70 protein-coding genes are annotated in these 93061 nt (G+C 73.7%); 30 read left to right on the top strand and 40 right to left on the bottom strand.

Features of this window, described 5'->3' with window-relative positions; translation table 11 throughout:
• Nucleotides 1–39: 39 nt before the first annotated feature.
• The gene (locus ACFWZH_RS27170) at nucleotides 40–2073 is read right to left on the bottom strand and encodes an acetoacetate--CoA ligase (protein ID WP_384436495.1); all 2034 of its coding nucleotides are present in this window, start codon (nucleotides 2071–2073) and stop codon (nucleotides 40–42) included.
• 331 nt (nucleotides 2074–2404) lie between these two features.
• On the opposite strand from ACFWZH_RS27170, the gene ACFWZH_RS27165 reads away from it, so the two are divergent.
• Nucleotides 2405–4801: a glycoside hydrolase family 31 protein gene (locus tag ACFWZH_RS27165; protein WP_384436492.1), complete on the top strand. Its 2397-nt coding sequence runs from the start codon at nucleotides 2405–2407 to the stop codon at nucleotides 4799–4801.
• Nucleotides 4802–4981: 180 nt separating this feature from the next.
• Entirely contained in the window at nucleotides 4982–5785 is an 804-nt protein-coding gene (locus tag ACFWZH_RS27160; protein WP_384436490.1) for a M15 family metallopeptidase, read from the top strand.
• Nucleotides 5786–5825: 40 nt separating this feature from the next.
• Here the strand turns inward: ACFWZH_RS27160 and ACFWZH_RS27155 are convergent, their stop codons facing one another.
• Nucleotides 5826–6650, bottom strand: coding sequence for an NUDIX domain-containing protein (locus ACFWZH_RS27155; RefSeq protein WP_384436504.1), 825 nt, complete (start codon nucleotides 6648–6650; stop codon nucleotides 5826–5828).
• A 345-nt stretch (nucleotides 6651–6995) separates the two neighbouring features.
• On the opposite strand from ACFWZH_RS27155, the gene ACFWZH_RS27150 reads away from it, so the two are divergent.
• The 3 genes from ACFWZH_RS27150 to glpK all read left to right on the top strand — a co-directional run bounded on the left by ACFWZH_RS27150 (nucleotide 6996) and on the right by glpK (nucleotide 11232).
• Entirely contained in the window at nucleotides 6996–8723 is a 1728-nt protein-coding gene (locus ACFWZH_RS27150; RefSeq protein WP_384436487.1) for an EAL domain-containing protein, read from the top strand.
• A gap of 150 nt (nucleotides 8724–8873) precedes the next feature.
• Nucleotides 8874–9641, top strand: coding sequence for an MIP/aquaporin family protein (locus ACFWZH_RS27145; RefSeq protein WP_384436484.1), 768 nt, complete (start codon nucleotides 8874–8876; stop codon nucleotides 9639–9641).
• Nucleotides 9642–9693: 52 nt separating this feature from the next.
• The gene (gene glpK, locus ACFWZH_RS27140; protein WP_384436481.1) at nucleotides 9694–11232 is read left to right on the top strand and encodes a glycerol kinase GlpK; all 1539 of its coding nucleotides are present in this window, start codon (nucleotides 9694–9696) and stop codon (nucleotides 11230–11232) included.
• 58 nt (nucleotides 11233–11290) lie between these two features.
• Here glpK and ACFWZH_RS27135 read toward each other — a convergent pair whose 3' ends face one another.
• The 3 genes from ACFWZH_RS27135 to ACFWZH_RS27125 form a co-directional block, all read right to left on the bottom strand.
• Nucleotides 11291–11902, bottom strand: a complete 612-nt coding sequence (locus tag ACFWZH_RS27135; RefSeq protein ID WP_384436478.1) for an ATP/GTP-binding protein — start codon at nucleotides 11900–11902, stop codon at nucleotides 11291–11293.
• 146 nt (nucleotides 11903–12048) lie between these two features.
• A complete protein-coding gene (locus ACFWZH_RS27130) occupies nucleotides 12049–12666 on the bottom strand; it encodes a TetR/AcrR family transcriptional regulator (protein ID WP_384436475.1) in 618 nt (205 codons plus the stop codon).
• A gap of 62 nt (nucleotides 12667–12728) precedes the next feature.
• Nucleotides 12729–13598 (bottom strand): alpha/beta fold hydrolase, encoded by an 870-nt coding sequence (locus ACFWZH_RS27125; protein WP_384436472.1) that lies wholly within the window; start codon nucleotides 13596–13598, stop codon nucleotides 12729–12731.
• A 140-nt stretch (nucleotides 13599–13738) separates the two neighbouring features.
• Between ACFWZH_RS27125 and ACFWZH_RS27120 the strand changes: the two genes are divergently transcribed.
• Both ACFWZH_RS27120 and ACFWZH_RS27115 read left to right on the top strand, forming a co-directional pair.
• Nucleotides 13739–14563: a PP2C family protein-serine/threonine phosphatase gene (locus tag ACFWZH_RS27120; RefSeq protein WP_384436469.1), complete on the top strand. Its 825-nt coding sequence runs from the start codon at nucleotides 13739–13741 to the stop codon at nucleotides 14561–14563.
• Nucleotides 14564–14635: 72 nt separating this feature from the next.
• The gene (locus ACFWZH_RS27115) at nucleotides 14636–15640 is read left to right on the top strand and encodes an MASE1 domain-containing protein (protein WP_384436501.1); all 1005 of its coding nucleotides are present in this window, start codon (nucleotides 14636–14638) and stop codon (nucleotides 15638–15640) included.
• Between the two features lie 83 nt (nucleotides 15641–15723).
• On the opposite strand, the gene ACFWZH_RS27110 is transcribed toward ACFWZH_RS27115, so the two are convergent.
• The 3 genes from ACFWZH_RS27110 to ACFWZH_RS27100 are packed head-to-tail and all read right to left on the bottom strand — an operon-like array spanning nucleotide 15724 to nucleotide 19410.
• Nucleotides 15724–16137, bottom strand: coding sequence for a DUF742 domain-containing protein (locus ACFWZH_RS27110; protein WP_384436467.1), 414 nt, complete (start codon nucleotides 16135–16137; stop codon nucleotides 15724–15726).
• Nucleotides 16138–16156: 19 nt separating this feature from the next.
• Complete coding sequence (locus ACFWZH_RS27105) at nucleotides 16157–16597, bottom strand: roadblock/LC7 domain-containing protein (RefSeq protein WP_384436464.1); 441 nt, start codon at nucleotides 16595–16597, stop codon at nucleotides 16157–16159.
• The gene (locus ACFWZH_RS27100; protein ID WP_384436461.1) at nucleotides 16594–19410 is read right to left on the bottom strand and encodes a nitrate- and nitrite sensing domain-containing protein; all 2817 of its coding nucleotides are present in this window, start codon (nucleotides 19408–19410) and stop codon (nucleotides 16594–16596) included. Before ACFWZH_RS27100 ends, ACFWZH_RS27105 begins: the two co-directional genes overlap by 4 nt.
• A gap of 373 nt (nucleotides 19411–19783) precedes the next feature.
• Between ACFWZH_RS27100 and ACFWZH_RS27095 the strand changes: the two genes are divergently transcribed.
• The 3 genes from ACFWZH_RS27095 (at nucleotide 19784) to ACFWZH_RS27085 (ending at nucleotide 22563) form a co-directional block, all read left to right on the top strand.
• Entirely contained in the window at nucleotides 19784–20167 is a 384-nt protein-coding gene (locus ACFWZH_RS27095) for a hypothetical protein (protein WP_384436458.1), read from the top strand.
• 198 nt (nucleotides 20168–20365) lie between these two features.
• Nucleotides 20366–21172: an IclR family transcriptional regulator gene (locus tag ACFWZH_RS27090; protein WP_384436455.1), complete on the top strand. Its 807-nt coding sequence runs from the start codon at nucleotides 20366–20368 to the stop codon at nucleotides 21170–21172.
• A gap of 305 nt (nucleotides 21173–21477) precedes the next feature.
• On the top strand, nucleotides 21478–22563 hold the full coding sequence (locus tag ACFWZH_RS27085) for an S-(hydroxymethyl)mycothiol dehydrogenase (RefSeq protein WP_384436453.1): 1086 nt from the start codon (nucleotides 21478–21480) through the stop codon (nucleotides 22561–22563).
• Between the two features lie 31 nt (nucleotides 22564–22594).
• On the opposite strand, the gene ACFWZH_RS27080 is transcribed toward ACFWZH_RS27085, so the two are convergent.
• The 7 genes from ACFWZH_RS27080 to ACFWZH_RS27050 all read right to left on the bottom strand — a co-directional run bounded on the left by ACFWZH_RS27080 (nucleotide 22595) and on the right by ACFWZH_RS27050 (nucleotide 33348).
• On the bottom strand, nucleotides 22595–27280 hold the full coding sequence (locus ACFWZH_RS27080; protein WP_384436450.1) for a hypothetical protein: 4686 nt from the start codon (nucleotides 27278–27280) through the stop codon (nucleotides 22595–22597).
• A 56-nt stretch (nucleotides 27281–27336) separates the two neighbouring features.
• The gene (locus ACFWZH_RS27075; RefSeq protein WP_384436447.1) at nucleotides 27337–28260 is read right to left on the bottom strand and encodes a hypothetical protein; all 924 of its coding nucleotides are present in this window, start codon (nucleotides 28258–28260) and stop codon (nucleotides 27337–27339) included.
• Between the two features lie 154 nt (nucleotides 28261–28414).
• A complete protein-coding gene (locus ACFWZH_RS27070) occupies nucleotides 28415–29953 on the bottom strand; it encodes a hypothetical protein (protein WP_384436444.1) in 1539 nt (512 codons plus the stop codon).
• Nucleotides 29954–30109: 156 nt separating this feature from the next.
• Entirely contained in the window at nucleotides 30110–30754 is a 645-nt protein-coding gene (gene pcp, locus ACFWZH_RS27065; protein ID WP_384436441.1) for a pyroglutamyl-peptidase I, read from the bottom strand.
• Nucleotides 30755–30804: 50 nt separating this feature from the next.
• Nucleotides 30805–31773, bottom strand: a complete 969-nt coding sequence (locus ACFWZH_RS27060; RefSeq protein WP_384436438.1) for a DUF979 domain-containing protein — start codon at nucleotides 31771–31773, stop codon at nucleotides 30805–30807.
• On the bottom strand, nucleotides 31770–32480 hold the full coding sequence (locus tag ACFWZH_RS27055) for a DUF969 domain-containing protein (protein WP_384436435.1): 711 nt from the start codon (nucleotides 32478–32480) through the stop codon (nucleotides 31770–31772). The genes ACFWZH_RS27060 and ACFWZH_RS27055 overlap by 4 nt, the downstream gene beginning before the upstream one ends.
• A 124-nt stretch (nucleotides 32481–32604) precedes the next feature.
• The gene (locus tag ACFWZH_RS27050; RefSeq protein WP_384436432.1) at nucleotides 32605–33348 is read right to left on the bottom strand and encodes a GntR family transcriptional regulator; all 744 of its coding nucleotides are present in this window, start codon (nucleotides 33346–33348) and stop codon (nucleotides 32605–32607) included.
• Nucleotides 33349–33619: 271 nt separating this feature from the next.
• Between ACFWZH_RS27050 and ACFWZH_RS27045 the strand changes: the two genes are divergently transcribed.
• From ACFWZH_RS27045 to ACFWZH_RS27030, 4 genes are all read left to right on the top strand, one after another.
• On the top strand, nucleotides 33620–34393 hold the full coding sequence (locus ACFWZH_RS27045; RefSeq protein WP_384436430.1) for a LamB/YcsF family protein: 774 nt from the start codon (nucleotides 33620–33622) through the stop codon (nucleotides 34391–34393).
• Nucleotides 34390–35022 carry a 5-oxoprolinase subunit PxpB gene (gene pxpB, locus ACFWZH_RS27040; protein WP_384436428.1) on the top strand — a complete coding sequence of 211 codons (633 nt, stop codon included), beginning with the start codon at nucleotides 34390–34392 and terminating at the stop codon, nucleotides 35020–35022. The genes ACFWZH_RS27045 and pxpB overlap by 4 nt, the downstream gene beginning before the upstream one ends.
• Nucleotides 35019–35912 carry a biotin-dependent carboxyltransferase family protein gene (locus tag ACFWZH_RS27035; protein WP_384436425.1) on the top strand — a complete coding sequence of 298 codons (894 nt, stop codon included), beginning with the start codon at nucleotides 35019–35021 and terminating at the stop codon, nucleotides 35910–35912. The genes pxpB and ACFWZH_RS27035 overlap by 4 nt, the downstream gene beginning before the upstream one ends.
• A gap of 166 nt (nucleotides 35913–36078) precedes the next feature.
• Nucleotides 36079–36360, top strand: a complete 282-nt coding sequence (locus ACFWZH_RS27030) for a hypothetical protein (protein WP_384436422.1) — start codon at nucleotides 36079–36081, stop codon at nucleotides 36358–36360.
• A 53-nt stretch (nucleotides 36361–36413) separates the two neighbouring features.
• Here the strand turns inward: ACFWZH_RS27030 and ACFWZH_RS27025 are convergent, their stop codons facing one another.
• From ACFWZH_RS27025 to ACFWZH_RS27005, 5 genes are all read right to left on the bottom strand, one after another.
• Complete coding sequence (locus ACFWZH_RS27025) at nucleotides 36414–40019, bottom strand: hydantoinase B/oxoprolinase family protein (protein ID WP_384436419.1); 3606 nt, start codon at nucleotides 40017–40019, stop codon at nucleotides 36414–36416.
• Nucleotides 40016–40948, bottom strand: a complete 933-nt coding sequence (locus ACFWZH_RS27020) for an SGNH/GDSL hydrolase family protein (RefSeq protein WP_384436416.1) — start codon at nucleotides 40946–40948, stop codon at nucleotides 40016–40018. The genes ACFWZH_RS27025 and ACFWZH_RS27020 overlap by 4 nt, the downstream gene beginning before the upstream one ends.
• A 2-nt stretch (nucleotides 40949–40950) precedes the next feature.
• Entirely contained in the window at nucleotides 40951–42189 is a 1239-nt protein-coding gene (locus ACFWZH_RS27015; RefSeq protein WP_384436413.1) for a glycosyltransferase, read from the bottom strand.
• Entirely contained in the window at nucleotides 42186–43313 is a 1128-nt protein-coding gene (locus ACFWZH_RS27010; RefSeq protein ID WP_384436410.1) for a glycosyltransferase family 4 protein, read from the bottom strand. The genes ACFWZH_RS27015 and ACFWZH_RS27010 overlap by 4 nt, the downstream gene beginning before the upstream one ends.
• Nucleotides 43314–43805: 492 nt before the next feature.
• The gene (locus ACFWZH_RS27005; RefSeq protein WP_384436407.1) at nucleotides 43806–45221 is read right to left on the bottom strand and encodes a HEAT repeat domain-containing protein; all 1416 of its coding nucleotides are present in this window, start codon (nucleotides 45219–45221) and stop codon (nucleotides 43806–43808) included.
• A 322-nt stretch (nucleotides 45222–45543) separates the two neighbouring features.
• On the opposite strand from ACFWZH_RS27005, the gene ACFWZH_RS27000 reads away from it, so the two are divergent.
• Entirely contained in the window at nucleotides 45544–47010 is a 1467-nt protein-coding gene (locus ACFWZH_RS27000) for a PP2C family protein-serine/threonine phosphatase (RefSeq protein WP_384436404.1), read from the top strand.
• Between the two features lie 201 nt (nucleotides 47011–47211).
• Here ACFWZH_RS27000 and ACFWZH_RS26995 read toward each other — a convergent pair whose 3' ends face one another.
• Nucleotides 47212–48747: a hypothetical protein gene (locus ACFWZH_RS26995; RefSeq protein WP_384436402.1), complete on the bottom strand. Its 1536-nt coding sequence runs from the start codon at nucleotides 48745–48747 to the stop codon at nucleotides 47212–47214.
• A 285-nt stretch (nucleotides 48748–49032) separates the two neighbouring features.
• On the opposite strand from ACFWZH_RS26995, the gene ACFWZH_RS26990 reads away from it, so the two are divergent.
• Both ACFWZH_RS26990 and ACFWZH_RS26985 read left to right on the top strand, forming a co-directional pair.
• Entirely contained in the window at nucleotides 49033–50166 is a 1134-nt protein-coding gene (locus ACFWZH_RS26990; RefSeq protein ID WP_384436399.1) for an aminoglycoside phosphotransferase family protein, read from the top strand.
• Between the two features lie 292 nt (nucleotides 50167–50458).
• The gene (locus ACFWZH_RS26985) at nucleotides 50459–52462 is read left to right on the top strand and encodes an N-acetylmuramoyl-L-alanine amidase (RefSeq protein ID WP_384436396.1); all 2004 of its coding nucleotides are present in this window, start codon (nucleotides 50459–50461) and stop codon (nucleotides 52460–52462) included.
• Nucleotides 52463–52552: 90 nt separating this feature from the next.
• Here the strand turns inward: ACFWZH_RS26985 and ACFWZH_RS26980 are convergent, their stop codons facing one another.
• From ACFWZH_RS26980 to ACFWZH_RS26950, 7 genes are all read right to left on the bottom strand, one after another.
• Nucleotides 52553–53050 carry a hypothetical protein gene (locus ACFWZH_RS26980; protein ID WP_384436393.1) on the bottom strand — a complete coding sequence of 166 codons (498 nt, stop codon included), beginning with the start codon at nucleotides 53048–53050 and terminating at the stop codon, nucleotides 52553–52555.
• Nucleotides 53051–53139: 89 nt separating this feature from the next.
• A complete protein-coding gene (locus tag ACFWZH_RS26975) occupies nucleotides 53140–53535 on the bottom strand; it encodes an ACT domain-containing protein (protein ID WP_384436390.1) in 396 nt (131 codons plus the stop codon).
• A 127-nt stretch (nucleotides 53536–53662) separates the two neighbouring features.
• Nucleotides 53663–53902 carry a DUF397 domain-containing protein gene (locus tag ACFWZH_RS26970; protein ID WP_384436388.1) on the bottom strand — a complete coding sequence of 80 codons (240 nt, stop codon included), beginning with the start codon at nucleotides 53900–53902 and terminating at the stop codon, nucleotides 53663–53665.
• A gap of 118 nt (nucleotides 53903–54020) precedes the next feature.
• Nucleotides 54021–55202, bottom strand: a complete 1182-nt coding sequence (locus ACFWZH_RS26965) for a thiolase domain-containing protein (RefSeq protein WP_384436385.1) — start codon at nucleotides 55200–55202, stop codon at nucleotides 54021–54023.
• Nucleotides 55199–56263 carry a thiolase domain-containing protein gene (locus ACFWZH_RS26960; protein ID WP_384436383.1) on the bottom strand — a complete coding sequence of 355 codons (1065 nt, stop codon included), beginning with the start codon at nucleotides 56261–56263 and terminating at the stop codon, nucleotides 55199–55201. The genes ACFWZH_RS26965 and ACFWZH_RS26960 overlap by 4 nt, the downstream gene beginning before the upstream one ends.
• A complete protein-coding gene (locus tag ACFWZH_RS26955) occupies nucleotides 56263–57210 on the bottom strand; it encodes a Zn-ribbon domain-containing OB-fold protein (protein ID WP_384436380.1) in 948 nt (315 codons plus the stop codon). Before ACFWZH_RS26955 ends, ACFWZH_RS26960 begins: the two co-directional genes overlap by 1 nt.
• A gap of 41 nt (nucleotides 57211–57251) precedes the next feature.
• A complete protein-coding gene (locus tag ACFWZH_RS26950; RefSeq protein WP_384436377.1) occupies nucleotides 57252–58052 on the bottom strand; it encodes a crotonase/enoyl-CoA hydratase family protein in 801 nt (266 codons plus the stop codon).
• Nucleotides 58053–58237: 185 nt separating this feature from the next.
• On the opposite strand from ACFWZH_RS26950, the gene ACFWZH_RS26945 reads away from it, so the two are divergent.
• Nucleotides 58238–59875: an acyl-CoA synthetase gene (locus ACFWZH_RS26945; protein ID WP_384436374.1), complete on the top strand. Its 1638-nt coding sequence runs from the start codon at nucleotides 58238–58240 to the stop codon at nucleotides 59873–59875.
• 122 nt (nucleotides 59876–59997) lie between these two features.
• Here the strand turns inward: ACFWZH_RS26945 and ACFWZH_RS26940 are convergent, their stop codons facing one another.
• Nucleotides 59998–60633 carry a chorismate mutase gene (locus ACFWZH_RS26940; protein WP_384436371.1) on the bottom strand — a complete coding sequence of 212 codons (636 nt, stop codon included), beginning with the start codon at nucleotides 60631–60633 and terminating at the stop codon, nucleotides 59998–60000.
• A gap of 301 nt (nucleotides 60634–60934) precedes the next feature.
• Here ACFWZH_RS26940 and paaK point away from each other — a divergent pair, with 301 nt between their 5' ends.
• The gene (gene paaK / locus ACFWZH_RS26935) at nucleotides 60935–62263 is read left to right on the top strand and encodes a phenylacetate--CoA ligase PaaK (RefSeq protein ID WP_384436368.1); all 1329 of its coding nucleotides are present in this window, start codon (nucleotides 60935–60937) and stop codon (nucleotides 62261–62263) included.
• 63 nt (nucleotides 62264–62326) lie between these two features.
• Here paaK and ACFWZH_RS26930 read toward each other — a convergent pair whose 3' ends face one another.
• The 5 genes from ACFWZH_RS26930 to ACFWZH_RS26910 all read right to left on the bottom strand — a co-directional run bounded on the left by ACFWZH_RS26930 (nucleotide 62327) and on the right by ACFWZH_RS26910 (nucleotide 69516).
• On the bottom strand, nucleotides 62327–63127 hold the full coding sequence (locus ACFWZH_RS26930) for a VOC family protein (protein WP_384436365.1): 801 nt from the start codon (nucleotides 63125–63127) through the stop codon (nucleotides 62327–62329).
• Nucleotides 63128–63225: 98 nt separating this feature from the next.
• Complete coding sequence (locus tag ACFWZH_RS26925) at nucleotides 63226–64767, bottom strand: acyl-CoA synthetase (protein WP_384436362.1); 1542 nt, start codon at nucleotides 64765–64767, stop codon at nucleotides 63226–63228.
• A gap of 57 nt (nucleotides 64768–64824) precedes the next feature.
• Nucleotides 64825–66384, bottom strand: a complete 1560-nt coding sequence (locus ACFWZH_RS26920) for an acyl-CoA synthetase (RefSeq protein ID WP_384436359.1) — start codon at nucleotides 66382–66384, stop codon at nucleotides 64825–64827.
• 19 nt (nucleotides 66385–66403) lie between these two features.
• The gene (locus tag ACFWZH_RS26915) at nucleotides 66404–67507 is read right to left on the bottom strand and encodes an NAD(P)H-dependent flavin oxidoreductase (protein ID WP_384436356.1); all 1104 of its coding nucleotides are present in this window, start codon (nucleotides 67505–67507) and stop codon (nucleotides 66404–66406) included.
• Between the two features lie 434 nt (nucleotides 67508–67941).
• A complete protein-coding gene (locus tag ACFWZH_RS26910; RefSeq protein ID WP_384436354.1) occupies nucleotides 67942–69516 on the bottom strand; it encodes a phytoene desaturase family protein in 1575 nt (524 codons plus the stop codon).
• Nucleotides 69517–69695: 179 nt separating this feature from the next.
• Here ACFWZH_RS26910 and ACFWZH_RS26905 point away from each other — a divergent pair, with 179 nt between their 5' ends.
• Complete coding sequence (locus tag ACFWZH_RS26905) at nucleotides 69696–71003, top strand: glycoside hydrolase family 27 protein (RefSeq protein ID WP_384436351.1); 1308 nt, start codon at nucleotides 69696–69698, stop codon at nucleotides 71001–71003.
• 36 nt (nucleotides 71004–71039) lie between these two features.
• Here the strand turns inward: ACFWZH_RS26905 and ACFWZH_RS26900 are convergent, their stop codons facing one another.
• The 6 genes from ACFWZH_RS26900 to ACFWZH_RS26875 all read right to left on the bottom strand — a co-directional run bounded on the left by ACFWZH_RS26900 (nucleotide 71040) and on the right by ACFWZH_RS26875 (nucleotide 78111).
• Nucleotides 71040–73019 carry a tetratricopeptide repeat protein gene (locus ACFWZH_RS26900; protein WP_384436348.1) on the bottom strand — a complete coding sequence of 660 codons (1980 nt, stop codon included), beginning with the start codon at nucleotides 73017–73019 and terminating at the stop codon, nucleotides 71040–71042.
• 33 nt (nucleotides 73020–73052) lie between these two features.
• A complete protein-coding gene (locus ACFWZH_RS26895; protein ID WP_384436345.1) occupies nucleotides 73053–73970 on the bottom strand; it encodes an oxygenase MpaB family protein in 918 nt (305 codons plus the stop codon).
• 52 nt (nucleotides 73971–74022) lie between these two features.
• Nucleotides 74023–75213, bottom strand: a complete 1191-nt coding sequence (locus ACFWZH_RS26890; RefSeq protein ID WP_384436342.1) for an acyl-CoA dehydrogenase family protein — start codon at nucleotides 75211–75213, stop codon at nucleotides 74023–74025.
• Nucleotides 75214–75459: 246 nt separating this feature from the next.
• The gene (locus ACFWZH_RS26885) at nucleotides 75460–75900 is read right to left on the bottom strand and encodes an SH3 domain-containing protein (protein WP_384436339.1); all 441 of its coding nucleotides are present in this window, start codon (nucleotides 75898–75900) and stop codon (nucleotides 75460–75462) included.
• A 121-nt stretch (nucleotides 75901–76021) separates the two neighbouring features.
• On the bottom strand, nucleotides 76022–76786 hold the full coding sequence (locus ACFWZH_RS26880) for a VOC family protein (RefSeq protein ID WP_384436336.1): 765 nt from the start codon (nucleotides 76784–76786) through the stop codon (nucleotides 76022–76024).
• 158 nt (nucleotides 76787–76944) lie between these two features.
• The gene (locus ACFWZH_RS26875; protein WP_384436333.1) at nucleotides 76945–78111 is read right to left on the bottom strand and encodes an FAD-dependent oxidoreductase; all 1167 of its coding nucleotides are present in this window, start codon (nucleotides 78109–78111) and stop codon (nucleotides 76945–76947) included.
• A gap of 316 nt (nucleotides 78112–78427) precedes the next feature.
• Here ACFWZH_RS26875 and ACFWZH_RS26870 point away from each other — a divergent pair, with 316 nt between their 5' ends.
• The 10 genes from ACFWZH_RS26870 to ACFWZH_RS26825 form a co-directional block, all read left to right on the top strand.
• Nucleotides 78428–79399, top strand: coding sequence for a FecCD family ABC transporter permease (locus ACFWZH_RS26870; RefSeq protein ID WP_384436498.1), 972 nt, complete (start codon nucleotides 78428–78430; stop codon nucleotides 79397–79399).
• The gene (locus ACFWZH_RS26865; protein ID WP_384436330.1) at nucleotides 79396–80454 is read left to right on the top strand and encodes a FecCD family ABC transporter permease; all 1059 of its coding nucleotides are present in this window, start codon (nucleotides 79396–79398) and stop codon (nucleotides 80452–80454) included. The genes ACFWZH_RS26870 and ACFWZH_RS26865 overlap by 4 nt, the downstream gene beginning before the upstream one ends.
• A complete protein-coding gene (locus ACFWZH_RS26860; protein ID WP_384436327.1) occupies nucleotides 80451–81263 on the top strand; it encodes an ABC transporter ATP-binding protein in 813 nt (270 codons plus the stop codon). Before ACFWZH_RS26865 ends, ACFWZH_RS26860 begins: the two co-directional genes overlap by 4 nt.
• Nucleotides 81264–81330: 67 nt before the next feature.
• Nucleotides 81331–82335, top strand: coding sequence for an ABC transporter substrate-binding protein (locus ACFWZH_RS26855; RefSeq protein ID WP_384436324.1), 1005 nt, complete (start codon nucleotides 81331–81333; stop codon nucleotides 82333–82335).
• Nucleotides 82336–82427: 92 nt separating this feature from the next.
• Nucleotides 82428–83618 (top strand): acetyl-CoA carboxylase biotin carboxylase subunit family protein, encoded by a 1191-nt coding sequence (locus ACFWZH_RS26850; protein ID WP_384436321.1) that lies wholly within the window; start codon nucleotides 82428–82430, stop codon nucleotides 83616–83618.
• Entirely contained in the window at nucleotides 83615–85417 is a 1803-nt protein-coding gene (locus tag ACFWZH_RS26845) for an IucA/IucC family protein (protein WP_384436318.1), read from the top strand. Before ACFWZH_RS26850 ends, ACFWZH_RS26845 begins: the two co-directional genes overlap by 4 nt.
• Before the next feature lie 2 nt (nucleotides 85418–85419).
• On the top strand, nucleotides 85420–86745 hold the full coding sequence (locus ACFWZH_RS26840) for an MFS transporter (protein ID WP_384436315.1): 1326 nt from the start codon (nucleotides 85420–85422) through the stop codon (nucleotides 86743–86745).
• Nucleotides 86733–88571, top strand: a complete 1839-nt coding sequence (locus ACFWZH_RS26835) for an IucA/IucC family protein (protein ID WP_384436312.1) — start codon at nucleotides 86733–86735, stop codon at nucleotides 88569–88571. Before ACFWZH_RS26840 ends, ACFWZH_RS26835 begins: the two co-directional genes overlap by 13 nt.
• Nucleotides 88568–89788 (top strand): type III PLP-dependent enzyme, encoded by a 1221-nt coding sequence (locus ACFWZH_RS26830; protein ID WP_384436309.1) that lies wholly within the window; start codon nucleotides 88568–88570, stop codon nucleotides 89786–89788. The genes ACFWZH_RS26835 and ACFWZH_RS26830 overlap by 4 nt, the downstream gene beginning before the upstream one ends.
• Nucleotides 89789–90020: 232 nt before the next feature.
• A partial coding sequence (locus tag ACFWZH_RS26825) for a molybdopterin-dependent oxidoreductase (protein ID WP_384436306.1) occupies nucleotides 90021–93061 on the top strand: 3041 nt, incomplete at its 3' end.

The following is a 93061-nucleotide window of genomic DNA, read 5'->3' as shown; positions in this document are numbered from 1 at the left end:
CAGGTGGCCGGTCGGTCCGGCGCCGGCCGGGCCCGCTGCCTACGTCGTGGGGCTTTCGGCCGCGCGGTCGCGGGCCACCCGCTCGTAGAAGCTCAGGAGTGCGATGTCGTCGACGGAGCCGGGGTTGACGGCCTTGTCGAGGGGCGTGCCCTGGAGGAGGCGCTTGACGGGCACCTCGATGCGCTTGCCGGTGAGGGTGTGGGGCACGCCGGGGGCCTCGATGATGTCGTCGGGGACGTGCCGCGGCGAGAGCTGTTCGCGCAGGGTGCGCTTGATGCGGTCGCGCAGGTCGTCGTCGAGGGTGGCCCCGGGGGCGAGGTGGACGAAGAGCGGCATCCAGTAGCCGCCGTCGGGGAGTTCCAGGCCGATGACGAGGGATTCGCGGATCTCGGGGAGGCGTTCGACGACTTCGTAGATGTCGGCGGAGCCCATCCGGACGCCCTGGCGGTTGAGGGTGGAGTCGGAGCGGCCGTGGATGACGACGCTGCCGCGGGAGGTGACGGTGATCCAGTCGCCGTGCCGCCAGACACCGGGGTACATGTCGAAGTAGCTGTCGTGGTAGCGGGCGCCGTCGGGGTCGTTCCAGAAGCGGGTGGGCATGGACGGCATGGGGTTGGTGACGACGAGTTCGCCGACCTCGTCGATGACGGGCTTGCCCTGGGGGTCCCAGGCCTGCAGGTCGGTGCCGAGGCAGGGGGCCTGGAGTTCACCGATGTGGACGGGGAGGGTGGGGACGGCGCCGGCGAAGCAGCTGCAGACGTCGGTGCCGCCGCTGACGGAGGCCATCCACAGGTCGGCGCCGCTCTCCGCGAAGGAGTCGTGCAGCCAGCGGAAGCCGTCCGGCGGGAGCGGGGAGCCGGTGGTGGCCACGCAGGTGATGGCGGAGAGGTCGAGGTCGCGGGCGGGGTGGATGCCGGCCTTGCGGCAGGCCATGACGTAGGCGGCGGAGGTGCCGAAGAGGGTGGCGCGGGTGGTTTCGGCGACCCGCCACTGGGCGGTGATGTCGGGGTGCCCGGGGCTGCCGTCGTAGAGCACGATCGTGGAGCCCACCAGCAGGCCGGCGACGAGGAAGTTCCACATCATCCAGCCGGTGGAGGTGTACCAGAAGAACCGGTCGCCCGGCCCGAGGTCGCAGTGCAGCCCGGTCTGCTTGAGGTGTTCGAGCAGGATGCCGCCCTGGGACTGGACGATGGCCTTGGGCAGTCCGGTGGTGCCGGAGGAGTACAGGACCCACAGCGGGTGGTCGAACGGGACCTGTTCGAAGACCGGTTCGGTGTCCTGCGAGGTCAGGTCCGACCAGTTCACGGCGCCTTCGGGAGCGGGGGTGCCGAGCAGCGGGATGTGGACGACGGCGCGCAGGGTGGGGAGTTCGGCGCGGAGTTCGCCGACGGTGCCGCGGCGGTCGTGCTCCTTGCCGCCGTAGCGGTAGCCGTCGACGGTGAACAGGACGACCGGTTCGATCTGCTGGAAGCGGTCCAGGACGCTGCGGGCGCCGAAATCGGGGGCGCAGGAGGTCCAGACGGCGCCGACGGCGGCGGTGGCCAGGAGGGCGACGACGGCCTGCGGGATGTTGGGGACATAGCCGCTGACCCGGTCTCCGGGGCGGACGCCGAGGCGGCGGAGCGCGGCGGCCAGCGACCCGACCTGGGCGCGCAGCTCCGCCCAGGTGACGGGGGTGGGCTCGTGGGTCTCGTCGACGTACAACAGCGCGGGGTCGTCGGCGCGGGCCGGGTCCTCGCCGGCGCGCAGGGCGTGCTCGGCGTAGTTGAGGGTGGCGCCGGGGAACCAGCGGGCTCCGGGCATCGCGCGGTCGGCGAGGACGGTGTCGTAGGGGGTGGCGAAGCGGACGTCGAACCATTCGGCGGTGGCCTGCCAGAAGGCGGGCAGTTCGTCGACGGACCACCGGTGCAGGGCGGCGTAGCTCGCGGCGGGGTCGCCGGGGGTGGCGGCGGGCGCGCCGTGCCGCTCGGCGGCCCAGGTGTGGAAGCGGGTGACCTGCGCGCCGGCGATACGGTCCGGGCCGGGCTGCCAGAGGGGTTCCGGCCGGTGGTCGGACTGCGGTGCGGTGGTCATGATGCGGCTCCCGGTCGGTACGCGTGGTGTGCGTCGTATGCGTCGGGCGCGCACCGCGGCGGGGGTCCCCCGGCCCGACGTGTGCGCGTGACACGGCTTGCCTGGACGATGCCATGTGATCGACTTGTGCACCAGGGTGGGCTCCCCATCTTCGGGGTGTGGCGGATGTGACGTTGCCATGTGGTGCGGGCCGGGCCGGGAAGGGGGCGGTCGGGATTCGGCCACCAGGTGGCGGTCCTCAGGCCTCAAGGTGGCCGAGCGTGACCTCGTGCAGGTGAACGGCAGTTGAACGGTGCCCGGATGCCCGGACGTCAATGGCAGGCTGACCGGCATGGACGGGCGTGATCTGGTGCGGTCGGTACGGGTGGTCAGGGCGGTCGGGCCGGCGCAGGGGCTGCGGTCCGTGCGCTCGGCGTGGCGGGCGCGGAGGGCGGATGCGAGGGCGCTGCCACGTGGCGGCGGGGAGCGGGCGCGGGTACCGGGGACGGCGTGTGGCGCGGAGCCGCTACCGGGCGGCGGGGTGATCCGCTTCGCGCGGTCGTCGCTGCGGGTGCGGGTGGCGTCGGGCGGTGCCGTCTTCTGCGGCTGGGACGGTGCCGAGCCGGAGCCGTCCTACGCGCTGGCCGGGGCGTGTCCCGAGGTGGACGCCCGGGCGGTGCTGGAGCCCGATACGGAGGGCGGCTGGCGGGTGGTCTCCGAGCGGGTGCTGGTGGCGGTGTCCCGGCACGGCGCGGTGGAGGTGCGCACACCGGGCGGGGCGGTGCTGCGGCGGGAGCTGCCGCCGCGCTGGTGGGACCGTACGGACGCGGAGGGCGTGTCCGGGGCGGGCGGGCGGCCGGAGGCGTGCGGCGCGTCGCGGTGGATACAGCGCTCGGAGGTGGCGGCCGACGCCCGGTTCTTCGGGCTGGGCGGCCGGGCTCACGGGCCGCGGCTGCGGGACGGCGTGTACCGGCTGTGGAACACCGATCCGGGCGGTGCGTTCAAACCGGGCGACGATCCGCTGTCGGTGACGATGCCGGTGCAGCTGGTGGTGGCGGACGCGGGTACGCATCTGGTCTTCCACGACAACTCCTGGGACGGCCGGGTACTGCTCCGGGAGGGCGCGGAGGGCGCGGGCTCCGGGCACGACCGTCCGGGCAGTTGCGAGCTGCGGATGGACGGCGGGCCGCTGCGCTACTGGGTGCTGGCCGGCACCCCGGCCAGGGTGCTGCAGGTCTGGACGGCGCTGACCGGGGCGCCCGCGCTGCCGCCCCAGTGGGCGCTGGGCCACCAGCACGCCCGTTGGGGGTTCGGCGGCCAGGACGAGGTGCGCCGGGTGGTGGCCGGCTATCAGGAGCGGGAACTGCCGCTGTCCGCCGTCCATTTGGACATCGACCATTTCGACCGGCACCGGGTGTTCACCGTCGATCGCGCACGCTATCCGGATCTGCCGGGTCTGGCCCGGGAGTTGCGGGGGCAGGGCGTGCACCTGGTGTCGATCGTGGATCCGGCGGTGAAGGCGCAGCCGGGTGACGCGGTGTACGAGGGCGGCGCGGCGTCCGATGCCTTCGTACGGGACGCGCGGGGGCGGGAGGTGCGCGGGGTGGTGTGGCCCGGCGAGTCGGTGTACCCGGACTTCACCGACGCGCGGGTGCGCAAGTGGTGGGGTGCGCAGTACGCGGAGCGGCTGACCCAGGGCTTCGCCGGCTTCTGGCACGACATGAACGAGCCGGTCTCCTTTGCGGCCTTCGGGGAGCAGACGCTGCCGCGCTCGGCCCGGCATGCGCTGGAGGGGCGCGGCGGCGACCACCGCGAGGCGCACAACGTCTACGGTCTGGCGATGGCGCAGGCCGGCTTCGAGGGGCTGTGCGAACTGCGCCCGGCCGAGCGGCCGTTCCTCTTCTCCCGTTCCGGCTGGGCGGGGATGCAGCGCTATGGGGGCACCTGGTCGGGGGATGTGGCGACGGGCTGGCCGGGGCTGCGGGCCTCGTTGTCGCTGGTGCTGGGGCTGGGGTTGTGCGGGGTGCCGTACAGCGGCCCCGATGTCGGCGGGTTCTCCGAGGTGCCCTCCCGGGAACTGTATCTGCGCTGGTTCCAACTGGGCGCGTATCTGCCGCTGTTTCGTACGCACTCGGCGATCTGGGCGGGCCGCCGGGAGCCGTGGGAGTTCGGGCTGGAGGTGCTGGAGCACGCCCGCACGGCGCTGCGCGAGCGGCAGCGGCTGCTGCCGTACTTCGAGACGCTGGGCCAGTTGGCGCGGCTGACGGGGGCGCCGTACGTCCGCCCGGTGTGGTGGAGCGCGCCGCGGGACCGGGCGCTGCGGGACTGTGAGGACGCCTTTCTGCTGGGGGACGCGCTGCTGGTGGCGCCGGTGCTGGCGGCGGGTGTGACCCGGCGGCCGGTGCGGCTGCCGCGCGGGCGGTGGTACGACACCGCGACCGGGCAGGCCCACGACGGCCCCGGGCAGGTGTGGGTGGACGCGCCGCTGTCGCGGATTCCGGTGCTGGCGCGGGCCGGTGCGGTGCTGCCGGTGACGGGCGAGGACGGCGGGACGGAGCTGGAGGTGTGGGCACCGGCGGCCGGGCGCGGCGGCAGTGGTCTGGTGGTGCCGGATGCCGGGGACGGCTGGCAGCGGCCGACGGTGGAGCGTTTCGCCTCGCGGTGGGAGGGCGACCGGGTGGTCGTGGAGCGGCGGGACGGCGGTGCGGTGGGGTATCCGGTGCGGGTGCGGGGGCTGGTGGGTACGTAGGGCGGTTGCGTTGGCGCTCTCCCCCGGCGCCGTTGCGTCCGGTGGCGCTCTTCCCCGGCGCGGTCGCGTCCGGTGGCGCTCTTCCCCGGCGCGGTCGCGTCCGGTGGGGCTCTTGCCCGGCGCGGTTGCGTCCGGTGGGGCTCTTCCCCCGCACGCGCCGCGCCTGGTAGACGAGGGGCCATGCCGAGACTCGCTGCCGCGCTGCGCGGCCTGGCCGTTGCCGCCGCCGCCCTGATGACCGTCGCCACGCTGCCGTCGGGTGCGGCGGCGGGGCCCGCCCACCGGGCGGCGCCCCCGTCCGCGCTGCCCAAGGGGTTCGTCGCGCTGCGCGAGGTGGACCCCACGATCATCCAGGAGATGCGCTACGTCACCCCGCACAACTTCGTGGGCGTCCCGGTGGACGGCTACCGCCGGCCGACGTGCCTGCTGACCCGGGACGCCGCGCGGGCGCTGCACCGCGCGCAGCTCTCCTTCCTCAAGCGGGGGCTCTCGCTGAAGGTGTACGACTGCTACCGGCCGCAGCGCGCCGTGGACCACTTCGTCCGGTGGGCCAAGGACTTGGGTGACCAGCGGATGAAGGCGGAGTTCTATCCGCGGGTGGACAAGACCAGGCTGTTCGACGACGGCTATATCGCGGCCAAGTCGGGTCACAGCAGGGGAAGCACGCTGGATGTGACGCTGGTGCGGCTGCCGGCCGTGCCCACCCGGCCGTATGTGCCGGGCGAGCCGCTGACGCCCTGTTACGGGCCGAGGGCCGGGCGCTTCCCGGACAACTCGCTCGACATGGGGACCGGCTTCGACTGCTTCGACACGCTCGCGCACACCCTCGACCCGCGCGTCCGCGGGCGCCAGCTGGCCCATCGCCTGCTGCTCAAGAAGGGGCTGGAGCGGGCCGGGTTCGTGAACCTGCCGGAGGAGTGGTGGCACTACACCTTCAAGCCGGAGCCCTTTCCTGACACCTACTTCGACTTCCCCGTGCAGTGACGGCCTGCCCGTCCGGTGACCTCGCCGGCGCCGCCGGGGGTCATCGCGCGCTCTCCTCGGGGCGCAGCAGCGCCGGGTGCAGCAGTCGGGCGTCGCCCGCCCGGTAGAGGCGGGCGCGCGGTCCGCCGCGGGCTCCGCCGCGCGACGCGGTCGCCCCGGTGGCTTCGACGAAGCCGGGGACGGAGAGCACCTTGCGGTGGAAGTTCCCGGCGTGCAGCGGGCTGCCCCAGATGGACTCGTAGACGCCGCGGAGTTCGACGATGGTGAACTCGGTGCCGAGGAAGGCCGTGGCCAGCGGGGTGTACTCGATCTTGGCACGGGCCCGGTCGAGGCCGTCCGCGACGATGCGGGCGTGGTCGAAGGCGAGCGGGAGCGGTGCCTCGGCGACTCCCGGGCCGGGTGTCCGGTCGGCCGGGGTCCGGGGCGCGGAATCACCCCCGTCGATCCCGCGCCCCGGACCCTGATGTGGGGGACGCGGCCGGGCCGCGTCCGGTTCGCCGAGCGCCAGTGCGCCGACCGGGACCCAGGCGGCGGCCGTGGCGTCGCCGCCGCCGCGTGCCTCGGGGAGGTCGGGTGCGAAGGCGAGGTAGGCGACGGTGACCACGGGCATCCGTGGGTCCCGGCCGGGGTCGCCGTACGAGCCGAGCTGTTCGAGGTGGACGCGCCGCAGCTGGGTGGCGTCCAGCCCGGTCTCCTCGGCCAGTTCGCGGGCGGCGGCCTCGTCGAGCGACTCCCGGCCGGCGCGGACGAAGCCGCCCGGCAGGGCCCAGGCGCCCCGGAAGGGCGGGCCGCCGCGCTCCACGAGCAGGACGTGCAGGGCGCCCGCGCGCAGGGTCAGCGCGACGATGTCGACGGTCACGGCGATGGCCGGGAAGTCTCGCGGGTCGTAGGCCGCGAGGAAGGCGCGCTCGCCGTCGTCGGCGCCGCCGCTCCTGCCGCCCTGCGGGTCCGTTTCCACGGCCGCGCCCCCCTCGTGACTTATTCTCACTCTGAGTCTTTCTCGGAACGAGTACAACTTAGCAGCGGGCGTGCGCGGCGTCCATGTCGACCGGGAACTGATGGGCCGTCAGGGCCGCTGGACTCGACGTGCGCGGCGTCCTCGAACGTCCTGTGTGCATCGCGCGGCAGCCGCCCGCACGCTCCGGAAGGATGCGTGAACAGTGCGTTAATCACACGCCGTTGGGAGTGGGGGCGGGGCATGCTGCTCCTCGTGCCTGCCTGGACGGACCAGCTTCGATTCGCCTTCCAGCCCGTCGTGAACCTCTCGACCGGTTCGGTCGCCGCGCTGGAGATACTCGCCCGCCCCGAGCCCGGCGAGCTCGACGTTCTGGCCACCGCACGGCGCTGTCCCGATCTGGACGCCGAACTCGCGGCGCTCGCCGTACGGACGGCGGCACACCAGGAGACGCTGCTGCCGCTGCACGTCAACGTCTTCGCGACGACCGTCGCCGAGCTGCCCCGGCTGACGGCGCTGGGCAAGGCCGTGCACGACATCGGCCGGCGCCCGTGGGAGATCACCCTCGACCTCGTCGGACCGTTCACCCATGTCCCGCGCGCCGCACTGCTGGAGTCGGTGGCGGTGCTGCGCGACGAGGGCTACCGGATCTGTGCGGACGGGGTCGGGGACGGCGATCTGCCGCTGCGGCTGCTCGGCGAACTGGCACCGGACCTGGTCAAGCTCGACGCGTCGCTGTGCGCGCGGCTGGACACCGATCGGGGGCGGCAGGCCGCGGTGGCCGCGATGCGGCAGCTGTGCGAGCGGATCGGCGGGCTGCTGGCCATCGAGGGGGTGGAGAGCGAACGGCAGTACGCGGCGGTGCGGGACGCCGGGGTGCAACTGGCGCAGGGCCACTTGTTCGCGCCGCCCGCACGGCGGCCGGCCACCGAGGTCTACCTGCCGCCGCCGGCCGCGCGGGCGGTGAGCGGGCCGGCGGTGCCCTACCGCCCGCCGTCCGGGCCGCCGGTCGCGCAGTTCCTGCAGCCCGCCGCGCTGCTGCCGATGTCCGCGTCGGCGGGCGCGGTGCGCAGCCATCTCACCGGCTTCCCCGAGGTGTCGGGGGTGCTGCTGGTGGACACCGACGGGGTGCCGGTCCGGGCGATCGACCGGGACCGGTTCCTGCTGTCGCTGTCCGGGCGCTACGGGCATGCGCTGTACGCCGACCGGCCGGCGCTGCGGCTCGCGGACCGGCCGCGGACGGTCGGGGCGGACGCCACCGCCTGGCAGGTGCTCGACGTGATCGCCGAGGGCGACCGCGACCGTACGGGGGACGATGTGGCGGTGGTGGACGAGCGCGGCCGGTGCATGGGAGTGGTGCACCTCGCCGACATCGTGCGGGCGCTGGCCGAGAGCCGGGTGGAGGAGGCGGCCCGGCTCAACCCGCTGACCCGGCTGCCCGGTTCGGACGAGGTCAACGGGGAGGTGGACCGGCGGATCGCCGAGGGCCGGGCCTTCGCGCTGAGCTGGCTGGATGTGGACGGTTTCAAGCAGGTCAACGACGGCGCCGGGTTCGCGGCCGGCGACGAGCTGATCCGTGCGGTGGGGCGGACGCTGGCCGGGGTCGCGGCGGGCGAGACGGCCAGCCGGGTCGGTCACATCGGCGGCGACGACTTCCTGGTGCTGACCGAGCCGGACGGTCTGGAGCCGTTCGCCGCGGCGCTGCTGGACGTGGCCTGGTCGGCGGGCGGGCGGCCGGTCACGCTGTCGCTGGCGACCGCGGTGTGCCCGCCCGGCAGCGTCGGCGGGCACCATGCGGCCGCGGCCGCGCTGGCACCGCTGAAGAAGGCGGCGAAGGCGCTGCCGGGGGCGAGCTGGGTGCTGGGCCGGCCGGGCTCGCAGCGTACCGAGGTCCGGCGCGGGTCGCCGGTCCGGGTGCCCGGTCCGGCCGGGCCCGCATGCCCCGCCGCGCCCGGCCAGAGCGGGGTCCGCGCCCCCGGCTGAGGCCGTACGCGAGCCGCCCGAAGAGCCGTTGACATCTCAACATCCTTTGTTGTGTGCGACCTTGACGGCCCATCACCTCGGGTGAACACTTCCGGACGCACCCTACGGAGGACCGGGGGCCGTCCCCGGGGCGAGAGCCAAGGAGCCGCCATGTATTCCAACGGGGACATCTTCGCCGGTGAAGTGATCGGCACCGCGATGCTGATTCTCTTCGGCGCCGGCGTGTGCGCCGCCGTCACCCTGCACCACTCCAAGGCCAGGGCCGCCGGCTGGGTCGTGATCGCGTTCGGCTGGGGCATGGGCGTACTGGCCGGGGCGTACACCGCGGCGCCGCTGTCCGGCGGGCACCTCAACCCCGCGGTGACGGTCGGTTCGGCGGTCGCGGGCGGCACCGAGTGGTCCAAGGTGCCGCTGTACGTCCTGGCCCAGATGCTCGGCGCGGGGATCGGTGCCGTACTGGCCTGGGCGCTGTACTACGCGCAGTTCGCCGCCAACGCCGAGCAGGACAAGGCCCAGCCGACGCTGGGGGTCTTCGCCACCGCCCCGGAGGTCCGCAAGCCGGTCGCCAACCTCGTCACCGAGGTCATCGCCACCATCGGCCTGGTGCTGCCGCTGCTGTTCTTCGGCCAGAACAAGGGCATCGGCATCGGCCAGGTGCCCGGCGCGCAGGCGGGGGTCTACGGCTCGGGGATCAATGTGCTGCTGGTCGCGCTGCTGGTGGTCGGCATCGGGCTGTCGCTCGGCGGGCCCACCGGCTATGCCATCAACCCGGCCCGCGACCTCGCCCCGCGCCTGGTGCACGCTCTGCTGCCGATCCCCAACAAGGGCTCCTCGGACTGGAGTTACGCCTGGATCCCGGTGGCCGGGCCGCTGATCGGCGCGGTGCTGGCCGGTCTGGTCCACAACTGCGTGTTCTGACCCGGAAGGCCCCGCACCCACTTCGAGGCAGGACGTCAGGAGGCGTGACGGTATGACCGAGCGAACCGGGAAGACCGAGAAGTACGTGGCCGCGATCGACCAGGGCACCACGTCGAGCCGCTGCATCATCTTCGACCACGGCGGGGCCATCGTCGCCGTCGACCAGCGCGAGCACCGGCAGATCTTCCCCAAGCCCGGCTGGGTGGAGCACGACGCGACCGAGATCTGGGCGAAGGTGCAGGCCGTGGTGGCGGGCGCGCTCGCCAAGGCGGGGCTGCGCGCCGACCAGCTCAGCGCGCTGGGCATCACCAACCAGCGGGAGACCACGGTCCTTTGGGACCGGGCCACCGGCAGACCGGTGCACCATGCGATCGTGTGGCAGGACACCCGTACCTCCCAGCTGTGCGCGCGACTCGGCGGCCGGGACGGCCAGGACCGCTTCCGGGACGCCACCGGTCTGCCGCTGGCCAGCTACTTCTCCGGGCCGAAGGCGGCCTGGCTGCTGGACGAGGTGCCGGGGCTGCGGGCGCGCGCCGAACGCGGCGAGATCGCGTTCGGCACCATCGACTCCTGGCTGATCTGGAATCTGACCGGCGGCACCGACGGCGGGGTGCACGTCACGGACGTGACCAACGCGGGCCGCACGATGCTGATGAACCTGGGCACCCTGCAGTGGGACCCGGCGATCCTGTCGGCGATGAACGTGCCGGCCGCGATGCTGCCGGAGATCCGATCGTCGGCGGAGGTGTACGGCACGGCGGTGGGACAGCTGCACGGGGTGCCGGTGGCGTCCGCGCTGGGCGACCAGCAGGCCGCGGTGTTCGGCCAGACCTGCTACGGCGTCGGCGAGGCCAAGAACACCTACGGCACCGGCTCGTTCCTGCTGCTCAACACCGGTAACCGCCCCGTTCCGTCCAAGAACGGGCTGCTGACGACCATGGGCTACCAGCTCGGCGGCGAGGCGCCGGTCTACTGCCTGGAGGGCTCCATCGCCATCACGGGCGCGCTGGTGCAGTGGTTCCGCGACCAGCTCGGGATCATCGCTTCGGCCGAGGAGATCGAGCCGCTGGCGGCGAGCGTCCCGGACAACGGCGGGGCGTATGTGGTGCCGGCGTTCTCCGGCCTGTTCGCGCCGTACTGGCGTTCCGACGCCCGCGGCGTGATCACCGGCCTGACCGGGTTCGTCACCAAGGCGCACCTGGCCCGCGCCGTACTGGAGGCGACCAGCTGGCAGACCCGCGAGGTCGTGGACGCCATGTTCCAGGACTCCGGCGTGCGGATCACCCGGCTCAAGGTCGACGGCGGGATGACCGCCAACAACCTGCTGATGCAGCATCAGGCGGACGTGCTCGGCGTGCCCGTGATCCGCCCGGTGATCTCGGAGACGACCTGTCTGGGCGCGGCGTACGCGGCCGGGCTGGCGACCGGCGTCTGGCAGGACCTCGACGAGTTGCGCAGCCACTGGAAGCGCGACCGGCAGTGGGAGCCGCGGATGGACGACCGGACCCGCGAGGGCGAGTTCGCCAACTGGCGCAAGGCCGTGGAGCGGAGCTTCGGCTGGCTGCCCGAGGACGGTCCGGCGGCGTCGTAGCGCAGGCGTGCGGCCCGCGCCCCGGACGGCGGGGGGCGGGCCGTACTTCGGCGCGCGGTCAGGGGAGCGCGGGCTCCCGCCGCCGGGCGTCCGCGCGCAGCGCGTGCCGGACGACGGAGATCAGCACGTCCCGGACGGACTCCCGGCGGCGGGCGTCGCACAGCATCACCGGCACCTCGGGGTTGAGGTCCAGGGCTTCGCGTACCGCCTCCGGCGGATACTGGTCGGCGCCGTCGAAGCAGTTGACGGCGACCGTGAACGGCAGGCCGCGCCGCTCGAAGTAGTCGATGGCGGAGAAGCTGTCCGCGAGCCGGCGGGTGTCGGCGAGCACCACCGCGCCGAGCGCGCCGAGCGCCAGCTCGTCCCACAGGAACCAGAAGCGGTCCTGGCCGGGAGTGCCGAAGAGGTAGAGGACCAGCTCGTCGTTGAGGGTGATCCGTCCGAAGTCCATCGCGACGGTGGTGGTGGTCTTGGCCTCCACCCCGTCGAGGTCGTCCACCGGGCGGCCGGCCTCGGTCAACCGCTCCTCCGTGCGCAGCGGTTTGATCTCGCTGACGGCGCCGACCAGGGTGGTCTTGCCGACCCCGAAGCCGCCCGCGACCAGGATCTTGAGCGTCAGGGGATCGACGGGGGCGGTCCGTCGGCGATGGTCGGAACGCCCGAAGACCATGGGATTCTTCTCCTGAACTGCCGGGAGTGCGGGCGGAGCTCACCTGCTCCCGCGCGTCGGCGCACAGGGCAGCGGCTGCAAGGGAACGGTACAACGTACGTCGCGCGGCGCCCACTTGAGATGCATCACGCTTGGGCCACAGCCGGTCAGGGCCTGCGGGCCCCGAGCGCCTCGGGCCGGTCGAGCAGTCCCAGCAGGCTCACGAAGCTGGCTTCGATGAAGGCGCAGAGCTCGTCGCGGGCGGCGTCGTCCGACTCCGGCCAGGTGGTGACCGCCTCCTCGGCGAACGCCATCCAGGCGCGGGAGGCCAGTTCCAGACGCGGGGCGTCGGGCATGCCGAGCCGCCGCTGCCCGTCGCGCAGCCGGCGGGCGATCGTCTCGCGGGTCTCGCCGATGATGTCGGCCACCGCGGGGTGGCTGCCCGCGGCGCCCCGTACCAGCGCGAGGTACGTCCGCCGGTGCTCCAGGACGTAGGCCACGAAGCCGGCGATGAACGCCCGCATCCAGGCGACCGGCTCCAGCGAGCCGTCCGGTTCGGTCGCGGCGGTGAAGCGGTCGCATTCGGCGCGGACCACGGCGCGGTAGAAGTCGCGCTTGGAGTCGAAGTAGTGGAAGAGCAGTCCGCGCGAGATACCGGCCCGTCGGGCGACTTCGTCGGTGGACAGCTCGTCCAGGGAGCGGTCGGCGAGCATCTCCAGCCCGATGCCGACCAGCTGCGCGCGGCGCTGGTCGGGGGTGAGTCGGGTGGTTCGCTTGCCGGGCATGCCCGCAGTTTACGGCGGTGGGCCGGGCGCCCTCGCGCTGTCCCCGGCCCGCCGCCGCGGCGTCAGGCGTACTGCCGGAGGTGGTCGAGGATCGCGGGGGTGACGAGGTCGGGGACCTCTTCGGGCAGCCAGTGGCTGGCGCCCTCCAGTGCCTCGAAGCGGTAGGGGCCGTCCACCCACTCCCCCGTCGACTCGGCCGCGCCGCGGCCCAGCGCCATGTCCTCGCTGCCCCACAGGAAGAGGGTGGGGACGGTGATCCGGCCCGCGGGCACCGAGATGACGGACTCGGGGGCGCGGTACCAGTTCAGGGTGGCGGTCAGCGCGCCCGGTGCCGACAGCCGGCGGATGTTGCCCTCGACGAGCGCGTCGGGGACCTTGCCGCCGTACGCGGCGCGCAGCCGGGCGGCGTCGTCGGCGAGCAGGGCGGTCTCCGCCGCACCGTCGTCGCGGCGGAAGAAGCGGACGTAGTCGAGGCGGTGGTGCTGGGTGGGGTCCTCGGCGGCGGCGCGGTTGAGCGCGTCCGGGTGCGGGGTGGCCAGCACGGTCAGGGACTTCAGCCGCTCGGGGTGGGCGCCGGCCAGCGCCCAGGCGACCATGCCGCCCCAGTCGTGGGAGACGAGGTGGAAGCGGCCGGCGCCCTGGGAGCCGGCGAAGGCGAGGGCATCGGCGACGAGTTCGGGGACGGCGTAGTCGGCGATCCGGGCGGGGCGGGCCCGCGGGGAGTAGCCGCGCTGGTCGACGGCGAGGGCGCGGTAGCCGGCCGCGCCGAGGGCGGGGAGCACCGCGCTCCAGGAGTCGGCGAACTCCGGCCAGCCGTGCAGCAGCAGGACGAGCTCCCCGTCGGCGGGGCCCGAGGCCAGGGCGTCGTAGGTGTGCGGGCCGACCTGGATCTCCAGGCGCTCGACGGGGGCCGGAGCGGCGTCCGTGGGCATGGCGGCGGTTCTCCTCCTGTTGACAGTTGCTCAATAGAGCGTACTCCCGATGTTGAGCAGTGCTCAACGAGCCGGAGGTAATGTGAGAGTTCAGCAGCGATTCGTCCCCACGGGATCGGCCATGCGGAGCGGGGTGCTGAATGAACGGTCACCGCACCACCTCCGGCCCGCCGTCCGAGGAGCTGCTGCGCCTCCTCGGCCAGCTCACCGGCCGGGTCATGGAGCGGATCAAACTGCAGCAGGCACGGGTGGCCCTGGCCGTGGAACTGCAGCGGCACATGCTTCCGCCGGAGCTGCCGGGCCTGCCCGGACTGCAGACCGCGGCCCGCTACGTACCGGCGCAGACGGGGCTGGACATCGGCGGCGACTGGTACGACGCGTTCCTGCTGCCGGACGGCGCGCTCGGCTTCGCCATCGGCGACGTCCAGGGCCACGACGTGGAGGCCGCCGCCTTCATGGGGCAGGTGCGCACCGGCCTGCGCGCCGTGGCGGGTGCCACCACCGACCCCGGCGACGTCCTGGACCGGGCCAACAACCTGCTGCTGTCGATGAGCTCCGACCTCCTGGCGACGTGCACCTTCCTGCGCTTCGCCCCGGACAGCGGCGAACTGGCCGGTGCCCGCGCCGGCCATGTCCCCGCGGTGTGGGCCACCGCCGCCGGCGCGGAGGTACTGATGGACCCGGGCGGACTGCCCCTGGGGGTCTTCCCCGACCAGCGCTACCCGGTCACCCACCGCCGGCTGACCGAGGTGGGGGCGTTCGTGCTGATCACCGACGGGGTGGTGGAGGGCCCGTCCTACCCGATCGAGAGGGGGCTGGCGCGGGTGGTGGACCTGGTGGGCGAGGGCTACGCCGAGGACGCCGAGGACCTGGCGGCCGCGGTGATCGCGGTGGCCGATCTGACGGGGCACACCGACGATGCCGCCGTTCTCGTGCTCCGCCACAACGGCGGCCCCTACGCCTAGGCGCGCCCGCGGCGACGAGCGGAGGCTGGTGTGGTGCACGACGAGCGGCGCGGACGGCACGACGGCACCGCCGTGCGGCTCCGCACCGCCGTGTGGCGGCAACGGGTCACCGTCGCGCAGATCCTGGCGACCGCCGGAATCTATTACGGCAGCGCCCAGCTCGGCCTCCTGCAGGAGCTCGTCCGCGGCCAGGTCACCCCGCTGTGGCCGCCCACCGGCATCGCCCTGACGGCGCTGCTGCTGCTCGGCCTGCGGATGTGGCCGGGGATCGCCCTCGGCGCGTTCCTGGTCAACGTCTCGCTGGGGCCGTCGCTGCTGGTGGTCCTCGCGATCGTCGCGGGCAACACGATCGGCCCGGTGCTCTCCTACCGGTTGCTGCGCCGGGTGGGGTTCCACACGGAGCTGGACCGGCTGCGCGACGCCCTGGCGCTGGTGGTGCTGGGCGCGCTGACCGGGATGCTGGTGAGTTCGACGGTCGGCAGCGGCGTCCTGGCGCTCTCCGGGGCGCTGCCGGCGTCGGGCTTCTGGCCCACCTGGGCGGTGTGGTGGACCGGTGACGCGATGGGGGTGCTGGTGATCACGCCGGTGCTGCTGCTCCTGAGCACCGCCCGGTGGCCGCTCGCCAGGCGCGTCCCCCTCTTGCGGTGGGCGGAGGCGGTGCTGCTGGTCGGCTGTACGTTCACCGTCACCGTGCTCGCCGTGAGCAGCTCGATGAATCTGCTCTTCCTGGTCTCGCCGTGCCTGATCTGGGCCGCGTTCCGGTTCGAACGGGCTGGGGCGGCGCCCTGTGCGCTGCTGGTCTCGACGGTCGCGATCGTGGCGGCCGTCCAGGGCTCGGGACCGTTCGCGCCGCACGACCTGTTCACCAACATGGTCACCCTGCAGGCCTTCAACGGGATCACCGCGCTCACCGCGCTGCTGCTCGCCGCGGTGATCACCGAGCGGCGCACCACCCAGCGGCAGATCATGCAGGTCGTCGTCCAACTCTCGGAGGCGGTCAGCCAGCTGGACTCCGAGCCGTCCGCCGAGCAGTGGCCGCCGCCGCGCCGGAGGAAGCCCGGCGACGACGGCGGGTAGGGGGTGGACGGGGGCCCCGGGGGCTGCCTCCCCGAGGGGCGTCCAGGCCCGCGCGGACCGGACAGGCGCCCCGGGGCCCGCGGTCACAGGGCCCGCAGGCCGTCGATCACCTCGCGCAGCACCTTCTCGTCGGGCAGCTCGGCGGGCGGCACCGGGCGGCTGACACGGACCAGGTCCGCGTCCAGCAGGTCGCCGATCAGGACCCGTACGACGCCGACCGGCAGGTCGAGTTCGGCCGCCAGCTCGGCGACCGACAGCGGCGTCTCCCGGCACAGCTCGACGATCTCGACCTGCTCCGGCGACAGCGTCTGGTCGTCGATCGTGCGCTCCGCCCGGCTCTCGGCGATCACCTGCGCGATCAGGTCGAGGCGCCCCTCGGCATCCGTGCGGGTGCGCCCGCGCGTCATGGCGTACGGCCGGACGACGGGCCCCGCCTCGTCGTCGAACCAGCGGACCGCCTCCCGGTCCCGCGCCGCCCGGCCGTCCTGATCGCTCATGGCGTCACCGTCGTCGTGCTCAGGTGGGCAGGCCGGACCTGGGCGCGGTGCCCAGGTGCGCGCCCACCCGCTTGACCAGCAGGGTCATCTCGTAGGCGATCAGTCCGACGTCGGAGTCCGCGTCGGCGAGCACGGCCAGGCAGCTGCCGTCGCCGGCCGCGCTGACGAACAGGAACGCGTCGTCCAGCTCGACCATGGTCTGGCGGACCTGCCCGACGTCGAAGTGCCGGCCGACGCCCTTGGCCAGGCTGTGGAAGCCGGAGGCGACCGCGGCCAGATGCTCGCCGTCCTCGCGGGTCAGGTCCTTCGAGGCTCCGGTGGCCAGCCCGTCGCTGGAGAGCACGAGGGCCTTGCGGATGGAGCCGACCCGATCCACCAGCTCGTCCAGGAGCCAGTTCAGCTCACCGGACCCCTCCGCCGAGAACGATGCGCTGGAAGCTGCTGCCTTCGGTGCGGTCATGGACCGTCCCCTCCCGATGTGGTTCCTGGTGCTGCGGTGCCCGTGTCCTCGCCGCGGTGTGCGGTCCGGTCAGGGGCATCCGGGTCTGTGGTGTCCGCGGCCGGCGGGTTCTGCGCCGCCGCGTCCTGGTCCGGTGGTGCCGCGCCGGGGCGCGGTTCCTCGCCGTGCTCCCGGCGGGCGCGCTGCCAGCCCCGCTGGAGCGAGGCCATCCGGGCCCGCACCGCCGCGGCGTCCCGGTCGTCCTCGGGCGGTGCCCCGGCCGGCTCCGCCGCGGCCGGACCGGACGCCTCGGCCCTGAGCTGCGGTGCGAGGCTGGCCTGCCGGACCCGGCGGGGCAGCCCCCTGGGCGTGATCGCCGTGGGCGGGCTCGGGGGCGGGCCCGGGTCGCCGGCGTCCTCGCCGGAGGGGCGCTCGCCGGACGGCTCGCCGTCGGACGGCTCGTCCGCGCCGTCGCGGCCGTCGACCGTCCTGCCGTGGTCCGAGACCAGCACCGGAGGCCGGGGGCGGCGGGGCAGCGGGGCCAGTGCGCCGCCGGGCGCCTGGTCGCGGGTCTGCTGGTGCTGCTCGCCGTCGGGGACCGGCGGCACCGGAGCGATGCTGCGCGGCCCGGGGCCCGTGGTGCGGCGGCCGGCGTCGCGGTCGCGGTCCCCACCGGTGGTCCGGCCGGCGTCGCGGTCGCGGTCCCGACCCCGGAAGAGGTTCTCCTCGTCCTCGTGGGGCCCCAGCCCGTCCAGGGCGAGCGGGGCCTCCAGTTCGACCGGACCGTCGAGGATGGCGGGCGTGTGCCGCTCCCGCTCCGGAAGCGGCAGCGGCGCGTGCGAGAGCGCGGCCAACTTGCCCGCGGCGTGCTCCAGTTCGTTGCCCGGCGGGCCGGACAGCGCGTCGGGGACCGGCCCGTCGACCTCCCTGACGCCGTCGGGGGTCTCGGTGAGGATCTCGCCCGGGATGAAGACCACGGCGGTGGTGCCGCCGTACGGCGAGGGCTGCAGTGAGACCCGTACCTGCTGGCGCTGGGCGAGCCGGCTGACCACGAACAGGCCGAGGCGGTCGGTGTCGGACAGCTCGAACTCAGGGGTCTCGGCGAGCCGGAGATTGGCTTCCAGCAGCAGGTCCGGGGCCATGCCCAGGCCTCGGTCGTGGATCTCCAGGGTGTAGCCGTTGGCCACCCGCTCGCCCAGCACCTGTACGGCGGTGTGCGGTGGCGAGAAGACGGTGGCGTTCTCCAGGAGTTCGGCTATCAGGTGCGTGAGGTCGGAGACCGCCGGGCCGTCCACCGCGAGCCGCGGCAGCCGGCGGACCTCGATCCGCTCGTAGTCCTCGACCTCGGCGACCGCCGCGCGCACCACGTCCATCAGCTGGATCGGTTTGCGCCACTGCCGCGACGGGGCCGCGCCGGAGAGGATGACCAGGCCCTCCGCGTGCCGCCGCATACGGGTGGTGAGGTGGTCGAGCCGGAAGAGATCGGCGAGTTCGTCGGTGTCCTCGGTGCGCCGCTCCATGGCGTCCAGCAGCGTCAGCTGGCGGTGCAGCAGGACCTGGCTGCGGCGGGCGAGGTTGACGAACACCTCGGAGACCCCGCGGCGCATGTCCGCCTGTTTGACGGCGGCCTCGATGGCGGCCCGCTGGAGGGTGTTGAGCGCCTGGCCGACCTGGCCGGTCTCGTCCGGGCCGAATTCGAGCCGGGGCGCCTCGGTCTCCACGTCGACCTGCTCCCCGGCCGCCAGCCGGCGCATCACGCTCGGCAGCCGTACGCCGGAGACCTCGTGGGCGGTCTTGCGCAGCCGGGTCAGGTCCCGGACGTGGCGACGGCCGATGCGGAAGGAGACGATGACCGAGACCAGCAGCGCGATGAAGCCGAGGACGCCGGCGACGGCGGCCTTGAGCAGGATGTGCGAGGCGACCGGGGCGACCCGCTGCTGGTAGCGGTCGCCGGCGTCCTTGCCCATCCGTTCGAGGTCGTCGAGCACCTTGTCCGCCGCGGTGTGCCAGCGCTCGGCGTTGATCACCTGCGGTCCGGTCCGGGCGCCCGCGGCGATCACCCGGTCCTCGTAGGAGGCCAGTTCGCCGGCGTTGGCGGAGCGCCAGTAGTCCTCGTAGAGGCCGCGGTCCTTGGCCGGCAGGGCGGGGAGGTTGGTGTCGTACAGGACCCGGCGTTCGGCCACCCGGTCGGACAGCGAGCGCAGATCGCGCCTGCTCATGCTGCCGGAGGCGAGCACCGCGGACATCAGGGCGTCCTCGCGGGAGACGGCCTCCCGGGCACGGGTGATGTTGACCAGCGCACGGCCCTGCTTGTCCATCTCCACGTTCTCCAGGGCGTGGAGCGCGGCGAGGAAGTCGTAGCCGGGGTCGACCAGGGAGTTGTAGCTCTCCATGGCCTCGTCGCGGGTGACGGTGTTGTCCTCGACCTGGGCGCGCAGCGAGCCGAGGCCGGACAGGCCCTTGAGGACGCCGTCCATCCGGTCGCCGGCGTCGCCGGTCAGATCCTCGCGCACGTCACGGGCGTCGGCGTCGGCGCGCAGCCGGGTGATGGCCTCGTCGGTGGCCCGGGTCTGCGCGTGGAGTTCGCCCTGCGCGTCGGCGCCGCGCCGGTCGGCCAGGTAGAGCAGGCTCTGCCGGCGCTCGCGTTGGAGGGCCTGGACGACGTCCTCGACCGGATAGCCCAGGCTCTGTACGACGTTGCCGACGTCCAGCAGCTGGTTGGCCTCACGTCCGGTGATATAGGTCATGAACGCCCACATGGACGTCAGGGACACCAGCGGTACGAGCAGCAACGCCACGATCTTCCGGCGGACCGACTTCCCGCGAAAGCGCATGGCCTCCCCCACGTCAACCCCGGCGCACGGGGGCGGTGTTCCGTCAACAAACGGCGCGAGCCTACTACTGTCGAGGGACGGAGCCGAAGGCCTCTTGTGAGGTCACGGAGGTCCCCGCGGCAGGATCGTCCTACGTTGTCCGCTGATTCCCGGACAACCCGCCCGTATTCCTTGGGCTGGACGTCTCGGCCGTATTCAGCCGCAGGTCGGGACACTTGGCCGGTTTTTCTCTACCCCGGGTAACCCGTCGCCGCTTCGGTGCGTGACCATGGACGTGGACGGTGTGCGGCACCCAGGGAATGCACCCGGCGAAACCCGGGCAGCCACCGAGGAGCCGGACACACGGGGAGAGTGCGGGGAGTGTGACGCGTTCATGGACACCGGCAGGCAGCCGTTGTGGCAGGAGGAACCGGCGGCCCGGCCCAGGATGGCGGATCCGGTGCGCACGGCCGCGGTGCGCGCCGTCATCATCGTGGCGATCACGCTGATTCAAGCCATGGTGGCGTTCCTGTGCACCCTGGCGGGTTCCTGGTTCGCCTTCCCCGCGGTGCTCAGTACGGTCGCCAGCACCGTGGTCGCCACCTGGGGCGTACTCGACGTCTGGGTGACCCGCCAGGTCTGGGTGCAGCGCAACGGGGTGCAGTCCCAGCCGAGCAGCACGGCCCGGGAGTTGCGCCGTGAGCGGCGCCGGGCGCGCCGGCAGGAGCGGCGCGCCTCGCGGGAGGGCTCGTCAGGGGTGGACCGCGCGGCCGCGTGAACGACCGGGCGGCGGCCCGGGGCGGCACAGGGGAACCTTCTGGCCCCCTCGCGCCGGTCGGTATCATGTGTTCTGAATAACGCATCGGATAGCGCGATGCGCAACAGAATCCACGTCGGGGGCGGGCCGTCAAGGGCTTCCCGGCAGAGGCCCTCAGACGTACCCGTCGGGGGCGACGGGGTGGTGACGCAAAGACCCATGGCGAACACGAGCGATACGGCGGACGACCGGCCCGAGGAGCGGCGCGGCGCGGCGGGGTCCGTGCAGTCCGTGGACCGCGCGGTGAGCGTGCTGGAGATCCTGGCCAGGCTGGGCGAGGCCGGAGTGACGGAGATTTCCGAGGAGCTGGGCGTCCACAAGTCGACCGCGTTCCGGATCCTCGGGGTGCTGGAGAGCCGGGGCCTGGTGGCGCAGGAGAAGGAGCGCGGCAAGTACTACCTCGGCGCCGGGGTGCTGCGGCTGGCCGGCGCCGCGGCGATCCGGCTGGACATCTCCCAGGAGGGCCAGCCGGTGTGCCGGGCGCTCGCCGACGACACCGGGGAGACCGCCAACATCGCGGTACTGGACGGCGATGCGGCGGTCAACATCATGCAGGCCAGGGGCGCCGCCGCGGTCACCGCCTACAACTGGCTCGGCCGGCGCACCCCGCTGCACGCCACCGCCAGCGGCAAGGTGCTGCTGGCCCATCTGCCGGCGCAGCGGCGGGAGAGCCTGGCGACCCGGAAGCTGGCGCGGTTCACCGAGCACACCCTGACCACGGCCGCCGGTCTGCGCGAGCAGCTGACCGCCGCGCTGGCGGACGGATTCGCCTGCACCAGCGAGGAGTTGGAGATCGGGCTGAACGCGGTGGCGGCGCCGGTGCGGGCGCACGACGGCGCGGTGATCGGGGCCATCGGCGTCTCGGGGCCGGCGTACCGGATGGAGCGTCAGCTGCTCCCCGAGCTCGCGGAGCGCGCCGCGAAGGCCGCGGCCGAGCTCTCCCGCCGTATGGGGTACGCGGGTTGAGGGACCGCGGGACGGCGTCCGGGGCGCTCCAGGGCCCTGGGGCGCCTCCCCGGGGTGCCCCCTTCGAAGCCGGCGCCCCTAGCAGAAAATCGCCCCTTGACGGATCCCTGACGGACTTCCAGCATGTCTCCTATAGCGCAACCTAGCGCGTTATAGGCAACACCGGAGACGGTGGTGGAGCGCCCTCCACCGCTGTCCCCGTTCTCAGCGCAGCGCACCACTCCCACCCCTCACAGGCATCCGTGCCACCTCACCTGTGTCACCCGCCCCTGCCGTCACCGCAGGCGCTGTATTAGGAGTGAGACATGCCGCACGAAGCCCGCGCCGTCGTCGCCCTGAAGAAGGGCGCGCCCGTCGAGGTGCTGCCGATCCTCGTGCCCGATCCCGGCCCGGGCGACGTGCTCGTGTCCGTACAGGCCTGCGGGGTGTGCCACACCGATCTGCACTATCGCGACGGCGCGATCGGCGACGACTTCCCCTATCTGCTCGGCCATGAGGCGGCGGGCGTCGTCGAGGCGGTCGGCCCCGGCGTCACGGAGCCGGCACCGGGCGACTACGTGGTGCTCGCCTGGCGGGCACCCTGCGGGCGGTGCCGCTCCTGCCGGCGCGCCCGCCCCTGGTACTGCTTCGACTCCCGCAACGCCTCCCGGCCGATGACCCTGCCGGACGGCACGGAACTGACGCCGGCTCTGGGCATCGGCGCCTTCGCCGAGAAGACACTGGTCGCGGCCGGGCAGGCGGTGAAGGTCGACCCCTCGGCGCGCCCCGAGGCGGCCGGGCTGATCGGCTGCGGGGTGATGGCCGGGTACGGCGCCGCCGTGCACACCGGGGCCGTCGGCAGCGGTGACACCGTCGCCGTCATCGGCTGCGGCGGCGTCGGCAACGCCGCCGTCGCGGGGGCCTCCCGAGCCGGGGCGCGCCGGGTCATCGCGATCGACATCGACGACGGCAAGCTGGACGCGGCCGAGCGGTTCGGCGCCACCGACACCGTCAACTCCCGCGGTACGGACCCCGTCGAGGCGGTCCGCGCGCTGACCGCCGGACACGGCGCCGATGTGGTGATCGACGCGGTGGGCCGTCCGGAGACCTACCGGCAGGCGTTCTACATGCGCGATCTGGCCGGCACGCTGGTGCAGGTCGGGGTGCCCGACCCCGACATGCGCATCGAGCTGCCGCTGATCGACCTCTTCTCGCGCGGTGGCGCGCTGAAGTCCTCCTGGTACGGCGACTGCCTGCCCAGCCGCGACTTCCCCGTCCTGATCGATCTGTTCCTGAGCGGCAAGCTCGACCTGGAACGCTTCGTCAGCGAGACCATCGCACTCGACGGCCTGGAGGCGGCCTTCGCCAAGATGCAGCGCGGGGAGGTGCTGCGGTCGGTCGTGGTGCTGTGACCGCCCGCGGCCCGCTCCCCGCGCCCAGGGGTCACTCGGCCGCCGCGTCCGCTTCCTGGGGCGCGGGATCCTCCGGGCGGCGGTACATCCGGGTGGCCGTGATCTGGCCGTGCACCGCCTCGCCGGAGGGGTCCGGCTGCGGCAGACCGGGCCGCAGATGTTCCTCGACGCTGATGTACTTCAGGCCCGCGCGCAGGTCCGCGTCATTGCGCAGCCGGATGACCAGCGGGAACTCGGCGAGCGCGGTGGTGTCGAACAGGCCGGTGGTGTAGAGGAGCTGGACGCCCAGGGCGTCGGCGACGGCGCGCTGCAGCTCCAGCAGGTACGTCGCGTTGGCCCGGCCGATGGGGTTGTCCAGGAACAGCGTGCCGGCGTGCCGCTGCTTGTCGCGGCCCCGGTCGTTGCTGCGCAGCGCCGCCATCGTGCAGTACAGGGCGATGGCGGCGGTCAGCAGCTGACCGCCGGAGAAGACGTCGCCCATCTGCCCGACCGGCACCCGCTCCGCGCGCAGCACCGCATCCGGCTTGAGGATCTCCACGGCCACACCGCGCGGCTGCAGCGCCGCGCCGACCCCGCGCAGCAGCAGCGACATCCCGTCCCGGCGCAGGTCGCTGTTCTTCCGCACCGCCGAGCGGGTCGCCTCGTCGATGACCTCGCCCAGCCGCTCGGTGAGCGTGGCCTGGTCGGGGTCCTCGAAGCGGATCCGCAGGAACTCCTGGCCGGACCACTCCCCCAGCCCCTCGGGCAGCCGGGACAGCCGCTGGGCCGAGCGCAGCGTCGTCAGCGACGACTCCACCAGGCCGCGGAGCCGGTCGACGATGGAGTCGCGGTTGCGCTCCAGCTGCTCCAGCTCGTCGGTGAGCACCCGCAGCCGGGGCGCGAAGGCCTCCGCCCACTTGGCGGCGTGGTCCGGCAGGGCCGCGGCGGGAAGCTCGCGGATCTGCTGCCGGGCGGGGGTGCGGACCTGCTCGTAGCGGGTGGAGTTGGCATGCCGTACCAGCACGTCGGCGGCCTCGCGGACCGCGGACTCGGCGGCGGAGAGGTCGGCGGCGCAGCCGCGCAGCGAGCGGCGGGACTCGGCGGCGGTCTGCCGGGCCTCGGCGAGGGAGCCCGCGTACGGCTCGGGCCGCTCGCCGGCCGCCTCCTCCGCCTCCTGGTGGTCGCGCAGCAGATCCCGCAGCAGGGCGGCGGTCTCGTCGAAGCCGCCGGCCGCGTCCTCGGCCGCGCGGTGGCCGCGCAGCAGCTCCTCGTGCCCCTCCCGCGCGGCCGCCAACGCCTCGGTGGCGGTGGCCAGTTCACCGGCCGCGGTGCGCAGCAGCTCCTTGGCGCGGTCGGCGTCCGCGGGCACCAGCTCCTCGGGCAGCTCGGTGTGCGCCGCCTTGTCGGTCGGGGCCAGCCGCTCGGCTTCGCCGCGCAGCCGGCCGAGCTGCTCGCTGGCGGCCGAGGCGCGGGACTCCAGCATCTGCACCAACGATTCGGCGCGGGCCGCCGCGGCCTGCCGGGACGGGCCGTCGGCGGCGTCCGGGCTCTCCAGGAGGGCCTCGGCGCGGGTACGGACCTTGTTGGTGAGGCGGTTGAGCTCGGCCAGCGCGGCCGACTCCTCGCCCTCGGCGCGGGCCTGCTCGGCGCGCAGATCGGCGCCGACGCCGACCTTCTCGTAGAGCTGGGAAGCGGCCCGGTAGGCCTCGCGCAGCGCGGGCAGTGAGGTGCTCGCCCCTTCGGGGGCCTCGCCCAGGTCCTCCGGTACGCCGGCGATCTCGGCGCGCTCGGCGCGCAGCGCACGGGCGGTACGGCGGGCGTCGTCGGCGGCCCGCTGGGCGGCCCGGCGGTCCTCGTCGGCCGCCCGGGCGCGGTCCACGCACTCCTCGGCGCGAGCCTCGAACTCGGCTGCCTCGTCGGCCAGTTCACGCATCCGGGACTGCCAGGAGGCGCGCTCGCGCAGCCGGTGGGCGAGGCCGGCGAGGAGGTCGGCGGCACGGCGGGCGCGCTGCGCGGTCTCCTGCCGCTCGTCGCGCACCCCGGTGGCCTCGGCCGCGATCTCCTCGGCCTCGGCGCGGACCGTACGGGCCTCGGCGAGCCCGGCGGCGGCCTCGTCGGCCGTCGTGCGGGTCTCGTCCGCGGCGGCGGCCAGCTCCGCGAGCCGGCCGGCGGGACAACCCGCACGCCACGAGCCGAGCCGGGCGGCCAGCGCCCGGTCCCCGGCGAGCCGGCCGGCCAGCGCCCGGATCTCCTCGTCGCGCTCCGTCGCGCGGGCCCGCAGCGCCCGGCGCTCCTCGTCGGCGGCGGACTCGTCGTGCATGGCCGGGTTCGGCGGGACGAGGAACACGCCGGTGTCCCGCTCGTCGGGGGCGGGGGTGGGCGCCAGCAGCGCGGCGGCGGTGCCGACGGCGACGGCGGAGCGCGGCAGCAGCGCGGCCTGGGCCAGCACCTCCCGGGCCCGGGCGTGGGTGTCCGGGTCGGTGATGACCACGCCGTCGACGAGTTCGGGCCGGGCCGCCAGCACCCGGGCGTGGTCGGCGGGGTCGACGGACTGTGCGAGATAGCGCCAGCCCGGCAGCGCCGGGACGCCGTGCTCACCCAAGTACTCCACCGCCGCCAGCACATCGGGCCCCGGCGGCAGCAGGCCGCCGTCGCCCAGCGCGCCGAGGATCCGCGCGTCGTCGGCGGCGGCCGTGCGCAGGTCGAACAGCTGCCGCTCGGCGGCGGCGACGCCCTCCTCCAGCAGTTCGCGCAGCGCGTCGGCGTTGCGGTCCAGCTCCTCGGCCGTCAGCGGTCCGGCGGTGGCGAAGCGGCGCGCGGGGCCCGGGTCCGTACCGGATGCGGACGTACGGGGACCGGGCACGCCGACGGCCTTCGCCTCGGACTGCCCGAGCCCGAGGAGTTCGGCGAGCCGCTGCTCGGCGCCGATCGACTCGGCCGCGCGGCGCTCGGCGTCGTAGGCGCGTCCGGCGGCCTGCGCGGCGTCCTCGGCACGGGCCGCCGCCAGCTCCGCCGCGGAGTGCCGGGCCGTCGCCTCGCGGGCGCGGTCGGTGGCCTGCCGCGCCGCCTCACGGGCCTGGTCCCAGGCCTCGACGGCGGTCTTCTCGGCGTCCGAGGCGGCGAGCGCGGCACGGGCCGGGTCGGCGTCGGGGGCGCTGTCGTCCAGCCAGCCGGCCCGGACGGCCTCGGCGGTCTCCTCGGCGACCTCGGCGAGCCGCTGCTTGAGGTGATCGGCCTCGCTGCGGGCACGCTGGGCGTGGGTGGCGGCGGTGGTCGCGTCGCGGTGCGCCGACTCGCCGGCTTCCTGAAGGGCGGCGGAGCGCTCCTCCTCCTCGTTGGCGATCCGCTCGCCCGCCTCGGCCGCGGCGTGCAGGGCCCGTACGAGGTCGGCGGCGGCGGTGGCGCGGGCGGCGAGCGCCGGGGCGGCGTCCCGCTCGGCCTCCCGGATGGCGGCGGCGACCCGGGCGGAGCGGTCGGCTGCGGCGCGGTGGCGCAGCGCGATCTCGGCGGCCTGCCAGGCGCTGTGCAGCGTACGGGCGTCGTTCAGCTCGCGGCGCTGGGCGGCGGCGCCCTTCTCGGCGGCGGCCAGCGCCAACGAGGCGTGCCGGTAGGCGAGTTCGGCGGAGACCAGGGAGCGGCGCTCGCGGGTGCGCTCGGCGTCGGTGACGCGGTGGGCCGCGGCGGCGACCTGTTCGGCCAGCTCGGCGGCGCGGCCGCGCTCCTCGGTGGCGCGGCCGTGCAGCCGCTGGGCCAGTCCCCGGGTGCGCCGCTCGGCGCCCGCATGGACCTCGCGGGCTCGTTCGCGCTGCTCGGCGGCGTCGGCGATGCGCGAGAGCAGATCGAGCGAGCCGGCGGTGAAGTCCCGCTCGGCGGTCAGCTCGGCGCGGCGGCCGAGCTTGTGGGCGAAGCCGTGGACCAGGTCGGCGAGACCGTCGGTGTCGCGGGTGTCCGTGACGGCGCGCAGCAGCAGGTCGGTGAAGTCCGAGTCGTTCTTGACCGCGAACAGGCCGGCCGCCTCGCCCTCGTCGGCGTTCATCTCCCGCTGGTAGCGGAAGAGCTCCGGGTCCAGGCCCAGCTCGCCGAGGTGCTCGTTCCAGCGCTCGTGGATCTCCTCCCAGACGACGTCCAGATTGGGGTAGTTCTTCCCGGCCTCCGTCAGTACGTCGCGGAAGCCCTTCATCGTGCGGCGGCGGCCCTGGGCGCCGGAGGTGCCCTCGCCGCCCTCCTGGCGGGGACGGACGAGGGTGGCCTCGGCGACGGGCAGCGAGTCCAGGCTCATACCGGGCCCGGGGCGGAAGCTGTACCAGGCCTCCGCGAACTTCCGGGGGTCGTTGGAGACCTGCCGGCCGCGCCACTCACTGACCTTGCCGACGACGACGCTCTCGCCCGTCAGGACGTGCTGCCACTCCAGGGCGACATGGCCGCAGTCGTCGGCGAGCAGGAACTTGCGCAGTACGCCGGAGCTGGCGCCGCCGAGGGTGTTGCGGTGACCGGGCAGCATCACCGAGAAGATCAGCTTGAGCAGGACGGACTTGCCGCCGCCGTTCTCCAGGAAGAGCACGCCGGCGGGGGCCGGGCGGCGCGGCGGCCCGACCGGCTCGTCCTCGAAGAAGTCCGCCTGCGCCGGGGCCGGTCGGGGCACCGGCGCGCCGACTCCGCGCAGGTCCAGCACGGTGTCGGCATAGCGCGCACCGGCAGGCCCGATGGAGTAGAGGCGGACCCGGGACAGCTCGTACATGGCGGACTCTCGTGGTGTGGGGCAAAAATGCGGCGGTCGGTGGGCGGGCGGGCTCGTCAGGCGGAGTGGAACGGCAGTCCGGCGTCGGAGACCAGGTCGAGGTCGTCGGTGTCCTCGCCCGGCAGCAGGGAGGCGCTGCCGTCGGCGACGGGGACGATGCCCAGGTCGAGGAGTTCGGCCATGGCGGCGCTGCCGGCCATGTCGCGGACCTGGAGTTGGTAGCGGGCGGTGGTGCGGTAGGCGCCGCCGGCGTCGTCGCCGGTGCGCTGCAGGAAACCGGAGTCGACGAGGAACGTGACGGCCTTGGCGATGATGCCCGTGGTCGAGCCGGCCAGCCGCCGGGCGTCCTTGGTGGCACCGGTCGCGCTGCGCCGGGCGTAGATCCGCCAGGCGGACTCCAGGCCGGGGGCGTCGGTGGCCGGGTCGGTGTTCTCGCCCTCCTGCTCGGCGCGCTCCTCCAGGCGGCGGCACGCCTGCCGGACGAAGGCGTCGACGCCGTTGACGGTGATCCGCCCGATATAGCCGTCGTCGGCGAGGTCTTCGGGCCGCGGGAAGGCGAGCGCGGCGACCGCGAGGTGTGCCAGGCCGTGCAGGAAGCGGTCGGCGGAGTCGGCGGAGGCCCGGCGGGCGTAGTCGCCCATCCGCACCGCGAAGACGGAGTCCTCGGCGGCCGTGACGGCCATGCCGGCGCGCGTGGAGACCTCCAGGACGACCAGGCCGAGGCCGGTGGCGACGGCGTCGGCGAGCCGGGCGAAGGCGGGGTCGTCCCGATAGCGGCGCAGCAGCTCGCCGTATTCGGCGTCGCGGGCCGGCAGCAGCTTGGGCTGGAGGCCGAAGGAGACCAGCCGCGCGGCGTCGGCGGCGTCGGCCGGGGTGAGCGGCTGGGGTCTGTCCTGGTCCTGGCGGTCCCCCCGGTCCGGCTCGCCGGTACCGGCGGCCGAATCCGGCTGTGCCACCTCGTCGGCGTCGTACTGGGTCACGGGACAGGCTCCTTGCGGGGGACGGGCACAGACATCTGCTGCCGGCGGACGGTCTCCGGCCGGTGCGCGGGCGGGCGGCCGCACGGCGCGGTCCGGCGGCGGACGGCGGCGCGCGGCGCGGTGGGTATCGGCGGCGGGCCCTGGCCTGGGGGCATCAGGCCACCTCCGAGCGGTCGGCGGCCATCCCGGCGGCGTCGAGGAGCGCCGTGCCGACGATGAGGTCGGCGCCGCCGAACTCGGGGTCGGTCAGCTCCGTGCCATCGTCGACGGCGAAGAGCAGCTGCGGTTCGCCCTGGCGGTAGGCCGTGCCCACCGGCGGGCTGGCGGCGTGGACCGCCAGCAGGGCGACGAGGTAGGGGAGTTCGGGATCGCTGCGGCGGGCCTCGGCGAGCAGGCCGGAGAGCCTGCGGGGCGCGTCCGCCGGCAGGTCCAGCAGCGCCATCGCGGCGTCGAGCTGGGCCTCGCTGAAGCGGCTGTCGTCGGGCGTGGCCACCAGGTCGGGCTCGGGCATCTCGGCGCCGAGGTGCTCGCGCTCCAGGGGCGGGGTCAGGAGCACCTCGACCAGGTCCCCGACGCGCACCGCCGAGGGCGTGCGCAGGCCCGTGCCGTGCGCGAAGTAGGCGTCGGTGACGCGGATGGCCTGCTCGGCGGGGAGCGGCAGCAGGGTCGCGACGAGCTGGCCGTACAGGTCGAGTCCGGCGCGGGCGGCGGGGGCGGCGAAGGCCTGCCGGTCCTGCTCGGCGCGGAAGAGCGGGCCGGCCTCCAGCAGCCGGGACTGGAGCTGGGTGTGCCGGCGGATGCAGTCCTTGACGATGTCGACGAGCTCGGCGGCGCGGCGCTTGTGCTCCCCGGTCTTGGAATCGACGGCCTCGGCCTCGTCGCGGGCCTTGCGGATGTTGGTCAGGATGGCGTTCTCGTGGCGGTAGCGGTCCGCGACGTGGTCGAGCGCCTCACTGATCATGTCGGGGACGGTCTCGAGCCAGTCGACGGCGCGGACGTTGCGCCGGGTGGCGTCCAGGGTCCGGCGAAGGGTCTCGGCGTACTGGACGGTGCGGTAGCGGGCCTGCTCGGCGGCGAGCTGGGCGTCGGCCAGCCGCCCGCGGTTGATCAGCACCTCCAGCTTGACCTCGGCGGCGATCTGGGCGCTGGTGACGTCGGTGTCGAGCGCGCCGACCAGGACGTTGACCGCCTCGTCGGTGGCCCGGAGGTAGACGGTGCCGCCGGCGCCGGGGACCTCCTCGATGAGCTTGAAGTCGTAGTCGCGCCGGACGTACTCGCCGTCGGTGGTGAACGTGCCGTAGACGGCGCGGAAGCCGCGGTCCACGCTGCCGACGTTGATCAGGTTCTCCAGCACCCAGCGGGCCACCCGCTCGTGCTCGCCCGCGGGCCGGCCGGGGTTCTGGGCGGCCACCCGGGGGAGCACCTTCGCCACTATCTCCTCGTGGTCGGCGCCGGTGTCGAAGTCCATGTTGAGGGTGACGAGGTCGATGACGGCCAGCGCCACCTCCGCCATGGCGTAGCCGCCGTACTCGCCCGCGAGGTTGGCCTTGCGCACGTCGAGGTCGTGCAGCGGCGCGGTGCACGCGAGGGCGCGCAGCCGGCGGGCCAGGCCTTCGTCGGCGGCCGGGCCCGGCGCGGGGCGGTTGACCCCGTTGAGCTGGGGCGCAGCGGGCCCCGGGGCGGGAAAAGTCACGTCGCACAGAGTAGGCGCTCGCACTGACAACGGACGAAACGGCGCGGATCCGCTCGTGGGTGGACCGGCCGGTGGGTCCGTTGACGGACCGCTCGCGGGCCGATGCACCAGTCTACGAGGCGGCCCGTCACGGCCGGGCGTCGGGGCCGGCCCCGGTCAGTGGGTGGCCCCGCCCGCCACGCGGATGTCGGTGCGGGTGTGCGCCGCGGTGGCGGCGATCTCCCGCAGGGCCCGGGCGACCGCGGGGACCGGCAGCGACGGCTGGGCGCGGTCGGTGACCTGCTCGGGGGCGTAGGGGACGTGCACGAACCCGCCGCGCAGGTCGGGGAGTTCGGTGGCGATGAGGTGGGCGAGGCCGTAGAAGACGTGGTTGCAGACGAAGGTGCCGGCCGTGTTGGAGACGGAGGCGGGCAGCCCGGCGGCGCGGACGGCCGCCACACATGCCTTGATCGGCAGGGTGGAGAAGTACGCGGCCGGGCCGCCGGGCACGATCGCCTCGTCGACCGGTTCGGCCCCGGAGGTGTCGGGTATCCGGGCGTCGTCGACGTTGATGGCGACGCGTTCGACGGTGATGTCGGGGCGGCCGCCCGCCTGGCCGACGCAGACCACGACCTCGGGGCGGGCCTCCTCGATGGCGGCGCGCAGCACGGCCACCGACGCCCCGTAGACGCACGGCAGCTCGGCGGCCGACACCTCGATCCCGGTGGGCGGTTCGGCCGCGGCGGCGCGTACCGCCTGCCAGGAGGGGTTGGTGGCCTCACCGTCGAAGGGCTGGAAGCCGGTGAGCAGGACCCGGGTCATACGGACATCCTCGGCAGAGCTGGGAGGGCGGACGGGGTGGGGCGGGCGGCTCAGAAGGCGAACAGCGCCATGATCACGATGTTGCAGCCGAGCAGCACGCCCGCGGTGGGCAGCTGCGCCTTGATGGGCCCGTACTGGTCCTTCAGTTCGAGCAGGGCGGCCGGGACGATGTTGAAGTTGGCGGCCATGGGGGTCACGAGCGTGCCGCAGAATCCGGCGAGCATGCCGATGGCCAGGACGGCGGCGGGGTTGCCGTCGAAGTGCCCGATCAGGACGGGCCAGCCCACGGCCGCGGTCATCACGGGGAAGGCGGCGAAGGCGTTGCCCATGATGATGGTGAAGGCGAACATGCCCACGCAGTAGACGACCACCGCGATGTAGAGCGAGTCCTCGGGCAGGACGGAGGTGGCGAGCTTGCCGACCTGGTCGCCGACGCCGGAGACCTGGAAGATGGCGCCCAGGGTGGCCAGCATCTGGGGCAGCAGCATGGCCCAGCCCATCGCCTCCAGCATCGAGCGGCCGGACTGCACGGGCACCGAGATCCGCTTCTCCCGCAGCATGACCATGCCGACGACGAGGGCGACGACGGCCCCGATCCCGAGGCCCAGGATGGTCTCGCTGCCCTCCTGGAGGACCGGTCGGCCCCCGATGGAGAGGTGTTTGACGCCGACGGCGCAGGCCATGGCGACGGCCGGGATGGTGAGCGCGGGGACGAACAGCCGGTTGCCGAGCCTGGCCGCGCTGGCGACGCGCTGCTCGGGGGTGGTGGTGCGCGGGGTGCCCCGGCCGGTGCAGCCGAAGCCGGCCAGCGCGGCCATGGCGAGTACGGCGACGCCCAGCGGCTCGGCCGGCGCCTGCTTGGTGACGACCCAGCTGCTGTAGACGAAGCCGGCGCCGATCAGGCCCCAGAAGGCGCCGGTCCCGTAGCGCTTGGGGTTGCTGCGGTCGGTGACCATCTGCGCGGCCATCACCAGGAAGCTGAGGCCTACCAGCCAGTAGAACCACTCTGCCTTGATCACTGGGCTGCCTCCACTGCGGCGCTGGGCTGGACGTCGGCGGTGAGCAGTTCGCGCTCCAACTGGCGGTCCAGGCGCAGCAGTCGCCAGCCGTGGACCACGAAGGCGCACACGGCGGTGGGGATCGCCCACAGCGCCAGGTGCAGCGGTTCGAGGTGGGTGCCGTAGGTGGTGTTGACGAATCCGGTGATCAGCAGGATGGAGCCGACGGCGAGGAAGACGTCCTCACCGAAGAACAGGCCGACGTTGTCCGCGCTGGCGGAGAACGACCGGACCTTCTCCCGCGTCCGGTCGGGGAGTCGGCCGTACTTGCGCTCGGCGGCGCCTTCGGCCATCGGCACGGCGAGCGGGCGGACGGTCTGGGCGTGCCCGAAGACGTTGGTCAGCCCGACCGCGGCGCCGATCTGCCGCAGGCCCAGGTAGAGCGCGAGGAAGCGGCCGGTGGTGAGCTTGGCGAACCGGGCGATGAGGTTGCGGGCCTGCTCCTGGAGGCCGTAGCGCTCCAGGAGGCCGATGACCGGGAGGGTGATCGCGAAGATCGTCACCGCCCGGCTGCCGGCGAAGCCCTCGCCGAAGGCGGCGAGCACCTTGCCGGGCGACAGGCCGCCCAGCAGGCCGGTGCCGATGCCGGCCACTCCCACGACCAGCAGGGGGTTGCGTTTCGTGGCGAAACCGATGACGACCACGAGCACGCCGAGGAGCACGATCATGGATCCGCCTTCCGCGTACGGGACCACGCGGGTCCGTGATGAGGGGTGAAGAGATTGCAGCGGACGTTAGGCGATTGTTCAACGATCCGACAAGGGGTCTGCGCGGGCAATCTCGAAACCGTGTTCACTCCTCCGCGATGTGCCGGGCGTAGGCGCCCGACAACTGCACACGCGAGTCCTCCAGGTAGGCGTGCAGCAACCGCTCGGCCTCGGCGGCGTCGCCCGCCTGGAGCGCCTCGACGATCTGCCGGTTACGGGTGAGGTAGGGCGCGTGGAAGCGCCGGGGGTCGGCCATGACGTGGAAGACCAGCCGGAGTTCGGCCAGCACGCCCCGCATCAGCTCGTCCGTGCGCGGACTGCCCGCCAGGGCCACGACGCCCTGATGAAAGCGGATGTTGGCGGTCGAGAGGTCCTGCCACTCCCGCTCGTCGGAGGCGGCCTCGCCGGCGCGTACGGCGGCCTCGATCGCCGCGACGGCGTCGTTGACGCGGGCGTCGTAGGGCCCCTGCCCCAGACCCCGTACCGCCGCGCACTCCACGAGCGTACGCACCCGGTAGATGTCGTCCAGGTCCTCGACCGTCACCACCCGCACGAAGACCCCGCGGTTGAGCTCGTGCACCAGCAGCCGCTCGTGGGTCAGCAGCCGGAACGCCTCCCGCAGCGTGTTGCGCGAGACGCCCAGCGCCCCGCCGATGCTCTCCTCGGAGAGCCGGGCGCCGGGCGGGAAGTAGCCCTCGGTGATCCTGTCGCGCAGGATGTCGGCGACCCGCTCGGCCGTACTGGCGCGCCCCAGCATGGCGCGGTCCCGCTCCAGGCCCGCGACCTCGGCGAGCCGCCCCTGATCGTTCTTCGCCACATGGCCGGCCATGCCGCCGCTCCCCGCTGTCGTGTCCGCACCCGGCGGCCGCAGCGGGCTCCGGGTGGCCTGTCGAGCGGAAGTCAATCCCAGACCAGGGGACAAAACAACGGAGCCGGGACCAGGTGCCGCACACCTCTTGTCGGATCGTTCAACGATCCTCTACGTTGTTCCCCACGCCGGTCGGCTCGACGGCCCTCGGGGGAGAGCCGCTACGGATACGGGCCGGCCGGACCGCTCCCGTCCGCCCGCCGGCCCGACGAAATCCTTGGAACGGACACACATGAGCGACGCGGTGGACTGTGTCATCGACCTCAACGCCGACCTCGGGGAGGGCTTCGGTCGCTGGCAGCTCACCGACGACGAGGCGCTGCTCTCCGTCGTCACCAGCGCCAATGTCGCCTGCGGTTTCCACGCCGGGGATCCCTCGACGATGCGCCGGGTGTGCGATCTGGCCGCCGCGCGCGGCGTGGTGATCGGCGCCCAGGTCTCCTACCGCGACCTGGCCGGCTTCGGCCGCCGCGCGATGGACGTCCCCCCGGACGAACTGGCCGACGAGATCGCCTACCAGATCGGCGCGCTGGAGGTCTTCGCCCGCGCCGCCGGCACCCGCGTCTCCTACGTCAAGCCGCACGGCGCGCTCTACAACCGCTGTGTGCACGACGCGGAGCAGGCCGGCGCGGTCGTCGAGGGCGTCCGCACCGCCGGCGGCCACCTGCCGGTCCTCGGCCTGCCCGGCTCCCGGCTGCACGAGGCCGCCCGGCTCGCCCGACTCCCCGTCGTCGGCGAGGCGTTCGCCGACCGCGCCTACACCGCCGAGGGCACCCTCGTCCCCCGCCGCGAGCCGGGTGCGGTGATCCACGACCCGGACGAGGTCGTCAAGCGCGCCGTCGGCATGGCCCGCGACCGCGCCGTCACCTCCCGCGACGGCCACCGCGTCGCGATCGCCGCCCGCTCGCTGTGCCTGCACGGCGACACCCCGGGCGCCGCCGGCCTCGCCCGGCGCGTACGGTCCGAGCTGACCGCCGCCGGCGTCCGCGTCCGGAGCTTCACATGAGGCCGCTGCCGGTCGGCGAGCACGGGCTGCTGATCGAGCTGGACGGCGCCGAGGAGGTCGAGGCGCTGCACGCCGAGCTGCTGCGCCGGGCCGCCGACGGCGCCCTGCCGCGGATCGCCGAGATCGTGCCGGCCGCCCGCACGGTCTTCCTCGACGGCCTCGCCGACCCCCGCGGCTTCCTCGCCGAGCTGGCCACCTGGGTCGTCCCGCCGCGCGCCGCCGCCGACCGACCCGCCGTCGAGATCCCGGTCCGCTACGACGGCCCCGACCTCGCCGATGTCGCCGCCCTGTGGGACACCACCCCCGACGAGGTCGTCCGCCTGCACTCCGGCACCGAATTCCACGTCGCCTTCTGCGGCTTCGCCCCGGGCTTCGGCTATCTGACCGGTCTGCCCGAGCCGCTGCACGTACCGCGCCGGGACACCCCGCGCACGAAGGTCCCGGTGGGCTCGGTCGCGCTCGCCGGCCCGTACACCGGCGTCTACCCCCGCTCCTCCCCCGGTGGCTGGCAGCTGATCGGCACCACCGACACCGTGCTGTGGGACCCGCGCCGCGAGCCCGCCGCACTGCTCACCCCGGGCACCCGGGTCCGCTTCGTCCCCCTGGAGAGCGTGGAGACCGCCCGATGACCGACCGCGCCTTCTCGGTCGTCCGAGCCGGTGCGCTCACCACCGTCCAGGACCTCGGCCGGCCCGGCCACGCCCACCTCGGGGTGCCGCGCGCCGGCGCCCTGGACGAACCCGCGCACCGCCTCGCCAACCGCCTGGTCGGCAACCCCGAGTCGGCCGCCGCCCTGGAGACCACGCTCACCGGCTGCGCCGTACGGGTCCGCACGGCCACCACCGTCGCCGTCACCGGAGCCCCCTGCCCGGTGACCGTCGACGGCCGCCCCGCCCCCTGGGGCGCGCCGTTCCGCGTCCCGGCCGGCGCCGTCCTGGACGCCGGGCCCGCCACCCACGGCCTGCGGTCCCACCTGGCCTTCGCCGGCGGCATCGAGGCCGAGGAGATCCTGGGCAGCCGCGCCACCGACCTGCTCTCGGGCCTGGGCCCCGATCCGCTCACCGACGGCGCGGTCCTCCCCCTCGGCGCCCCGCACGGCCCGCCCGCGGCCGTCGACGCCGTCCCGCACCCCGGCCCGGCGTCCGAACTCCTCCTGCCGTTCCTGCCCGGCCCCCGCGACGCGTGGTTCACCGAGGCCGGTCTGCGCACCCTCGCCACCGGCCGCTTCCGGGTCTCCCCGGCCAGCAACCGCATCGGGCTGCGCACCGAGGGCCCGCCCCTGGAACGCGCCCTTCCCGGTGAACTCCCCAGCGAGGGCATGCCGTTGGGCGCCCTCCAGGTCCCGCCGAACGGCCTCCCGGTGCTCTTCCTCCACGACCACCCCACCACGGGCGGGTACCCGGTCGTCGGGGTCGTGCCCGCGCGCTTCCTGTCCGCCGCGGCCCAGGCGGTGCCGGGGACCCCGGTGCGGTTCCTGCCGCTCGGTCGACGGCAGGGCCCGGCGTCGCACCCCGGCTGACACCGGAACGCACAACGGGCCGAAGTGCGCTGCGCACGCCCGCCGTTCGCCCCCGGCGCCCCGCCCCCTGCCGCGTCACCGGGATCACAGCTGGGCACGTTCGGTAGCGGATCAACCGCACCGAGTGACCAACTCGGGCCCACCACACGGAAGGACCCCGACCACCATGCGCCTCGCCCCGCGCCTCGCCGCCGCCCTCGGCGGCCTCGCCCTCGCACTCGGCGGCGTCGTGGCCGCCGCCCCGGCCGCCCACGCGACCCCGCAGGCCTGCTACTACCACGTCCTGGAGCAGCATCCCGGGGCGGATCCGGAGCTGGTCGCGGACGCCTGCCTCCTCGCCGCCGACGGCGCCCAGGAACACGTCCGCGCGTGCTTCTTCGCGCTGCAGCGGCAGTACGTCCCCGCGATGCTCGCCATGGACGCCTGCCGGCGCTCCTCCCAGGAGTAGCCCGACCCCGGCCCCGGTTGCGCACCGGCCGGGCCCGCGCCCGGGGGCGGCGGCTACGCCTGCCCGTAACCACCGCCCCCGGGCGTGCGGATCACCAGCACGTCGTCGGTGCCGACCTCCGCCGCGTCGCAGCCCTTCAGCTGCTGGTGCGAGCCGTCCGCCCGTTCGATGAAGTTCACGCCCAGCGCGCCCGGGGCGCCGCCCGCCATGCCGTACGGCGGGATCCTGCGGTGGTTGGTGAGCAGGGCGATGGTCATCGGCTCCAGGAAGCGCAGCCGGCGCTCGGCCCCGCAGCCGCCGTGCCAGCGCCCCGCTCCGCCGCTGCCGGCGCGGATGGCGAAGCCGTCGACGCGGACGGGGTAGCGCCACTCCAGTACCTCGGGGTCGGTCAGCCGGGAGTTGGTCATGTGGGTCTGCACCGCGTCCGCCCCGTCAAAGCCGTCACCGGCGCCCGAGCCGCTGGCGACGGTCTCGTAGTACTGCACCCGGTCGTTGCCGAACGTGAGGTTGTTCATCGTGCCCGAGCCCTCCGCCTGGACGCCGAGCGCCGCGTAGAGCGCGCCGGTCACCGCCTGCGAGGTCTCCACGTTCCCCGCGACGGTGGCCGCCGGGAAGACGGGGGCCAGCATCGAGCCCTCCGGGATGCGGACCTCGACGGGCTTGAGGCAGCCGCTGTTGAGCGGGATGTCCTCGGCGACCAGGGTGCGGAAGACGTAGAGCACGGCCGCCATCACCACCGAGGTGGGCGCGTTGGCGTTGCCGGGCTGCTGGGGCGAGGTGCCGGCGAAGTCGAGCACGGCGCTGCGGGCGGCGCGGTCGACGCGCAGCGCGACGTGGATCTGCGCGCCGCCGTCGGTCTCGTAGCGGCAGCTGCCGTCCGTCAGCCGCGCGATGATCCGGCGTACGGACTCCTCGGCGTTGTCCTGGACGTGGCCCATGTAGGCCCGTACGACGTCCAGGCCGAACTGCTCGGTCATCCGGTGGAGTTCGTGGATGCCCTTCTCGTTGGCGGCGATCTGGGCGCGCAGGTCGGCGAGGTTGGCGTCCGGGGCGCGCGAGGGGTACGGCCCGGAGGTCAGCAGCTCGCGGGTCTCGCGCTCGCGCAGCCTGCCGTCGCGCACCAGCAGCCAGTTGTCGAAGAGGATGCCCTCCTCCTGGATGGTGCTGCTGAAGGCGGGCATCGAGCCCGGGGTGATACCGCCGATCTCGGCGTGATGGCCGCGCGAGGCGACGAGGAACAGCAGCTCGCCGCCGTCCGGGGCGAAGACGGGGGTGACGACCGTGACGTCCGGGAGGTGGGTGCCCCCGTGGTACGGGTCGTTGATCGCATACACGTCGCCCGGCCGCATCTCGCGGCCGCGCCGCTTGAGCACCTCCTTGATGGACTCCCCCATCGAGCCCAGGTGCACCGGAATGTGCGGCGCGTTGGCGATCAGGTTGCCGTCGGCGTCGAACAGCGCACAGGAGAAGTCGAGGCGCTCCTTGATGTTGACGGAGTGCGCGGTGTTCTCCAGGCGGACCCCCATCTGCTCGGCGATGGCCATGAAGAGGCTGTTGAAGACCTCCAGCATCACCGGGTCGGCCTCGGTGCCGACCGCGACCCGGTCGGTGCGCGGCCGGGTCCGGGTCAGCGTCAGGTGTCCGCGGTCGCCCATGGCCGCCTGCCAGTCGGGGTCGACGACCGTGGTCGCGTCCTCCTCGGCGATGATCGCCGGACCGGTGAGGGTGTCACCGGGGCGCAGGTCGGTGCGCCGGTAGAGGCCGGTGTCCCGCCAGCGCCCGCCCGCGTACATCCGGACCGTCGCGGCCGGCGCGAGTTCCCCCTCCCGGCCGCCGGCCCCGGCCTCGTAACCGCGCGCGCCGCCGGCCGCCCCCAGCGCCTCGACCGACACCGCCTCGGCCACCAGCGGCTTGTCCATGGTGAAGGCGTAGCGCTCGCGGTGCGCGCGGACGAACTCCGCGGCCATGGTGTCGGCGTCGGCGAGCGGTACGCCGATGGTGGAGTCGGTTCCGGCATAGCGGATGAGCACCCGGGCACGAGTGGTGATCGACTCGTCCGGTACCCCGTCGTCGAGGAGTTCGCCCCGGGTCTGCCCGGCGAGCGCCGCGCACACCTCCCGGACCCGGTCGAGGGCCGCGGCGTCGGTGAACTCCGCCTCGACGGCCTGCTCCCGCATCGCGGTGGCGTCGGCGACCCCGATGCCGTACGCGGAGAGCACCCCGGCCAGCGGCGGGACGAGGACCGTGGCGATGCCCAGCGCGTCGGCGACCGCGCAGGCGTGCTGGCCGCCGGCGCCGCCGAAGCTGGTCAGGGCGTAGCGGGTGATGTCGTGGCCGCGCTGGACGGAGATCTTCTTGACGGCGTTGGCCATGTTGAGCACCGCGATGTCCAGGAAGCCTGCCGCGACCTCCTCGGGGCCGCGGTCGTCCCCGGTCTCGGCGGCGATCCGCGCGGCCAGCTCCGCGAAGCGGGTGCGGACCGTCTCGGCGTCCAGCGGCGCCTCGCCGTCCGGCCCGAACACCGCGGGGAAGTGGGCGGGCTGGATGCGGCCGAGCATCACATTGGCGTCGGTGACGGCGAGCGGCCCGCCGCGCCGGTAGCAGGCCGGCCCCGGGTCCGCACCGGCCGAGTCGGGGCCGACCCGATAGCGGCGCCCGTCGAAGTGCAGTACGGAGCCGCCGCCGGCCGCGACGGTGTGGATGTTCATCATGGGGGCGCGCATCCGTACGCCCGCGACCTCGTTGCCGAAGACCCGCTCGAACTCGCCGGCGTAGTGCGAGACGTCGGTGGAGGTACCGCCCATGTCGAAGCCGATCACCCGGTCGTGCCCGTCGCCGGCCTCGGCGGCCGCACGGACCATGCCGACCACGCCGCCCGCGGGCCCGGACAGCACCGCGTCCTTGCCGCGGAAGTGCGCCGCCTGCCGCAGCCCGCCGTTGGACTGCATGAACATCAGCCGGATGCCGGGGAGTTGGGCGGCGACCTCGTCGACGTAGCGGCCCAGGATCGGGGAGAGGTAGGCGTCGACGACGGTGGTGTCGCCGCGCGGCACCAGCTTCATCAGCGGGCTGACCTCGTGCGAGCAGCTGACCTGGGCGAAGCCGGCCGCTCTGGCCAGCTCGGCGACGGCCTTCTCGTGGTCGGCGTGGCGGTAGCCGTGCAGCAGGACGACGGCGGCGCTGCGCAGCCCGTCGGCACGGGCCCGCAGCAGCGCCTCGCGGACCGTGTCGGTGTCCAGCGGCCGGACCAGCTCGCCGTGGGCGCCGATCCGCTCCGGCACCTCGATCACCCGGTCGTAGAGCGCCTCGGGCAACGCGATCCGCCGGTCGAAGATCCGCGGCCGGTTCTGGTAGGCGATCCGCAGCGCGTCCCGGAAGCCCTCCGTGGTCAGCAGCACCGTCGGCTCGCCCGTGCGCTCCAGGAGGGCGTTGGTGGCCACCGTGGTGCCCATCTTGACGACGCCGACCCGCTCGGCGGGCACCGGTTCGTCCGGGCCGAGCCCCAGCATCATGCGGATGCCGGCCACCGCGGCGTCCCGATAGCGCTCGGGGTGGTGCGAGAGGAGTTTGCCGGTGACCAGCCGCCCGTCCGGCCGCCTGCCGACGACGTCCGTGAACGTGCCACCGCGGTCGATCCAGAACTCCCAGCGTCCGGTCATCCCGCCATTGTCGCAGCGCCCTTCACCGCACCGGCGTCTTTCGGTGGGGACCCGGCCCCCAGCGCGGCGAGGGCGCTGCGGGTGGCGTGGTCGGCCGCGGCGTCCAGCAGCCGCCCGGATCCGGCCGTCGCGTGCCGACACTCCTGGAGCGCCAGGGCGAGCAGGCCGGGCAGCAGATCCGTGCACCGGTCGGCGACCCAGCGCGTCCCCTTGGTCGCCATCCACAGGGCGGAGGCGGTACGGGTCGGCGGCCGGCCGTCGAGGGTGAGCGAGGGCGGCGGTCCGACGGGCACGCCGGCGTCGGCGAGCGCCGTATGGAACCCCCGCGCCAGCAGCCGGTGGCCGCGCTCGCTGGGGTGCAGCCGATCGACGCTCCACGAGGCGCGCTCGGCGACCCACGGGTGGTCGGCCAGGTGCAGATGCACTCCCCCGTGGCGGGCGGACACCGCGTGGACGACGGTGTTGACGGCACGCATCCGCCGCGCCAGCGGACGGGCCAGCGGACCGGGCAGGCCCAGCATCCGGCCCGGATCGGGCAGACACGCCGTCAGGACCACGGCACCGCCCGCGCTCAGAACGCCGTGCGTCCGGTCCAGCGCGGCCGCCACCCGCTCGATGGTGAAGGCGGCCCGCAGGGTGTCGTTCGCACCGACGACCAGCGAGACGAACCGCGGCTTCAGCTGCTGCGCGACGGGCAGCTGCCGCTCGGCCACGTCCGCCGCCAGCGCCCCGCTGAAGGCCAGGTTCACCAGCGGTACGCTCCCCGGCCGCTCGCCGAGCGCCGCGGCGAGCAGCGCGGCCCAGCCACGCCAGCCGCCGGCCGGCAGCGGATCGCCCAGCCCCTCCGTCAGCGAATCGCCGAGCGCGACGAACCGGCCCGAGTCGGCGGCCGGTGCCACCGTCGCCCCTATGGCCCCCTCCGGTCCCATGGTCACCACCCGCCCAGCGGACCCGCCGGGTACGGCGCCGCCGGTGCGACGACCGGCCGGCCGAGCGCCGCCGGCGCGTCGTGCGCCGCCAGGAACGCGTCGACGGCGGGCTGCCAGCCGTAGCCCTCGGCCCGGCGGCGGGCGGCGGCGCGCCGGGCCGGCTCGGGCCGGGCCAGTACCCGCTGGACCGCGTCGGCGAAGGAGGGCCCGTCGTCGAGCGCCGTGTCACCGCCGCCGTCGACGAGTCCGGCCAGCGCCGACGCCGCGCTGGCGACGACCGGGGTCCCGCAGGCGAGCGCCTCCAGGGCGGCCAGCCCGAAGGTCTCGGCAGGTCCGGGCGCCAGGGTCAGGTCGGCGCTCGCCTGGAGCGCGGCGAGCCCGGACCGGTCGGCGAGATGGCCCAGGAACGCCGCGGGCAGCCGCTCGGCCCGCGCCCGAGCCTCCAGCCGCGGCCGCAGCGGCCCGTCGCCGACCACCACCAGCGCCGCGTCGACCCCGCGCCGGCGCAGCTCCGCCAGCGCGTCCAGGGCCCGCCCCGGCCGCTTCTCCTGCGACAGCCGCGAGCACATCAGCAGCAGGAACTCGGCCCGGCCCGCGCAGCGGCGCCTCAGCTCCGCGCTGCGGCAGTCCGGGTGCCAGGCGGCGAGATCGACACCGAGCGGTGCGCGCACCACATTGCGCGCCCCGGCCCGGGTGAACTCCGCCGCCGCCCAGTCGGTGGTGCACACCACCCGGCTGTAGGCGTGCGCCGTACGGCGGTTGAGCCGGTCCGCGGCGGCCCGCGCGAGCGGCCGCGGCACGCCCCAGGTGCGCAGCACCCCGTCCACGCTCTCGTGCGAGACCATCACCGCGGGGACCCGGGCCCGGCGCGCCCACTCGCCCGTCCAGCGCAGCGTCGTACGGTCGGAGACCTCCAGGCGGTCGGGGGCCAGCGCGGCCAGCAGGCGCTGCAGCCGGTGGCGGTCGGTCAGCAGGCGGTAGCCGCCGCTGCCGGGCAGCACCGGCCCCGGCAGGGTGATCACCCGCCCCTGGCCGGTGAGTTCGTCACGCACCCCGCCCGCCCCGCCGCTGCGGTCCCCTTCCGGCGGTCCGGGCACGATGAGCACCGGCTCGTGCCCGGCGGCCCGGTAGCCCTCGCCGAGCGCGCGCAGTGCGGTGCGCAGCCCGCCGGAGGCCGGGGTGACGAAGTTGGCGATCCGTACGATCCGCAGCCCGGTGCCGGCCGTGCGCCGCCGGTTCACGCCGCCACCGCCGTCCGGTCGGCGAGCACGGCCTCGTAGTGGCCCAGGAGCTGATCGCCCACCGCCTCCCAGGTGCGGTCCGCGACGGCTCGGCGGGCCGCGGAGCCGTACCGTACGCGCAGCTCGGCGCTGCCCCCGAGGAAGCGCACCGCGTCCCGGAACGCGCCGCCGTCGCCCGGTGTCACCAACAGCCCCGTACGGCCGTGGTCGACCAGGTCGACCGGCCCGCCCGCCCGCGGCGCGACCACCGGCACCCCGGAGGCCATCGCCTCCTGCACGGTCTGGCAGAAGGTCTCATAAGGGCCGGTGTGCACGAACACGTCCAAAGAGGCGTAGAGCCGCGCCAGTTCGTCACCGGTGCGGCGGCCCAGGAAGCGGACCTCCGGCAGTGCGGCGCGCAGCCCGGCCGCGCTGGGACCCTCGCCGATGACGACGGTACGAACGCCCGGCAGCCGCGAGGTCTCGGCCAGCAGCCGGACGTCCTTCTCCGGCGCGAGCCGTCCCACATACCCCACCAGCAACTCCCGCCCCGCGGCCAGCGAGCTGCGCAGGACCGCGTCGCGCCGCCCCGGGTGGAACCGCTGGGAGTCGACGCCCCGCGGCCACAGGTGGACCCGCGGCACGCCGTGGTCGGTCAGGTCCAGCAGCGCCGCGCTGGAGGGCGCCAGGGTGCGGTCGGCGGCCGCGTGCACGGCCCGGATACGCCGCCAGGCCGTGGTCGCGCCGCCGCCGAGGTAGGTACGGGCGTAGCGGCCCAGGTCGGTCTGGTAGACGGCGACGGCGGGCACCCGCCGGCGGGCGGCGGCCGCCATCGCGCGGGCACCGAGGACGAAGGGGCTGGCGAGGTGGACCAGATCGGGCCGGTGCCCGTCGAGGGCGGCCGACAGCCGGCGCCCGGGGAGCGCGATCCGCACCTGCGGGTACCCGGGCAGCGGCATCGAGGGCACCCGGACGACGGGACAGGGGCTCTCGTACGTCGCGGCGCCGGGCACGCCGCCACCGAGCGGCGCGATGACCAGCGGATCGTGCCCGCGCCGTACGAGGTGCCGGGCGGTTTCCAGGGCGCAGTGTGCGACGCCGTTGACATCGGGCGGGAAGGATTCGGTGACGAGGACGACACGCATAACGCTGTTGTCGGCGGGCCGTGCGTGGAGGGGACCACGTGGATCTTTCTAGTCGGAGAACGTCCCATGAGCGTTCCGCTGCGCTTGGCTGCCCTCCCACGTTGTCGGCTGTCCCGCCGTGGGGGTTTGTCGCCGTTGCGCCTGCGGCGGGCTGGTTGCCGCTGCGCGGGGCGTTTTCGGCAGCGGGTGCGCCCCTCCGGACTCCGTCCTGCGGTCCGCCCCCTCCCGTGAGTGGGAGGGGAGGAGACCGGTGGGGGTCAACGTCAGCATTCGTGTGCCGGTAGTCGACGGACAGGGCCCGCCCCCACCGGCCCGTCTTCCACCCACCCACGGGAGGGGACAGACCGTAGGACGAAGTCCGTAGGGCTGTCACCGCACCCGACACACAACCGCCCGCCGCAGGCGCAACGGCGAAAAACCACCACGGCGGGAAAGCCGACAACGTGGGAGGCGGGCAAAGCGCAGCGAAGGGGCCGACCACGTGGGGAAAACCTAGGACTCGGGTCCGATTCTGCTGCGGACGGCCGTCTGGACCTCGGCCTCCTCCGCCGGGTCGGCGGCCAGGCGGCGGAGTTGCTCGACGACCCGGTCGTCGCCCGTGGCGGCGTGCCGGGCGGCCAGTTCCCGGGTGGTCTCCTCGCAGTCCCACAGGCACTCGACGGCGAAGCCGGCCGCGAAGCCCGGGTCGGTGGCGGCGAGCGCGGCGGCGGCCCGGCCGCGGAGGTGGGAGGAGGAGGTCTCGCGGTAGACGTGCCGCAGGACGGGGGCGGCGCAGGCGACGCCGAGGCGGCCGGTGCCGTCGACCAGCTCCCACAGGCCGCCGGCGTCCGGGCCCTCCTCCCGGACGGTACGGCGCAGCGCGGCCAGCACCAGCTCGGCGTCGCGCTGCGCGCCGCGGCGGGCGAGCATCGCGGCGGCCGACGCGCCCAGGCGGTCGGCGCGCGGCGCCCAGAGGCGGGCCCGCTCCACGGCGGCGACACTGCGCATCCGTTCGAAGGAGGTCAGCGCGGCCGAGATCAGCTGCTCGCCGGAGAAGGGGCAGGTGACCGCGGACTCGATCAGGTCGAGGACGTCGGGGTCGCCGCGTTCGGCGAGGTGGTGGAGCACGGCGGCGCGCGCCGCGTCCGGTCCGCTGCGCGCGGCGCGCAGCAGCTCGGGGCGGTCCTCGGGTCCGACGACCGCGGACAGGCAGCGGGCGGCGGCGAGGTGGCGGTGCTCCGCGGGCTCCAGGTCCAGGCCCTGCTGGGCCCACGCCAGGACCTCGGTCACGCTCCAGCCGGGGCGCGGCCCGCGGGGCCGCAGCTGCCGCTGCCAGCGGTCGAAGGAGCCCTGCTCCCCGGCGGCCGCCAGGCGGGCGCCGTACCGGGGGTCCTCGGCCCACAGGCGCCACGGCCGGGGCTCGAAGGCGTCGCGGACGGCCGCAGCCAGCTCGGCCGCACCCTGCTCGGTCTCGGGGAAGCGCGCGAGCACGGCGGGGGCGAGGGTCATCAGCCCGGCGTCGTCGTCACGCAGCGCGAGCTCGTCCAGGGCCCAGCGCCAGTTGCTGCCGGCCGCGGCGTAGCTGCGCAGCAGCAGCCGGGCGGCGTCCCTGCCGTACGCGGCGAGGTGGCCGAGGACGGCGAGGGCGAGTCCGGTGCGCTCCTCGTCCGTGTCGACGAGGTCGTCGGGGTGGAAGAGGTGGCGTTCGATCTCCTCCAGCCCGCCGTCGAGCTGCATGTAGAGGCGCGCGTAGTACAGAGAGCGGTTCTCGACCTGCCAGTCGCGCCGGGGGTCGCGCAGCACGCTGTCGTTGAGTGCCGCGAGCGCCTCGGCCCGCGGCGCCGCGAGGGCATGCAGGGTCCCGTCGCCGCGGCCTCGCTGCAGGAGGCCGAGCAGGGTGCCACTGGGCGCTATGTCTGGATCGAACATGAGGTCAGCATCCGGTGCGGGGGACAGGCTGGCAACGGGATTTCCGCTGACCGGCATTCTTGCCGGTGACCGCGGACCGTATGCACGGCATCCCTCGTCAACCCCGTGGAATCGGCGAGAACACCTGCGGTACGGCGGCCGAAGCCTAGCCTGGAAGCTGTCATTCCGCAGATTCGCCCCGAGGTTGCCCCAGGGAGGCCGCTGGCATATGCCAGGTGCACCACCGTATCGGGTAGTGCCAAATCCCTTACGGACGGTCGCTGCCTGTGCAACAGTCGTTACCGGCCCTTTAGCCCGGCGCCGCCTGATCACGGAGTACGTCATGCCGTCCCCTCTCTTCGCGGACCATCCAGCCGACCGGCCCCCCGAGCGCGACACGGTCGAGGCACTCATCACGCAGGCGCGCCGCCTGCGCGGCGGCCTCGACGCGGTGCGCCGGGAGTCCACGGTGGACACCGACCTCGCCGCCGACCCGCAGCTGCGCTGGCAGCGGGCGCTGTGCGACCTCGCCGTGCACCACCTCGACGACCTCGGTGGCCATCTCGACCAGCTGAGAGAGGGCCTGCCCACCGAGAGTGACGACGAGCCGGCGGCCGAGGACAAGCTGCCGGCGGCCCCGCCGGAGCCCGCGCCCCATGAGCGCGGCGCGCTGCTGCGCCGCGTGGGCAGCGCCGAGTGGAATCTGCTCACGGACGAGGTCAGCTGGTCCGACGAGCTGTTCGCGATGTTCGGCCGGTCCCCCTCCGAGGGCCCGCTGACCCTCGACGAGCTGCCGTCCCTGGTGTGCGCCGAGGACCAGGAGGGGCTGGCCACGATGGTCACCGACTGCCTGGTGGACGGCCGGCCGATCGACGGCGAGTTCCGCATCGTGCGGCCGGACGCGAGTCTGCGCACGGTGCACATGGTGGGCGAGCCGGTGCTCGACGCCGATGGCAGCACCGCCTGCATGTGGGCCGTGCTGCGGGACGTCAGCGAGCTGCGCCGCAGCCAGCAGGCGGTACGCGAGACCCGTGACTCGCTGCACCGCGAGCGGCATATCGCGCAGACCGAGCACCGGCTTGCGGTCGAGCTGCAGGAAGCCGTGCTACCGCCGTGGCGCGGCTCCCTGCGGTTCCCGCAGGGCGGTCCGGTCGCGCTCGATCTCGCCGGGCGCTATCTGCCGTCCGGCACCAGCGCCCTGATCGGCGGCGACTGGTACGACGCCCTGCAACTCCCGGACGGGACCACGCTGTTGAGCGTCGGCGACCTCACCGGCCATGGCGTCACGGCCACCTCGGGCATGGCGATGGTGCTGGGCGCGCTGCGCGGTATGGCGGTCGCGGGACAGCGGCCGGGACCGCTGATGGGCTTTTTGAACCAACTGCTGGACACCGCCGCCCAGCCGGCGCTCGGCAGCGCCGTGTGCGGCCGGTTCGACCCCGCGACGCGCACGCTGGAGTGGGCCCAGGCGGGCCACCCCGCACCTCTGCTCTTCCGCGGCGGCACGGGGCGCGCGCTGGACCCACCGGAGGGCGTACTGCTCGGGGCGACATCGGGGGCGGCGTACACCCAGCGCACCGAGCAACTGGAGCCCGGTGACCTGCTCGTGCTGCACACCGACGGCCTCGCGCCACGTCGTACGCATGGCGCGGAGGCCGCCCATGAGGGTGCCGAGCGGCTCCTCGCCCTGGCACCGCGGTTCGCCGCGGCCCGTAGTGCGCAGGACAGCGTCCGCGTCGTCGTCGAGGAGTTCGGCAGCACCGAGCGCGAGGACGACGCCTGTGTGCTGATCGCCAGGGTCGGCGGCTGACACACATCGCGGCAGCTGAGGGGCGGACCGGCGGAAGCTAAGCCGGCCGCCCTGCGGTGTTGGACGGGGGATGGTCGGCTATCAGGTGAAACGGCAGGCCTGCCGGGTGTGACGCGTCGTCACGCGCAGGTGCGCGTGACGCTCCGTCACCTCTGCCGTTTCTGTCATCCGGTGCTGGACGAAGTCCGGAACGCCGCGGGTTCAGACCGAGAAGTTCTGGCCCAGTCCAACTCCTGAACCGACGCCGGGCCCCAGGCCCGACCCCTTGGCCTTGGGCTTCGCCTTCGGCAGGACCTGCTGGATCTCCTCGCGCAGGTCCTGGATCTTGGCGTAGTTCGCGTACTGTCCGGTCAGCCGGAACATTTCGCGGAGCCGGTCCCAGGTGCGGTGGGAGGAGTTCTCGCCGATGGACACCAGCGCCAACCGCGCGTAACGGTCGGCCTGTTCGGGGTCGTCGCCGATGAAGCAGGCCGACGCCATCGAGATGTAGTCGAAGATCTGCGAGCGCTGGCGGCCGCCCTCGCGCAACTCCAGTGCCTGCTTGGCGTGGTGCTGAGCGATCCTGGCGGCCGAGGGGTCGTGATCGGCGAGGGTACGGAAGGCCAGCGCCTGCATGCCGTGCAGATCCGCCTCGTCGAACATCTGCATCCAGCACGGCGGGGGCACATCGCCCTTGTCCGAGACGAAGAGCTCCTCCGCCTCGCCCAGCGTGCGCCGCATCGCCTGGCCATGACCCTTGGACGCCTGTGCCCAGGCCTCGATGGTGTGCAGCATGGCGCGGGTGCGCGGCAGGGTCTCCTCGCCGGAGCCGGACTTGGCCAGCTTCATCAGATCGAGCGCGTCGTCGGGACGGCCCAGATGGACCATCTGGCGGGCGGCGCGGGAGAGGGCCTCCCCGGCGCGCGGGCGGTCGCCGCCCTCGCGTGCCGCATGGGCGGCGATGATGAAGTACTTCTGGGCGGTGGGCTCCAGGCCGACGTCATGGGACATCCAGCCGGCCAGCACCGCCAGATTGGCGGCCACCCCCCACAGCCTGCGCTGCAGATGGTCGGGGTGGCGGTAGGCGAGCATGCCGCCCACTTCATTGAGCTGGCCCACCACGGCCTTGCGCTGCAGCCCGCCGCCACGGGCCGCGTCCCAGGCGCGGAAGACTTCGACCGAGCGCTCCAGCGCGTCGATCTCCTGCGACCCCACGGGGGCCGCCTCATAGCGGTCGAGGCCGATCTGGTCGAGTTCGGTGAGGGAGTCGGAAGCGAACGGATCGTCGTGGCGGGGGGCGCCGGCGGGGGCCGGATCGGTGTGCAGCCAGTCGTGCATGGCGCCGGTGAGTGCGGAGCCCGCGGCGAGCGCCGCGCCCGCCCCCACCAAGCCGCGTCGGTTGAGCATGAGGTCCATTCCCGTGAATTCCGTGAGGACCGCAGCGGTCCGTTCGGGAGCCCACGGCAGACCGTCCGTGGCCTGCCGCTTCCCCGAGCGACCGGTTCTTGCGAACCCGAGGTCCTCGATGGTTACGACACGGCCGAGGCGCTCGGTGAACAGGGAAGCCAGGACCTTGGGCACCGGATCCCGTGGGGTCTCCCCCATGTCGATCCAGCGCCGAACCCGCGAGGTGTCCGTCGCCAGCTGCGGATGGCCCATGGCCGCCGCCTGCCGGTTGACTAGTCTCGCCAGCTCTCCTTTGGACCAGCCGGCCAGGCCGAAAAGGTCCGCGAGACGGGTGTTCGGCTGCCTGTCCACGTCAAGCCCCCAGGTTCCTCGACTGAGTTGACAGTAACGGCCGGTGACGTGCGCTGCGACCATTCGCCAGGGTTCGCCAGGGTGCGCCAGATGGTCTGCCACCCACAGCCCGTTGTTCTGTAGGTGTGCCGCCCCCGGCCTGGTGGCGGGACCGCATTCCCCAGGGTGCGCGCCCTTCACAGGGACCCTGGATCGGCCTCCTGCACGGGGCCCGTTCACGGGTTCCCTCCACCGGGCCGGGGAGCGCGCGCAACTCGTCGGCGCACGAAGGGATCTTCTTCACCCATGTATGCAGCATCGTCCGCCGTGACCGCCCCTGCCCGGCCGTACCGCCCGCACCCCGCGGGCAGCGGACCGTATCTCGCCCCCTCCTCATCCGCGGGGGCGGTGGCCGGTCTCTCCGGTGGCCGGACCCGGCGGGCGCAGGTGACGGGCACCCAACCGCTCAGCGGGAGACTTGACTTGTCCGGGCCCCAGGGCGCCCAGCTGCGCGCCGCGGTCGCCTCCGTGCATCGCATCTGTCCGGAGTTCAACCCGGTCCAGGTGCTGCGCCGGAGCGGCAAATCCGTCCTCCTCGTCGGCACGACCGGCCGCATGACCGCGGTCGCCAAGTGTTTACTGGACCACTCCCCCGCATGGGCGGAAAGGTTCCGGCAGGAAATAAGCGCATACCGCGCATTCGTCCGGCATCGTCCGCCGGTACGGGTGCCGCGGCTGGTGGCGGCCGACCCCGACAACTGCACGCTGATCGTGGAGCGGATGCCCGGCCGGGTCGCCGCCATGACACGGCACCCGTCCGAGGCGCCTCCCCGCGCGGACGTGCGGGCCGCGCTCGGCGCGATCTGCCGGATCAACCTCTGGCGCCCGCCGGCCGGACTGTTCGACACCCCGCTGGACTACGCGGGCCGCATCGGCCGCTATCACGACCTCGGGCTGCTCACCGACCGCGACCTGGGCGATCTGCAGAAGCTGATGCACGGTCTGTCGCACGTCCAGGGCCAGTTCTGCCACGGCGACGCACTGCTGAACAACGTGCTGCTCTCCCCCACCGGTCCGGTGCTGCTGGACTGGGACAACGCGGGCTGGTACCTGCCGGGCTACGACCTGGCCACGCTGTGGTCGGTCCTCGGCGACGCCCCGGTGGCCCGCCGGCAGATCAGCCAGCTCGCCCAGAACGCGGGCCCGGCCTCGCGGGACGCCTTCCTGGTGAATCTGATGCTGATTCTCACCCGGGAGATCCGGCGCTATGAGACCGCGGTCCAGCGGACCATGCGCGAGCCCGCGCCGACGGGTGCAGCGGGCACGGGACAGCCCGGCGCACCCGCGGCGGGTGAGGAGCAGCGACTGCTCCTGCGCCGGCTGCACGACGACTGCCAGATGGCGCGCCGTGCGGTACGGGCGGCGGTCGGCACCCGCTGACCGCCGAGGGGGACTGTGAGCGGCGCGCCCGGGAACGGGGCGCGCTGCTCACCCATGTGCCCGTTCATTGGTCCATTCCCCTGACGCCTCGCAGGCCCGGGGCCGGTCCGGGAAGGCTCCTGGGGAGATGCCCTGACATGCGTAATCCCGGCCCGGCGCGGTGATTGACGGTCCGTCGGCAGACGTATAGCTATAGGCCCGACGGGGGATCTACCCTCGGGTCCCACCCCGCACGGCCGTTTGCGCACCAACCGTCAGACCGTCCGGCTCGGGCCGGCTCGAGGAGGTCGTTTTGCGAGGATCCGCCCCGGAAGACGCAAGGAGAATCCACCGCCCCGCCCTGCGCAGATCCACCGCCGTCGCGGCAACGCTCCTGCTGCTGCCGCTCTCGGGAGCGCCGTCCGCCAGCGCCGGGCAGCCCCCGGCCGGCCGGCTGCAGCGGGCCTTCACCGATGCCGCCGCCCGCTTCCACGTACCCCGCAGTGTGCTGCTCGGCGTCTCGTATCTGGAGTCCCGCTGGGACGGCCACGGCGGCGCGCCCAGCGTCTCCGGTGGCTACGGCCCGATGCATCTGACCGACGCCCGTACGGCCCTGTCCCGCCTGCCGGAGTTCAGCGAGGGCGACGAGGACGCCCGCGGTGACGGCTCGCGCGCCCGTAAGCGGGTGCCCAGGAGCACCACGCAACGGGCGCTGCTGCCGGCGAAACTCCCCGCCCGGTTGCGGACGTTGGCGACCGCGGCGAAGCTGACCGGCCTGTCCCCCGAGAAGCTGCGTACGGACCCCGCGGCGAACGTGCTGGGCGGTGCGGCGCTGCTCGCCGCCGAGCAGCGCCGGCTGGGGCTGCCGGCGGGCGGTGGCCCGGCCCGGTGGTACGCGGCGGTGGCGGCCTACGGCGGCCAGGACAGCGCGCGCGGCGGCCGGGCCTTCGCGGACGAGGTGTACCAGGTCATGCGCCGGGGCCAGGCGCGTACGAACGACGCGGGACAGCGGGTCACCCTGGCCGCCACGCCGGGGCTGGTCCCCGACGCCGCTCAGCAGAAACGTCTCGGCAGGCCGGCCGTCAAGGCCTCCGCGGCGGGTGGCGACGGCGGGCTGGAGTGCCCGTGGAGCGTCGCCTGCATGTCGGTCCCGGCGCCGTACGAGGAGTTCGGCGACAAGGACTACGGCAACCACGACCTGGCGAACCGCCCCAAGGACCAGAAGGTCAACGCCATCGTCATCCATGACACCGAGGGGTCGTGGGACGTCACCCTGAAGCTGATCAAGGACCCGAAGTACGTGTCCTGGCACTACACGATCCGCTCCTCGGACGGTCTGATCGCCCAGCACGTGCCGACCAAGGACGTCGCCTGGCACGCGGGCAACTGGTACATCAACTCGCACTCCATCGGAGTCGAGCACGAGGGCTTCCTCGCCTCGCCGGACGCCTGGTACACGGAGGCGATGTACCGCGCCTCGGCCCACCTGGTGAAGTATCTGAGCCGCAAGTACGACGTACCGCTCGACCGGCAGCACATCCTGGGCCACGACAACGTGCCCGGCACGACCACGTCCACGATCCCCGGCATGCACACCGACCCCGGCCCGTACTGGGACTGGGCGCACTACTTCACCCTGCTGGGCAGGCCCTTCCACCCCAACGCGGGCCCGCGCGGCGGGCTGGTCACCATCCGCCCCGACTACGCCAGGAACACCCCGCGCTACACCGGCTGCGCCAAGCCCGGTGACACCTGCGCACCGCACGGCTCCACCGCGGTCCGGCTGCACATCGCGCCCGACGAGCACGCGCCGCTGGTCAGGGACATCGGGCTGCACCCGGACGGCAGCGACTCCACGGACGGCGTGAACGACACCGGTGCCCGCGCCACGACGGGCCAGCGGTTCGCGGTGGCGAGCCGGGCCGGCGACTGGACGGCGGTCTGGTACCTCGGGCAGCTCGCGTGGTTCCGCAATCCGCAGGACGGACCGACGGCGGTGAACACCCAGGGCCTGATCGCCACGCCGAAGGCCGGCCGGCCGGAGATCCCGGTCTACGGCCGTGCGTACCCGGAGAAGACGGCGTACCCGGCCGGCGTGCCGTACCAGGCCGTCACCCCGTTGCCGTACAAGATCACCGCGGGTCAGAAGTACGCGGTCGGCGACCGGATGGCGGGCGAGTACTTCTACGCGCCGACCTTCGACACCAGCAAGCACGCGATCGTGCGCGGCAAGGACGTCTACTACGAGATCCAGCTCGGACACCGGGTCGGCTATGTGCGTGCGGCCGACGTCGACGTACAGCGCTCGGGGTCCTAGGGCGCCGCTCAGCGCGTCGCGCCCGGTGGACGGCGCGGTTCAGGCCGTCCACCGGGCGCGAGGCGTGTCCGCTCCCGTGTGCGCTGGGGGTCAGCCCTGCTGGAACAGCTCCGCCGGCAGCGGCTTGAGCAGCGCGTAGAGGTCGTCGGTGATCGGGCGGTCCCAGCTGGCGATGGTGACCAGCACACCGTCGCTGCGGTCGAACTGGGCACACGAGATCCGGCTCTCGGAGCACTTGATGCGCTTGACGATCAGCAGGTTGTCGTCGTGCATCACCGGGGTGTCCTCGCTCTCGACGACCGTGACCGGCTCGTCGTTGCCGAGCGCCGCGAGCAGCTGCGCCACCTCGAAGGGCACCTCGTCGCCCTCCAGCTCGCGGGCCGGGGAGCCCTCCGGCAGATTGCCGATGATCATCGCGGGGCCGCGGCCACCGAACAGGTCGTAGCGGAGGAAGACGCCCTGGCAGCTCCCGTCGGGCGCGGGCAGCAGCCCGGCCCCGAGATTGCCCGGCCAGTCCCCGGGATCCATGGCGAGTACGTCGAAGTCTGGACCGGCGGGCGTGGCGCTACGGCGGCGGAGGAAGGACATGCCGCCATCGTACGTGGCCCGGCCCGACACGCCGCGCTGACGTCGAGGTAAGCGCGCGGGCGCCGCCGCGGCCCGCTGCCCGCCGCCGGTCAGGCCCGCGCGGACAGCTCGCCGAGGAGGCGCAGCGCCTCGGCGGCCGCGTCATGGGGCACGAAGAGGTGATCGTGGTGGAAGCCGGCGACGACGTTGCAGCTGAGCCCGGCCCGGGCGAGCGTGGTGGCGACGGCGGCGGTCAGTCCGACGGCGTCCAGCGCGGAGTGCACCCGCAGGGTGATCCAGCCGGCGACATAGTCGTACGGCAGGCCGGCGCGATCGGCCTCCTCCTGGCGGACGACGAGGGTGAGCCCTTCGGGTTCGGCGACGGTGACCTGGGGCGTCACCCCCTCGGGGACCGGGCCGGGCACGCTGGTGAAGACATAGCGGCCCTCGTTCAGCTCCGGACGCATCCCGCTCAGCAGCAGTCCAAGATCACGCTCGCCCGTCATGGCGCCATCCTACGAGCGGCCCGGCAGGCGGCGTCGGCCTCGTCGAACCGCGGGCCCGGCGGGGCGAGTCGGGCGGGACGACGGCCGGCCTAGGCCGCGGGCCCGGCCATGACCCATCGGACAGGCCCTAGGTGAGGTCGAACTCGCCCTCGCGGGCGTCCAGGACGAAGGCGCGCCACTCGGCCGGGGAGAAGATCACCGCCGGGATCTCCGGGCTGCGGCGGTTGCGCATCGCGACGTAGCCCTCCACGAAGGCGACCTGGACGTCGCCCACACCCTGCGTGCTGGACTGCCACTCGGCCTGCGACAGGTCGAGTTCGGGCCGGGGGCCGCCCGCGAGCCGCTGCTCGATGATGCTGTTGGCCACGTGTCCTCGCTTCCTTGCGATGCGTCGTCCCCGGGAAGCCTAACCACTGGGCCCGGGGACGGACAGGGGACGTGCCCCGGCGCCGGCGCGCGGGCTCGGGGAGGCGGACCCCGGTCCCTCAGGCGGCCGGGGAGTCGGCGCCGACCAGCCACATCGAGAAGAACTGGGCCCCGCCGCCGTAGGCGTGTCCCAACGCCCGGCGGGCGCCGTCGACTTGATGCGCGCCGGCCCGGCCGCGCACCTGAAGGGCGGCCTCGGCGAAGCGGATCATGCCGGAGGCGCCGATGGGGTTGGTGGAGAGCACACCGCCCGAGGGGTTGACCGGGAGGTCGCCGTCGAGTTCGGTGACGCCGGACTCGGTGAGCTTCCAGCCCTCGCCCTCCTCGGCGAAGCCGAGGTTCTCCAGCCACATCGGTTCGTACCAGGAGAACGGGACGTACATCTCGACCGCGTCGATCTCGCGGCGGGGGTCGGTGATCCCGGCCTGCCGGTAGACGTCCGCGGCGCAGTCCTTGCCGGCCTGCGGCGAGACGAAGTCCTTGCCGGCGAAGAGGGTGGGTTCGCTGCGCATCGCCCCCCCGTGCACCCAGGCCGGCGGGTGGGGCGAGCGCGCGGCGCCGGCGCGGTCGGTGAGGATCATCGCGCAGGCCCCGTCGGAGGAGGGGCAGGTCTCGGAGTAGCGGATCGGGTCCCAGAGCATCGGTGCGGCCTGGACCTTCTCCAGGGTGATGTCGTGCTCGTGCAGGTGCGCGTAGGGGTTCTTCAGGGCGTTGCGGCGGTCCTTGTAGGCGACGAGGGATCCGACGGTGTCGGGGGCGCCGGTGCGGCGCATATAGGCGCGGACGTGCGGGGCGAAGAAGCCGCCGGCCCCGGCCAGCAGGGGCTGCTGGAAGGGGATCGGCAGGGACAGGCCCCACATGGCGTTGGATTCGGACTGCTTCTCGAAGGCGAGGGTGAGGACGGTGCGGTGGACCCGGGCGGCGACCAGGTTGGCGGCGACCAGGGCGGTGGAGCCGCCGACCGAGCCCGCGGTGTGCACCCGCAGCATCGGTTTGCCGACGGCGCCCAGGGCGTCGGCGAGGTAGAGCTCGGGCATCATGACGCCCTCGAAGAAGTCGGGGGCCTTGCCGATCACCACGGCGTCGACGTCCGGCCAGCTCAACCCGGCGTCTTCCAGGGCCCGGCGGGCGGCCTCGCGGACCAGTCCGGCGATCGAGACGTCCCGGCGGGCGGCGACGTGCTTGGTCTGGCCGATGCCGACGACGGCCACCGGCTCCTTGGATGTGGCGGCTGTACTCATCGTTCCCCCTCCAGGACGGCGACCAGGTTCTGCTGCAGGCACGGCCCCGAGGTGGCGTGGGCGAGGGCCCGGTCGGACTCGCCGCGCTGGATGCGGGCGGCGGCCTCGCCGAGCCGGATCAGGCCGGTGGCCATGACGGGGTTGGCGGCGAGCGCGCCGCCGGACGGGTTGATGCGGACCGTGCTGCCGGGCCCGTCGAGTTTCAGGGCGCGCCGCAGTACGACCTCCTGGGAGGTGAAGGGGGCGTGCAACTCCACGGTGTCGAAGGGTCGTTCGAAGGCTCCGGCGTGTTCGGCGGCGAGCCGGGTGGAGGGCGAGTCGGTGAGGTCGCGGACGCCCAGGCTGTGGGCCTCGATGCGGTGGTCGAGCCCGCGGATCCAGGCGGGGCGGTCGGTCAGCCGGCGGGCGGTGTCGCCGGCGGCGAGGACGACGGCGGCCGCGCCGTCGCCGATGGGCGGGCAGTCGCCGGTGCGCAGCGGGGCGACGAGCGGCTCGCCGACGGGCACGGCGCCGCGCAGCTGGGCGGACGGATGGGACGCGGCGTCGGCCCGGCTGCGGGCCGCGATCGAGGCCAGCTCCCGCTCGTCGGTCAGCTCCGCGTCGATCAGCGCCTGGGCCTGGAGGGCGGCGAGCGCGACGGAGTCGGGCCACAGCGGGGCGACGTAGTACGGGTCGAGCTGGCGGGTGAGGACCTCGCGGACGTCGCCGGGCGAGGACTTGCCGTAGGCGTAGACCAGCGCGGTCTCCGCCTCGCCCGTGAGGATCTTCACCCAGGCCTCGTACAGCGCCCAGGCGCCGTCCATCTCGACATGGGATTCGGCGATCGGCGGCCAGGCGCCGACGCCGTCCAGGGCCATCGTGAAGGAGAAGGCCCGGCCGGCGAGGTAGTCGGAGGAGCCGGAGCAGGTGAAGTCGATGTCGCCGGCCTTGAGGCCGGTCTGCGCCAGCACGTCGTGGAGCACCGGCATCAGCATCTCGACCTCGGAGGTCTCCGCGCTGTCGCGGACGTGGCGGCTCTGCCCGAAGGCGACGATGGCGACCTCGCGTATCGGATCGCGCATCAGATCAGCTCCTTGTAGCTGTCGTAGTCGGCGTCGGGTTCGCCGGTGGGGCGGTAGTGGTCGGGGAAGCGCCCGCCCTCGGTCCATACGGGCTCCACCCGCAGCCCCATGCGGACCTGGTCGTAGGGGATTCCCCCGATGCGGGCGTGCAGGGCCAGGTCGGCGCCGTCCAGGGCGATATGGGCGTAGACGTACGGCACCTCGATATCGAGATTCCTGGCCTTGATGTTGACGATGCAGAAGGTGGTGACGGTGCCTTTGGGGCCGACCTCGATCTGGGTGTCGGTGGCGACGCCGCAGGTGGGGCAGGCGCCGCGGGGCGGGACGTAGACCTTGCGGCAGGACGGGCAGCGCTCGCCGATGGTCCGGTGGCCGGCGAGCGCCTGGAGGTAGCGGGACTGGGCGCGGCCGGGCGAGTAGGTGTAGTCGAGCCGGGCGGGGGCGGTGATCCCGGTGACCGGGTCGGCGAACCGTCCGCTGTGCGGGGCCGGCCGGGCGCCGTCCGCCGGGTCGCCGGACGGCTCGAAGCAGGCGATGTCGGTGATGGCGCCGGTGCGCTCGGCGGCCCAGCGGATCCGCACCCGCATGCCGGTGCGTACGGCGTCGGGGCCGGGGGCGTCCAGGGCGTGCAGCAGTGCGGTGTCGGCGCCGTCGAGCCGGACCAGGACCCAGGCGAAGGGGGTGGCGAGCGGCTGGCCGCGGCGCGGGGCCGGGTTCCAGGCCCAGGTGGTGACGGTGCCGCTCGCGCCGACCTCGACCAGCTGGTGGAGCTCCTCGGCGGTGGCCGGGTCGTATTCGGTGGGCGGTACGACGACCCGTCCGTCGCCGGCCCGGACGCCGAGGACGGTGCGCTCGCGCAGCCCGGTGAGGAAGGCGCTCTGGACCGGTCCGAGCGAGCGGGTGAAGGGGAATTCCACGACGAGGGGCGCGGTGAGGACCTCTGACATGCGGGCTCCTTGGGCTCCTTGGGCTCCTTGGGCGCTTCGGCTCAGGCGCGCCGGTAGACGGGGGGACGCTTCTCCGCGAACGCGCGGGAGCCCTCCTTGGCGTCGGCGGTGTCGAAAACGGGCCAGCCCCGGGCGAGTTCGGTCCGGAGTCCCTCGGCCTCGGTCAGCTCGGCGGTCTCGTAGACGGACGCCTTGACGGCCTCGACGGCGAGGGGACCGCAGGCGTTGATCCGCTCGGCGATCTCCAGGGCCGCCTCCAGTGCGCCGCCGTCGGGCACGACATGGCCGATCAGGCCGATGCGTGCCGCCTCGGGCGCCGGATAGGGCCGGCCGGTGAGCAGCATCTCCAGGGCGTGGGTGCGGGGGATCTGGCGGGCGAGGCGGACGGTGGAGCCGCCGATGGGGAACAGTCCGCGGGCGACCTCGAAGAGACCGAAGGTGGCGCTCTCGCCGGCGACGCGGATGTCGGTGCCCTGGAGGATCTCCGTACCGCCGGCGACGCAGTGGCCCTCGACGGCGGCGATCACCGGTTTGCGGGGGCGGTGGTGGCGCAGCATCGCCTTCCAGTGCAGGTCGGGGTCGGCGCGCAGCCGGTCGCGGTACTGCTCGCCGGCCATCCCGCCGCCGGCGAGTGCCTTGAGGTCCATTCCGGCGCAGAAGGTGCCGCCGGCGCCGGTGAGGACGATGGAGCGGATCTGGTCGTCCTCGTCGGCGGCGACCCAGCCGTCGTACAGGCCCACCAGCATCGGCAGCGAGAGTGCGTTCTTCGCCTCCGGCCGGTTGAGGGTGAGCACCAGTGTCGCGCCGACGCGCTCCACGGTCAGATGTTCCGTACCACCCATGCCGTCCTCCCGTCTCAAGACGTAGAACAGGTTGCAGTAGCCGCACGGCGAGTTCAAGAGTTTTCTGACAGGTAGTCAGATTTGTTGGCCGCGGCCCTTCCCTGCTCCCTCCGGCGGCGCTCTAATGACCGACTGGGTCCGGTCGGCAGACCGGCCGGCCGACGCCCGCCCGGTCTGGAGGAGACATGGAGTACAACCTCGCCGACCTCTTCGAGTCGATCGTCGACACGGTCCCCGACCGCGAGGCGCTGGTGTACGTCGACCACCCGGGGACCGGCGCCGAACGGCGGCTGACGTACGCGGAGCTGGACCGCGCCGCCAACCGGCTGGCCCACCACCTCGCCGACCACGGCATCGGCCCCGGCCACCACGTGGGACTCCACCTCTACAACGGCATCGAGTACCTCCAGGCCGTCTACGCCTGCCTGAAGATCCGCGCCGTCCCCGTGAACGTCAACTACCGCTATGTGGAAGAGGAGTTGGCCTACCTCTACCGGGACGCGGACCTGGTGGCGCTGGTCTTCGACGCGGAGTTCACCGGCCGGGTCGCCGCCGCCCTCCCGCACGCCCCGGCGCTGCGGCATCTCGTACGCGTCGGCAGCCCGCCCCCCGGCGCGCCCGCGCCCCGGATCGCACCGGTCGCGCTCGCGGACGCCGAGGCCGCCGGTTCACCCGCCCGCGGCTTCGGACCGCGCTCGGCCGACGACCAGATCGTCATCTACACCGGCGGCACCACCGGCCTGCCCAAGGGCGTGATGTGGCGCCACGAGGACATCTTCTTCTCCGGGATGGGCGGCGGGGCGCCGACCGGTGAACCGGTGCAGCGGCCGCGGGAGCTGGCCGAGCGGGTCGCGGCCGGCGGCGACGGAGGAGCCGGTCTCGTATTCTTCCCCACGCCCCCGCTGATGCACGGCACCTCCACCCTCACCGCGTTCATCGCCTTCCACTTCGGACAGAAGGTCGTCATCCACCGCAAGTACGTGCCCGAAGAGGTGCTGCGGACCATCGAGCGGGAGCGGGTCACCAGCGTCTCGCTGGTCGGCGACGCGATGCTGCGCCCGCTCGTCGACGCGCTCGGCGGGCCGCTGAAGGGTGTGGACTGCTCCTCGCTGTTCAGCGTCAGCAGCTCCGGCGCGATCCTCTCCGAGACCGTGCGCGCCCAGTTCGGCGCGCTGGTGCCCCACGCCCTGCTGCTGAACAACTTCGGCTCCTCGGAATCCGGGTTCAACGGTACGGCCACCGACGACGCGGGTCCCGAGCGGGGCTTCCGGCTGCGCGTCAACTCCCGTACGGCGGTGGTGGATCCGCAGACCCGCGCGCCGGTCGCGGCCGGCGGGACGGGCCGGCTCGCGCTGCGCGGACACGTGCCACTGGGCTACTACAACGACCCGGAGAAGACCGCCGAGACCTTCTTCGAGGCGCACGGCGACCGATGGGTGCTGCTGGGCGACATGGCCACCGTGGACGAGCAGGGCGTCGTCACGGTCCTGGGCCGGGGGTCGCAGTGCATCAACTCCGGTGGCGAGAAGGTCTATCCGGAGGAGGTCGAGCAGGCGCTCAAGGCGCACCCCCAGGTGTATGACGCGCTGGTGGCGGGCGTACCGGACGAGCGGTGGGGCAACCGCGTCGCGGCCGTGGTCCAACTGCGCGAGGGAGCCGGCCCGCTGGACCTGGAGGGCATCCAGGCGCACTGCCGCAGCCGGCTGGCCGGCTACAAGATTCCACGCGCCGTGGTCTTCACCGACCGGATCCAGCGGTCGCCCAGCGGCAAGGCGGACTACCGCTGGGCGAAGGCGGTGGCGGCGGGCGAACGGGAGGCGTGAGCCGGCGCCCTGGGCACCCGATCCGCCGTCGCCACCGGGCGCGCCGTGGTTCAGCGCGCGGCGGGCGCGTCCCGGGCGCTGCGCAGGCGGCGTCCAGCTACCGGGCGCCGCGTACCCGACGCTCAGCTGCCAGGCGTCGCGTACGCGGTGCAGACCGACCGGAGTGCGCGGCCCAGCGCCACCGTGTGCAGCGCGTCCAGCCGCCGCTCGTGGCGTACGTGGGCGGCGTTCACGGTCAGCAGCGGGCGGCAGGACGGCGCGGAGCGGGCGTCCGGGGAGGCGGCCACGGCCCGGACCAGTTCGCCGTTGATGCGGTTGATCTCCTTGCGGACCTCCCCCAGGTCGGGGCGCTCGTCCGGCGCGCTGGACGGGTCGGCGTCCCACAGCCGGTGCAGTCCGCGCTGCACGACCTTGTTGGCCTCGATCTGGTCCCGGAAGATCCGCTCCGTCGCCACCGGGTCGGCGCCCAGCTGCCGGGCCTGCGCCACCACCGCGTCCAGCACCTGCCGTTCGCGGACCGGGTCGTCGATCGGCGCGCCGGTGCCCCACTTCGCCGCGGCCACCAGGTCCCCGGTGGCCAGCCGCTCCGCGGACAGCGCGGCGAGCGGCCGGAGCTGCTCGTACGGGGAGTGCGCGGCGGCCGAAGGGGCGGCCGGCGGGGCGGCCGGGGCCGCGACGGCCCCGCCGGCCGCGGCGAACAGGACGGCCGCGGCGGCGCCGGCGACCAGCGCACGGCGCATCGAGGTGGTCGGCTGCATGGTGGGCCCCTCTCGAACTCCGTTCCTCCCAAGGGGGGTTCATGGGAGGTCGTACGGCGCGAGCCTACGGCCTGCCGGCACGCTCTCGCGCCGCTCCGCCGCGTCCCGTCGGCCCCACCCCCGGTACGCCGACCGGACCTCACCGACCTGCCCGCCTGATGGACGTCACTCCCCCGCGGGACCACCGGTGAACCGCCTGCGCCAGGCCCCTTGACGTGCTCGCCGCGCGCTGATTACTTGGACCGCATTCAGCTACCGAATGATCGGTAGGGAGACGAGGCGGTGACACTCCATGCCGGACATGCCGGAAGCAGCCACGGGCGGGGCGACGGGCGGTGGGACGTTCGACGACGCGGAGCGGCTCTCCCCGGAGGCGTTGCGGGAACTCCAGCTGACCCGGCTGCGCGCCTCGTTGCAGCACGCCTACGACCATGTCCCCTTCTACCGCGAGTCCTTCGACCGGGCCGGGGCGCATCCCAAGGACTGCCGCTCGCTCGGCGATCTCGTCCGTTTCCCGTTCACCGTCAAGGACGATCTGCGCGCCCAGTACCCCTTCGGCATGTTCGCCGTCCCCAAGGACAGGGTGCGCCGCATCCACGCCTCCAGCGGCACCACCGGCCGCCCGACGGTCGTCGGCTACACCGAGCGCGATCTGTCCCACTGGGCGGACGTCGTCGCCCGTTCGCTGTACGCCGCCGGCGCCCGGCCCGGTCACACCGTCCATATCGCCTATGGATACGGGCTGTTCACCGGCGGTCTGGGCGCCCACTACGGCGCGGAGCGACTCGGCTGTACGGTCGTCCCGGCCTCCGGCGGGATGACCAGCCGGCAGGTGCAGATCATCCAGGACTTCCGCCCCGAGATCATCATGGTGACGCCGTCGTACATGCTCACCCTCCTCGACGAGTTCGAGCGGCAGGGCGTCGATCCCCGGACGACCTCCCTGAAGGTGGGCGTCTTCGGTGCCGAGCCCTGGACGCAGGAGATGCGGCGCGAGATCGAGGAGCGGTTCGCGATCGACGCCGTGGACATCTACGGCCTGTCGGAGGTCATGGGCCCCGGTGTCGCCCAGGAGTGTGTGGAGACCAAGGACGGACTGCACATCTGGGAGGACCACTTCTACCCGGAGGTGGTCGACCCGATCACCGGCGAGGTGCTGCCGGACGGTGAGCACGGGGAGCTGGTCTTCACCTCCCTCACCAAGGAGGCGATGCCGGTCGTCCGCTACCGCACCCGGGATCTGACGCGCCTGCTGCCGGGCACCGCGCGGGCGGCCTTCCGCCGGATGGAGAAGGTCACCGGGCGCAGCGACGACATGATCATTCTGCGGGGGGTCAACCTCTTCCCCGCACAGGTCGAGGAGATCGTGCTGCGCACGCCCGGCGTCGCCCCGCACTTCCAGCTGAAGCTGACGCGGGAGGGCCGGCTGGACCAGCTGACCGTACGCGCCGAGGCCCGCCCCGATGCCACCTCCGAGGAGCGCACGGCGGCCGTCGGGATGATCGCGCGCGGCGTCAAGGACGGCATCGGGGTCTCGGTCGCCGTCGAGATCGTCGATCCGGAGACGCTGGAGCGCTCGGTGGGCAAGATCAAGCGCATCGTGGACGCCCGCCCGCGGGACACCCGCTGAGAGGCGCCGCCGGTCGCCGTCGCGGCCGGGCGGCACACCCCGGCCACCGTCCCGGCACGCCGCTCAGGTCATGTTCGGATCCCCCTTGATCAGGGCGAACGGGGCCCCGGCGGGGTCCTTCACCATGGCCAGCCGACCGACGCCCGGGGCGTCGGCGGGCGGGATCAGGACCGTGGCGCCCTGGCCGACGGCGGCCGCGTAGGTCGCGTCGCAGTCGAGCACGCCGAAGTACGGGTGCCACTCCGAGGTCGAGCCGGCCGCCAGATTCTCCTTCGGCAGCTGCATGAGGCCGCCCTGACCCGGGTCGTCGGTCCTGCCGCCGCCCGGCGAGGAGATGACCGAGTAGACCATGTCGCCGCCCATCGGCATGTCCTGATAGCTCCAGGAGAAGACCTGGCGGTAGAAGTCCTTCGCCGCGGCCGCGTCGGTGGTGTACAGCTCGGTCCAGCAGAGCGTGTTGGGCTCCATGACCCTCTCCAGGCCACCGGTCTCGCGCGGCTGCCACACGGCGAAGTCGGCGCCCGTCGGGTCGGTGAAGGCCGCCAGCCGGCCCGCCGTGAAGACGTCCCCCGGCTCGACCCGCACCGAGCCGCCGGCCTGCTCCACCGCCTTGGCCGTGGCGTCCGCGTCGCGCGTGTGGAAGTACGCCGTCCAGGCGGAGGCGGCGCCCTCCTCCGTCAGCGGGCCGGCGGCGGCGACCGTCCTGCCGTCGATCTGGAAGAAGCCGTACCCGCCGGCCTGCGGGCCGGCCGACTCGAAGCTCCAGCCGAACACGGCGGAGTAGAAGGCGACGGCGGCGTCGACGTCGGGAGCCCCGAGGTCGAGCCAGTTCGGTGTGCCCGGGACGTAGTCGGTGGTCAGCATGGGTGCTCCTCCATCGTACGGATCGAGGCCTGCGGGGCCGTTCTCCCGCCGCTTCTCAGCATGGCAGGGGCCACTGACAACCGCCCTCCGCACACGGCTCAGGGCGCAGCGAACCGCTCGCGCAGCTCACGCTTGAGGACCTTCCCGCTGGCGTTGCGCGGCAGCGCGTCCACGAACACCACCCGTTTGGGCGCCTTGAACGGCGCGAGGCGGGCCCGCGCCGCCTCGATCAGCTCCCGCTCCCCCACCAGGGCCCCACCGCCCGTGGTCCGCGAACCGTCCGTACGCCGCACCACCACCGCCGTCACCGCCTCGATCCAGCGCTCGTCCGGCAGTCCGATGACCGCGACCTCGGCCACCTGCGGATGCTCGTAGAGCACGTCCTCCACCTGGCGCGAGGCGACCAGGACGCCGCCGGAGTTGATGACGTCCTTGACCCGGTCGACCACCGTGAAGTAGCCCTCCGCGTCGCGGACGGCGAGGTCCCCGGAGCGGAACCAGCCGTCCCGGAACGCCTCGGCGGTCTCCTCCGGCTTGTCCCAGTAGCCGGTGCACAGTTGCGGGGACCGGTAGACGACCTCGCCCCGGGTGCCGTCCGGCACCTCCCGGCCCGCCTCGTCCACCACCCGCGCCTCGACGAAAAGCACCGGGCGCCCGCAGGAGTCCAGCCGGCCCTCGTGCTCGTCCGGGCCGAGCACGGTGGCCAGCGGCCCGATCTCGCTCTGTCCGAAGCAGTTGTAGAAGGCGAGCCGGGGCAGGCGGGCGCGCAGCCGCTCCAGGACCGGCACCGGCATGATCGAGGCGCCGTAGTAGGCCTTGCGCAGCCCGCCCAGCTCCCGGGTGGTGAAGCCGGGGTGCTGCGACAGCGCGATCCACACCGTCGGCGGCGCGAAGAGGCTGTCGGCCCGGCCCGCCTCCACCAGGTCGAAGATCCGGTCCGGGTCGGGGCCGTCCAGGACGGTGTTCTCGGCGCCCACCGCCAGATAGGGCAGCAGGAACACATGCATCTGCGCGGAGTGGTAGAGCGGCAGCGAGTGCAGCGGCCGGTCGGTCTCCTTGAGGTCGAGGGCGACGACGGCGCTGGTGTACTCGTGCACCAGCGCACGGTGCGTCATCATCGCGCCCTTGGGCAGGGCGGTCGTCCCCGAGGTGTAGAGGAGCTGCACCAGTTCGTCGTCGGCGACCTCCGGCAGCTCCCCGGCGCCCTCGGGCACCGCGCCGGCCGCGAGCCGCTCCAGCAGCCCGTCGGGCGTGCCGTACAGCGGCAGGGTGCGTACGGAGTCCGGCAGCCGGTGCGCGAGGGCGGCGTCCGTGAGCACCAGCGCGCTGCCCGACTGGTCCAGGATGTAGCGCAGGTCCTCGCCGGTGAGGCCGTGGTTGACCGGTACGTGCACCAGTCCGGCGCGGGCGCAGGCCAGAAAGCCGATCAGATACGCGTCGGAGTTGTGCCCGTAGGACGCGACCCGGTCACCGGGCCCGAGGCCGTCCGCCAGCAGCACCCGGGCCGCGGCGGTCACCGCGTCGTCCAGTTCGCGATAGGTCCAGGCCCGCTCCCCGTAGCGCACCGCGGTCCTCCCGGGCACGCGGCGGGCGCTGCGCCGCAGGACTGCGTCGACGGTGTTGCTCCGTGCTCGCATCATGGCGCGATCCTCGGCCGCGCCCTACCCCCGGTCAAGGCACCCGACCGCGCGTCAGCCCTATACGGCGCGTTCGCGTCCCTGCCAGTACGGGTCGCGCAGCCGGCGTTTGTAGAGCTTGCCGTTGGGGTCGCGCGGCATGGCGGCGATGAAGTCGACGGACTTGGGGCGTTTGTAGCCGGCGAGCCGCCGTTCGCAGTACGCCAGGATGTCGGCGGCCAGCTCGGGGCCCGCCCGGTGGCCCTCGGCGGGTTCCACGACGGCTTTGACCTCCTCGCCCCAGTCGTCGTGCGGGATGCCGAAGGCGGCCGCGTCGGCGACCGCGGGGTGGCCGAGGAGGGCGGATTCGATCTCGGCGGGGTAGATGTTCACCCCGCCCGAGATGATCATGTCGATCTTGCGGTCGCGGAGGAAGAGGTAGCCGTCCTCGTCGAGACAGCCGAGGTCCCCGACGGTGAAGAAGTCCCCGATCCGGTTCTTCCTCGTCTTGCCCTCGTCCTTGTGGTAGCTGAAGCCGCCGGTGGTCATCTTCATGTAGACGGTGCCCAGTTCACCGGCCGGCAGCCGGTTGCCGTCGTCGTCGAAGACGGCCAGCTCGCTGATCGGCCAGGCCTTGCCGACCGTCCCCGGCTTCTTGAGCCAGTCCTCGGCGGTCGCGAACGCGCCGCCGCCCTCGCTCGCCGCGTAGTACTCCTCCACACAGCCGCCCCACCAGTCGATCATCGCGCGTTTGACGTGGTCGGGGCAGGGCGCGGCGCCGTGGATGGCGTGCCGCATCGCGCTCACGTCGTAGGCCGCCCGGGTCTTCTCCGGCAGGGCGAGCAGCCGGTGGAACTGGGTCGGCACCATATGGGTGTGGGTGCAGCGGTGCTCGTCCATCAGGGCCAGCATGCCCTGCGGCGTCCACTTGTCCATGAGGACGATGCGGTGGCCGATGTGCAGCGAGGCGCCGGCGAACTGCAGTACGGCGGTGTGGTAGAGCGGCGAGCAGACCAGGTGGACGTTGCCGTCGAACGGCTTGATGCCGAAGATGCCGAGGAAGCCGCCCAGATGGGCGTCCTCGGGCGCGGTGCCGGGCAGCGGGCGGCGGATGCCGCGCGGGCGTCCGGTGGTGCCCGAGGTGTAGTTCATCACCCAGCCCAGGGTGCGGTCGTCGGGCGCGGCGTCCGGTTGTCCGTCGAGGAGCCGGCCGTAGGGCTGGAATCCCTCGACCGTCCCGACGGCGTAGCGCTGCGCCGCCGGCACTCCCGCCTCGTCGGCGGCCTGCCGCGCCGTCGACGCGAACCGTTCGTGGACGATGAGCACCTTGGCACCGGAGTCCGCGACGATCCAGGCGATCTCCGGGCCGACCAGGTGGTGGTTGACGGGGACGAGGTAGAGGCCGGCCTGGGACGCGGCGAGGTAGGCGGTGAGTAACTCCACGCCGTTGGGGAGCACGACGGCGAAGGCGTCGCCGCGTTCCAGGCCCGCGGCGCGCAGTCCGTGGACGAGTCGGTTGGCGGCGGCGTGCAGCCGGGCCGCGGTCCACTCCTCGCCGTCCGGGGCGATCAGGACCGTACGGTCGGGGTCGGCGGCGGCCTGCGCCCAGAAGCCGTTGGGCGGCGGGGCGTCCTTGGTCATGGGGCTGTCCTCCTGGGGGTCACGCGCGTCCGGCGATGCGGTTGATGCGGTCGACGGCCCGCTCGAAGCCGCGGGTGAGGTCGTCGAAGACGGCCTGCACGCTGCGTTCGCTGTTCATCCGGCCGACGATCTGGCCGACGGGGGTGCCCAGCAGCGGCTCGACCTCGTGCCGCTGGATGCGGGAGTTGGCCTCGGCGACCAGCAGGCCCTGGAGCGGCATCGGAAGGGTGCCGGGCCCGTCGGGATCGTCCCAGGCGTCGGTCCATTCCGTACGCAGCTGGCGGGCGGGTTTGCCGGTCAGGGCGCGGGAGCGGACGGTGTCGCCCGGCCCGGCGGCGAGCAGTTTCGCGGTCAGCCGCCGGGAGTGCAGCTCGGCCTCCTCGGTGGTCAGCCAGATCGAGCCGAGCCAGACGCCCTGCGCGCCGAGGGCGAGCCCGGCGGCGACCTGCTCACCGGTGCCGATGCCGCCCGCGGCGAGCACCGGGAGCGGGTCGACGGCGGCCACGATCTCCGGGGTGAGGACCATGGTGGCGATCTCCCCGGTGTGCCCGCCCGCCTCGTAGCCCTGGGCGACGACGATGTCGATGCCGGCGGCCTGGTGGTGGCGGGCGTGCCGGGGGCTGCCGGCCAGGGCGGCGACGAGGACGCCGTGGTCGTGGGCGCGCCGGACGACGTCGGGCGGCGGTGAGCCGAGGGCGTTGGCGAGCAGCTTGATCGGGTAGTCGAAGGCCACGTCGAGCTGGGTGCGGGCGACCTGCTCCATCCAACCGGTGATCCGCCAGCCGGGCGTCTCCCCCTGGGCGAGCCGCGGCACCTGATGCTTCTCCAACAGCTCGGTGACGAACCTGCGGTGCCCCTGGGGGATCATCGCCTCGACATCGGCCTCGCTGACGCCCTCCACCTTCTTGGCGGGCATCACCACATCGAGCCCGTAGGGCAGTCCGTCGGTGTGCTCCTGCATCCAGTCGAGGTCGCGGGCCAGTTCGTCGGGCGCGGTGTAGCGGACCGCGCCGAGCACCCCGAACCCGCCGGCCCGGGTGATCGCCGCGGCGACGGCGGGGAACGGCGTGAACCCGAAGACGGCGTGCTCGGCTCCCAGCGTGTTGCTCAGCTCCGTCTGCATGCGCGAAGGATGCCGCAGCGGGCCGTACGAGGGAAGAGATTTTCTGATGAAGCGTCAGAAAGTGCTGGGGATTGGCCAGGGGGTGCCTTGAGGGCGTCCTCTAGGGCTTGGGGGAACAGATCCCGTAAGGGTCACGAGGGCCCCCTGCGGGGCCACAACGGGGTGGGGGTTGGTGGTATTCCCGGGGATGCGGGTGGGGGCTGGTGGTACCGCCCGGCAATGCGGGTGGGGGCTGGTGGTACCGCCCGGCAATGCGGGTGGGGGCTGGTGGTACCCCCGGGGATGTGGGTGGGTGCCCCGGGGATACGGGTGGGTGCCCCGGGGATGCGGGTGGGTACCCCGGGGGATACGGGTGGGTACCCCCGGCGCGCACCGGAGGGCGCGACCGGTCGCAGCAGGGGCGGCCCGTCGCGGCAGGGCGCCGCCCCGCCCCGTCAGTCCTCCTCCAAGACCGCCATCGCCGCGTTGTGGCCGGGGATTCCGCTGACTCCTCCGCCGCGGACCGCGCCCGCGCCGCACAGCAGGACGTTGGGGTGGGTGGTGGCCACGCCCCAGCGGGCCGGCGCGGTGCCGCCGGCCGCCCCGGCGCGCTCGTCGTGCTCGTCCGCGTACGGGAACGCCAGGTCGCGGTGGAAGATGTTGCCGCCCGGCAGGCCCAGCTCCCGGTCCAGGTCCAGGGGGGAGCGGGCCTCGATGCAGGGGCGGCCCTCGGCGTCGTGGGCCAGGCAGTCGGCGAGCGGTTCGGCGAGATGGGTGTCGAGCTCGGCGAGGGTGGCGGCGAGCAGGCGGTCACGGGTGCTGTCGTTGTCCGCGGCGAACAGCCGGGCCGGGGTGTGCAGGCCGAAGAGGGTGAGCGTCTGGTAGCCCTGGCGGACCAGGTCGGCGCCGAGGATGGAGGGGTCGGTCAGGGAGTGGCAGTAGATCTCGGACGGCGGGTCCGCGGGCAGCTCGCCGGACGCGGCCTGCTGGTAGGAGCGCTCCAACTGGCCGTAGCCCTCGGCGATGTGGAAGGTGCCGGAGAAGGCCTCCCGCGGGTCCACCCGGGTGTCGCGCAGCCGCGGGAGCCGGGTGAGCAGCATGTTCACCTTGAGCTGGGCGCCCTCGGCTGGTGGTGGCGGGTTCTCGCCCAGGAGGCGGGCGAGTTCGCGCGGGGAGGCGTTGACCAGGACCCGGCGGGCACCGATCGTGCCCCGGTCGCAGCTGACCTCCGCCGTCCGGCCGTCCGTGGCGATCGCGGTCACCGGGCAGTCGGTGACGATCTCGGCCCCGGCGCGGCGGGCGGCGTCGGCCAGTGCGTCGGTGAGGGCGCCCATACCGCCGATGGGGACGTCCCAGTCGCCGGTGCCGCCGCCGATGACGTGGTAGAGGAAGCAGCGGTTCTGGCGCAGGGAGGGGTCGTGGGCCGTGGCGAAGGTGCCGATCAGGGCGTCGGTGAGGACGACGCCGCGAACCAGGTCGTCGGTGAAGGTCTCCTCGACCACCTCGCCCAGGGGGCGTTCGAACAGGGCGTGCCAGGTGGCGTCGTCGTCGACGGCGGCGCGCAGTGCGGCGCGGGTGGGGAGCGGCTCGGTGAGGGTGGGGAAGACCCGTTCGGCGAGCCTTTGGGTGGTGCCGTAGAAGCGCTGCCAGGCGCCGAACTCCCGGTCGGATCCGGTGAGGTCGGCGAAGGACTTACGGGTGCGGTGCTCGCCGCCGCCGACGAGGAGGCCGGTGGGGCGGCCGTCGCGTACGGCGGGGGTGTAGGAGGAGACGGTGCGCTTGCGGACCGCGAAGCGCAGCCCGAGGTCCCGCACGATCTTCGGCGGCAGCAGGCTGACGAGGTAGGAGTAGCGGGACAGCCGGGCGTCGACCCCGGCGAACGCCCGGGTCGACACGGCGGCCCCACCCGTGTGGTCCAGCCGCTCCAGCACCAGCACGCTGCGCCCGGCCCGTGCGAGATAGGCGGCGGCGACCAGCCCGTTGTGCCCGCCGCCGACGACGACCGCGTCATACGAAGTCCGTTCCGGCATGCCCCTTCGTAGCACGCGGTGATCCCGGTGGCCAGGTGCACGCGGCTGAAACCTCCGGCGCGGTCGGTGCGGCTTCTTGATCGGCCGCGGGGCTGCTCCTAGCGTCCGGCCGTGCTCGCCTCCGGGACCGCCCCGGCTGTCCCGCACGCAGGCCGTCCCGCTCCCCCATGAGGTGACCCGTGTCCCGCCCCTCGGTATCCCGCACCGGCCGCAGCCTCGCCGGGCTGACCGCCGTCGCCGTCTGCTCGGCCGGGCTGCTCGCGGCCCCCGCACCCGCCTCCGCCACCCCCGACCCGGCCCGCCCGCCCGGCGCGACGCACACCGCGATGCCGTATCCGCATCTGGCCCCGACACCCCCCATGGGCTGGAACAACTGGTCCCACTACGCATGCGGCATCAGCGAGCAGGTGGTCCTGGGCAATGCCCGGGCCCTGGTCCGTACGGGTCTGGCGGCGAAGGGCTACGACACCGTGACGGTCGACGACTGCTGGATGAGCAGGCAGCGCGGCCCCAATGGCGAGCTGGTGCCGGACCCGGTCAAGTTCCCGCACGGCATGGCGTACGTCGGGCAGCAGCTGCACCGGATGGGCCTGAAGTTCGGCATCTACGAGGATGTCGGCACGCTCACCTGCGAGAAGTACCCCGGCAGCCTCGGCCGCTTCCGCCAGGACGCGCAGTTGTTCGCGCAGTGGAAGGTGGACTACGTCAAGGCGGACGGCTGCAACGTGCCCACGGTGGCCGGGCGCAGCAAGGAGCAGACCTACCGCGACCTGTACGGGCAGATGAGTGACGCGCTGCGGGCCGCCGGGCGGCCGATGACGTTCTCGGTGTCCGCGCCGGCGTACTTCCAGTTCGACGGCGCCGCCGTCTGGCACCGGGTCATCGGCTGGTCGTCCGAGCTGGGCAATCTGTGGCGCAGCGGCCGCGATGTGGCGCTGCAGAAGGCCTCACCGGACACGAAGTGGTCCTCCGTCGTCTACAACTTCCGCTACAACGCCGATCTGGCGGACCTCCAGCGGCCCGGACGCTGGAACGACCCGGACTTCCTGCTCGCCGGCGGCTCGGGGCTGACGCAGCAGGAGATGCAGAGCCAGATGTCGCTGTGGGCGGTGATGGCGGCACCGCTGATCTCCAGCACGGACCTGGAGAAGCTGTCACCGGCGGCGCGTGCGGTGCTCGGCAACGAGGAGGTCATCGCCGTCGACCAGGATCCGCTGGGGGTCCAGGGGCACATCGTGCAGCAGGGCACCGACTTCGCGGTGCTGAGCAAGCCGCTGAAGAACGGCGACCACGCGATCGCCCTGTTCAACTCGGGCGACTCGGCGCGCACGCTGTCGGTCACGGCCGGTGCGGCCGGGCTGCCGAAGAGCTCCTCCTATCTGCTGCACGATCTGGTCACCGGCCGCCGTGCGCACAGCGCCGGCGACATCGCGGCCCCCAATGTGCCGGCGCACGGGACGGTGCTCTACCGGGTCACCCCGAGCTGAGCCGCGCGGCGGCTCGCCGGCCGCCCGCGGACCCCGCTACCGCTCGCGTCGGGCGCGCTGCCGGCGTACGGACGCGACCCGGCGGTGGAGTGCGGCCGCCTCGTCCGCGCGGCCCAGCTGCTCCAGGCACTGGGCCAGGTCGCTCAGGCTGGTCAGCGCGTCGGGGTGGGCGGCGCCCAGGACCCGTTCGCGGGCGTCGGCCACCTGGCGGTAGCCGTCCAGCGCGTCGTTCCAGCGGCCGAGCCAGCCGAGGGCCACGGCGGTCTCCCGCCGGCTGACCAGGGTGTCGGGGTGGTCGGGGCCCAGGGCCCGCTCGCGCGCCGCGGCCACCTCCCGGGCTTCGACCAGGGCCTCCTGCCAGCGGCCCAGCCGTCCGAGGTTGACGCCCAGGCCGTGCCGGGCGCGCAGGGTGTCGGGGTCGTCGGCGCCCCGGGCGCGGGTGCGGGCCGCGATCAGGTCGCGGTAGAGCGCCAGGGCCTCCGCGCTGCGGCCCAGCCGGCCGAGGCCGAGGCCGACCTCGTAGCGGGCGGCGAGGGTGTCGGGGTGGTCGGGGCCCAGTGCCGCCGAGCGGGCCGCCGCGACCTGCTGGTAGGTCTGCAGCGCCGCCGCCCAGTTGCCCAGTTTGCCCAGTACGTGGGCGAGTTCGCAGCGGGTGGTGAGGGTGTCGGGGTGGTGGGCGCCGAGGACCCGGGCGCGTGCCTCGGCCACCTCGCCGGTCATCGCCAGGCAGTCCTCCAGCCGGCCCAGCCGGCCGAGGTTGAGCGCGAGGTGGTGGCGGCAGCCGAGGGTGTCGGGGTGGTCGGGTCCCAGCGCGCGCTGCTGGTCGGCCAGCACCTCGGCGTAGCACTGGTGGGCGTCGAAGTAGCGGCCCTGGCGGCCCAGCGCATGGGCGGACTCCAGACGGGCGGTGAGGGCGGCGCGGCGGTCGTCGGGTGGTGCGGGGCTGGCGAGCGGGCCGACCGGGGCGGCGTCGCCGCGGCGCGGGTCGTCGCCGCCGGTCCAGGTGTCGGTCAGGACCGTGGCGGCCCGGTCGGCCGTGGGGCGGGGCGGGCGGCGGGCGGCGCCGGCCGGGGAGCCCAGGGTCATGCCGCGGGTCCAGGACGGCAGCCGCGGGGTGGCGGCGGTGGTGTCGTCGGAGCCGGCCGGGGCGCGGCGCGCGGGGTGCCGATGGCGGGCGTCGGCGAGGCGTTTGGCCAGTTCGTCGGCGTCGCGGGGCCGGTCGTCGGGGTCCTTGGCGAGCAGTTCGAGCATGATCCGCTCGTAGGGCTCGGGCAGGTCGGGGCGGAGCGTACGGGGCGGGGTGGGGGCGGTGTCGCGGTGTCCGACGAGGACCGCCCAGGCGTCGCCGAGGTCGAACGGGGGGACGCCGGTGGCCAGCTCGTAGAGCACACAGCCCAGGGAGTACAGGTCGCTGCGGTGGTCTATGGCGTGCGCGCCGATCTGCTCGGGCGACATGTAGTGCGGGCTGCCCATGGCGATGCCGGTGCCGGTGAGGCGGGCGGTGAAGCCGATGTCGTGGCCGAGGCGGGCGATGCCGAAGTCGCAGATCTTGACCGTGCCGTCGGTGGTGCGGACGATGTTCGCCGGTTTCAGATCGCGGTGCACGACGGCTTGTTCGTGGGTGTAGGCGAGCGCGGCGGTGACCTGCTCGGCGATCTCGATGACGTCCCTGACGGGCAGCGGCTGGCGCCGGTTGTCGTCCAGCAGCTGGCTGAGATTGCGGCCGTTGAGCAGCTCCATGACGATGAAGAGCGTGCCCGCGTCCTCGCCGAAGTCGTGGACGACGGTGATGCCGCGGTGCTGGAGGGCGGCCGCGACCCGGGCCTCGCGCCGGAAGCGTTCGCGCAGCACCTGGAGGAACGACGGCTCGTGCCGGGGCCCCAGGGGCTTGAGGCACTTGACGGCGACCTGCCGGCCCAGTGATTCGTCGCGGGCCCGCCAGACCTCGCCCATACCGCCGCGGCCGATGGTGTCGAGCAGCCGGTAGCGCCCCTGAACCAGTCTGTTCTCCGCCATCCCGTATCGCCGCCCCCGTCCCCAGTGCCGCGGTCAGCCGCGCAGTTCCCCCTGCGTCCCGTCGTGCCGGTCCAGTATGGCGGCGCGAGCGCGGAGCTTGTAGGGCGCTGGGCGGGTGTCGGGGCCGAGTCGTTCGACGGCGCGCAGGATGTGCCGGGGCGGCAGCTGCCAGCGGACGGTGGGCGGAACGGCGCGCAGGAGGCGGCCGGTGGCGCGAAGGCGGCGGGTGACGGCGGCCGGCGGGGGCGCGGGGCGCCGGTAGAGGTCGTGTGCGTACGCCGGGAGCGCGTCGTAGGCCAGGTGCGCGACCCGCTGCCAGAGCAGCGCGCGGGCCGGGACGAGAGGAGCGGGTGTCGGGGGCCGGCGCAGGAACGCGTCGACCTGGCGGGCCTCGGGGGTCAGCGCCAGTTCGGGCCGTACGCCGTCGAAGTAGGCGGCGAGGGCCTCCCGGTCGCCGGGGACCGCGTCCGGTTCGAGGCCGACCAGGCGGGCGCTCGTGCGCTGTTCGGCGAGGTAGCGGTCGGCCTGGGCGTCGCTGACCGGGTAGCCGGAGCGGCGCAGTACGTGCAGGTAGGAGTCCACCTCCGCGCAGTGCACCCACAGCAGCAGGGCCGGCTCGTCGATGCCGTAGCGCTCGCCGGTGGCCGGGTCGGTGGCGGTCAGCTGGCGGTGGATGGCACGGACCGCGGCGCCGGCCCGCTCGGCGGCTTCGGTGGTGCCGTAGGTGAGGGTGCCGACGAAGTCGGCGGTGCGCATCAGCCGGCCCCAGGCGTCGCGCCGGCCCCTGGCGTCCATGTGGAACGCGGCGGAGTTCTGCATGACGCCGCGCACGGCGCGCGGGTGCAGCGCCTGGAGGTACAGCGCGCGCACGCCCGCGATCCACATCATCGGGTCGCCGTGCAGCTGCCAGGTCACCGAGCGGGGCCCGAAGAGCCCGGGGTCGCCTGCCATGCGCCCCACCTCCCGTCTGGGGTATCCCCGCGCCCGTAAGGCGTGGGGCCGGTCAGCGCCGTACGCGGGGCATCCCGAGGCCGATCCACGAGATGATCTCGCGCTGGATCTCGTTGTTGCCGCCGCCGAAGGTGAAGATGACCGCGGAGCGGTAGCCGCGTTCCAGTTCGCCGTGGAGCACGGCGCCCGCCGAGCCCTCCTTCAGCGGGCCGGCCGAGCCGACGACCTCCATCAGCCAGGCGTAGGCGTCCCGCCGGGCCTCGGATCCGTAGACCTTGACCGCGGAGGCGTCCTGCGGGGTGAGCGTGCCCTGCTGGAGCGCGTCGACCATCTGCCAGTTCAGCAGCTTCATGGCGTCCAGTCTGGTGTGGGTGCGGGCCAGTCGGCCTCGGACCCAGCCCAGGTCGATGACCCGGCGGCCGTCGGCGAGCTTGGTGTCGGCGGCCCAGCGCTGGACGTTGTGCAGGGCGCGGATGGCCATGGTGCCGTGGGCGGCGAGGGTGACCCGCTCGTGGTTGAGCTGGTTGGTGATGATCCGCCAGCCCTTGTTCTCCTGGCCGACCCGGCGGGTGGCCGGGACGGTGATGTTCTCGTAGTAGCTGGCGGTGGTGTCGTGCGAGGCGAGGGTGTTGATCATGGTGCAGGAGTAGCCGGGGTCGCTGGTGGGGACCAGGAGCATGGTGATGCCCTTGTGGGGCGGGGCGTCGGGGTCGGTCCGTACGGCCAGCCACACCCAGTCGGCGGTGTCCCCGTTGGTCGTCCAGATCTTCTGTCCGTTGACGAGATACGTGCCGGTCTCTTCGTCGCCCTCGCGTACCGCGCGGGTCTTGAGGGCGGCCAGGTCGGTGCCGGCGTCCGGTTCGCTGTAGCCGATCGCGAAGTCGATCTCGCCGGAGAGGATCCTGGGCAGGAAGTAGGCCTTCTGCTCCTCGGTGCCGAACTGCATGATCGTCGGGCCGACGGTGTTCAGCGCCATCAGCGGCAGCGGGACGCCCGCCTGTGCGGCCTCGTCGAAGAAGAGGAACTGCTCCATCGGGGTCATCCCGCGCCCGCCGAACTCCTTGGGCCAGCCGACGCCGAGCCAGCCGTCGAGGCCCAGACGGCGCACGGTCTCGCGGTAGAAGCGTTTCTGGGCGGTGGGGTCGGCGTACCGTGCGTAGGCGTTGTCCGGCACCAGTTCGGCGAAGTAGGTGCGCAGTTCGGCCCGCAACTGCTGCTGCTCGGGGGTGTATTCGAGGTGCACGGCCCCTCCAGTTCGTCCGGTCCCGTCGTCCGGTCCGGCGGCACGACGTTCCTGACGGGGCGTCGGATGCCGGATCGAGGGCACAGTAGAACTTGTTCCAGTAATACGGAAGGGTGCCGGAGCGCGATCGAGCCGGTGCGGGCGCCGGGCCGGGGGTCCGGGCCGGCGCCGGGGCGGGGCGACCGTACGCACGAAGGCCCGGTACGACACCTGTGGGGTGCCGGACCGGGCCCCGCCCGGGCGCCATCAGCCCATGGCGTGCTTGGCCGGGTTGTCGAAACCGGGGTGGTGCATCCGGCCGTGCTGCACGTCCTTGCAGTACTTGACCTTGCCGGTGTTGGTCACGTACTTCGCCGAGACCCAGGACGCCCGCTCGTCGCGGGTGAGGTACCAGACGCTGTTGCCGGCGACGCTCTGGGTGCGCACCTTGCACACCAGGCCGATCTGCGCGCGGTGACGGAAGAAGCCCCTCACGGAGGAGTCCGTGCTGGGGTACTGACGCGCGCTCAGGCCCATCTTCGTGGTGACGATGCCGTACGGCTTCGCGGTGCTGACGGGCCCGGGCGTCGCCGCCTGGGCCGAGGCCGCGGTGGACAGCGTCGCACCCATGGCGACGGCCGCGGCCAGTACGCCCGCGCCGGCGGCGAGTCTTCTGCCTCGGGCCACGAGGAGTTCGGTCGTGGACATAGGGGGTCTCCTGTTCTTGACGCGCAATGGCACCCATTGGCGCAAACGGGACATTACGCGCAAAAATCCCATTGAATGAGGTGAAACGACGAACAGGCCGCCGATCGTGTGATACGGGTGATCAGCCCTCGGTACCGGCGCGGTAGATGCCGAAGGAGGCCCCCTGCGGGTCGCGGACCACGGCGATCCGCGGCCCGTCGGGCACGTCCGTCGGGGGCACCAGCAGCATGCCGCCGGACTCGGCGGCACGGGCGGCCGTGTCGTCGACGTCGGCGACTGCGAAGTACGGCAGCCAGTGCGCCCCGACGTCCTCCGGGTAGAACTCGTCCAGCGCGCTCATCCCGCCGAAGTCGGCGCCGTCGATGCCCCACTGCGGATAGTCCTCGTGGGTGCCCACGGTCCATCCGAAGACTCCGGTGTAGAAGACCTTGGCGGCCGCCTCGTCACGGGTGGCGAGCTCGACCCAGCCCAGCGAGCCCGGCGCGCTGAGCACCGCGGCGCCGGCGAAGGACCGGGCCTGCCACACCTCGAAGACGGCCCCCTCCGGGTCGGCCAGCACCGCGAAGCGGCCCAGGTCGAACACGTCGCTCGGCGCCCTGACCTGCCGCCCGCCGGCCCGGGTGACCGCCGCGGCCAGCGCGTCGGCGTCGCGCGTCGCGAACGACACGGTCCAGGCGGTCGACCGGCCGGGGGCGGAGAGCGGGGCCAGCGCGGCGACCGGGGCGGCGCCCAGGTAGAGCACCGTGTAACCGCCCGCCTCGTCGCGCGGGTCGGTCTCGGCGCGCCAGCCGAAGACCTGGTGGTAGTACACCTTGGCGGCGTCGACGTCCGAGGTGCCCAGCTCCACCCAGCACGGCGCGCCGGGTGTGGGCTCAGTGATCTTCACGGTGTGTTCCGTCCCTCCGCGCCGCGCCGCCGCGGGGCGTGCCGCCGTCGCGCCCGTGCGCGGCCGGCCGCCGCCCGTACGCTGCCGATCGTCCGACGGACGCCCGGGGCCCGCAACCGGAGGGCGGGCGCCGTGCGCACGCAGCCGGGACGGGGCCGTCAGGGCCCCTCCTGATCCTGCCCGGCCATCCGGCGCAGGTGGTGCAGGGACCCCTGCGGGGCGTCGGGGGAGATGGCGTTGGCCAGTCCGCGGGCGGCCATCTCCGCGGCCCGCGCCGAGCGGGGCAGCATGGCCGTCTCATAGGCGCGCAGCGCCTCGTCGGGGTCGTCGTGGCGCGCGACGAGGGCCTCGGCGAGTTCGCAGCCGTCGAGCATGGCGAGGTTGGCGCCCATGCCGGAGAACGGTGTCATCAGATGCGCGGCGTCGCCGAGCAGCGTCAGGCCCCGGGTGTGGATCCAGGTGTGCGGCACCGGCAGTGCGAACAGCGGGCGGTTGACGAACCCGCCGTCGTTCTCCCGCAGCAGTGCCAGCAGTCGGTCGTCCCACCCCGCGAAGGCCTCCAGGAGGACGGCGCGCACCGCCTCGGTGTCCGCCATCACCAGTCCGGCCTGCAGCGCCCAGTCCTGGGATCCCCGGAAGGCGGCGTAGCCGCGGATGTGGGCGCGGCTGTTGCGCTGGGCGATCAGCGCCTTGTCGGCGTGGGCCGCCATCATGCTGCCGTCGCCGACCAGGCGGGCGATGCCGGGGTGGCGGGCGTCGGCGTCGTCGAGGCCGAACTCGACGAAGGTGACGCCGGAGTAGTGCGGGGTGGCGTCGGAGAGCAGCGGGCGCACCCGGGACCAGGCGCCGTCGGCGCCGATGACCACGTCGAAGGTCTCGGTGCGGCCGTTGTCGAACTCCGCCTTGTGGCGCCCGTCGCCGAGCGGGTGGACGGCGCGCAGGTAGTGGCCCCAGCGGACGGTGCCGGGCGTGAGGGAGTCCAGCAGCAGACGCCGCAGCCGGGCGCGGTCGATCTCGGGGCGGTCGGTGACGTCGGCGGCCGGGGTGTGCTCGAAGAGCAGGGTGGCGGCGCGGTCGAGCAGCCGCATCTGCTGCCCTTCGGGGCGGGCCACGGCGCGGAACTCCTCGTACAGCCCGGCCGCGTGCAACGCCTTTTGACCGGTCGTCAGGTGCAGGTCCAGCGTGCCGCCTTGCGGGCGGGCATCGGCGGACGCTTCATGATCGTAGACCGTGACCGGTACGCCGTGCCGCTGCAGGACGCGGGCGCAGGTCAGGCCGCCGGGGCCGGCGCCGATGACCGCGATGCGGGGAGGGGTGGGTGTCATGCCACCCAGAAAAGCACAGCCGATTAGAAAGTGCAACGGCTACACTTTTTTAGTCGCACAACCCGAAAGCCCCTTCCGGCCAGAAGGACGAGGGCGAGTAGGGCGACAAGTGGGCAAACAACTCCAGGTCAGGAGTGTCCAGGATGGAGGCGCGCAATTGATCGCCGACAAAAGGGATAGTTGATCGTTTTCTGAATACGCGTTTGCAGGTTTAGGCATGCCTAACCTAATGTCACGACGCGTGTCGACGACCAAACCATCTGCCACCGCGCCCCCGGCGCCCGGCGAGCGCCCCGCCGCGAGCCCTCTGCGGCGCGTGCCGCTGCTGGTGGCCGGGCTCTGCGCGCTGGCGGTCTGCGCCGCCCTGAGCCTCGCCCTCGGCGCGCGGTCCGTACCGCTGTCCACCGTGCTGGACGCCCTGTCAGGAACCGCGCACGGGCGGGACGCCATCGTGGTGACGGGGCTTCGACTGCCGCGTACGGTGGTCGCGCTCGCGGTCGGCGCGGCGCTCGGCGTGGCCGGCGCGGTCGTCCAGGGCATCACCCGCAACCCGCTCGCCTCGCCCACGACGCTGGGCATCAACGCGGGCGCCGGCTTCGCCGTGGTCACCGCGATCTACGCACTGCATCTGACCCGGCCCGTCGAGTACCTCTGGTTCGCGTTCGCGGGCGCCGCGGCGGCCGCGCTGTTCGCCCAGGCGCTGGCCCGGCGCGCCGGCGACCTCGACCCGGTGCGCCTCGCCCTGGGCGGCACCGTGCTGCAACTCGTCCTGCTCTCCTGGACGTCGACGGTCATGCTGGCCAGCAAGCGGTCGCTGGACGAGGCCCGGTTCTGGCTGGCCGGTTCGCTGGCCGAGCGGCCGCTGGAGGTGCTCTACCCGGTGCTGCCGGCCCTGGCGCTCGGCCTGGTCGTCGCCCTGGCCATCACGCCGGCCCTCAACGCCCTGGCGCTCGGCGACGACTCGGCACAGTCGCTGGGTGTCCCGGTGACCCGGATCCGACTGGCCGGCGGACTGGCCGTCGTCCTGCTCGCGGCGTCCGCGGTGGCCGTGGCCGGCCCGCTGGCCTTCATCGGGCTGGCCGCACCGCACCTGGTCCGCCAGCTGCTGCGCACCTCCGACCACCGGATCGTGGTGCCCGGCTGCCTGATCGCCGGTCCGCTGCTGCTGCTCACCGCCGACATCCTCGGACGGGTCGTCATCCGCCCCTCCGAGCTGCAGGTCGGCATCATCAGCGCGTTCCTCGGCGCCCCGCTGCTGGCGCTGCTGGCCCGGAAGGTGGCGCGATGAACGACGTCGTACCCGGCGCGAAGCCCCTCGCCGCCGCGACCCCCGTACGCCGGGCCACCGGGCGCCGGACCGCGCTGCTGACCGTCGTGGGCCTGCTGGTGCTCTGCGCACTGATCACGGTCTCGGTGGCCAACGGGGAGATGCCGCTGCCGCCCCTCGACGCGGCCAAGGGCCTGTTCGGGCTCGGCGATTCGGCCACGGTGCTGGTGGTCCAGGAGTTCCGGGCCCCGCGGACGGTGGCGGCGGTCGTCGCGGGCGCGGGGCTGGCGGTGGCCGGTGCGCTGCTGCAGCGGCTGTTCCGCAACCCGCTGGCCTCGCCCGATGTGATGGGGGTGACCGGCGGCGCCTCGTTCGGCGCGGTGGCGATGCTGGCGGCCGGGGCCTCGCAGATGCTGATGCCGCTGGCGGCGCTGGGCGGCGGGCTGCTCGCCGCGGTGCTGCTGGGGGTGTTCTCCTGGCGCTCCGGAGCCGGTGTGACCCGACTGGTGCTGGTGGGGCTCGCCGTGCAGGCGGGGCTCTCGGCGGCGGTGAGCTTCATGGTGGTGCGCTTCCCCGCGGAGCTGGCCGGCTCGGCGCTGCAGTGGACCACCGGCTCGGTGTACGGGCGCAGCTGGACCGAAGTGTGGTCGGCGGGCGGAGGAGTGGCGATCGCGCTGTTCGTCGCCTTCGCACTGAACCGCCGGCTGGCCGTACTCGATCTGGGCGACGACTCGGCCGGCACGCTCGGCCTGAACACCCAGGCGGCCCGGATGCAGATCCTGCTCGTCGCCATCGTCCTGGCCTCGCTGGCCGCCGCGCTCGCCGGCCCGGTCGCCTTCGTCGCGCTGGCCGTCCCGCACATGGTGCGGTTCCTGGCCGGGCCGCCGACCGCCGGGACGCTGGCGCTGTCCGGCCTCGCCGGTGCCGTACTGCTGCTCGCCTCCGATCTGGTGGCGCAGTATCTGCTGCCGGTCAGCGGGCTGCCGGTCGGAGTGGTCACCGCCACTCTGGGCGCGCCCTGGCTGCTGGTGCTGATGATCCGTCAGAGCAGTTCCGTCAACAGGAGTGTCCGATGACCGCCAACCAGCTCGCCACCCACGGACTCGACCTGCGCTACGGCGACCGGCTGGTCGTCGGCGGCCTCGACCTGGAGCTGCCCGGCGGCGCGGTCACCGCCGTCGTCGGCCCCAACGCCTGCGGCAAGTCGACCCTGTTGCGCGGTCTGACCCGGCTGCTGGCGCCGGCCGCCGGCACCGTCACCCTGGACGGCGCGGACATCCACCGGATGCCGGCCCGGACGCTCGCCCTGCGGATGGGCCTGCTCCCCCAGCAGCCGGTCACACCCGACGCGATCACCGTCGAGGCGCTGGTTCGGCTCGGCCGCTACCCGCACCAGCGGCTGCTGAGCGGCTGGTCGACGGCCGACCAGCAGGCGGTGGAGGAGGCGCTGCGGCGCACCGGCACCACCGGGCTGCGCGACCAGCCCGTCGACCAGCTCTCCGGCGGGCAGCGCCAGCGCGCCTGGATCGCGCTGGCGTTGGCGCAGGACACCGACCTGCTGTTGCTCGACGAGCCCACCACCTTCCTGGACCTGCGGCACCAGCTCGATGTCCTCGACCTGGTCGCCGCACTGCACGCCGAGGCGGGCCGCACCGTGGTGATGGTGCTGCACGACCTCGGGCAGGCCGCCCGTTACGCGGACCATCTCGTGGTCCTCAAGGACGGGCGGCTGGCCGCGGCCGGCGCCCCGGCGGACGTACTCGACGCGGAGCTGGTCAAGTCCGTGTTCGACGTCGACTGCCGGGTGATCCCCGACCCCGAGACCGGCACCCCGCTGGTGGTGCCCAAGAGCGGCGCGCGGCGGCACACCGCCGCCTCCGCCTGACCGCAACACCGCTCTCCCCCACGGGCGTTTCCGCTTTCTCCGCTCCCTCCAAGGAAGTCACACTCCCATGTTCACCAGAACCGCTTTCCGCAGCCGGCTGCTCGCCGCGCCCCTCGCCGTCGTCGTGGGCGCCGCCGCCCTGACCGCCTGCGGCGGCAACGCCTCCGACGACGACTCGGCCAAGGGCGACGCCGGCGCCGGCTTCCCGCGCACCGTCAAGAGCGTCATGGGCGGCGACGTGAAGATCCCCGCCAAGCCCAAGCGCGTGGTCGTCCTGGACACCGGTGAGCTCGACGACGTCACCATGCTGGGCATCAAGCCCGTGGGTGCGGTCTCCCCGCACATGAAGACCGAGGGCGGCTTCCCCAGCTACCTCAAGGGCAAGATCGGCGGCGTCAAGGACGTCGGTCCGCTGCTGGAGCCCAACCTCGAGAAGATCATCTCCCTCAAGCCCGATCTGATCCTGTCCTCCAAGGTCCGGCACGAGAAGATCTACGACAAGCTCAAGGACATCGCGCCGACCGTCTTCACCGAGACCACCGGCGGCCCGTGGAAGGCCAATCTGAAGGTCCACGCCAAGGCCCTGGGCCTGGAGAAGCAGGCCGACGAGAAGGTCAAGGCGTACGAGGCGCGGGCCAAGGCGCTGGGCGAGGCCATCAAGAAGAAGTACGGCAAGATGCCGTCGGCCTCGGTCGTCCGCTTCGTCGCCGGCCCGACCCGCCTCTACCAGAAGTCCTCCTACAGCGGCGTGGTCCTCGACGACATCGGCCTGGCCCGGCCGAAGTCGCAGAGCTCCACCGACCCGGCGAACCCGATGCTCGACGTCAGCCCCGAGCAGATCGACAAGGCCGACGCCGACCTGGTGTTCGTGACCGTCGCCGACACCCCGGACAAGACCCAGCAGAAGGACGTCACGTCCAACCCCGTCTGGAAGGACCTGCCGGCGGTCAAGAAGCACAAGGTCTTCGACGTGCCGGACGAGACCTGGATGTCCGGCATCGGCATCCAGGCCGCCGAGCACATGCTCGCCGACGTGGCCAAGGCCGCCGGCGTGCCGCTGCCCAAGGCCTGAGACACCCGGAGAGGGGTGGGCCGCCGTCCCCCGGCCCACCCCGCCCCGATCCCCCTCCCCGCACCGCCCTTGATCCCGAAGGTGTCCCGCTCATGCGGATGTATCTGCTCGCGCTCAACCCCACCGACTCGGTCACCGACGGCTTCCTGCCCGCCGCCGCCCGCCTCGGCCTCGACATCACGGTCCTGACCGACCAGCCCGAAGCGCACCGGCGCGCCTACCCCGCCACCGAGGTCCTGGAGTGCGACGTGCGTGACTTCCGCGCCGTCATCACCCGGATCGCCACCCACCTCCCGGCCGACGCGGTCTTCACCAACAGCGACCATCTGCAGACCCAGGCCGCCCTGGTCGCGGACTACTTCGGACTGCCCGGCAAGGACTGGCGGGCCGCACTGCGTGCCAAGAACAAGGCCGAGATGCGCCGCCATCTCGCGGCGGCCTGCGCCGACACCGTGCGCACCGCCGAGCTGGCACCGGACCAGGACCCCTCCGTGCTGACCGGCGCCGGCCTGCCCTACCCCTGCGTCCTCAAGCCCCGCGAAGGCGTGGCCAGCGAGGACGTGGTGCTGGTCGGCGACGCCGAGGAGCTGGTGGCGCGCGCCAAGGAGATCCAGGCGCGGCGGCCCGGTGCCGCCCTGGTCGCCGAGGAGTTCCTGCCCGGTGAGCTCTACACCCTGGAGACGCTCGGCGACGGACGGGTGCGGCATGTGCTGGGCGGGTTCCACACCGTCGTCTCCCCGCCCCCGGCCTTCATCGAGGAACGGCTCGACTTCCTCGCCGCCCACCCCGAGCCCATTGTCGCCCAGGTGCTGGCCCAGCTCGACGCGCTGGGCGTCGGCTTCGGGGCCTGTCACACCGAGTTCGTGGTGCACGAGGGGCGGGCGCGGCTCATCGAGGTGAACTACCGCGTCATCGGCGACCAGTGCGACCTGCTGCTCGCGCAGCTCCTGGACATCCCGCTCTTCGAGCACATCCTGCGCACGCATCTGGGCGAGCCGCTGCCCGCCGACCTCGGCGCCCGGCGCGACGGCGCGGGCCGGGTGGACTACGCACTGGCCGACCGGGCCGGGACCCTGACCGGCGCGCCGGCCGCCACGGACCGCGAGGTGGACGGCGTACGGCTGAGCTACCGGCCGCTGCGCGAGGTGGGCAGTGCGCACCCGCTCTACGCCACCAACCGCGACTACCTGGGCGTGCTGCGGGTCACCGGCGCCGACCGGGCGGCCGTGGACCGGCTCGCGGACGGCTTCCTCGCCACGGAGCGCTGGGAGATCTCGTCGTGACCGTCCCCCCCGACACCCTCACGGGCCGGACCGGCGAGGCGCCGGCCGCGACGGCCGAGGAGTCCGAGCTGCTGGTGCGGGTGCTCGGCGCGCTGCTGCGCGAGGACGTCGTCGGGCTGCGCACCCGTGGCACCGTGCTGGAGCGGCCGGACGGCCCGTGGCTGCGCCTGCCCGCCGGCGAGGCCACCGGTGCCCTGCTGCTGCCGCTGGGGCCGGACGGCTACCAGGGCCAGTACGCGGCCCGGCTGCCGCTGCTCGTCCGGGAGTCCGACGGTGCCCGGCTGACCTCGACCGACGAGGTCCTGGCCGCGCTGGGCGAGCTGGCCGACCCGGCCGACCGTCCGGGCTTCGAGGCGTTCGCCGAGGAGTGCCGGCAGACGCTGGCGACGATGCGGCTGCACACCCGGACCCGGGAGGAGGTCGAGGCGGTACTGGCCAAGCGTCACGGCCCGGACGCCGATTCCTGGCTGGGACTGGACGGGGGGCTGGCGTACGACACCCTCGCGGCTCGGCTCGACCACCCCGTGTACCCGACCGCGCGCGGCCGCCTGGGCCTGAAGGAGTCCCAACTCCGGTCGTACGCACCGGAGTTCCGGCCGCGTTTCGCACTGCGCTGGCTCGCCGTCCCCCGCGGTGCGGTCACCGTGCCCGGCGGGGAGGCGACGCTGCCCCGCTGCTGGCCGACGCCCGCCGAGCTGGGCCTTGGGCACCTCTCCGACAGCCATCTCGCCCTTCCCGTGCACCCGTTGACGCTCGGCGACCCGCTGCACGAAGCGCTCGGTGCGACCGGTCTGGAGCGCGATGCGGTGCTCTCCGAACGCGCGATGCTCGGCGTGGTGCCGACGTTGTCGATGCGGACCGTGGCGGTGGCCGCCGACCCCCGGCTGCATCTGAAGCTGCCGCTGGCCACCTCGACGCTGGGGCTGCGCAACCGGCGGACCATCAAGCCGCCCACGCTGATCGACGGCGCCGGGGGCCAGCGGCTGCTGGCGAAGGTGCTCGCCCGCGAGCCGCGGTTCGCAGAATCGATCCTGCAGGCCGACGAGACGGTGTACGCGCACGCCGGCCATGAGCTGCTGGCCGTGCTGTGCCGGCGCTACCCGGCGGGCCTGGAGGACAGCGCCGTGGTGCCGATGGCCGCACTGCTCGCCCCGGCGCCCGGCGGACGGCTGGTGATCGACCTGCTCGCCGAGCGCTACTACGGCGGCGACCCGCTGGCCCTGCTGGACGCGTGCCTGACCCTGCTCTTCGACTGGCAGACCACGCTCTTCGGATACGGCATCGGCCTGGAGTCACACCAGCAGAACATCTCGCTGGTGCTCGACGAGGGGGCGCACGGCACCCGGCTGCGGCTGCTGTTCAAGGACAACGACGGGCCCCGGATCAACACCGTGCGGCTGCGCGACACCCTGGGCACGGACGCCCCCGCCCCCGCGGACTTCGCCGACCCACGGATCTTCGCCGCGGACGACCAGCCGGTGCTGGACCTGTTCACCACCATCACCGTCCACCTCTGCGCGGGCTCCTACGCCTTCGGGCTGGCCCGGCACGGGCGGGCCCCGCTCGACCGGCTGCTGGCCCTGGTCCGCGACCGGCTCGCCGAGGCCGTCGAGCGGCTGGGCACCGCGCCGGGCGAACCGGGCGCCGCGCTGCGCTCGCATGTGCTGGACGCCGGGCACCTGCCGGTCAAGGCCATGGTCAGCGCCGGAACCCTGCTGTCCAAGGAGCGCTCGGGCGCGGCCGACATCAACAAGCACTACACCACCGGACCCAACTACCTCCTGTCTGCGGTGACATGACGATGAGCCGGACAAGCCCGACGAGATCCGCCGCCACCCGCCACGACGACGCGGCCGCGGTCGAGACCAAGGTCGGCCCGGGCCTCGCCCGCCGTCAGGTGTACGCGGTGGCCGGCTGCTACTTCGTGGCGTCGTTCGCCGCGCTGGGCCTGCCGCCGTACCTCACCGAGATCCTCCCCGAGCTGGGCGACGGTGCCGCCCGCTGGGCCGGACTGCTGTACATCGTGCCCACCATCTTCGGTGCCGTCGGCGCACCGCTGTGGGGACGGCTCGCCGACCGGTTCGGCCGCAAACGGCTGCTGCTGCGGGCACAGCTGGGGCTCGCCGCGGCGTTCGTGCTGGCCGGCTGGGCCGATTCGCTGGGGACCTTCGCCGCCGCCCTGGTGCTCCAGGGGATCCTGGGGGGCACCTTCGCGGCCTCGAACGGCTACCTGGGCGCGGCACTCGAAGGCAGCGCCCTGTCCCGGGCCCTGACCCTGATGCAGGGCAGCGCCCGGGCGGCGCTGGTGTGCGCACCGATCGTCGTCGGCGCGCTGACGCCCTGGCTCTCGCCGCACCGCCAGTACGCCCTGATGGCGCTGCTGCCGCTGGCCGCCGCCGTGATGCTGGCGGCGCTGCCCGAGCCGCCCCGGACCCGGGCCGCCGGATCGCCGCAGGCCGCGGCCGCGGCGGAGGGCGAGGCGGCCGGGCCGGCCGAGGCCGCCACCGGCGAACCCGTCGAGTGCGCCCCGGCCGCCTCCCTGCGGGCCCTGTACGCCCTGGAGTTCACCTTCGTGTTCTCCACCGTCATCTCCTTCCCGTACCTGATCGCCCTCATCAAGGAGCGCATACCGGGCACCGGGCCGATGGTGTCCGGGGTCCTGTTCGCCCTGCCGCACATGTGCTACCTGGTCGCGGCGATCGCGGTGCACTCCCTCTTCCACCGCCGTCCCCGGCTCGGCATCGTGCTCGGCTTCGGCTGTATCGCGCTGGGCCTGGCCGGGCACGGCATCGCCGACTCGCTCACCGCGTTCGTCGCGGTCCGGCTGGTGCTCGGCGCCGGGCTCACCATGGGCCTGGTCTGTCTGTCCATACTGGCCGCCGACTGCGCCAAGGGCCGTGCCCCCGGCGGGCTGTTCGGCTCGATCGAATTCTTCTCCAAGGCCGGTGCGGTCGCCGCCGGAGTGGCCGCCGCGGCCGGCAACGACTGGTTCGGCCCCGCCGCGCCGGTCCTGACCGGGACCGCGGCAGCGCTGGCCGCCGTCCTCGCCACCGGCGCACCCGGCCTGCTGCCGCGCCTCCTCCCCCGTACTCTCCGGACCCGCAGGAGCCTTCGATGCCCTCGCTGACCAATTCGCCCGGCACCGCCCCGACCGCGCCCGCCGGCCTGCCCACCGCCGACCAGGCCGTGGCGCACACCCTGCTCAACTGCCTGCTGCGCGAGGTGTCCGGACCCGAGCACCAGACCGCCGTGGACGACGGGCGGCTGCTGCTCAGACTGCCGCGCCGCGGGGTACTGCTGCGGGTCGCGCTGCGCCGTACGTCGCTGCTCGGCGCGCACCGGTTCACCGGCCCGGTGACCGAGCAGACCGCCGACGGCTGGGCCGAGGTCGGCTGGCGCCGGCTGGCCGAATACGTGCACGCCGAGCTGTCGCTGCGTACCGGTGTGGACAACGAGGAGTTCCTCGCCCAGATCGCCTCCAGCCACCAGGCCGTCGCCGCGGCGCTGGCCGCCCGCACCGAGCGGCACCCGGTCGCCGGGGAGGCCGACCGCGACAACCGGCACGCCGCCCCTGCCGACTGGCAGGCCGCCCCTGCCGACTGGCAGGCAGCCCTTGCCGACTGGCAGTCGGCGTATGTCGCCTCCGAGCAGTCGCTGATCCTCGGCCACCGCTTCCACCCCACGCCCAAGGCCCGGACCGGCGACCCCGCCGCCTGGCAGTCCTACGCCCCGGAGACCGGCGCCGCCTTCCCGCTGCTGCTGCTCGCCGTACGGCAGGAACTGATCGCCGAGGAGGCGGCCGAGGCCGAGGCCGCCGCGCCGCTGGACGCCCTGCACCCCGGCGTGCCGGACGGCTACCGGCTGCTGCCCGTCCACCCCTGGCAGTACGAGCTGCTGCGCGACCACCCGGGCCTGCGGCAGGCCCTGGACCGCGACGACATCCGCGTCCTGGGCACCGGCGAACAGCCCTTCGCGGCCACCGCGTCGGTCCGCACGCTCTACGACGGCGAGGCGTTCCTCAAGTTCAGCCTGAACGTCCGGATCACCAACTGCCTGCGCAAGAACGCCAGTTACGAACTGTCCGGCGCGGTGGCGCTCACCCGCCTGCTGGCGCCGGTGCTGGACGATCTGGCCACCCGCTTCCCCGGCAGCGCGGTGCTGCGCGAGCCCGCCTACCGCAGCCTGGCGCTGCCCGGCGCCGACGGCCGCCCGGACACCGAGCTGCTCGAAGGGTTCGGAGTCATCGTCCGCGAGGGCCTGTCCCAGCGGCTGCTGCCCGGCACCACCCCGCTGCTGGCGGCCGCCGTCGCCGACGAGTACCCCACCAGCCCGGCGCACATCTCCCGCCTGCTGGACGGCGCCGGGCCGCAGGCCGCGCTGGAGTGGTGGGCCGCCTACCTGGGCCTCCTCCTCCCGCCGGTGCTCGCCGCCTACTTCGACCACGGCCTGGTGCTGGAGCCGCATCTGCAGAACGTCCTGGTCTGCGTCGACGGCGACGGAATGCCGGCCCAGGTGCTCTTCCGCGACCTGGAAGGCACCAAGCTCGTGCCCGAGCACCACACCGAGCTGCTGGCCTCGCTGCCCGAGTCGATCGCGGCGCCGATGACCTACGACGCCCAGCGCGGCTGGGACCGCGTGGTGTACTGCCTGCTGGTCAACCACGTCGCCGAGATGCTCGCCGCGCTCGCCGATCTGCACCCGGGTACCGAGGCGGAGCTGTGGGCGCAGGTCCGCCGCACCCTTGCGACCCACGCGGACCGGCACGGCTGCCCGCCCCGGCTGGCCGCCCTGCTGGCCGGCGTGCCGCTGCCCGCCAAGGCCAATCTGCTCACCCGCTGGGAGCGCAAGGCCGACCGCGAGGCCGGCTACGTCCTGCTGCCCTCACCGCTGGCCGAGGCCGTCCTGTCGGGCGCCGTGCGCGCCGACGACACCACCCCCTGGAGCGCACGATGACCGCCCCCACCGCCGCCGTCCGCGAACGCGCCCTGTCCCTCGGCGCCGAGGAACTCCCCGCGTACCTCTACGACCTGGCGCCGCTGCGCGCCCACATGGCCGAGGTGCGGGCCGCGCTGCCCGAGAGCGTGGAGCTCTACTACGCGGCCAAGGCCAACCCGGAGCCGGAGATACTCGCCGCGCTGCGCCCGTACGTCGACGGCTACGAGGTCTCCTCGGGCGGCGAACTGGCGCACGTCGCCAAGACCGTACCGGACGCGCCGCTGGCCTTCGGCGGCCCGGGCAAGACACCGAAGGAGATCGCCCAGGCGCTCGAACTCGGGGTGCGGCGCTTCCACGTGGAGAGCCTCTACGAACTCCATATGCTCGGCCGCCTCGCCGCCGACCTCGCCCCCGACCGGCGGGTCGCGGTCCTGGCCCGCTTCAACCTGCCCGTCGACGACGGTTCCCTGGACGGCAGCTCGCTGGCCATGGGTGGCCGCCCCACCCCCTTCGGGCTGGACCCGGAGCAGGCCGACGAGGTCGTCGCCCGCCTCACCGACGGCAGCTACCCGCAGCTCGAACTCGTCGGCGTCCACGCCCACTTGGCCAGCGGCCTGGAGGCCCCCGAGCAGCTGGCCGTCTCCGAGGCCATCGTGACCTGGGCGGCACGGCTCGCCCGGCGCCACCGCATCAGCCTGTCCGAGGTGACCGTCGGCGGCGGTATGGCCGTCGACTACGCCGCACCGGAGCGCCGCTTCGACTGGGCGGCCTACGGGGCGGGGCTGGCCCGGCTCGCCGCCGCCCACCCCGGTGTCACGCTGCGCATCGAGCCGGGCCGGGCGCTGACCGCGTACTGCGGCTGGTACGCCACCGAGGTGCTGGACGTGAAGCGGAGCCACGGCGAGGAGTTCGCGGTGGTCCGCGGCGGCACCCACCATCTGCGCACCCCCGCGACCAAGGGGCACGACCAGCCCTGCACGGTCCTGCCGACCGACGCGCCCTGGCCCCACCCCTGGCCCCGCTCCGCGGCGCGCGGCGACCGCGTCACCCTCACCGGCCAGCTGTGCACGCCCAAGGACGTCCTGGCCCGTGCGGTCCCGGCGGCGGGGCTGCGGGCCGGCGACCGGGTGGTGTTCGGTCTGGCCGGGGCGTACGCCTGGAACATCTCGCACCACGACTTCCTGATGCATCCGCGCCCCGGCTTCCACTTCCTCGGTACGGCACAGGAGGGCTGATCCTGCCCACCCCCCACGCACGAATGGCGTCCGGGCCTTCACCCTCGGTGAGGGCCGCCATCCCGCGGCCCGGGAACCGCGCGGGCGCCCCGGCGCGGACCGCCGCATCTCACGGAGCGCCGCGAGGGACTGTGTGGTCGCCGTAACGACCGTTGATCGCTTCATGTGACACCCGCTTAACGGGCGGCTCGTAGGGTCGGAGCCCGGCATCCGACCACTAAGGGGACCGTCCGTGACCGCACCGGAACCGCTGGCAGAGCACCTGACACAGGTGCGCACGGCGTGCTCGTACTGCGGTGTCGGCTGCGGGATCGTCCTGGACGTGGCCACGGACCGCGACGGTCGCCGCACCGTCCGTAAGGCGGTCGGCGACAAGGCGCACCCGACGAACGCGGGCCGGCTGTGCACCAAGGGCGCGACCAGCGCCGAGCTGCTCGCCGCGCCGGGGCGGCTGTCGACCGCCCTGGTGCGCGCCGACCGCGGCGACGAGCCGGTGGCCGCCGCGATGGACACCGTGATCAAGCAGACCGCCGGCCGGCTGCGGGCGATCGTCGACGAGCACGGCCCGGACGCGCTCGCCCTGTACGTCTCCGGTCAGATGACGCTGGAGGCCCAGTACCTGGCGAACAAGCTCGCCAAGGGCTTCGTGCGCACCCGGAACATCGAGTCCAACTCACGGCTGTGCATGGCGAGCGCGGGCAGCGGCTACAAGCTGTCGCTGGGCGCGGACGGCCCGCCCGGCTCGTACCAGGACTTCGAGCACGCCGAGGTGTTCCTCGTCATCGGCTCCAACATGGCCGACTGCCATCCGATTCTCTTCCTGCGGATGATGGAGCGGGTCAAGGCGGGCGCCAAGCTGATCGTGGTCGATCCGCGGCGCACCGCCACCGCGGCCAAGGCAGACCTGTTCCTGCAGGTCGCGCCGGGGACGGACCTGGCCCTGCTCAACGGGCTGCTGCGGCTGCTGGTCGACGACGGCGCGATCGACGAGGAGTTCGTCGCCGAGTACACCGACGGCTGGGAGGCGATGGCCGAGTTCCTCCAGGACTACCGGCCCGAGTCGGTCGCGGAGATCACCGGCATCCCGGAGGCGGACCTGCGCCGGGCCGCCGAGTGGATCGGCGGCGCGGCGGGCGCCTGGATGAGCTGCTGGACGATGGGGCTGAACCAGAGCACGCACGGCACCTGGAACACCAACGCGCTGATCAATCTGCATCTGGCGACCGGCGCGATCTGCCGCCCGGGCGCCGGTCCGTTCTCCCTCACCGGCCAGCCCAACGCGATGGGCGGCCGCGAGATGGGCTACATGGGGCCGGGGCTACCCGGACAGCGCTCCACGCTGGTGGCCGAGGACCGGGCCTTCGTCGAGGAGCTGTGGGGTCTGCGGCCGGGGACGCTGCGGGCGGACGGGGCGGGCAGGGGCACCGTCGAGATGTTCCGGGAGATGGCGGAGGGGGACATCAAGGCGTGCTGGATCATCTGCACCAACCCCGTCGCCTCGGTCGCCAACCGCCGGACGGTCATCGAGGGGCTGGAGGCCGCGGAGTTCGTCGTGGCGCAGGACGTCTTCACCGAGACCGAGACCAACGCGTACGCCGATGTGGTGCTGCCGGCCGCCATGTGGGGCGAGTCCGAGGGCGTCATGGTCAACTCGGAGCGCAATCTGACGCTGGTGCGGCAGGCCGCCGATCCCCCCGGCGAGGCCTGGCCGGACTGGCGGATCATCGCGCGGATCGCCTGCGAGATGGGGTACGAGGACGCCTTCGGCTATGAGAGCGCGGAGGAGATTTTCGAGGAGATCAAGCGCGCCTGGAACCCGCAGACGGGGTACGACCTGCGCGGGGTGTCCTACGAGCGGCTGCGGCGCACCCCGGTGCAGTGGCCCAGCGCGTCGGCGGACGGGCCCGACCGCAATCCGGTGCGCTACCTCAACGACGGTGTGAGCCAGCAGGTGGCCGTGCGCCCGGACGGCTCCCGGCCCCGGTTGTCCTTCCCCACCCCCAGTGGTCGGGCCGTGTTCTTCGCCCGGCCGCACCTGCCCCCGGCCGAGATGCCCGACGACGACTTCCCCTTCGTGCTCAACACCGGCCGGCTGCAGCACCAGTGGCACACCCTGACCAAGACCGGCAAGGTCGCCAAGCTGAGCAAGCTCAACCCGGGGCCGTTCGTGGAGATCCATCCGCGGGACGCGGAGGCGCTGGGCGTCTTGGAGGGCGATGCGGTGGAGGTCGCCTCGCGGCGCGGGCGGGCGGTGCTGCCGGCCGTGGTGACCGACCGGGTGCGGCCCGGGAACTGCTTCGCGCCGTTCCACTGGAACGACCTGTTCGGCGAGTACCTCAGCGTCAACGCGGTGACCAACGACGCGGTCGATCCGGTCTCCTTCCAGCCGGAGTTCAAGGTCTGCGCGGTCTCGCTGGCCCGGGTCGCGGGCGAGCGGGGGCCGGCGGGGAGCGTGGCCGGGGCGCGTACGGAGGGGGCGCCCGGGCCCGCCGCGGAGTTCGGCGGCGGGACGGAGGGGGCGGTGGCGCTGCTGTCCGAGGTGTTCCGGCTCCCCGATCCCGCTCCGCCGGTGCTGGCCGCGCACGAACGCCGCTATCTGTCCGGCTTCCTCGCCGGGCTGCGTTCGGGGAACGCCTCGGGGACACCCGTGCTGCCCGCGCAGGCGCCGTTCGGCCCGGAGACCGCGCTGTGGGTGAACGGCGTGCTGGCCGGGATGTTCTCGCGGGTCGAGGACGGCCGGCCGGCGGCCGACGGCGCGTCGGGCGCACCCGCCGAGGCCGCCGACGCCGCGCCGGCCCGTACGGTCATCGTGCTGTGGGCCTCGCAGACCGGCAACGCGCAGGAGGTCGCCGCCGACACGGCCCGGCGGCTGAAGGGCAGCGGGCGGGACGCGACGCTGCTGAGCATGGCCGAGAGCGCACCGGCGACCCTGCCGCGCACCGCCGATCTGCTCATCGTCACCAGCACCTTCGGTGACGGTGACGCGCCCGACAACGGATCGGGGTTCTGGGAGACCCTCAACGCACCGGACACTCCCCGGCTGGAGGGGGTGCGCTACTCCGTCCTCGCGCTGGGCGACTCCTCCTACGACGACTTCTGCGGCCATGGGCGCCGACTCGACGCGCGCCTGGCCGAGCTGGGCGCGGTGCGGCTGGTGCCGCGCACGGACTGCGAACCGGACTACGAGCAGCCGGCGGGGCAGTGGGTCGAGCAGGTGCTCAGTGCCCTGGAGGGCGGGGCGGGCGCGGGGGGCGCCGGTGGCGCCGGGGAGGC

Source organism: Streptomyces sp. NPDC059008, from assembly GCF_042749045.1.
Lineage (GTDB): Bacteria > Actinomycetota > Actinomycetes > Streptomycetales > Streptomycetaceae > Streptomyces.
Note: the sequence above shows the minus strand (reverse complement) of the source record. Positions and strands in the feature narration are given on the sequence as shown.

What these genes read in the sequence shown, in the direction of transcription:
- ACFWZH_RS26920 (WP_384436359.1), bottom strand. Translation starts at nt 66,384, where the DNA reads ATGACCAAGGACGCCCCGCCGCCCAACGGCTTCTGGGCGCAGGCCGCC.
- ACFWZH_RS27035 (WP_384436425.1), top strand. Translation starts at nt 35,019, where the DNA reads ATGACCGACCGCGCCTTCTCGGTCGTCCGAGCCGGTGCGCTCACCACC.
- ACFWZH_RS26860 (WP_384436327.1), top strand. Translation starts at nt 80,451, where the DNA reads ATGACCGCCAACCAGCTCGCCACCCACGGACTCGACCTGCGCTACGGC.
- ACFWZH_RS27005 (WP_384436407.1), bottom strand. Translation starts at nt 45,221, where the DNA reads ATGTTCGATCCAGACATAGCGCCCAGTGGCACCCTGCTCGGCCTCCTG.
- ACFWZH_RS26965 (WP_384436385.1), bottom strand. Translation starts at nt 55,202, where the DNA reads ATGAGTACAGCCGCCACATCCAAGGAGCCGGTGGCCGTCGTCGGCATC.
- ACFWZH_RS26940 (WP_384436371.1), bottom strand. Translation starts at nt 60,633, where the DNA reads ATGCAGCCGACCACCTCGATGCGCCGTGCGCTGGTCGCCGGCGCCGCC.
- ACFWZH_RS27020 (WP_384436416.1), bottom strand. Translation starts at nt 40,948, where the DNA reads ATGGGACCGGAGGGGGCCATAGGGGCGACGGTGGCACCGGCCGCCGAC.
- ACFWZH_RS26925 (WP_384436362.1), bottom strand. Translation starts at nt 64,767, where the DNA reads ATGATGCGAGCACGGAGCAACACCGTCGACGCAGTCCTGCGGCGCAGC.
- ACFWZH_RS27165 (WP_384436492.1), top strand. Translation starts at nt 2,405, where the DNA reads ATGGACGGGCGTGATCTGGTGCGGTCGGTACGGGTGGTCAGGGCGGTC.
- pcp (WP_384436441.1), bottom strand. Translation starts at nt 30,754, where the DNA reads ATGACCCGGGTCCTGCTCACCGGCTTCCAGCCCTTCGACGGTGAGGCC.
- ACFWZH_RS26975 (WP_384436390.1), bottom strand. Translation starts at nt 53,535, where the DNA reads ATGACGGGCGAGCGTGATCTTGGACTGCTGCTGAGCGGGATGCGTCCG.
- ACFWZH_RS27050 (WP_384436432.1), bottom strand. Translation starts at nt 33,348, where the DNA reads ATGGCCGGCCATGTGGCGAAGAACGATCAGGGGCGGCTCGCCGAGGTC.
- ACFWZH_RS27055 (WP_384436435.1), bottom strand. Translation starts at nt 32,480, where the DNA reads ATGATCGTGCTCCTCGGCGTGCTCGTGGTCGTCATCGGTTTCGCCACG.
- ACFWZH_RS27120 (WP_384436469.1), top strand. Translation starts at nt 13,739, where the DNA reads ATGAACGGTCACCGCACCACCTCCGGCCCGCCGTCCGAGGAGCTGCTG.
- ACFWZH_RS26915 (WP_384436356.1), bottom strand. Translation starts at nt 67,507, where the DNA reads ATGCAGACGGAGCTGAGCAACACGCTGGGAGCCGAGCACGCCGTCTTC.
- ACFWZH_RS26875 (WP_384436333.1), bottom strand. Translation starts at nt 78,111, where the DNA reads ATGACACCCACCCCTCCCCGCATCGCGGTCATCGGCGCCGGCCCCGGC.
- ACFWZH_RS26900 (WP_384436348.1), bottom strand. Translation starts at nt 73,019, where the DNA reads ATGGCGGAGAACAGACTGGTTCAGGGGCGCTACCGGCTGCTCGACACC.
- ACFWZH_RS26840 (WP_384436315.1), top strand. Translation starts at nt 85,420, where the DNA reads ATGAGCCGGACAAGCCCGACGAGATCCGCCGCCACCCGCCACGACGAC.
- ACFWZH_RS26910 (WP_384436354.1), bottom strand. Translation starts at nt 69,516, where the DNA reads ATGCCGGAACGGACTTCGTATGACGCGGTCGTCGTCGGCGGCGGGCAC.
- ACFWZH_RS26865 (WP_384436330.1), top strand. Translation starts at nt 79,396, where the DNA reads ATGAACGACGTCGTACCCGGCGCGAAGCCCCTCGCCGCCGCGACCCCC.
- ACFWZH_RS26960 (WP_384436383.1), bottom strand. Translation starts at nt 56,263, where the DNA reads ATGCGCGATCCGATACGCGAGGTCGCCATCGTCGCCTTCGGGCAGAGC.
- ACFWZH_RS26980 (WP_384436393.1), bottom strand. Translation starts at nt 53,050, where the DNA reads ATGTCCTTCCTCCGCCGCCGTAGCGCCACGCCCGCCGGTCCAGACTTC.
- ACFWZH_RS27100 (WP_384436461.1), bottom strand. Translation starts at nt 19,410, where the DNA reads ATGCGCTTTCGCGGGAAGTCGGTCCGCCGGAAGATCGTGGCGTTGCTG.
- glpK (WP_384436481.1), top strand. Translation starts at nt 9,694, where the DNA reads ATGACCGAGCGAACCGGGAAGACCGAGAAGTACGTGGCCGCGATCGAC.
- ACFWZH_RS27105 (WP_384436464.1), bottom strand. Translation starts at nt 16,597, where the DNA reads ATGACCGCACCGAAGGCAGCAGCTTCCAGCGCATCGTTCTCGGCGGAG.
- ACFWZH_RS26835 (WP_384436312.1), top strand. Translation starts at nt 86,733, where the DNA reads ATGCCCTCGCTGACCAATTCGCCCGGCACCGCCCCGACCGCGCCCGCC.
- ACFWZH_RS27135 (WP_384436478.1), bottom strand. Translation starts at nt 11,902, where the DNA reads ATGGTCTTCGGGCGTTCCGACCATCGCCGACGGACCGCCCCCGTCGAT.
- ACFWZH_RS27130 (WP_384436475.1), bottom strand. Translation starts at nt 12,666, where the DNA reads ATGCCCGGCAAGCGAACCACCCGACTCACCCCCGACCAGCGCCGCGCG.
- ACFWZH_RS27110 (WP_384436467.1), bottom strand. Translation starts at nt 16,137, where the DNA reads ATGAGCGATCAGGACGGCCGGGCGGCGCGGGACCGGGAGGCGGTCCGC.
- ACFWZH_RS27125 (WP_384436472.1), bottom strand. Translation starts at nt 13,598, where the DNA reads ATGCCCACGGACGCCGCTCCGGCCCCCGTCGAGCGCCTGGAGATCCAG.
- ACFWZH_RS27085 (WP_384436453.1), top strand. Translation starts at nt 21,478, where the DNA reads ATGCCGCACGAAGCCCGCGCCGTCGTCGCCCTGAAGAAGGGCGCGCCC.
- pxpB (WP_384436428.1), top strand. Translation starts at nt 34,390, where the DNA reads ATGAGGCCGCTGCCGGTCGGCGAGCACGGGCTGCTGATCGAGCTGGAC.
- ACFWZH_RS27025 (WP_384436419.1), bottom strand. Translation starts at nt 40,019, where the DNA reads ATGACCGGACGCTGGGAGTTCTGGATCGACCGCGGTGGCACGTTCACG.
- ACFWZH_RS27160 (WP_384436490.1), top strand. Translation starts at nt 4,982, where the DNA reads ATGCCGAGACTCGCTGCCGCGCTGCGCGGCCTGGCCGTTGCCGCCGCC.
- ACFWZH_RS27170 (WP_384436495.1), bottom strand. Translation starts at nt 2,073, where the DNA reads ATGACCACCGCACCGCAGTCCGACCACCGGCCGGAACCCCTCTGGCAG.
- ACFWZH_RS26850 (WP_384436321.1), top strand. Translation starts at nt 82,428, where the DNA reads ATGCGGATGTATCTGCTCGCGCTCAACCCCACCGACTCGGTCACCGAC.
- ACFWZH_RS27000 (WP_384436404.1), top strand. Translation starts at nt 45,544, where the DNA reads ATGCCGTCCCCTCTCTTCGCGGACCATCCAGCCGACCGGCCCCCCGAG.
- ACFWZH_RS27080 (WP_384436450.1), bottom strand. Translation starts at nt 27,280, where the DNA reads ATGTACGAGCTGTCCCGGGTCCGCCTCTACTCCATCGGGCCTGCCGGT.
- paaK (WP_384436368.1), top strand. Translation starts at nt 60,935, where the DNA reads ATGCCGGAAGCAGCCACGGGCGGGGCGACGGGCGGTGGGACGTTCGAC.
- ACFWZH_RS26930 (WP_384436365.1), bottom strand. Translation starts at nt 63,127, where the DNA reads ATGCTGACCACCGACTACGTCCCGGGCACACCGAACTGGCTCGACCTC.
- ACFWZH_RS26895 (WP_384436345.1), bottom strand. Translation starts at nt 73,970, where the DNA reads ATGGCAGGCGACCCCGGGCTCTTCGGGCCCCGCTCGGTGACCTGGCAG.
- ACFWZH_RS27090 (WP_384436455.1), top strand. Translation starts at nt 20,366, where the DNA reads ATGGCGAACACGAGCGATACGGCGGACGACCGGCCCGAGGAGCGGCGC.
- ACFWZH_RS27010 (WP_384436410.1), bottom strand. Translation starts at nt 43,313, where the DNA reads ATGCGTGTCGTCCTCGTCACCGAATCCTTCCCGCCCGATGTCAACGGC.
- ACFWZH_RS27095 (WP_384436458.1), top strand. Translation starts at nt 19,784, where the DNA reads ATGGACACCGGCAGGCAGCCGTTGTGGCAGGAGGAACCGGCGGCCCGG.
- ACFWZH_RS26855 (WP_384436324.1), top strand. Translation starts at nt 81,331, where the DNA reads ATGTTCACCAGAACCGCTTTCCGCAGCCGGCTGCTCGCCGCGCCCCTC.
- ACFWZH_RS26990 (WP_384436399.1), top strand. Translation starts at nt 49,033, where the DNA reads ATGTATGCAGCATCGTCCGCCGTGACCGCCCCTGCCCGGCCGTACCGC.
- ACFWZH_RS27030 (WP_384436422.1), top strand. Translation starts at nt 36,079, where the DNA reads ATGCGCCTCGCCCCGCGCCTCGCCGCCGCCCTCGGCGGCCTCGCCCTC.
- ACFWZH_RS26945 (WP_384436374.1), top strand. Translation starts at nt 58,238, where the DNA reads ATGGAGTACAACCTCGCCGACCTCTTCGAGTCGATCGTCGACACGGTC.
- ACFWZH_RS26885 (WP_384436339.1), bottom strand. Translation starts at nt 75,900, where the DNA reads ATGTCCACGACCGAACTCCTCGTGGCCCGAGGCAGAAGACTCGCCGCC.
- ACFWZH_RS26950 (WP_384436377.1), bottom strand. Translation starts at nt 58,052, where the DNA reads ATGGGTGGTACGGAACATCTGACCGTGGAGCGCGTCGGCGCGACACTG.
- ACFWZH_RS27145 (WP_384436484.1), top strand. Translation starts at nt 8,874, where the DNA reads ATGTATTCCAACGGGGACATCTTCGCCGGTGAAGTGATCGGCACCGCG.
- ACFWZH_RS26955 (WP_384436380.1), bottom strand. Translation starts at nt 57,210, where the DNA reads ATGTCAGAGGTCCTCACCGCGCCCCTCGTCGTGGAATTCCCCTTCACC.
- ACFWZH_RS26830 (WP_384436309.1), top strand. Translation starts at nt 88,568, where the DNA reads ATGACCGCCCCCACCGCCGCCGTCCGCGAACGCGCCCTGTCCCTCGGC.
- ACFWZH_RS27045 (WP_384436430.1), top strand. Translation starts at nt 33,620, where the DNA reads ATGAGCGACGCGGTGGACTGTGTCATCGACCTCAACGCCGACCTCGGG.